General features: G+C 32.3%; 86 protein-coding genes and 1 tRNA gene (1 of these 87 only partly in view). 73 read left to right on the top strand and 14 right to left on the bottom strand.

Features of this window, described 5'->3' with window-relative positions; genetic code table 11:
* Positions 1–413 precede the first annotated feature (413 nt).
* Positions 414–653, bottom strand: a complete 240-nt coding sequence (locus D1818_RS14625; RefSeq protein ID WP_118459739.1) for a DUF2007 domain-containing protein — start codon at positions 651–653, stop codon at positions 414–416.
* Between the two features lie 471 nt (positions 654–1,124).
* On the opposite strand from D1818_RS14625, the gene rnr reads away from it, so the two are divergent.
* From rnr to D1818_RS14605, 3 genes are all read left to right on the top strand, one after another.
* Positions 1,125–3,323 carry a ribonuclease R gene (gene rnr, locus D1818_RS14615; protein WP_118459737.1) on the top strand — a complete coding sequence of 733 codons (2,199 nt, stop codon included), beginning with the start codon at positions 1,125–1,127 and terminating at the stop codon, positions 3,321–3,323.
* Between the two features lie 66 nt (positions 3,324–3,389).
* Positions 3,390–4,064 (top strand): head GIN domain-containing protein, encoded by a 675-nt coding sequence (locus tag D1818_RS14610; RefSeq protein WP_118459736.1) that lies wholly within the window; start codon positions 3,390–3,392, stop codon positions 4,062–4,064.
* Positions 4,065–4,104: 40 nt separating this feature from the next.
* Entirely contained in the window at positions 4,105–4,800 is a 696-nt protein-coding gene (locus D1818_RS14605; protein ID WP_118459735.1) for a LysE family translocator, read from the top strand.
* Between the two features lie 36 nt (positions 4,801–4,836).
* Here the strand turns inward: D1818_RS14605 and D1818_RS14600 are convergent.
* Together D1818_RS14600 and folB are read right to left on the bottom strand one after the other, a co-directional pair.
* Positions 4,837–4,907, bottom strand: a tRNA-Cys gene (locus D1818_RS14600).
* Positions 4,908–4,960: 53 nt separating this feature from the next.
* Positions 4,961–5,317, bottom strand: coding sequence for a dihydroneopterin aldolase (gene folB / locus D1818_RS14595; RefSeq protein ID WP_118459734.1), 357 nt, complete (start codon positions 5,315–5,317; stop codon positions 4,961–4,963).
* 152 nt (positions 5,318–5,469) lie between these two features.
* On the opposite strand from folB, the gene D1818_RS14590 reads away from it, so the two are divergent.
* Complete coding sequence (locus tag D1818_RS14590) at positions 5,470–7,515, top strand: glutamine--tRNA ligase/YqeY domain fusion protein (RefSeq protein ID WP_118459733.1); 2,046 nt, start codon at positions 5,470–5,472, stop codon at positions 7,513–7,515.
* A gap of 13 nt (positions 7,516–7,528) precedes the next feature.
* Complete coding sequence (locus tag D1818_RS14585; protein ID WP_118459732.1) at positions 7,529–9,034, top strand: phosphoethanolamine transferase; 1,506 nt, start codon at positions 7,529–7,531, stop codon at positions 9,032–9,034.
* Positions 9,035–9,043: 9 nt separating this feature from the next.
* On the opposite strand, the gene D1818_RS14580 is transcribed toward D1818_RS14585, so the two are convergent.
* The 4 genes from D1818_RS14580 to D1818_RS14565 all read right to left on the bottom strand — a co-directional run bounded on the left by D1818_RS14580 (position 9,044) and on the right by D1818_RS14565 (position 13,718).
* On the bottom strand, positions 9,044–9,553 hold the full coding sequence (locus D1818_RS14580) for a hypothetical protein (RefSeq protein ID WP_118459731.1): 510 nt from the start codon (positions 9,551–9,553) through the stop codon (positions 9,044–9,046).
* Between the two features lie 284 nt (positions 9,554–9,837).
* A complete protein-coding gene (locus D1818_RS14575; protein WP_118459730.1) occupies positions 9,838–10,782 on the bottom strand; it encodes an SPFH domain-containing protein in 945 nt (314 codons plus the stop codon).
* Between the two features lie 268 nt (positions 10,783–11,050).
* Complete coding sequence (gene gltX, locus D1818_RS14570) at positions 11,051–12,562, bottom strand: glutamate--tRNA ligase (protein WP_118459729.1); 1,512 nt, start codon at positions 12,560–12,562, stop codon at positions 11,051–11,053.
* A 118-nt stretch (positions 12,563–12,680) separates the two neighbouring features.
* A complete protein-coding gene (locus tag D1818_RS14565; protein WP_118459728.1) occupies positions 12,681–13,718 on the bottom strand; it encodes an alkane 1-monooxygenase in 1,038 nt (345 codons plus the stop codon).
* Positions 13,719–13,819: 101 nt separating this feature from the next.
* Between D1818_RS14565 and D1818_RS25375 the strand changes: the two genes are divergently transcribed.
* The 10 genes from D1818_RS25375 (at position 13,820) to D1818_RS14515 (ending at position 44,224) form a co-directional block, all read left to right on the top strand.
* Entirely contained in the window at positions 13,820–17,248 is a 3,429-nt protein-coding gene (locus tag D1818_RS25375; protein ID WP_158597036.1) for a DUF4175 family protein, read from the top strand.
* Positions 17,241–17,663, top strand: coding sequence for an rRNA maturation RNase YbeY (gene ybeY, locus D1818_RS14555; protein WP_118459727.1), 423 nt, complete (start codon positions 17,241–17,243; stop codon positions 17,661–17,663). Before D1818_RS25375 ends, ybeY begins: the two co-directional genes overlap by 8 nt.
* An 84-nt stretch (positions 17,664–17,747) precedes the next feature.
* Positions 17,748–19,619, top strand: coding sequence for a tRNA uridine-5-carboxymethylaminomethyl(34) synthesis enzyme MnmG (gene mnmG / locus D1818_RS14550; protein WP_118459726.1), 1,872 nt, complete (start codon positions 17,748–17,750; stop codon positions 19,617–19,619).
* Complete coding sequence (locus tag D1818_RS14545) at positions 19,619–20,098, top strand: hypothetical protein (RefSeq protein ID WP_118459725.1); 480 nt, start codon at positions 19,619–19,621, stop codon at positions 20,096–20,098. Before mnmG ends, D1818_RS14545 begins: the two co-directional genes overlap by 1 nt.
* 322 nt (positions 20,099–20,420) lie before the next feature.
* Positions 20,421–21,269: a bifunctional 2-polyprenyl-6-hydroxyphenol methylase/3-demethylubiquinol 3-O-methyltransferase UbiG gene (locus D1818_RS14540; protein ID WP_118459724.1), complete on the top strand. Its 849-nt coding sequence runs from the start codon at positions 20,421–20,423 to the stop codon at positions 21,267–21,269.
* A 231-nt stretch (positions 21,270–21,500) separates the two neighbouring features.
* On the top strand, positions 21,501–22,028 hold the full coding sequence (locus D1818_RS14535; protein WP_118459723.1) for an OmpH family outer membrane protein: 528 nt from the start codon (positions 21,501–21,503) through the stop codon (positions 22,026–22,028).
* A gap of 700 nt (positions 22,029–22,728) precedes the next feature.
* Positions 22,729–24,774, top strand: a complete 2,046-nt coding sequence (locus D1818_RS14530) for a gliding motility-associated C-terminal domain-containing protein (RefSeq protein WP_120752475.1) — start codon at positions 22,729–22,731, stop codon at positions 24,772–24,774.
* A 3-nt stretch (positions 24,775–24,777) separates the two neighbouring features.
* Positions 24,778–28,170, top strand: a complete 3,393-nt coding sequence (locus D1818_RS14525; protein WP_118459721.1) for a PorP/SprF family type IX secretion system membrane protein — start codon at positions 24,778–24,780, stop codon at positions 28,168–28,170.
* 53 nt (positions 28,171–28,223) lie between these two features.
* Entirely contained in the window at positions 28,224–43,241 is a 15,018-nt protein-coding gene (locus tag D1818_RS14520; RefSeq protein ID WP_158596965.1) for a T9SS type B sorting domain-containing protein, read from the top strand.
* 5 nt (positions 43,242–43,246) lie between these two features.
* Positions 43,247–44,224, top strand: coding sequence for a type IX secretion system membrane protein PorP/SprF (locus tag D1818_RS14515; RefSeq protein ID WP_118459719.1), 978 nt, complete (start codon positions 43,247–43,249; stop codon positions 44,222–44,224).
* 49 nt (positions 44,225–44,273) lie between these two features.
* Here the strand turns inward: D1818_RS14515 and D1818_RS14510 are convergent, their stop codons facing one another.
* Together D1818_RS14510 and D1818_RS14505 are read right to left on the bottom strand one after the other, a co-directional pair.
* On the bottom strand, positions 44,274–44,672 hold the full coding sequence (locus D1818_RS14510; RefSeq protein ID WP_118459718.1) for a DoxX family protein: 399 nt from the start codon (positions 44,670–44,672) through the stop codon (positions 44,274–44,276).
* 54 nt (positions 44,673–44,726) lie between these two features.
* Positions 44,727–45,878, bottom strand: a complete 1,152-nt coding sequence (locus D1818_RS14505; RefSeq protein WP_118463763.1) for a DNA polymerase III subunit delta' — start codon at positions 45,876–45,878, stop codon at positions 44,727–44,729.
* Positions 45,879–46,093: 215 nt separating this feature from the next.
* On the opposite strand from D1818_RS14505, the gene pgk reads away from it, so the two are divergent.
* The 5 genes from pgk (at position 46,094) to D1818_RS14480 (ending at position 53,176) form a co-directional block, all read left to right on the top strand.
* Positions 46,094–47,281 carry a phosphoglycerate kinase gene (gene pgk / locus D1818_RS14500; RefSeq protein WP_118463760.1) on the top strand — a complete coding sequence of 396 codons (1,188 nt, stop codon included), beginning with the start codon at positions 46,094–46,096 and terminating at the stop codon, positions 47,279–47,281.
* 291 nt (positions 47,282–47,572) lie between these two features.
* Positions 47,573–49,201: a LysM peptidoglycan-binding domain-containing protein gene (locus D1818_RS14495; protein ID WP_118459717.1), complete on the top strand. Its 1,629-nt coding sequence runs from the start codon at positions 47,573–47,575 to the stop codon at positions 49,199–49,201.
* A gap of 34 nt (positions 49,202–49,235) precedes the next feature.
* Positions 49,236–49,703, top strand: a complete 468-nt coding sequence (locus D1818_RS14490) for a gliding motility-associated C-terminal domain-containing protein (RefSeq protein ID WP_118459716.1) — start codon at positions 49,236–49,238, stop codon at positions 49,701–49,703.
* A gap of 118 nt (positions 49,704–49,821) precedes the next feature.
* On the top strand, positions 49,822–50,805 hold the full coding sequence (locus tag D1818_RS14485; RefSeq protein WP_118459715.1) for a DUF4837 family protein: 984 nt from the start codon (positions 49,822–49,824) through the stop codon (positions 50,803–50,805).
* A gap of 244 nt (positions 50,806–51,049) precedes the next feature.
* Entirely contained in the window at positions 51,050–53,176 is a 2,127-nt protein-coding gene (locus D1818_RS14480; protein WP_118459714.1) for a Tex family protein, read from the top strand.
* Between the two features lie 64 nt (positions 53,177–53,240).
* Here the strand turns inward: D1818_RS14480 and D1818_RS14475 are convergent, their stop codons facing one another.
* Positions 53,241–53,570, bottom strand: a complete 330-nt coding sequence (locus D1818_RS14475; protein WP_118459713.1) for a hypothetical protein — start codon at positions 53,568–53,570, stop codon at positions 53,241–53,243.
* Between the two features lie 390 nt (positions 53,571–53,960).
* Positions 53,961–54,152 (bottom strand): twin-arginine translocase TatA/TatE family subunit, encoded by a 192-nt coding sequence (gene tatA / locus D1818_RS14470; protein ID WP_027394483.1) that lies wholly within the window; start codon positions 54,150–54,152, stop codon positions 53,961–53,963.
* A 265-nt stretch (positions 54,153–54,417) separates the two neighbouring features.
* Here tatA and D1818_RS14465 point away from each other — a divergent pair, with 265 nt between their 5' ends.
* The 39 genes from D1818_RS14465 to purD all read left to right on the top strand — a co-directional run bounded on the left by D1818_RS14465 (position 54,418) and on the right by purD (position 98,440).
* Positions 54,418–55,287, top strand: coding sequence for a M23 family metallopeptidase (locus tag D1818_RS14465; protein ID WP_118459712.1), 870 nt, complete (start codon positions 54,418–54,420; stop codon positions 55,285–55,287).
* A gap of 9 nt (positions 55,288–55,296) precedes the next feature.
* Entirely contained in the window at positions 55,297–56,796 is a 1,500-nt protein-coding gene (locus D1818_RS14460) for a GH3 auxin-responsive promoter family protein (RefSeq protein ID WP_118459711.1), read from the top strand.
* A 25-nt stretch (positions 56,797–56,821) separates the two neighbouring features.
* A complete protein-coding gene (locus D1818_RS14455) occupies positions 56,822–58,513 on the top strand; it encodes a hypothetical protein (RefSeq protein ID WP_118459710.1) in 1,692 nt (563 codons plus the stop codon).
* Between the two features lie 5 nt (positions 58,514–58,518).
* Positions 58,519–59,508, top strand: a complete 990-nt coding sequence (locus D1818_RS14450; RefSeq protein WP_118459709.1) for a hypothetical protein — start codon at positions 58,519–58,521, stop codon at positions 59,506–59,508.
* Between the two features lie 18 nt (positions 59,509–59,526).
* Positions 59,527–60,540 carry a dTDP-glucose 4,6-dehydratase gene (gene rfbB, locus D1818_RS14445; RefSeq protein WP_118459708.1) on the top strand — a complete coding sequence of 338 codons (1,014 nt, stop codon included), beginning with the start codon at positions 59,527–59,529 and terminating at the stop codon, positions 60,538–60,540.
* Between the two features lie 22 nt (positions 60,541–60,562).
* On the top strand, positions 60,563–60,934 hold the full coding sequence (locus D1818_RS14440; protein WP_118459707.1) for a four helix bundle protein: 372 nt from the start codon (positions 60,563–60,565) through the stop codon (positions 60,932–60,934).
* Positions 60,935–61,006: 72 nt separating this feature from the next.
* Positions 61,007–61,864, top strand: a complete 858-nt coding sequence (gene rfbA / locus D1818_RS14435; protein ID WP_118459706.1) for a glucose-1-phosphate thymidylyltransferase RfbA — start codon at positions 61,007–61,009, stop codon at positions 61,862–61,864.
* 100 nt (positions 61,865–61,964) lie between these two features.
* A complete protein-coding gene (gene rfbC / locus D1818_RS14430; protein WP_118463757.1) occupies positions 61,965–62,510 on the top strand; it encodes a dTDP-4-dehydrorhamnose 3,5-epimerase in 546 nt (181 codons plus the stop codon).
* A 72-nt stretch (positions 62,511–62,582) separates the two neighbouring features.
* The gene (locus D1818_RS14425; RefSeq protein ID WP_118459705.1) at positions 62,583–63,638 is read left to right on the top strand and encodes a hypothetical protein; all 1,056 of its coding nucleotides are present in this window, start codon (positions 62,583–62,585) and stop codon (positions 63,636–63,638) included.
* 49 nt (positions 63,639–63,687) lie between these two features.
* Entirely contained in the window at positions 63,688–64,560 is an 873-nt protein-coding gene (gene rfbD / locus D1818_RS14420; protein WP_118459704.1) for a dTDP-4-dehydrorhamnose reductase, read from the top strand.
* Positions 64,561–65,685, top strand: coding sequence for a non-hydrolyzing UDP-N-acetylglucosamine 2-epimerase (gene wecB, locus D1818_RS14415; protein ID WP_118459703.1), 1,125 nt, complete (start codon positions 64,561–64,563; stop codon positions 65,683–65,685).
* A gap of 2 nt (positions 65,686–65,687) precedes the next feature.
* Entirely contained in the window at positions 65,688–66,905 is a 1,218-nt protein-coding gene (gene wecC, locus D1818_RS14410; protein WP_118459702.1) for a UDP-N-acetyl-D-mannosamine dehydrogenase, read from the top strand.
* A 2-nt stretch (positions 66,906–66,907) separates the two neighbouring features.
* Positions 66,908–67,393 (top strand): hypothetical protein, encoded by a 486-nt coding sequence (locus tag D1818_RS14405; protein ID WP_118459701.1) that lies wholly within the window; start codon positions 66,908–66,910, stop codon positions 67,391–67,393.
* 26 nt (positions 67,394–67,419) lie between these two features.
* Positions 67,420–68,751, top strand: coding sequence for a flippase (locus D1818_RS14400; protein WP_118459700.1), 1,332 nt, complete (start codon positions 67,420–67,422; stop codon positions 68,749–68,751).
* Position 68,752: 1 nt separating this feature from the next.
* The gene (locus D1818_RS14395; protein WP_118459699.1) at positions 68,753–69,892 is read left to right on the top strand and encodes an FAD-binding protein; all 1,140 of its coding nucleotides are present in this window, start codon (positions 68,753–68,755) and stop codon (positions 69,890–69,892) included.
* A 96-nt stretch (positions 69,893–69,988) separates the two neighbouring features.
* A complete protein-coding gene (locus D1818_RS25370) occupies positions 69,989–70,126 on the top strand; it encodes a hypothetical protein (protein WP_158596974.1) in 138 nt (45 codons plus the stop codon).
* 2 nt (positions 70,127–70,128) lie between these two features.
* On the top strand, positions 70,129–71,220 hold the full coding sequence (locus D1818_RS14390; RefSeq protein ID WP_118459698.1) for a polysaccharide pyruvyl transferase family protein: 1,092 nt from the start codon (positions 70,129–70,131) through the stop codon (positions 71,218–71,220).
* Positions 71,221–71,267: 47 nt separating this feature from the next.
* Entirely contained in the window at positions 71,268–72,413 is a 1,146-nt protein-coding gene (locus tag D1818_RS14385) for a hypothetical protein (RefSeq protein WP_147406162.1), read from the top strand.
* Entirely contained in the window at positions 72,410–73,459 is a 1,050-nt protein-coding gene (locus D1818_RS14380) for a glycosyltransferase family 4 protein (RefSeq protein ID WP_118459696.1), read from the top strand. Before D1818_RS14385 ends, D1818_RS14380 begins: the two co-directional genes overlap by 4 nt.
* A complete protein-coding gene (locus tag D1818_RS14375; protein ID WP_118459695.1) occupies positions 73,443–74,690 on the top strand; it encodes an O-antigen ligase in 1,248 nt (415 codons plus the stop codon). Before D1818_RS14380 ends, D1818_RS14375 begins: the two co-directional genes overlap by 17 nt.
* Before the next feature lie 15 nt (positions 74,691–74,705).
* Positions 74,706–75,452 (top strand): WecB/TagA/CpsF family glycosyltransferase, encoded by a 747-nt coding sequence (locus D1818_RS14370; protein WP_118459694.1) that lies wholly within the window; start codon positions 74,706–74,708, stop codon positions 75,450–75,452.
* Positions 75,453–75,492: 40 nt separating this feature from the next.
* On the top strand, positions 75,493–76,839 hold the full coding sequence (locus tag D1818_RS14365) for an exopolysaccharide biosynthesis polyprenyl glycosylphosphotransferase (RefSeq protein ID WP_118463754.1): 1,347 nt from the start codon (positions 75,493–75,495) through the stop codon (positions 76,837–76,839).
* A 460-nt stretch (positions 76,840–77,299) separates the two neighbouring features.
* A complete protein-coding gene (rffA, locus tag D1818_RS14360; RefSeq protein WP_118459693.1) occupies positions 77,300–78,433 on the top strand; it encodes a dTDP-4-amino-4,6-dideoxygalactose transaminase in 1,134 nt (377 codons plus the stop codon).
* Positions 78,417–79,586: a TDP-N-acetylfucosamine:lipid II N-acetylfucosaminyltransferase gene (locus tag D1818_RS14355; protein ID WP_118459692.1), complete on the top strand. Its 1,170-nt coding sequence runs from the start codon at positions 78,417–78,419 to the stop codon at positions 79,584–79,586. Before rffA ends, D1818_RS14355 begins: the two co-directional genes overlap by 17 nt.
* Positions 79,583–80,878, top strand: coding sequence for an MOP flippase family protein (locus tag D1818_RS14350; protein ID WP_118459691.1), 1,296 nt, complete (start codon positions 79,583–79,585; stop codon positions 80,876–80,878). Before D1818_RS14355 ends, D1818_RS14350 begins: the two co-directional genes overlap by 4 nt.
* A 204-nt stretch (positions 80,879–81,082) precedes the next feature.
* Positions 81,083–81,754: a class I SAM-dependent methyltransferase gene (locus D1818_RS14345; protein WP_118459690.1), complete on the top strand. Its 672-nt coding sequence runs from the start codon at positions 81,083–81,085 to the stop codon at positions 81,752–81,754.
* Between the two features lie 285 nt (positions 81,755–82,039).
* Complete coding sequence (locus D1818_RS14340) at positions 82,040–83,212, top strand: glycosyltransferase family 4 protein (RefSeq protein WP_118459689.1); 1,173 nt, start codon at positions 82,040–82,042, stop codon at positions 83,210–83,212.
* Positions 83,213–83,309: 97 nt separating this feature from the next.
* Positions 83,310–84,506, top strand: coding sequence for a hypothetical protein (locus D1818_RS14335; RefSeq protein WP_118459688.1), 1,197 nt, complete (start codon positions 83,310–83,312; stop codon positions 84,504–84,506).
* 415 nt (positions 84,507–84,921) lie between these two features.
* Positions 84,922–85,851 carry an O-antigen ligase gene (locus D1818_RS14330; RefSeq protein WP_162897283.1) on the top strand — a complete coding sequence of 310 codons (930 nt, stop codon included), beginning with the start codon at positions 84,922–84,924 and terminating at the stop codon, positions 85,849–85,851.
* Positions 85,848–86,906 (top strand): glycosyltransferase family 1 protein, encoded by a 1,059-nt coding sequence (locus D1818_RS14325; RefSeq protein ID WP_118459686.1) that lies wholly within the window; start codon positions 85,848–85,850, stop codon positions 86,904–86,906. Before D1818_RS14330 ends, D1818_RS14325 begins: the two co-directional genes overlap by 4 nt.
* 259 nt (positions 86,907–87,165) lie before the next feature.
* Complete coding sequence (gene gmd / locus D1818_RS14320) at positions 87,166–88,200, top strand: GDP-mannose 4,6-dehydratase (protein WP_118459685.1); 1,035 nt, start codon at positions 87,166–87,168, stop codon at positions 88,198–88,200.
* Positions 88,184–89,086 (top strand): GDP-mannose 4,6-dehydratase, encoded by a 903-nt coding sequence (locus D1818_RS14315; RefSeq protein ID WP_118459684.1) that lies wholly within the window; start codon positions 88,184–88,186, stop codon positions 89,084–89,086. Before gmd ends, D1818_RS14315 begins: the two co-directional genes overlap by 17 nt.
* A 335-nt stretch (positions 89,087–89,421) precedes the next feature.
* Positions 89,422–90,615, top strand: a complete 1,194-nt coding sequence (locus tag D1818_RS14310; protein ID WP_118463750.1) for a glycosyltransferase — start codon at positions 89,422–89,424, stop codon at positions 90,613–90,615.
* Positions 90,608–91,951 carry an undecaprenyl-phosphate glucose phosphotransferase gene (locus tag D1818_RS14305; RefSeq protein WP_118459683.1) on the top strand — a complete coding sequence of 448 codons (1,344 nt, stop codon included), beginning with the start codon at positions 90,608–90,610 and terminating at the stop codon, positions 91,949–91,951. Before D1818_RS14310 ends, D1818_RS14305 begins: the two co-directional genes overlap by 8 nt.
* Before the next feature lie 35 nt (positions 91,952–91,986).
* On the top strand, positions 91,987–93,300 hold the full coding sequence (locus tag D1818_RS14300; RefSeq protein ID WP_118459682.1) for a UDP-glucose/GDP-mannose dehydrogenase family protein: 1,314 nt from the start codon (positions 91,987–91,989) through the stop codon (positions 93,298–93,300).
* A gap of 1 nt (position 93,301) precedes the next feature.
* Positions 93,302–94,282, top strand: coding sequence for a UDP-glucuronic acid decarboxylase family protein (locus D1818_RS14295; protein ID WP_118459681.1), 981 nt, complete (start codon positions 93,302–93,304; stop codon positions 94,280–94,282).
* A gap of 6 nt (positions 94,283–94,288) precedes the next feature.
* Complete coding sequence (locus D1818_RS14290) at positions 94,289–95,641, top strand: exopolysaccharide biosynthesis polyprenyl glycosylphosphotransferase (RefSeq protein ID WP_118459680.1); 1,353 nt, start codon at positions 94,289–94,291, stop codon at positions 95,639–95,641.
* A 153-nt stretch (positions 95,642–95,794) separates the two neighbouring features.
* Positions 95,795–97,060: an O-antigen ligase gene (locus D1818_RS14285; protein ID WP_118459679.1), complete on the top strand. Its 1,266-nt coding sequence runs from the start codon at positions 95,795–95,797 to the stop codon at positions 97,058–97,060.
* 108 nt (positions 97,061–97,168) lie between these two features.
* Positions 97,169–98,440 carry a phosphoribosylamine--glycine ligase gene (purD, locus tag D1818_RS14280; protein ID WP_118459678.1) on the top strand — a complete coding sequence of 424 codons (1,272 nt, stop codon included), beginning with the start codon at positions 97,169–97,171 and terminating at the stop codon, positions 98,438–98,440.
* Positions 98,441–98,551: 111 nt separating this feature from the next.
* On the opposite strand, the gene D1818_RS14275 is transcribed toward purD, so the two are convergent.
* Positions 98,552–98,785 carry a uracil phosphoribosyltransferase gene (locus D1818_RS14275; protein ID WP_118459677.1) on the bottom strand — a complete coding sequence of 78 codons (234 nt, stop codon included), beginning with the start codon at positions 98,783–98,785 and terminating at the stop codon, positions 98,552–98,554.
* Positions 98,786–98,898: 113 nt separating this feature from the next.
* On the opposite strand from D1818_RS14275, the gene D1818_RS14270 reads away from it, so the two are divergent.
* From D1818_RS14270 to D1818_RS14250, 5 genes are read left to right on the top strand one after another with little or no spacing between them, the layout of a single operon-like run.
* Entirely contained in the window at positions 98,899–99,819 is a 921-nt protein-coding gene (locus tag D1818_RS14270) for a DUF6427 family protein (protein ID WP_147406151.1), read from the top strand.
* Positions 99,777–100,460 carry a hypothetical protein gene (locus D1818_RS14265; protein ID WP_240338264.1) on the top strand — a complete coding sequence of 228 codons (684 nt, stop codon included), beginning with the start codon at positions 99,777–99,779 and terminating at the stop codon, positions 100,458–100,460. The genes D1818_RS14270 and D1818_RS14265 overlap by 43 nt, the downstream gene beginning before the upstream one ends.
* 22 nt (positions 100,461–100,482) lie before the next feature.
* Positions 100,483–101,478: a DNA adenine methylase gene (locus tag D1818_RS14260; RefSeq protein ID WP_118459675.1), complete on the top strand. Its 996-nt coding sequence runs from the start codon at positions 100,483–100,485 to the stop codon at positions 101,476–101,478.
* 5 nt (positions 101,479–101,483) lie between these two features.
* On the top strand, positions 101,484–102,092 hold the full coding sequence (locus tag D1818_RS14255) for a DUF4254 domain-containing protein (RefSeq protein WP_118459674.1): 609 nt from the start codon (positions 101,484–101,486) through the stop codon (positions 102,090–102,092).
* Between the two features lie 10 nt (positions 102,093–102,102).
* Entirely contained in the window at positions 102,103–103,179 is a 1,077-nt protein-coding gene (locus tag D1818_RS14250) for a glycosyltransferase family 9 protein (RefSeq protein WP_370449417.1), read from the top strand.
* 85 nt (positions 103,180–103,264) lie between these two features.
* Here D1818_RS14250 and D1818_RS14245 read toward each other — a convergent pair whose 3' ends face one another.
* On the bottom strand, positions 103,265–104,317 hold the full coding sequence (locus tag D1818_RS14245; RefSeq protein ID WP_118463741.1) for a ferredoxin--NADP reductase: 1,053 nt from the start codon (positions 104,315–104,317) through the stop codon (positions 103,265–103,267).
* A gap of 240 nt (positions 104,318–104,557) precedes the next feature.
* Between D1818_RS14245 and D1818_RS14240 the strand changes: the two genes are divergently transcribed.
* Both D1818_RS14240 and D1818_RS14235 read left to right on the top strand, forming a co-directional pair.
* Positions 104,558–106,033 (top strand): DUF5687 family protein, encoded by a 1,476-nt coding sequence (locus tag D1818_RS14240; protein ID WP_118459673.1) that lies wholly within the window; start codon positions 104,558–104,560, stop codon positions 106,031–106,033.
* Between the two features lie 4 nt (positions 106,034–106,037).
* On the top strand, positions 106,038–106,733 hold the full coding sequence (locus tag D1818_RS14235) for an ABC transporter ATP-binding protein (RefSeq protein WP_118463738.1): 696 nt from the start codon (positions 106,038–106,040) through the stop codon (positions 106,731–106,733).
* 10 nt (positions 106,734–106,743) lie between these two features.
* Here the strand turns inward: D1818_RS14235 and D1818_RS14230 are convergent, their stop codons facing one another.
* A complete protein-coding gene (locus tag D1818_RS14230; protein ID WP_118459672.1) occupies positions 106,744–107,397 on the bottom strand; it encodes a DUF3592 domain-containing protein in 654 nt (217 codons plus the stop codon).
* Between the two features lie 311 nt (positions 107,398–107,708).
* Between D1818_RS14230 and D1818_RS14225 the strand changes: the two genes are divergently transcribed.
* From D1818_RS14225 to D1818_RS14195, 7 genes are all read left to right on the top strand, one after another.
* Entirely contained in the window at positions 107,709–110,333 is a 2,625-nt protein-coding gene (locus tag D1818_RS14225) for a hypothetical protein (protein ID WP_118459671.1), read from the top strand.
* A gap of 22 nt (positions 110,334–110,355) precedes the next feature.
* On the top strand, positions 110,356–110,790 hold the full coding sequence (locus tag D1818_RS14220; protein WP_118459670.1) for a polymer-forming cytoskeletal protein: 435 nt from the start codon (positions 110,356–110,358) through the stop codon (positions 110,788–110,790).
* A 1,019-nt stretch (positions 110,791–111,809) separates the two neighbouring features.
* Positions 111,810–112,346 carry a UpxY family transcription antiterminator gene (locus D1818_RS14215; protein WP_118459669.1) on the top strand — a complete coding sequence of 179 codons (537 nt, stop codon included), beginning with the start codon at positions 111,810–111,812 and terminating at the stop codon, positions 112,344–112,346.
* Positions 112,347–112,448: 102 nt separating this feature from the next.
* Positions 112,449–113,354 carry a chlorinating enzyme gene (locus D1818_RS14210; protein WP_118459668.1) on the top strand — a complete coding sequence of 302 codons (906 nt, stop codon included), beginning with the start codon at positions 112,449–112,451 and terminating at the stop codon, positions 113,352–113,354.
* A gap of 32 nt (positions 113,355–113,386) precedes the next feature.
* Positions 113,387–114,106, top strand: a complete 720-nt coding sequence (locus D1818_RS14205) for a thioesterase II family protein (RefSeq protein WP_118459667.1) — start codon at positions 113,387–113,389, stop codon at positions 114,104–114,106.
* 40 nt (positions 114,107–114,146) lie between these two features.
* A complete protein-coding gene (locus D1818_RS14200) occupies positions 114,147–114,989 on the top strand; it encodes a class I SAM-dependent methyltransferase (protein ID WP_118459666.1) in 843 nt (280 codons plus the stop codon).
* Positions 114,990–115,137: 148 nt separating this feature from the next.
* Positions 115,138–115,343: the start of an acyltransferase domain-containing protein gene (locus tag D1818_RS14195; RefSeq protein ID WP_118459665.1), read on the top strand. 1,543 nt of this gene lie beyond the right edge of the window; the window shows 206 of its 1,749 coding nt (coding positions 1–206); it begins with the start codon at positions 115,138–115,140; the stop codon falls past the right edge of the window.

The following is a 115,343-nucleotide window of genomic DNA, read 5'->3' as shown; positions in this document are numbered from 1 at the left end:
GTTCCTAAAATTGAGAAACTTTTTTTGGTGATTCTAAATATTATTTCAATACACGATTACTAATCACATATCAAAATTTATTACCACCTTTTTCTAGTTAAGTTTTTAAACAATAAATTGTCATTATTAACTATGGTTTTACCATAAAACTATTAATAAAAACTTGTGTTTATAAAATATGAACAGTTGTTAATTAAAATTCATTTTTATAACATTTTCAATTGATTACCCTATTCATATGTTGTTGATATATATTTGAAAAATCAAACTAACTCAATAACCAAATAAAATTTAATAAAGTTATACCGCTATCAACACTACATTATAATCATCATTTTTATTTTTTAATTTTAAAGAAAAGAAAAGTATATATATAATATATGTTGAAAACTATAAAAAGATAGTTTATTAGATTATATAATTCTAAGGTGTGAATTCGTGTTAAGATCATCTATGATTTCTTGCACTTTTATTTGATCCTTTCGATGAATTTTAAGATTTATACCGCCTAGAGCGTTTGAGTAAAAAGGAAAGACCCCGATCATTGTTTCGTTCTCAAAAAAATAAGAAATTCCTTCTCTTTCCAAAAGAAGTCGTAATATTGCATAATCGTTTGGATACGTAAAGGTTGCAATTGTAATAAAATCTTTCATAGAAATAATCCAGATAATAGATTATCTAAATATACAAATTATATAAAAAAGAGTTAATTAATTTGTGTAGCTTCCTTATCAGAGTGTATAGCACCATTTATTTCTGATTTCTCATTGGTATCTGTTTTCTGATCCATTGTATTTCCAATATAAAGCGTAGAATAATATATACCTAATAAAAATATTAGTGTAAATAGAAATATAATTTTATGAATTTTTTTGATTTTAGGTATCATATACTTAGTAGCAAACGAACAAATAACGATCTTGGTATTTTAAAATTAAGTAAATTTTAAGAAAAATAAGAAGATTTGTTGATAATAGTTATTTGTAATGTATTGATTTACAGATAATATATTTTTTTAACTATAAACAATAATAAAATTTAATATTTAATAAAAGTTTATACAGAAAACAACTTATGTTAAAAGATAAGCTGTAATTTTATATTAGATTATTTAAAAGACATTAATGAAAAGAAAAAGAAGAAGAGGAAAAAAGTCTCCGAAAATAGAAAATATCACCCAAGGAATACTCAAAATACTTAAATCAGAACCAAACCAATCTTTTAACTATAAACAAATTGCTGCTAAGTTTGGTGTAGACGACCCTAGTAGTCGGAATCAGATAATTAAGAAATTATCACAGCTTGCAGCAAAAAAAGAAATAGAAGAGATAGGTAGAGGAAAATTTAAAATTGTACCTAATATTAATACATATTCTGGAAGATTGGATATTACATCTAAAGGTTCTGGATACGTGATAGTTACCGATCTGGAAGATGACATTTTTATACCAAATAATAATCTTAATAAAGCGCTACATGGAGATGAAGTTGAAGTATATGTATACAAACGTAAGCGCAGAGGTAAGAGTGAGGGAGAGATCACAAGAATTATTTCTAGAAAGAAAGAGGAGTTTGTAGGAGTAATCGAAATACAGAAGAATTATGCATTTGTAAATATGCAGGACGGTAAGATGTATACAGATATTTTCGTTCCGAAAAATAAAATAAAAGATGCAGAAGATGGTGATAAGGTATTGGTCAAACTAGAAGATTGGCCTGAAAAAGCAGATTCCCCATTCGGAAAAGTGATAAAAGTTCTTGGTAAACCAGGAGAGCATAATACAGAAATTCATTCCATATTAGCACAATACGGTTTACCATACGAATTTCCGGTAGAAGTAGAAACGTATGCAAATGAAATAGATACTTCTATTCAGGAATCAGAGATTAAAAATCGTAGAGATATGCGCAAAACGCTAACCTTTACTATTGATCCAAAAGACGCTAAAGACTTTGATGATGCACTATCATTTGAGGTTTTAGAAAATGGTAATTATGAAATTGGAATTCATATTGCGGATGTATCACATTATGTAAAGCCAGGAACAATTCTGGATGAAGAAGCCTATGAAAGAGCAACTTCTGTGTATTTAGTAGATAGAGTAGTGCCTATGCTTCCAGAAGTTTTATCAAATAATGCTTGTTCTTTACGACCACACGAAGAAAAGTATACATTTTCTGCTGTTTTTGAACTAAATAACAAAGCTGAAATTAAAAACCAATGGTTTGGTAGGACAGTTACCTATTCTGATGCCCGTTTTGCTTATGAAGAAGCACAACATATCATAGAAACTAGGGAAAATACTATTCCTAATGAAATTTCTCTTACGGGAAAAGAGTATAAAGCAGATCAAAAAATAGCGGATGCAGTTCTGAAATTGGATGAACTAGCTAAGATTATGCGTGCGAAACGAATGGGTCAAGGTGCTATTTCTTTTGATAAAGTAGAAGTAAAATTTAATCTAAATGAAGAAAACAATCCGGTAGGAGTGTTTTTTAAGACTTCTAAGGATGCAAATAAGCTTATTGAAGAGTTTATGTTACTTGCTAATAAAAAGGTCGCAGAGTTCATTGGAAAGCAAAATCCAAAGAAAACATTTATATACAGAGTTCACGATGAACCTAATGACGAAAAGTTGGCAGCTTTACAAAACGTTATAGGACGATTTGGTTATAAACTGGATTTAAGAGATCGTAAGACTACGACTAATTCACTAAATGGATTATTAAGAGATGTTCAAGGAAAGAAAGAACAAAATCTTGTAGATACATTAGCCATTAGAAGTATGAGTAAAGCAGAATACACTACTCATAATATTGGACACTACGGACTAGCTTTTGATTATTATTCTCACTTTACTTCTCCTATACGAAGGTATCCGGATGTTATGGCACATCGTTTGCTACAACATTATTTGGATAGTGGAAAATCTGCCTCAGAAGAGGAATATGAAGAACGATGCAATCATAGTAGTTCTATGGAAAATCTGGCTGCAAGTGCAGAAAGAGATTCTATAAAATACATGCAGATTAAATTTATGAAGGATCATGAAGAGGAAGAATTCTTAGGAGTAATCTCTGGTGTAACAGAATGGGGTATTTACGTAGAGATTATTAGTAATAAATGCGAAGGAATGATCCGTCTTAAGGATATGAGTGATGATCATTATGTATTTGATCAGGACGAATATGCAGTGATTGGTCAAAATTCTAAAAAAGTATATCAGTTAGGGGATGAGGTATATGTAAAAGTAAAAAATGCAGATCTTATTAAAAGACATTTAGACTTTACTTTACTAGGTAGCAAACAAGAATTAGAATAAAGTACAGTAGCAATCGTTATTCAAAATATAAATCACACATTTATCAATTTTAAATTTATTTAGGAAATGAAAAAAGTAGTATTTCTTTCGTTAGTATTTGTTGTATCCATGCTGAATGCTCAAAAGGTTATAACAAAAAATGTAGGAGATTTTAATGAACTTAAAGTCTTTGATAAAATAGAAGTTAAACTTATCAATGGATCAGAAAATAAGGTAGAAATATCAGGTATTAGTAGAAAGGAAGTGGATGTAGTTATTAAAGATAATGTTCTAAAAATCAAAATGTCTTTAAGTAATACCTGGGATACCAATGATACCAATGTTACGGTGTATTATACAGATATTTCAAAATTAGATGTAAATGAAGGAGCTAAGATAATGGTGAAAGGTGTAGTAACGGCTTCAGAATTGGATCTAAGAGCACAAGAAGGTGGTGATATATATGCAGAAATAAAAACTGATAAATTATTAGCACGAGCTGTTAGCGGAGGAGGATTACATTTAGAAGGAAGCGCTGAAGAACAGGAAGTAACTGTTAAGGCTGGAGGACAATTTATTTCAGAAGACTTAAAAACAGTAAGAACACAAGTAAAGATTAGTGCCGGTGGTAGAGCAAATGTTAATGCTAGTGACTACGTAAAAGCTAATACAGCTGCAGGTGGTACTATAAGAATTTATGGAAACCCAAAAGAAGTTGATGGAAAAAAAGTATTTGGAGGTAAAATTATAGAGGTAAACTAAGTTCTATTTTCTAAATTTGTAAGAAACACGCTTAAATTCTATGTTTCAAGACGCTCAAGCAGCAATATTTTTAGGATTTATATTAGCCTTTTTGATTGGGCCAGTATTTTTTGTTTTGCTAGAAACTGCGGCTATAAAGGGATTTAGAGCAGCATTAGCCGTGGACTTGGGAGTTATATTTGCGGATATAGTGTTTATCTTAATTGCGTATTTCAGTACAAATCAAATTTTAGAAAAAATAAAAGATGATCCCGCCTTGTTTATTTTTGGTGGGATGTTATTAGCTACGTATGGTTCTATTTCTTTTATTAAAGAAAGAAAAAATTATAACAAACTAAGAGATACTTCTGTAGAGATTATAAATAAGCATAATTACTTTATGCTTTTTTTTAAAGGGTTTTTATTAAACTTTATAAATATTGGCGTTTTAGCTTTTTGGATTGGAATTATTGTAGTTGCAGGTCCTCAAATGGATATGGATACCAATAGAATTGTTCTATTTTTTGTGATGGTTCTTTGTACATATTTATTTATTGATATACTTAAAATGCTTTTAGCTAAACGTCTTAAAAGAAAATTAACTCCTAAACGCACATATATAATCAAAAGAGCGATTAGCATGATTATGGTAGTTTTTGGAGTTTTTCTGATTCTGAAAGGTGTTCTTCCTGATACTATGGAAAAGAAAATTCAGGATAAGATTGAAAAAATTAGACCAGATGCTAGTTTTAAATAAAAAAAGTCCTGTAATTTAATACAGGACTTTTTTTTGAGGTGTCGAGCGGATTCGAACCGCTGTAGATGGTGTTGCAGACCACTGCCTAGCCACTCGGCCACGACACCCTTTTTGTCTTCGAGGGCAAATGTAAAAAAATTTATGATTACTTCAGATTTATTTATCTTTTTTTACTTCTAGTAATTGTAACCATCTGTACATTTCCTCCAATTGGTGGGTTAATTTTAGAAACATCAACTGTTGCTTTATCTACCAAAGGTAACTCATCTAATATACGAGTTAAAATTCGTTCCGCAGCATGTTCAAGTAATTTAGAACGAATAGCCATTTCTTCTTTAACAATATGATTAAGATGCACATAATCAACAGTGTCAGCAAGATGATCAGAGTGAGCAGACGTATTAAGATTTGCTTTAATTTTTAAGTCAACCCTATAATCAGAACCAATTTTTTTTTCTTCTACCAGACACCCATGATAAGCATATATCTTGATGTTTTTAAGCGTAATTAATCCCACAAATTTTTTTTACAAAGGTAATAGAATCTTTAGTAAGAATTTACAGGAAAAGGACCCTTTTCTATATAAGTGATATAGTTATCAAACAGATATTATACAATTGTTGTGTATCATTAGAAATATTAGGTAGTTTTGTACTTTATTTTTTACCAATGACAGAAGAAAAAAAATCACTCAATTTTTTAGAGCATATTGTAGAAGAAGATTTGGCAAATGGAATGAATCCGGAGGATTTACGTTTTCGTTTTCCTCCAGAGCCTAATGGATATTTACATATTGGTCATACCAAGGCAATAGGTATTAGTTTTGGATTAGGTCTTACGTATAACGCACCGGTAAACCTGCGTTTTGATGATACAAATCCAGCAAAAGAAGAACAGGAGTATGTAGATGCCATTAAAGAAGATATTTCGTGGTTAGGATATCAATGGGATAAGGAGTGTTACTCTTCTGATTACTTTCAGCAATTATATGATTGGACAGTTGCGTTAATTAAAGAAGGAAAAGCATATGTAGATAGCCAATCTTCTGAAGAAATTGCCGAACAAAAAGGAACTACTACTGAACCCGGAGTGAATAGTCCTTACAGAGATAGATCTGTAGAAGAGAATCTTGATTTATTTCAGAGAATGAAAGCAGGTGAATTTGACGAAGGTGAACATGTAGTTAGAGCCAAGATTGATATGGAGGATCCTAACATGTTGATGCGTGATCCGTTGATGTATAGAATATTAAAAAAGTCCCATCATAGAACTGGTGATACGTGGTGTATATATCCTATGTACGATTGGACTCATGGGGAAAGTGACTATATAGAAAATATTTCTCATTCTTTATGTTCATTAGAATTTAAACCACATAGAAAGTTATATGATTGGTTTTTAGATCAAATTTATAGTGATAATATAAGACCAAAACAAAGAGAATTTGCACGTCTTAACCTAAGTTATACGATTATGAGTAAGCGTAAATTGCTTAGATTGGTTAACGACGGTATCGTGAAAGGTTGGGACGATCCTAGGATGCCAACTATTTCTGGTTTAAGAAGAAGAGGTTATACACCTGGATCAATAAGAAAATTCGTAGAAACCGTAGGTGTAGCGAAAAGAGAAAACGTTATTGATGTTTCATTATTAGAGTTTTGCGTTCGTGAAGATCTTAATAAAATAGCACCTAGAGTAATGTCAGTTTTAGATCCGGTAAAATTAGTAATTACTAATTATCCTGATGAAACAGAGGAGTGGTTAGAGGCAGAAAACAATCCAGAAGATGATACTGCTGGCTCTAGACAAGTTCCTTTTTCTAAAGAATTATACATTGAAAGAGAAGATTTTAAAGAAGATGCGGGACGTAAGTATTTTAGATTAACACTTGGTAAAGAAGTTCGTCTTAAAAATGCATATATTATCAAAGGAGAAAGTGTTGTAAAAGATAACGATGGTAATATTATAGAAATCCATTGTACATATGATTCTAAAAGTAGATCTGGTAGCGGTACTGAGGAATCCAAGCGTAATGTAAAAGGAACATTACATTGGGTATCTATAAAACACGCAATTCCTTCAGAAATAAGATTGTATGATCGTTTATTTAATGATGAGGCCCCAGATAGTCATAAAGAGAAAGATTTTATGGAATTCCTAAATCCTGATTCGCTAAAGGTGATTACAGGATATGTAGAACCTAGTCTTAAAGATGCAAAATTATTAGAACAATTTCAGTTTCAAAGATTAGGATATTTTAATGTGGATCCTGATAGTACATCTGATGCTTTGGTATTTAATAAAACAGTTGGTTTACGTGATACATGGGCTAAAGTTAAACCTGCTAAGAATACTCAATCTAATAATAGTAAACCACAGGAAAATAAGCAAAGAGAAGTACCAGCAATTGATGAAATTAAAAGAGCAGGGAAGAAGTATACTAATTTGCCAGAAGAGAAAAGAGAGGCTCTTAAAACAAAGATTTTAGAAGCTGCAAAGAAAGTAGAGATAGATGAACTAGTACCATTATACGGTACTGCTGCTAAAAAAATAGGAACACGAATTGTAATTACCTTAGCATTAGGAGTTGTTTTAGAAACAAAAGGTATACAACCAGATCAGTTAGCTAAGGATTTTATTGTAAAAGGAAAAGAAGATACTAATGAATTATTAAGTAAGGAAGCATCAGAGATAGCCTCTAAGTTTTCCATATAGTTGTTTTATAATAATGAAATTTAAAGAGCATAGAAAAGTGATTTATTTTCACTTGGTATTAAACGTAATTTTTGCTCTTTTTATTACATGTTCATCGTATTATCACATTCCTCTTAAGGGAGGAAAAGATGTTTTGGTTTATCTTATTCATTTGTGTATCATTCAATCCACATTTGCTGGGATATTATATATCATTTCATTGTTTAAAGTACTCTTTAAAGTAGTTTTTTCTTTATTATTTTTAGTACTAGGGTTTCTTTCGTTTTGGGTGTACAGTATAGATATTTCGGTTTCTTCTGCCTTAATACATGCATCATTAACAACGAAATCATACATTGCAAAAGATCTTATTAGTATACAATTAATTTGCTTCATACTTGTTTTGATCGGAGTTTTGTTTTTAGTTTTTAAGTATTACGATCAACTAGAAAAAAGACGGGGTTTCCTAGTTTTTCTTCCAATTAGTGTAGGACTGTTTTGTTTGTTTTTCTGGATGGATCAGGTAAGACTTAAAAGCTTTAGTACCAAACTTCCGTATTCATTTTTTTATAGCGTAGTGTCATATTGGGAAGAAGAAGAATTACCATTAAAAAGTATTAAAAAGACGGATGATATAAAAGAGGAAGATCTTAAAGTAGTTTTGGTTTTAGGAGAATCAGTAAGAGCGGATCATTTACAATTAAATGGATATTCGAGAGAAACAACACCAAAGCTATCTAATAGGGAGAATATTGTAAGTTTTGATAAGGTATATACTAATAAAACAAACACAGCACTAAGCTTACCACGAATATTAACAGATGAAGGTATTTATAGTGTTTCTCAGGACTCAATAATATCACTTTTTGATATGATAAACTCCAAAAATATTCCAACAAAATGGATTGGAAATCAACTTTTAGAAAGTTCATATAAATCTATTGTAGAGACGAATAATGAAGTGGTTATTGTTGATGAATTTAAATCATTTTGGAGTTTTAACAAGAAACAAGATCTTAGTTTAATTCCTCAATTTGAAGAGAAAATTTCTGAACATAATAACGGCTTGTTTACATTGCATATGATAGGAAGTCATTGGTGGTATGAGGATAAGTATACTGATGAATTCAGAAAATTCATACCAGTAGTAGACAGTAAATATATTCCTTCAATGACAAGTGATCAAATGATCAATTCATATGACAATACTATTTTGTATTTAGATAACTTTTTAGATACGATAATAAAGATTTTAGAGGGTCAAGATCAACCTATTCTAATGATATATATATCTGATCATGGTGAAGCACTTGGTGAGGATGGAAAATGGTTACATTCTCACTTTAAGAGTCTTACAAATCCAGGAATGATAGTATGGTATTCGGATTTATTCAAAAAGAAATATCTAAAAAAAGTAAATACACTAATAGAAAGAAAAGAAGAAAGCATCACTACAGATGTTATTTACCATTCAATTTTAGATATTTTCAATAGTAATAAATATGACGTGCAACAATCTATTTTTGATTGTAAAGAATAATATATAGTGTTAATTATCAGCTATTTGCTCATCTTGTGGAATTTCAATTTCTGTTTCGAAATTCTTAAAGATTTTCTGAGTTTCTGGATCATCTAATAGCTTATTAGATTCAATAAAATACCATTTTTCTTTTTTCTTGTCATAAAACCCGAACAATGAGCTTTTCAATGTAATGGCTCTGCCATTAAAATCCATTTTTATCGTGTTTTTTACAAGGCAACGGTATTCTTTTTTTTCTTTTTTGATTTCCGTTAATTTATTAATTTTTGAACTAACAATTTTTATTTTTTGAGCAGTCATGGTTTTAAAGACTTGATCAATATCATTTCTTAATTGCTCTTCTCCGTATTTTTTATAAATTTTAGGGTGTGTATATTCTAAAAGCGTATTAACATCTTTTTTCACAGAAGCTTCAGAAACGGATTTTGCATCTCTTATTGCTTGTTTTTTTAATTTATTAATATTTTGAGAAAAAATACTTCCTGAGACAAATAGAAATATAATTAGGTAATTTTTCATTTTAAGGGTTTTGTAGGGGGTTCTTTTTATTATAAAGAATACTTATTAATTAAATTTTGATATTGTTTTTACTTATTAAAAACAAGTTTATATTAAAGACTCTAAGAGAAAATAAAAGTTGCACAATATAATTGTATGACTTTATTATAAAAAAGCTCTTAAATCGATTTATTTTTCTTTTTTGGCAAAATTAGTAATTTGTAGATATAGATATTCGGAAAATTGGTAAAAAATAAAACCCGATCAGAAAATATGATCGGGTATTGTTTTTTTATAAATTAATTCTATGCATCTGGTTTCTTTCCACCAAGACCTTTTTTAGCATTTTGTTTTTTCATTTCTTCTCCTATTTGATTTGAAGCAGTAAATGAGGCGATCATATTATTTAACATATCACTACCAGCTTGCGGAGAGTTAGGTAATAGTATTAAATTACTATTGGTTTCTTCACCAATGGATTGTAAAGTGTCATAATGTTGGGTTACCACGATGAGGGCAGAAGCTTCTTGAGAATTGATCCCCACGTTATTTAGGACATCAACACTTTCTTCCAGACCTCTAGCGATTTCTCTTCTTTGATCTGCAATACCTTGACCCTGTAATCTTTTACTTTCAGCCTCTGCACGAGCTTTTGCTACAATTTTAATACGTTCTGCTTCTGCTTCGTATTCTGCAGCAACTTTTTCTCTTTCTGCTGCGTTAATTCTGTTCATAGCTTCTTTTACCTGAAGATCAGGATCAATATCAGTTACTAATGTTTTAATAATATCATAACCATAATTGACCATGGCTTCGTTAAGCTCTTGTTTTACAGCAATTGCGATATCATCTTTTCTTTCGAAAACATCATCCAGTTTCATTTTAGGAACCTCCGCACGTACTACATCAAATACGTATGATGTAATTTGATCATGTGGATTTTCTAATTTATAAAAGGCATCGTATACTTTTTCCTTAATTACTTGAAATTGTACGGAAATTTTTAAACGAACAAATACATCATCTTTAGTTTTTGTCTCCACAAGGACATCTAATTGTTGTATTTTAAGATTGATTCTACCTGCAATACGATCAAAGACAGGTATTTTAAAATGTAATCCAGAATTTCTTATACTTAAGAATTTGCCAAAACGTTCCACGATTGCAGAAGTCTGTTGTTTTACAGTAAATATTCCGGATACTAGAATTAAAAATCCTAGTATTATAATCGGTATGAAATATAGTCCCATTGTTTTTTATATTAAATGTTATTAGATGTAATGAATTTACTAATTAATTATAAATCATTGTGTTTTATTTTGGTATAGTTATCATTGGAGTTGACATTCCTAAACCGCTGGAAGTTCCGAAAGTTTCAGAAATGATTTCCCATAGTTAACAGTTTTTATAATACTTATTATATATGTATACATTTATATAAAAATGTTACAGGTATAAAAAATGTAACCCATTATCTTAGGTAGAATAATGGGTTATTTATTAGATATAAAAATAGTGTTATAGTTTTTTTATAATGGATTCAATCCTATTAATAGTTTGTTCTTTCCCAATAATTTCGATAATTTCAAAAATATCAGGACCCTGAAGTGATCCTACTAAAGCAATACGAAGAGGCATCATAATTTTTCCGAATCCAATTTCTTTTGATTTAATCCAATCCTTTACGATAGTAGAAACGTTTTCGGAAGTAAATTCTGTTATATCATCAATAATTTTGATTAACTCTTGCATAAGAGTAGGAGTGTCCTCTTTCCAGGCTTTCTTGGTTGCTTTCTGATCATATTCAGTAGGAGCTACAAAAAGAAACATACTAAGATCCCAAAGGTCTTTGGAAAAAACAGCTCTTTCTTTAACTAAATTAACAACTTCAGTAAGATCAAATGATGCAGAAATATTCTTATCAGACAGTATTTGTTTTAATTGTTCCACGTGTACGCTAACATTTGCTTGTTGAAAATGTTGTTGCTGGAACCACTTCGTTTTTTCTGGATCAAATTTGGCACCGGCTTTATTAACTCTTGCTAGATCAAACTCGTTAATTAATTCTGTTAACGAGAAGAGTTCCTGCTCGGTTCCGGGGTTCCAGCCTAGAAAAGCAAGCATATTAATAACCGCTTCAGGAAGGTATCCATCTTCACGATATCCTGATGCAATTTCATTAGTTTTTGGATCTTTCCATTGTAATGGAAAAACAGGAAATCCCATTTTGTCACCATCTCGTTTGCTTAATTTTCCTTTACCAACAGGTTTTAATATTAATGGTAAATGAGAGAAGCTAGGTGCTGTCCATCCTAATGATTTATAAAGTAAAACATGTAATGCTAATGAAGGTAACCATTCTTCTCCACGAATCACGTGAGTAATTTCCATTAAATGATCATCTACAATATTAGCCAAGTGATAGGTAGGCATGCCATCACTTTTAAATAGGATTTTATCATCTAATACATTGGTGTCTATTTTTATGTCTCCTCTTACTTCATCAATGAGATGCAACGTTTCATCTTGAGGACATTTAAAACGAATTACATATGGATCACCGGAATTAACTTTTTGTCGTACTTCATCATCGGAAATGGATAATGAGTTATTTAATTTTGTTCTATTATGCCAGTTATATATAAATGTCTTTCCTTGAGCTTCATGATCTTTTCTGTGAACATCAAGTTCTTCAGAGGTATCAAAAGCGTAATAAGCATGACCATTTTCTATTAGTTGATCAGCGTATTGTTTATATAAATGTTTTCTTTCACTCTGACGATAGGGTCCAAAACCTCCATCTTTCCCTGGTCCTTCATCGAATGGAATATTACACCAATTCAATGCTTCTATAATATAATCTTCGGCTCCGGGAACGTATCTGTTTTGATCAGTATCTTCAATTCTAAGAACAAAGGTTCCTTTATTTTTTTTTGTAAATAAGTAATTGAATAGGGCAGTTCTTACACCACCTATATGTAAAGGTCCTGTTGGACTTGGGGCAAATCTTACCCTTATATTTTTTGTCATGATCTTGTTTTTTTTAAACCCTACTAAAGGTTATAAAAGTCGCGACAAAGATACAATCTTAAATAAGTGATATAAAAAGATTTGTTTCAATAAATCTATAAATCATCATATAGCTAAATTACGGTTTCATTTCTTTTGGTACTCTTTTATTCATTAATAGAAACCAAAGAGGTGGAAACATAGATAAGACCATAGAGGTAGGATAACCAAATGGGAGCTGAGGGCTTTTTTGATGATGATCGAGAATCTGATATTTTTTAGAAGCCCTATAATGATGATCACTATGTCTGGTAAGTTCGAAAAGTAGAATACGTCCTAATAAATGGTTAGAATTCCAGGAATGGATTTCACGAACGCGTTCATATCTACCAGATTTGTTTTTCTTTCTCAATAATCCATAATGCTCGATGTAATTAATCGTTTCTAGTAATAAGAAACCAACAACTCCACAGGATACTGCAATTAGCATTCCTGTAATACTAAAAATGGAAAAGATAATACCTAGATAAACGGATGTAATAACAAGGTACCACAACATGTCATTTTTTACAGATATAAAGGATTGGTTGTTTTGTCTTAATAAGTTGGTCTGAATTTTCCAGGCACTTATGTACTGTCCAACAACGGAGCTAAACCAGAAAAAATAAAGAGGTTGATTATAACGGGCAGTTGCAGGGTCTTCATTGGTAGCAGCTTTTAGATGATGACCGAAATTATGTTCCACGTAAAAATGCATATACAAGGAGGGTAGAAGTAATGCCTTTGCAATAAATCGTTCTTTAGAAAAACGATGACCTAATTCATGACCCACATTAATTCCATTAGCCCCAAGAACGATACCAGTAGATATTATGATGCCTACGATTTCATGAGTTTCTAAGGTAAAGGACGATATGGTATATAGTGCATAAAATAGTATGCTATAAATAATAGGAAGGTTTATGTAAAGGAGCCAATCAAACAGCTTTCTTTTGGATTTAGACAAACGTGTGTCGTCGTCCAGATTTTCTTCGGAAGAAGGAGTAAATAACTCAATAATAGGAATAAAACCGAAAACATAAATAGGAGTTAAATATGTATATACACCTTGTAACCATATACTTAGTAAAGCAACTACGGGAATTGAATATGCTGAGATATATTTTAAATCTTTCATAAGGGCTTAAATACTAGGAATTTGAATTATAATAAATATAACAAATCTATAAGAAATAAAGTTGTAGTTTTATAGATTACTGAAAAAGAAATGCTTTAAAAATGGATAACTTCGAGTTCATAAAAGATAAATTAGAACAATTTATTAAAAAATATTACATAAATGAGTTGATAAAAGGTGTGATACTTTTTTTCGCTATCGGTGTTTTATATTTTTTAATCACGCTATTAGTAGAATACTTTTTATGGTTGAATAGTACTTGGAGAACTATATTGTTCTGGCTCTTTGTAGCGGTCGAACTATCTTTGTTTATAAAATTTATTGTGTTACCTGTTGCGAAATTGTTTAGACTTGCCAGCGGTATTGACTATTTAAGTGCATCTAAAATAATTGGTAGTCATTTTCCTGATGTAAGTGATAAATTGTTGAATCTTTTGCAACTTAGTGAAAATGAGAGATCATCTTCTTTGCTTTTGGCTAGTATAGAACAAAAGTCGCAGCAATTAAAGCCAATACCGTTTAAGTTGGCGATAGATTTTAAGAAAAATATTAAATATCTTAAATACGCACTGGTTCCAGTTGCTGTTTTTTTACTAGTAAGTTTGTTTAATAAAAACAGTTGGTTTTCAGAAAGTTATAAAAGAGTTGTAAACTACGAGACGGCATATGAACCGCCTGCACCTTTTCAGTTTTTTGTGGAGAATAACAGTCTTAATGCTTTAGAAAGTAGAGATTTTGTATTAGAAGTAAAAACCACAGGTGAAATCGTTCCCGAAAACGTAAGTATTAATTATAATGACGAAGTTTATTTTCTAAAAAGTACTGGCGTTGGAGAGTTTCAACATACGTTTATTCAACCAAAGGAATCTATTGATTTTATATTGTCATCTAATGAGGTTAGTTCAAAACAGTACACCTTGGGTGTAGTGCCCGTTCCTGTTTTATTAGATTTTAGAATGGAGTTGGATTATCCAAGTTATACACAAAAAAAGGATGAATCTTTAGAAAGTTCTGGTAACGCTATTGTACCAGAAGGAACTAATATAGCTTGGAAAGTAAACACTAGAAACACGGATAAAGTACATATGGTATCAAATGATTCTATTGAGTTATTTGATAGAAAGGATGCTAGTTTTTATTATGAAAATAGTTTGTACTCCGATTGGGATTATCAGATTACGACTTCTAATGGAAATATAAAAGATTATGATAATTTGTCTTTTAATATTAGGGTAGTAAAGGATCAATATCCGGAAATTAATTTAAGTTCAGAAAAGGATTCGGTAGATAATAGTACGATGTATTTTTATGGTAGAGTAAGCGATGATTACGGATTGAGTAAGTTGCGTTTGGTTTATTATGATAGTAATGAACAAGAGGATAAGAATGTTTATGATTTAAAAGTAAATTCTACTGAGTTTGATGAGTTTGTTTATGCATTTCCTGGAAACCTTGCGCTGAAGGATGGTGTTAATTATGAGTTTTATTTTGAGGTTTTTGACAACGATGTAATTCATAATTTCAAAAGCACAAAGAGTGCGGTTTTTGGTTTTAGAAAGTTAACGAATGAAGAAGAAGAGGATAAAAAACTAAAGGAACAGAACGAGGCTATATCTGGTTTAAATAAATCATTGAAGAAGTTTAAAGAGCAGGAGCAGGATTTAAAAAGTCTAAGTAAGTTACAAAAAGAGAAAAAGCAGTTAGATTATAATGACAAGAAAAAACTTGAGGATTATTTAAAGCGCCAGAAGGAACAAGAAAAAATGATGCAGAATTTTTCAAAGAAGCTTAAGGAAAATTTGGAGCAATTAGATAGCGAAAAAAAGGAAGAGCCGTTCAAGGATGCACTAAAGGAGATGTTAGAAAGAAATGAAGAAAAGTTGAAGAAGAACGAAAAACTTTTAGAGGAAATAAATAAGTTATCAGAGAAAATTCAAAAGGAAGAATTGACTGAGAAGCTAGAGGAGTTGGCTAAGGAAAATAAAAATCTAAAGAAGAATTTAGAACAATTATTGGAGTTAACAAAAAGGTATTATGTAATCGAAAAGCATGAGAAACTAGCGGAAAGGTTAGACGATTTATCAGAAAAACAGGAGAAGTTATCAGAAAGAAATGATGAGGAAAACACAAAAGAAGATCAAGATAAATTAAATAAAGAGTTTGAAAAATTCCAAAAGGAAATGGAAGAGCTTAGAGAGGACAATAAAGATCTAAAGAAACCAATGAATTTAGATCAGGATAAAAAGGACGAAGAAGATATTAAAAAAGAACAGGAAAATGCAAGTGATAATTTAGAGAAAAATAAAAAGTCTGATGCCAAAAAGAATCAAAAAAGTGCTGCTCAAAAAATGAAGGAAATGAGCAAAGGTATGCAGATGCAAATGGAGATGGGAGGAGGAGAACAACAACAGGAGGATATGGAAATGCTAAGACAGATTCTAGATAATCTGGTAGATTTTTCAATGGAGCAAGAGGAACTTATGAAAGGTTTTAAAGGGATTAATAATGATAATCCTACATATTCTACTAAACTGAAAAAACAGAGTATACTCAGGGAAAACTTCATACATATTGATGATAGCCTATATGCATTAGCGTTGCGAACACCGACAATTTCTGACGAGGTTACCGGTAAATTAACAGATATAGAATTTAATATAGATAAGTCGCTAGAACGTTTAGCAGAAAATCAGACGATTCAAGGAACAGCAAACCAACAATATGCTGTTACGGCTTCTAATGATTTAGCGTATTTTCTGAGTTTAGCTTTGGATCAGATGCAGAATAGTATGTCTGCTTCTGGTAAAGGTAAAAGCGGAAGTGAATCTAGAGGTTTTCAATTGCCTGATATTATTAAAAAGCAGGACGAGTTAAACGAGAAAATGGAAGAAGGAACGAAGAAAGGAAAGGGTAAGAAAAAAGGAGAAAAGGAAGGCGAATCTGGAGGAGAAGGTTCTGGAGAGAAAGGGGAAAATGGAAAGGAAGGAAAGAAAGGAAAAGGGAAGAACGGAAAAGGTGAAAATGGCGAGGGAGAAGATGGTGACGGAAAGGATGGTAATAAAAAGGGGAAGAACGGAAAGAATAAGGATGGGGAATCCGAGATGCAGAAGGAAGACATGAATGGAGAGTTATATGAGATTTATAAGCAACAACAACAACTTAGAAATGCATTACAGGATAAATTAAAAAAACAAGGTATTGGTAATCGAAAGGGTAGTGATCTTCTAAGAAGAATGGAGCAGGTTGAAGGTGAGTTATTAGAAAAAGGTTTTAATAATGAAACATTAAGTAAGATGTTGGAGTTAAAGCATGAATTATTAAAATTAGACGATGCAACTTTTGAGCAAGGAGAAGAAGAACGAAGAGAAAGCAAAAGTAATAATAAGCAATTTGATAATGATAATAGTCAGCAAATACTAAAGGCAAAACAATATTTTAATACTACTGAAATATTAAACAGACAAGTATTACCTTTGCGGCAAAATTATAAACGTAAGGTTCAGGAGTATTTTAAGAAAGATAATGATTAATTTTTTTTACGAATCGGTTAGTATAGATCTTGATGAGAAACGTATTTCTTCTTGGATACGTAATGTAATAAAATCTGAGGGAAAGAAGGAAGGGGAGATAAGTTTTATCTTCTGTAATGATGAGTATTTATTAAAAATCAATCAGGATTTTTTGAATCACGACACCTATACAGATATTATTAGTTTTGATAATTCACTAGGAAATGAATTACATGGAGATGTTTTTATTTCTCACGAAAGGGTGAATGAAAATTCGATTACATATGGAGTATCTCAGCAGGAAGAATTAAGGAGAGTTATAGTTCATGGAGTGTTGCATTTTTGTGGTTTTAAAGATAAATCAGAAGAGGAAAGTGCTGTTATGAGACAAAAGGAAAATGATAAATTAGAAATGTTCCACGTGGAACATTTCTAACAATAATAAGAAGAATTTGTTCCACGTGGAACAAATTTCGCGTATAATATTTACTGTTCCACGTGGAACAAATGATGATGTATTATGTTTGATAAGGAGTATGACGTTATAGTGGTTGGAGCTGGACATGCGGGAAGTGAAGCTGCGGCGTCAGCCGCAAATTTAGGCTGTAGCACGTTGCTAATCACAATGAACCTACAAAACATTGCTCAGATGAGTTGTAATCCAGCCATGGGTGGAATTGCAAAGGGACAAATTGTAAGAGAGATTGATGCGCTTGGAGGATACAGTGGTATCGTGAGTGATAGAACAGCTATCCAGTTTAAGATGCTGAACAAGTCTAAAGGACCGGCGATGTGGAGTCCTAGAGTGCAAAGTGATAGAATGCGTTTTGCTGAGGAATGGAGATTGTTATTAGAGCGAACACCTAATTTGGATTTTTATCAAGAAATGGTGAGCGGTCTTATTGTAGAGGATGGAAAGATAAAAGGAGTACGAACTTCTCTCGGGATAGCAGTGAGAGCAAAAACCGTTGTTCTAACGAATGGAACTTTTCTCAATGGTTTAATACATATTGGTGAAAAGCAATTTGGAGGTGGGAGAGCTGGAGAAAGAGCTGCTACTGGAATCACTGAACAATTAGTAGATTTAGGTTTTGATTCAGGACGAATGAAGACTGGAACACCACCTAGGGTAGATGGAAGATCTTTGGATTATTCTAAAATGGTAGAGCAACCTGGTGATAAATTTCCAGAAAAATTTAGTTATACTGATTTGTCTAAACCACTAACGAATCAGAGATCATGTTATATGACGTATACTTCATCTGAAGTTCATGATTTGTTAAGAGAAGGTTTTGATCGTTCTCCAATGTTTAATGGAAGGATTAAAAGTATAGGACCAAGATATTGTCCATCTATAGAAGATAAGATAAATAGATTTGCCGATAAAGATAGGCACCAGATGTTTATAGAACCGGAAGGATGGAATACAGTAGAAGTTTATGTAAATGGGTTTTCAACATCGTTACCAGAGGATGTTCAATTTAAGGCTTTACGATCGGTAGTTGGTTTTGAAGGAGTGAAGTTTTTTAGACCAGGGTATGCTATAGAGTATGATTATTTTCCGCCGACTCAACTAACACACACATTAGAAACAAAATTGGTTTCAGGATTGTTTTTTGCGGGTCAGATAAATGGAACAACGGGATATGAAGAAGCGGCATCTCAAGGATTAATGGCTGGAATAAATGCTGCGTTACAGGTTAAAGAAGAGGAAGCATTTACCCTTAAAAGAAGTGAAGCATATATAGGTGTTTTAATAGATGATTTGATTACAAAAGGAACGGAAGAGCCATATCGTATGTTTACTTCTAGAGCGGAATATAGAACGTTGTTAAGACAGGATAATGCTGATTTTAGATTAACACCGATGTCTCATAAAATAGGATTAGCGTCTGATGATAGAATGAAGAGGATGGAAGAGAAAGAAAAAAAAGCCAGTGCTTTTGTTCAATTTTTCAAAGAAACAAGTGTAACGCCTAAAGAAGCGAATCCTGTTTTAGAGGAAAAGAAATCTTCACTAATTAGTCAAAGTGGTAAAATGTTTAAGTTATTTTCTCGTCCTCAGATCACATTGGATGATATTAGGCATTTTGAAAAGGTCGCGGCATATATTGAGGAAAATGAGTTGGACAAGGAAGTGCTAGAACAAACAGAAATACAAGTGAAGTATTCTGGATATATTGAAAAGGAAAAGAATAATGCGGATAAATTAAACCGTTTAGAGAATATTAAAATTCCTAAAGATTTTGACTATACGAAGCTTAAATCTCTTTCTTATGAAGCCTGTGAGAAAATGACAAGAATTAAGCCTGCAACGATTTCTCAAGCATCTAGAATAAGTGGTGTCTCACCAAGTGATATTTCTGTGCTTTTGGTTTATATGGGTAGATAATGGATTACGTGATCTGTAAACAAGATAAAGCTATAAAAGGAAGAATTTTAACTACTATTGTTTTAGTTTTTTCATTTGTAATGTTGCTGTTAGTACCAGACCCGTTTTATTCGAGGTTTCTTTTTTTCGTGGGTTCTTTACTTGTTTTTGGTTTTTCGACATCTTATAGAATTAATAAAGACTTTGATAACCAAAAATTGTTTTCTGTTTTTGGTGTTGTTTTATTTAGATCAAAATTGGAGATGGAGTATCCGGATTATATTTCTGTTTTTTCTGGATCTTTTAGCTTGGATAACGAATGGGGTGCAGTTAGTGCAATCGGAACCAAAGAAAGACATGAAAAGTTAGTGGTCCGATTTTTTACAGATAATAGAAAAGTTACGTTATATAAGTCCGACAATTATCAAAAAGCGTTGGACAAAGCAAAAGAACTTAGTGAATTACTAGATCTCGAAATTCACGATGCAACTAAACAATAGTTCCACGTGGAACATTTTTTGAATTATAGCGAGAATAGAAGTTTAAGTAAATAAGGTTTTGTTAGCATTCCTTTTGAGTGTTGATTTTTTTATAATTGATATCTCCATAAACGGTAAAAGAATTTAATGCTTCCATAGAAGGAAAAATAATTAGTTTTGACGCAAAGTTTTTGAAGATTAGAAACGAGCCGATAAATGTTAAACTAATGACACTAGGTCGTTATCATCTAATAGAAAGAGATAGATGTTTAAGAAAATTATTTTTAGTGAATATAAACAACATCAAGGAACAAGAGTACGTTAATGTTTCTTTTAATAAACAATGAATAGAGAAAAGTCGAATATATATATAGAATGTCTCGATCATACCGTTTCTGGCGAAAAGTTTAAACTTTATAAGGATAGAGATCATGATATGCTAGTTACCATTCCCAGGCCAGATGAAAATAGTTTAGGAAAGTATTATGAAAGTGAAGATTATATTTCTCATACAGATGCTAAACGAACTGTTTTTGAAAAAACATATCATCTTGTAAAGAAATATTCACTTAATAAGAAAGTGAAACTTATATCGAAGTTGCATCAAGGAACTGGAACTCTTTTGGATATTGGAGCAGGAACAGGAGATTTTTTAATAGAGGCGAATAAAAAACACTGGCAAGTTATTGGGATCGAACCAAATGAACAGGCCAGGGCACTCGCCAAAGAAAAAGGAATTGTTTTAGAACCGGATGCGACTAAGTTATCGTCTAATAGCTTTGATATAATCACTATGTGGCATGTACTAGAACATGTTCCTGATTTGTCAGCTCAGATAAAAGAATTGAAACGTCTTTTAAAACCCGGAGGGCATTTGATTATAGCAGTTCCTAATTTTAAATCCTACGATGCTCTTTATTATAAATCCTTTTGGGCCGCTTATGACGTACCTAGACATCTTTGGCATTTTTCTAAAAATTCGATGAAAACACTTTTTGAGAAAGAAGGAATGATGTTAGAGAAAACGAAACCATTATTGTTTGATTCGTTTTATGTCTCTCTTTTGTCAGAGAAATACAAAAATGGAAAAATGAATTTTGCAAAAGCAATTTGGATTGGATTGCTATCAAATATTAAAGGAAAACGTTCAAAAGAATATTCTTCACACATATATATATTAAAAAGCTTATAAATTTTGTTTTTAAGAACTTTTAAGCGCTTTTCTAATAGTTTTGTGATATAATACTTAGGTTTTTTTAGAAAAACGCTTAAAAAAGCGCATTTTTAATCAATCTTCATTGTTTTTTACAATCGCTTAGGTAGGAGTGATTGTTTTTTCTTATACCTTCTTAATTTGATGAAGTTATGAGTATAACATCAGATGAACTTTGATATTTTTGCGCAGAACTAAATTTTTAAAATAATGAGAAATTTTATATGGATTGCCATTGCATTAATAGGAATGACGTCATGCAATCAACAAATTGAAAAAACTGGTTATGTAAATAACACTAAAGTAGTATCAGATTTTAGTGAAATGAAAATAGCTAAGGAAAAGTGGACAAAAAAGAATAATGAAGTTAGAGCAGAATTAGAAGAAAAAGCAAAACAGTTTCAGATAGAGGTTCAGGGATATCAGAATATAATGAAATCTATGACTAAAACTAATAGAGAAAAGAAGGAGCAAGAGTTGATGGCAAAGCAACAAGGTTTGCAAAGAGAACAACAAACCAGAATGCAAGAGATTCAACTAGGTAGCCAGACAGAAATTGATTCTATTATTGCGAAGGTTGATAATTTTATTAAAGACTACGGGAAAAACAATGGATATACATATATCTATGGAGAAACAGAGGTAAAGAATATCTTTTATGCCAAGAAAGAATTAGATTTAACAGATAAAATTATCGCCGAATTAAATGGGGAAAAACCCGCTACAGAAGAGAAGTAGAATAACATAATTATAAGATTAAAGAAGAACCCAAAAACTTTGAAGATTTTGGGTTTTTTTTATGATTTTTTAGGGAATTTTCCGCAAAACATATTATATATAGCATTGGTTTTAATTTTACGTATGAATTGAATGAATTATAGTATATTGTAAAAGTTTTTCCTACAAGTAATATTCCATTAAGATTATACAAAAATCTATCTGTTAAGAAATGATAATTATCGGTGAACAAATTCTATTTTTGCTTTAAAAAATAAACGAAATTTTAAGAATAATTAATACACTTAATCGGTAAAACTTGTCATTTTTACGTGTTTTTTAACCCCATAAAAAAAGTGACTTACGAGCTTTTTTCATTTTTATAACCCATAAATTAGCTTTTTTTCTATTTACAAATGAAAAAATAATATAAGATAATAGTCTGTGTTTTTTAATTTGAATTCGTTTTAAGTAGTTGATTATAAGATGATTGTGTGAGGAACAATTTATTTGGTTTGACGACGTTAGTAGATGTAATTATAGTGTTTAAAACAAGTAAGAATATTATTACAAAAAAAAACGAAAAATTGGTTTGATATAAATTTTTAATTCATAATTTTATGACTTTACAATAATTATATTAACAACATTATTAACAAGCGCCCCAAATCGGTTGATTAATAGTGCATATTTTCACATAATATTAACGGGTGTGATAACTATGAAGAAAAGACTTAACCTTACAATCGTTGTGATATTTTTGGCACTTGGAATCCATGTGGCCAAAGCGCAACGTATTATTGGCGCTCCTTCCTTAACTTCTGGAGCCCAAGCTTGTGGTACTTTAAGTAACAGTTTTGATTTTGTTGCAGAGTTATCTCCAGGGAATGCACTGCCTGCAAGTAATGTTTTTATCTTAGAGTTATCAGATCCTACCGGAAGCTTTGCAAATGGAGGAGAAGAATTATTAACGGCTTCAGGTCCCAATGAGGCTTCAGGTGGACCTTCTAATATTAATTTTATTGGTGTTGCAGTCCCCCAAGATGCGAATAGTGATAACTATAGATTAAGAGTAACAGCTACCGAAGGAAATGTTACAAGTATAATATCAGATCCTATACCGTTTCATTTTTTTGATGATGATAATTTAGAAGTAATTCTTAACGAAAGAGAGGATGTGATATTTTGTAATGTTGCATCTTTTGCAAAGGAAATAGCAGTAGAAGTTAGAGACACCAATGATAATGTATTCGATGCAAATGATTTTAATTGGGAATGGTTAAAAGATGATATAATAATTCCTGGAGAAAATAGTCCTACTTTATTGATAACGGAAGTAGGAGAATATCAGGCGCGAGTTCAGGTGGGGTTATGTAATAATGTTTTTAGGTTCAATAAGTCTAATACAGTGGATGCGCTTTTAATAAGTGTTGGAGATATATCTATTGTTACCAATGCTCCAGATTTTTCGTTCTGTCCAGATGAAGATAAAATATTATCAGCAAGTGCAAATGTAGTGGACAGAAGGTACGGCTATCAATGGTTTAAAGACGGTGAGGCGCTAGAAGGAGAGATTGCTTCAACGATAGTTTTACCGGATAACAATTTTGGAGGAGAATATATTTTACAAATAAATATTAGTGAAGAATGCTCAGATTTGGAAACACCACCGGTTGTTGTAACAAATGAAGGTTCTAGTATTACAGTTCCGCTGCCAGAAGGTTTGATATTGTTACCAACCCAAGTTTTAAACTTGACTATAGAAACTGATGCTCCTATTGGAAGTATTTTTAGGTTTATCGTGGATACTAATATTCAAAGTCAGGGTGTAACAACAAGTCAAACTTTATCATTTCCAGCTCCATTTGTTGGAGATTATAGAATAGAAATTGAAGCGGATGACCCTTGTAATTCGTTCCTGGTAACGGAAACCAAGGTAAGAACAGCTAATAGAATTGCTATTACCATAGCCCCAGAAGAAGTCGTCGATTGCGAGCAGGATCCAATTACCATAGCATTAACAGAAATGGTGGGAATAACTACAGACAACGAGTCAGTTCCACTCACCACAGATCAATTTGATTTATTTGATTTTGAATGGTTTAAAGATGGAGTCTCAACAGGTGAGACTTCTTTGTCGTTAGATGTAGGTGGTTCGGACAGTGGAGGAAGTTTTGAGTTAAGTGCTGTTTTTGGACCGGAACCAGGGGGTGCGCTAGATGCTATTTCCAATAATTTACCAATAGATTTCCTATTGGGTGAAATAGTTTTGGATATTACGCCTCCAGTATTACAAGCTGGAGAATCAGTAGTATTAACCGCACCATTAAATACTAATTTTACGTATGAGTGGTATGTGATTGAAAATGGAGAAGAAGTTTTGATAGAAGGAGAGACAACTAATGTTTTAACAGTAACAGAAGAAGGAGAATATTTCGCAATAATAAATACATCTTTATGTACAAAGCGCACACTAAATGCTTTGGTAGGAGGCCCACAGGCCTTATCAGAACTAATACCAAACGTTATTACTCCTGGTGGTAACGCAGCTAATAATGATTGGGTTTTACCTAACTCCTTTGGAGAAACTGATGTAGAGGTTACTATATACTCTTCTAATGGAAAAGTAGATTTCCAGAAAAATGGAGGTTACAATGCAGATTGGCCAGCCAACTCAGTATCACAAGCAAACGAACTTATTTATTATTATATAATATCTAGAAGTAATACAGTTGTAAAAAAGGGGACAATTACAGTAATGAGATAATTTATGATTAAAAAAATACTTTATATATCCGTATTCATTTTTTGCTCGCATATCGTGAGCGGACAGGATGGATCATCTAATACATCAGGTATATTACCGTCAGATATTCCGTTACATAATTCCCTTAAATATAATCGGTTTTTATTCAACCCTACTTTTTCTTTGGTTAGGGAAAACAAAAACTCATTAAATATATACAATAGGAATCCTAGAGCAAGTTTTAGTGATAATTCACAGACATATTTTCTTAGTTATTCGGCAAGATTCGAAGAAAAAACAGGAATTGGTGTCGGACTATTTCAGCAAAATGTTGGCATATTCAGATTCTTTGGAGCTACAGCGAACTACGCATATAATATAGAACTAAATAGAGACATGAATTTCACCTTTGGGGTGAATTTGAGTTATTCTCAGAGTTCTTTGAAAAGTAATTTGGATGAGGCGCAGGTAAATGATGACATCATTAATAATTATGAGAACAGTTCTGTTTTTCTACTTCGTCCTGGAGTAAATTTAAATTATGGAAATTTTGATGTTGGTGTTTCTGTAGGGAATTTAGTTACATATAATCTTACAGCGAGTGAATTGTTAACTGACAATTTTGAATATTCTGGTCATGTAATGTATACTACGGAACTTGATTGGAGGAGAATAGACAATGAACTACGTGGAATGGTATATGCATCCAAACCAGGAGAACAAGATTTACGATATGGAGGAAACGTCTTATTCGAAATTCCAAAATATGGGTGGGCACAATTAGGCTATAATAGTTTTTATGGTGGTTCAATTGGTATAGGAGCAAATATTACAAAAATGATTTCTATCGGGTATACGGTAGAGCCAGGAATTGGTGGAGACTCTAATGTTGCTGAATTTGGGGCAACCCATGAATTTGGTTTAGCTTTTAATTTCGCAAAAGAAGAAAAGAGAAGAAAAAGAAGAAATATTTCATCAAAAAGCTCGTTACAGAGAGATTCTGAAATAAGAAGATTAAAGAAAGAAATTTTAGACCAAAATAAGATAATAAGAGAATTACAACGCACGAATAGTGATTCTTTATCACAGGCACAGAGATCCATGAATAGATTAGAAAGATCTATTCAGGAAGCTAAAGAAGAAGAAGCGAGAAAGGCAAGAGAACTTGCATTACAAAGAGAAGAAGAAGTAAAGCTTCTTAATAAGCAGAAAGAAGAATTAGCTGCTCAGAAGAAATTAGAGCTAGAAATGTCTGAGCAAAAAGCGGAAGAAGAGCGATTAGCAGCTCGGAAAAGGCTGGAGCTAGAAATGGCCGAACAGAAGAATGCAGAAGAAGCTGCAGGAAGACAAGAAGAAGAGGCTAGAATCGCTGCTGAGGAAGCTGCGAGAGAAGCAGAAGCTGAACAACAAGAAGCAGCAGCAGAAGCAGAAGAGCAAGCTAAAAGAGAAGCAGCAGAAGCTGTTAGATTAGCTGAAGAGGCTGCTGAAACAGAAAGACAACGAATAGCTGCTTCTGAAGAAGCTGCAAGACAAGAAGAAGAAAAAGTCAAAAGGGAAGCTGAAGAGGCTGTTAGATTAGCAGAAGAAGCTGCTGAAACGGAGAGACAACAAATAGCTGCAGCGGAGTTAGCTAAGAAGGAAGCTGAGGCAGAAGCTATAAGACAGGAAGAAGAAAGACTAGCGGCTCAGAAGAAACTAGAATTAGAAATGGCTACTCAAAAAGCTGAAGAAGAAAGATTGGCAGCTCGTAAGAAGTTGGAGCTTGAGATGGCAGAGCAGAAAAGAAGAGAAGAATCTCAGAAAACACTAGAAAGAGAAGTAGCTATACAGAAGGATGCTGAAGCAGAAGCTGCAAGATTAGCAGAAGAAGAGAGATTACGTCAGGAAGCAGAAGCTGCAAGATTAGCAGAAGAAGAGAGATTACGTCAGGAAGCAAAAGCTGCAAGATTAGCAGAAGAAGAGAGATTACGTCAGGAAGCAGAAGCTGCAAGATTAGCAGAAGAAGAGAGATTACGTCAGGAAGCAGAAGCTGCAAGATTAGCTGAGGAAGAGAGACAACGTCAGGAAGCAGAAGCTGCAAGATTAGCAGAAGAAGAGAGATTACGTCAGGAAGCAGAAGCTGCAAGATTAGCTGAAGAAGAGAGATTACGTCAAGAAACTGAAGCTGCAAGATTGGCTGAGGAAGAGAGATTACGTCAAGAAGCTGAAGCTGCAAGATTAGCTGAAGAAGAGAGATTACGTCAAGAAGCTGAAGCTGCAAGATTGGCTGAGGAAGAGAGGTTACGTCAAGAAGCTGAAGCTGCAAGATTGGCTGAAGAAGAGAGATTACGTCAGGAGGCAGAAGCTGCAAGATTAGCAGAAGAAGAGAGACAACGTCAGGAAGCAGAAGCTGCAAGATTAGCAGAAGAAGAGAGATTACGTCAGGAAGCAGAAGCTGCAAGACTAGCTGAGGAAGAGAGATTACGTCAGGAAGCAGAAGCTGCAAGATTAGCAGAAGAAGAGAGACAACGTCAGGAAGCAGAAGCTGCAAATACAGAAGAAAAAGGTGAAGATTTAGATGCAATACAAAAAGAATTAGATAACAGTAGTAGAATTACTGATAAATTGATTGCATCAAGGGATTCATTATTAACCTCTACTACAAATCTTGATAAGAGAGGATTTAATAAACTATTAGAGTCTCTGGTAAATATGAATGACGAAGCCGAAGAGGTTAAGAATACAAATGATGCTACTAGCTCTAAGAGACTTACTGCTAAGAACAGGTTTATCAAGTTTGCAGATGCTACAAGACCTGAAGCTAAATATGCTACTAAATTTATTCCTGGTTATCCAGAAGGATATTATTTAATTGGTAATGTGTTTAGAGGTGGAACATATGCGGATAGCTTTACCAATAAATTAAATGATCTTGGTTTTAATGATGCTCAGATAATTCTAAATCCTGAAAATCAATATCAGTATGTATCTATTAAGTATTACGCTGATAAAACTGAAGCTGCAGAGAATTATTTAAATAATATTGGAAATAAATATTTCGGTGATATGTGGATATTACATATTGCTAAAAGTAGAGTAGAGTCTCTAAAAAGATTAGTGCAAGAAACGAGACTGATTAAGGATACAGTGAAGGATGATACTGTATTGACAGAGAGTCTATCATATATAGGCGGTCACAATATTGAGAATGGTTACTATTTGATCACGAATATTTTTAAGAGAGAAAATTATTTTGAAAGAGGAATGGATAGACTTAAATCTAATGGATTAGAACCTAAGTTTTTCAGAAACCCTAAGGATAATTACATATATGTCTATTTAGATAAATTTGATAGTCTGGATCAGGCTAAGGCGAGCTTGTTCTCTAATGTGAATAACACATATGATGGCGATCTTTATATATTAAAAATAGAATAGTGAGTACCCCAAAAAATACTAGAATGAACAACACAACTCAAATAAAGCAGCTTATGAAAACACTAGTACCCAAAAAAGCTGTACTGTTAATAATATTAATTGTTTTCGGTACCATAAGCAATATCAGTGCACAAGAATCAGTTCCTCTTACTCCTAGACCGGGAGCGCAATTCAGCAATATCAGAGGAAACATGGTGATGACAGGTAATGACATCGTTGGTGTAATTGAAGATGATGATGGAAACACTTTTACCAATCCAAATAGGAGCTATAATGGTAATGATAATAATGGTAATTATGTCACTGCTTTTATTGATGTTGATAATGACCCAACAACATTTAGTTCTAGTGAGGCGGGTTTAACAGTACCGAGAGAAGATTGTAGTCGACTAGTATACGCGGGGTTGTATTGGTCTGCTAATTATTATATGGCCAGAGAGGATAGTCCTATTGATGATACTGATGATGAGATTTCAAGTTTTTCGGTAACAGGTACGTCTTTAATTATTAACAATGGCCCTTTAGCACAAATGTATACTGCAAGGAATTCTGAGTTTAGTAATGATAACTCAGATATTGAATTTGATCCCGTAACATCATATTTGGTAGTGGCACAACCGGTAAATGGTTGCGGTATTACAAATGCGACAGACCTAAACGGTAATATTGCAGTTATTAGGGATGGAGGAAGTTGTTCTTTGCGAGAAAAAGTAGTAAACGCACAGAACGCAGGTGCAGTTGGAGTTGTGATAGTAAATGATGGAGGTCTTTTACCAAGGATGACAGGAAATGGCCCTGTAATCAACATTCCTGCTGTATCGATAGGAAATGATGATATAACTAATGCTAATTTTACTAATGGGGATTTAATACCACTACTCCAAGCAGAAACCAACGTTGTATTAGCAACTTTATCAACTAGTAGTGGTAATGATTGGCTGACTAGTCTTCCTCTTACAGATCCAAGAAAAGAAGGTCCTGCAGATTTTAGAAATGTAAAATTTAAGGTTCCAGGTGGTAGCTATGTAGATGTAACGGCTAGTAGTGTTGTTTTTGATGGATATAGAAATACGCCTACGAACCCTTTAGGAGATACAGCTAATGATGAAGTTCCATATGTTTGTTATGCGGATGTAACCAGCTTAATAGATCCTGACAATCCTTTTGGTACATACACTGTTGCCGATATGAATGCCACTCAAGGTTTTACTTCTGGTGGAGATGGAGCCTGTGGAGGTTGGTTTCTGGTAGCTGTTTACGAAGATCAACAAGAATCGGCTAAATTTATTAGTGTAAGTGATGGATTTGTTCAAATTTTTAGAGGTCAGGCTCCATTACAGTTTACATATAGTGGGTTTACAACGCCCACTGGAGTAAACGAACCTGTTAATGTAAGATACGGTACTGCTTCTTTAGAAGGGGATACTAGTTTAGGTGGTGATGAGCTAAGAATAATGAATACAGCTGGCGGGCTTACTGCATTAGGACAGGGTAATGCATCTGCAAATCCAACAACTAATTTTTTCAACGGATCTATATCTTTTGATGGTAATTATATTACAGATCGAACGCCAAATTCAGAAAACACACAGGGGTTCGATATGGATTATTTTGAACTTCCGAATGTTACAAAGGATTTAGTTGGTAATGGACAAACATCTGCTACCTTCGAGTTATTTACAGACCGTGATCGATATAGTGTATTTTTTAACGCCTTTTCCGTTACCATTATAGAACCTGAATTAAGGATCATTAAAAAAGTTTTTGATTTAGATGGTTCTACAGAAATAACTGGTGGCAACGTAGAGTTAGGCGATGAAGTTTTTTATGACTTGGAAATTGAGAACATCGGTAACGAAGATTTCGTTGATGGTACAGTAATTATTACAGATATTTTACCTCCTAACACTAATTTATTGGGAGTAGTTGATGCTACATTACCTCCAGGAGTTACCTATTCCGAAGTGTCACCGGGAGTATTAGAGTTTAATATTCCTTCAAGTATTGTTGAGACTCCAAATGACGAACCAGTTGGAGATGGAGATGCGCCTATCTTTATACGTTTTAGGGCACAGCTGGTAAGTAGCTGTGAGGAATTAAGAGATGCTTGTTCTGATGTAATAACAAATTCGGCTACGGCGACATATACAGGATTACAATCGGGTACTCTTGGAAGCACTACAAGTAGCTCACAATTAGGTGTTTGTGGAGATCAGTTAAATGAAGCTTCTAATATATTGGTTAATGTTCCGGCATGTCAATTAGATGTCACTTTTTGTAATGATGACTTATTGCTAGTAGCAGGTACTGGTTATAATCAATATACCTTAACAGGACCCGGTATAGCAACTCCAATTGTACAAACTGGTCCAGGAGCTAATGTTTTTGATGTTCCTAACCCTCAAACAGGAACGTACACTATTTTTAAAGAAGATACTGACGGGGTTGATCCTAGTTGTATGTCACTTACAGAAGAGTTTACGGTAGAAGATTTTAGAGATATTACAAATCCTGTTTTGGATTATGTTAATGGTACAACTATAGTAACAGAAGATTGTAGTGGAGTTCCAATTCCACAAATTCTGTTATGTGGTGATCAAACATTATTATTGGAAACTAATTTTGATCCATCTAGTTTGGATGATATTTCTTGGCAACGATTAGTTCCTTCGGGATCTTGTGTGTTGGATCCCAATGATCCATGTTCTTTATTAGATGGTAATTGTACCGATGCTAATTGGGTAGAAGTTACTGGTGGAAATACTCCAAGTTATACAGTTTCGGAAGCAGGTGATTATAGAATTCTTGCCGAGTTTGATGGTGGATGTGAGATACCGTTTTATTTTAGTGTATTTAAAAATGATTATCAGCCAGATCTTACCATGAATCCAATAGAATGTGGTAGTGATGGTAGTGTAAGTGTGGTAAATGTGCCAACAAATTTTGCATTTAGTTTAAATCCAGGAGGACCTTATACAAATACGACAGGTATTTTTGCCATTTCTACGGCGGGAGATGTAACGGTTTACGCAATTGACACCACTTTTCCTGGATGTGAATATTCTGAAACAATTAATGTACCTTCAATAGATCCATCTTTTAGTGTTACAGGTGTTGACCCTAGTTGTGTTAATGATGATAATGGAACAGGATTTGGTAGAATTAATATTAGTGTAACGGGAGGAATACCGGAATACCAATATACAATTTCTAGCCCTGCATTAGGAGCAGCAGATCCAATTATTGTTCCTAATAGTAGCGCTAATAATGGGAATTATACACAGAATAATTTACCTGCGGGAACATATACTGTAGAGGTAATTTCTAATAGACCTACACCAGAATGTGTTTTTGATGCAACGGTAACTATCAACCCTGCACCTGCTTTTGATGCAGAGGTGGTATTATTAGCACCTGAAACTTGTGATAGTGGAGCTTTAGTGCAAGTAAACGTTTTAAATGGTTCAGGAAACTACTTATATGATAATGGTGATGGTAATTTTGTAGCTTGTAATATTTTCGAGATTCCTAGTCCTGCAAACCCAGCTACTACATATACCTTCAGAATAAGTGATAATAGTGTTCCTAGTGGTTCACCAGCTTGTGTTATTTCTGCAAGTATTGATAATATAACGCCGTATGAGCCAATTGTAATTGACAATGTTACGGTTACTCAACCTCCTTGTCCTGGAGACACAGGACAAATACAGGTAGATGTTTCGCCAACAGTAGCAGGAAGATTATATACATATCAACTTTGGGATTGTGCTGCAGATCCAAATTGTGGTAACGGTATTAGTGACCCTGCTGATCCGAACGATGAAGACCCAAGTTTATGGACTTTGGTTAATGATATTAGTTCTACAGGAAGTCAAACGATTACTTTTACAGGTGTTCCTGACGGCAATTCATATGTAGTTCAAGTAACTCACGCTAATACTACACCTGCAATTACAAATCCTGACTGTTCTTTTCCGGTACCGGAGCCAATAATATGTCCAGTTACACAATATGGATTTTCCATTAGCTCTCCAACAGGAATTACCGCTGATGTTACTTTAGATAGACCTTTAAGTTGTATTATAGGTAGCGAAGATGCTATCATACAAGTAGATAATATAGCAGGAGGTTCTGGTTCTTATGAATGGAGTTTAGATAATGTTACGTTTACAAATGTAACAACTACTCCTTTTGATATTTTAGTAAGTACAGATGGTTCTTATACAGTATATATTAGAAACCAAGGAAGTGCAGATTGTGCTGCTCCTTTTACTATTAATGTTCCAGCACTTATACCAATTACTGATATCACATTTAGTCTTGGTGACGGAGATTGTAACAGTCAAAGTTCTGAAGTTAGTTTTGAAGCACAACCTCCATTATCTGCTGCAGACATAGCAGCTGGTGTTGTGTATGAATATGATGTATCACCTGATCCTGCAACAGGGACAGGTGCAACAGGTAACACAGGTTTTTTAACTACTAATAGCTATACTTTTGTTCAAGGCATTATTACTTATACTGTTACTGCGAGAAGAAGCGATGATCAATGTACATTTAGTGATGATTATAGAGTAGATGTTATTGATCCAATAGATATAACGAATGCAGTGGAGACTACCCCTGTAGTTTGTGTAGGAGAAAGCAATGGAGCGTTATCCTTTAATGTCATTAATAGCACGTCTTTTGATTATATTGTTACATTGACATCTAGTGGAGCCGTTGTTGATTCTGGAAATGGTATTACTACAAGCCCTGTAAATGTTACAGGATTGGCTGCAGGTAATTATACAATAACGGTTACCGATACAAATCCTGGTGGTTCAGGATCACCATTAAATTGTTCTGATACTGCAACAGTTGATATTACCGAACCAGCAACACCTTTAACTTTTACTACCTCAGCTACAGAAACTAATTGTGGTGCAGATACTGGAACCATTACGGTTACAGCTAATGGAGGAAGAGGAAACTATCAATACAGATTGTTAGACAGTGGAGGTGGAGTACTTGTAGACTATCCTAATACCAATAACGTATTTACCGGATTAGCAGCAGATACCTATACAATTTTTGTTAGAGATGGTAATTCTGCTACTGCTTGTGAAATCAATAACACAGAGACAATAGTTCAATCTGCTTCACCTACAATTGCTTTGGCAACAGGTGGAGATAATTGTTACGATGGAACAGATCAAGCAACTCAATGGGTAACAATTACTCCTGGAATACCTACACCTTTAGGTCCTTTTGAATATAGTCTTAATGGAGGAACTGGAGTTGCTATAACGTTTTTACCAGTTGCAACACCTGCTCCGGCAAATACATTCGAAATTCCTAATCTTACACCAGGAAATTATACGGTTGTTGTTACAAATACAGCAACAAATTGTTCTACCGCTGCGTTACCTTTTACAATAAACCCAGAACTTACTATTACTGCGGATTTGGCAAACGATATTAATTGTAATGAAGATGCTAATATAACTTTTACTGCCGCTGGAGGAAGTACAGTATATACACAATTTGATTTGTATGCTCAAGGTTCACCACCGACGTTAGTGCAAGCAAATATTACATCTCCACATACAATATCAGCTCCTGGAACTTATGTTATTCAGGTTACAGATGATCAAGGATGTACTGCGTTTTCTAATCCAGAAACGGTAACTGTATATGAAGCTATTGCTACAAGTACACCAGCAATTACAAATCCGGATTGCCCTAGTGAGGATGGTTCAATTACGATTACGGTTACGGCTGGAGAAGGTCCTTTTACCTACGTTTTAGATGGAACAACTACAATAGGACCTACTGGAGACACTACTATAACATTTGCGAATGTTCCTGTAGGTGCTCACGTAATAACTATAACCGATGGAACAGTTACTACACCTGCGTGTACACTAGATGTTAGTGCGACTATTACAGCACCAACTCCAATTACAGCAGATATTGATATTACACAAGAGTATAGATGTGATGCTGCAGGGTCAAGTACAACTCCACAACTTGGAGAAATTACTATATCTAATCCAGCAAATGGAACACCTCCATATGCTTATAGTATTGACGGGGTAGATTTTAGTAATACAACTGGAGTGTTTACAGGGTTGACAGATGGAACGTATACATTATACATTAGAGATGGCAGTACTGTTTCTTGCCCAGAAAATTTAGGGCAATTAACAATTGAGCCATTAGTTCAGGTAATTGATCTTTCTTTTGCTGCAACACAAGTGCAATGTCCAAGCTTGACTTCCGAAGTGACTGTGACAGCTACATTAGATGGTACTAGTACGGTAATGTATGAAATTACTGCTCCGGCCGCACAAGGGCCCAATAATACAGGTGTTTTTCCAAATCTTATATCAGGAACAACGTATACATTCTTAGCAAGAACAGATACTGACGGTTGTGTGTATACGGAAACCTTTACAGTCCCTACTGTTGATTTTATAGCGGTGAATGCTACTGTTGTAAATGAGCCATTATGTAATGGACAGAGCAATGGAGAATTGTCGTTTACCGTTTCTGGAATTGATTTAATTACTGAAACTTATGCATATGAGGTTTCTATTGGAGGTACAATTGTTGCACAGGCTACAGGCCAAAATACAGCAACAATTCCTACTGGCGATATATTAGCTGCAGGAACTTATGACATTTTAGTAAGAGATGAAAGAACAGATTGTACGGCTACTGATCAGGTAATTATTGGAGAACCTGATGTAATTACTTTTACAATAGATCCATTGATACAAGATTGTGTTGCTAACACGAGTACGGTTACCATTAGTAATGTGATGGGTGGAAGTGGCACTGGTTACACATGGGTTTTAAATAACTCTGGAGGAACAGCAGTAGGTCCTAGTAGACCCGTTACAGATCCTTATTTAAACGTTCCGAATGGAACAGGATATCAAATCATTGTATCAGACAGCAATTCTTGTGTATCAGTAACACAAACGTTAGATATTAATCAATTACCGCAGATAGCAGCTAGTATAGACACTGGTTCTGATTTCTGTTTAGATGATGGAACAGTAAGTTTCACGATAAACATTGACGGAACAAACTCTGGAACACCGGATTATGTTTATAATGTTGCTCTTGGTGGAACGATAGTGATACCAGATACCAATGTAGGTGCATCAACAACATTTACGACAACTCCTGGATTAACACAAGCAGGAACATATACAATTACAATAACTGATAGTAATGGGTGTCCAGTTACACTTACCGAGACTATAGAAGAAGCCGTTACACTTGATGTTACTCAGGTAGATATTGCTTGTAATGTAGCAGGTGTTCCTCAAGACGCCTCCTTTTCTTTTGTTGTGAATGGAGGGTATACACCTTATGATATAGCAGTTTCGTTTAATAGCGGAGCTTTTGTAGATCATCTCACCAATGTTACAGCACCTTTTACAGATTATATTGCTACTTCTGGAGCTGGTACATATGAATTTAGAGTTACTGATGATAGAGGATGTACGTTTACTACATCACCTTTTACAGTTACAGATCCAGTACCACCAACAATTACTGCACCAGATGTTAATGTTGATTGTTTTGGAGACACGGGAACTGTTGTTGTTACAGTGACAGGAACAGAAACTCCTTATGAAATAGATTTTAATGGTGCCGGATTTGTAACTATTACTGGAACACAGATTAGTTTTCCAAATTTAGCGGCTGGAACATATAACTATACTGTAAGAAGTAGTCGAGGGTGTTTATATCCTTTACCAACAGGAGTTGGTAGTGTAGATGTAATAGAACCAAGTGTTATATCGGGATCCGGTACAGGTAATCCTGTTACCTGTGATGATGGATCGACTGGAAATCCATCAGGAAATGTTTTAGGTTCTGTTGATCTTACAATCACAGGAGGTACTGGACCTTTTATTTATACATTAGTAGAGGCAAGTAACTTATTTGCGAGACCGTTAGTTCCTGTTGGAGGTGTTACTCCAAGTAATCCAATTCCAGCTACAGCTAGCACTAGTATTACTTTTGGTGATGTTGATTTCGGACAGTATTATGTTTTTGTAGAAGATGCTAACGGTTGTACGGATGCTAGTCCGTTTGGACCATTTGATGTATTTTCTCCTATAACGGATTTACAATCAGTTGTTACTGCGACTGCCACCTGTCCAGGAGGGGTTGTTTTTGATATTGAGGTACAGGGAGGTTCAGGTATAGACGGATCTAATCCACCACCAGGATTTGAAATTCGTATCGTGGGAGAACCTTCGCCTGGATTAGGAGATTTTGTGCCTTTAAATGATGTTCCTGCAGGAGCTACAACTATTGATGCAACTACGCCGATTAGAGATCATCGTTATGGTGGTATGACTGCGGGTGCGTTTGATGTTTTGGATTTTAACAGAACTTATATTTTAGAAGTTAGAGACCTTGCAACTGGATGTATTTATCAAGAATTGGTACCTCCATTAGCACCTCCTTCTTCACCTACAATTACTCAGAATTCACTTTCAGATGTTTCATGTAATGTGTCACCGGCTTTGGATGATGGAGAAATTACTTTTACGGTTTCTGGATACGACCCAGGAGTTACATCTATTGAGTGGGAGGTTTTTGACCAGATTACTAATGTTAGTTTGGATGTTAGTTTGGCACCAGGGGTATATTCAGGTTCAGCACCTGTAGTAAGCCCAGCTCCGTTACCTGTGACAATAACTGATTTCCCTCCAGGTCAATACTATGTGGTTGTGAGGGAAGGTACAGCACCATTTTGTCCTTCTAGATTAGATTTTATTATTGATATTCCAGATCCATTAACTTCTATAGCAACAAATCAAACTCCAGCTAATAGCTGTGGAACAAATGCTCAGGTAATTATGGATACCGATGGAGGTACACCTTTTGCAATACCACCAACTGCGGACGGATATACTTATGCGTTAGTACCATCACCTTCTGTAGATCCAGGGACGTATCCTTTAAACAGTAATGTCATTGATTTAGGAAACACAAATGCACAAGTACAAGACATCTGGGTTGCTGATGCTAATGGATGTAGTTTTGGACCAATTACGGTAACTACAGTGGTAAACCCATTACCAACTGTAGTAGCTAACTTTATCGATGATTGTGCGTATGATAACAGTAACATAATTGATATTGATGGAACAGGTTTAGGTACTTTATTATATCAATTAGACGGTGGAACTGCAGTTGCTGGAAGTATAGATAATAACAACCACCAATTTATAGTTTCTACTCCAGGAACATATACGATAACAATAACAGATGATTCCGGTTGTTCGGCTAGTACTCCAGTTACTGTATATGGTGAATTGACAATTAGTGCTGCATTTACGACGGCTCCTGATTGTGAAAATGCTACAGGTGTTATCGAAACAACAATTGCATCAGGGGTTGTACAAGGTACATTAACTTATGTGCTACAAGATGGAACGGGAACACCTACTGGAAATACTACAGGTGACGCTACTGGTATTTATACCGGTGTAGCTCCTGGAAGTTATATAGTTGTTGTTACAGATGACGGAAGAGGAACAACACCATTCTGCTCGTTTTCTGCTCCAGTAAGTATAGACGCACCGACACCACCAGTGTTAGTGCCAGAAACTACTTTTGTAACCTGTATAGGTGATACGGATGGGGTAATAACAGCCGCATTAACGGTTGCATCAACAGATGCAGATCCAGCCGTGACCTATCAATATGAAATTATTGCTGGGCCGGTTACGAGACCACTGCAAACGAGTCCTGTTTTCTCTGGTTTAGGAATTGGAACTTATACAGTACAAGTAACAGTTACAAAGCCAAATGGATCACTTAATGTAATTTGTTTGGATACTGAAGATTATATTATAGATCAGCCTTCAGATCCTTTAGCAACTGTTGTAATAGAAACACCATATGGCTGTACAGGAGCCGTAGTTAATTTTCCAGTAATAACGGTAGACAATTTTAGCGGTGGTAATGCACCATATGAAATATCGTATACTGATCCTTCAGGGAATGTTGTTGGACCAGTAGATCCTGCAACTTTAGACACTGATGCAGGTTTAGCGGGGATTCAAATTATAGCAAATGAAGCGGGTAATTATACATTTACAATATTCGATGTAAATGATTGTCCTAATGTTCTGGCACCATTACCGATACCGGTGTTCCCAGTGATGACTGACGCGGTTGTAAATCTAGTTACAGGCATTAACTGTACTACGAATACAGAAGAGGTTACAGTAACAGTAACAGGTGGAACAGGACCATTCGATTTTATAGAAACTAATGGGGCAGTACCATCTCAATTAGGAGTTCCTTCAGGAGGCGCTACAACTACAAGTGCATCCTTCTTTTTACCAGGAGTAGGTAATTATACGTTTAGAGTATTTGATCAAGGTACTCAATGTTCTATAGAGACATTACCTTATAATATTATTCCTTATGATACCATAGAGGCAGAAATAGCAGTAGTTACTCCAGACATTTTGTGTTTTGGTGACGCTACAGGTAATATTGAACTTACCGTAACCGGACATAGTGGTCTTTATAACTATACGGTAACGAATACAACGACAGGAACTGTTACGGGACCAATCGGAGCAGATACTACGGTACAAAACCCTATAACGATAACAGGTTTAGAAGCAGGAAGTATTGAGGTGTCAATAACGGATCCGGTTTCAACATGTGAGGACACATCCAATGTGGTTACCATTGCGCAACCAGCTGAGTTGATATTAACTTTTACAGGAAATGATGCTGGGTTCTGTACCTCTGATGGTAGAATACGTGTAGAGGCTAGTGGTGGTACACCACCATATACTTTTACTGCAGATGATGGAGTGAATCCTGTATTTACAAATAATACTGGAGATTTCTCTTTACCTGGATCTGTGGCTGGTACTCCTTATATTGTAACCGTTACAGATGCAAATAGTTGTTCTTCAAACCCAGGAGCAATACCTTTTAACGTATTTGTGACTGCTGATCCAACTTTAAATCCGCTTACGGTGGATGATGTATGTACCCACGATGGTAGTTATGTAATTACGGCAAGTGGAGTTAGTAATGTAGGAGTTCCTCCAGGAACAGGAGCTTTACAATTCCAGTTAAATGGAGGAGCAATAGAAGATGCTAATAATGGATTAACATCTACTAATATTACTGTCGGTACTCCAGGGACATATACAGTAACGGCATATGACGAGAATGGATGTCCTACAAATACAGAGTCTATAACGATTTTACCGGAGTTGATAGCTTCTGCAGATTTCACAGTAGATCCAACATGTAGAAACCTTGATGGTACAATTACAGTGACTGTAACCGGTGGTTCAGATTTCGGTACAAATCCTGGTAACTTTACATTTACATTAAGAGATGAGGGAACAAATGCTATTGTTGCTGGACCACAGGTAGGAAACAATATATTTACTTTAATAGCAGCTGGAGATTACATTGTAGAAATCAGTGATATTAATATTCCTGCCATTACAGCACCTTGTTCTATAGTTATCGATGTACCTGAACTTGCTGTGCCTGTTGATCCAATAGTAACTGCAACTGCAACTCCGATATCTTGTATCGGGGCAACAGACGGTACGGTAACAGCGACTCTTGATCCTACAACAGACGATGATGGTCCTTATACATATCAAATATTTGTAGATATAGGAGGAGGAGTTCCTGGTGTGCAAGTAGGTGTTGATCAAATAGACGACCCTGTGTTTACCGGACTTGCTACTGGAGACTATGTTGTAGTAGTAACTTCTGATAGAGATTGTTCAGGTCAGGACACTATTACTGTTCCTAACGCAACACAAGTTACAGCGGTTGCTGCTCAAAGTAATTATAGTTGTAATCCTGCAGATAACAGTGAAGTTTTCCCAGTGATTACTGTTACAATTGAAAACGGCATACCTCCTTATACAGTTACTTATGTTACTCCTTCCGGAAATACAGTGACAGTTATAGATGTTGTTGATGCCAATGGAAACCCTGCTGATGGAGTGCAATTAGAAATTCTAGCAGATGAAGAAGGTGATTATGCAATTACAGTCACTGATTTTAACGGTTGTAATACCGCTCCAGACGTTACTATAATTGAGACTGTTAATCCATTCCCAATTATGATTAATCCAGCGGTTACAGTAGTTACAGATATTACCTGTGCGGTAGATGAAGAGGTAACTGTATCTGTGCAAGGTGGATCTGGTGATTTCTTATTTGAGCTAATTGATAATGCAGGAGCGGTAATTAATCCACCAGCACCTGTTGATACTCCAGCTGGTACTTTTACTGCTAATTTTGTACTACCAAGACCTTTGGGAATTTATACTTTCAGAATAACGGATCAAATCACAATGTGTACGATTACTGTTACGCATGAAATTGATGAGTTTGATTTTGTTGAATTGATTGCTGCACAAGAAACTCCCGAATCTTGTTTAGGAGATGCAGATGGTACTATAAACATTTCAATTACAGGATATACAGGTCCTTATACCTTTACGATCCTTGATGAAAACGGAAACCCAACAGCGTTCTCTGGAACAGGAGACACAACAACAGATCCTGATCCATATATTTTACCAGTGTCTTTACCACAAGGTTTATATATTGTAGAAATAGTAGAAACTGCGGATCCATTATGTACTGAGCGATCTAATGCAGTAGCTGTAATGGGGCCAGGTTCTCCTATTGTAACTGCAATATCACCAATTAATATTGTAGAGTCTTGTTTACCTGGTGCTGATGGATCATTCCAGGCATCTGTTACAGGAGCTCAAGGAGCTGTAACATATACACTAACTCCTGGAGGGGTAACAAATACTACTGGATTGTTTGAAAACTTAACTGTCGGTTTATATACTGTTACTGCAGAAGATAGTCAGGGATGTACAGATGATGAGCAATTTACAATACAAGCGCCAAATGCTATAATTGTAGACCCTATTGCTGATAGTAGTGTAACTTGTTTTGAAGACACAGATGGTACTATTACTGTAGTGGCAAGTGGAGGTCAAGGACCAGGAACGTATTTGTATACTTTAACATTCCCTGATGGAACAACGACAAGCGGGCCTCAGTCTGTAAATGTATTCAATAATTTGGGTGCTGGAACGTACACAATTACGGTTTCTGATAACCTTAATTGTACAGCGACGACAACAGCAATAATTAACGAACCAAATGAGGTTACGGTAAATATAGATAGTGTAACACAGGTAACTTGTGATATTAACACTATCGACGTTACAATAAGTGGTACTAGTGATGTAGCAATTACAGAATACTATTATATAGATCAAGATGGAAATCAGGTCGCTAATGGTGGGTCTGGAGTTTTCACTGGTCTTGGAGCAGGAGAATATCAATTCTTCGTAGAAGATGTAAACGGATGTAGATCTCAGTTGTCATCACCAGTTCCTGTAATACCTATTAATCAAATAGCAATTACTTTAGATTTGAGTGCTGCAATGATCAATTGTTTCAATGAAGAGACAGCGATTATCGATGCCTCAGTGACAGGTGGTATTGGAGACTATATTTTTGAATTGACGAATAACACAACTGCCCAAACTTGGGGTCCACAGAGTGAGAGTGAATTCCGTGATCTACCACCGGGTAACTATACATATTTGGTAAGAAGTGATAGAAATTGTGTTTCTCAGGTTGATTTTGATATTATAAATCCTGCAGAGTTTGAAAATATCCCACCTGAGGTAACAAACGTAGTTTGTTTTGGAGAAGATAATGGATCCATTATTGTGTTTGCAGCTGGTGGTACTCCAGATTATTCTTTTGCAATTAGTACCGATCCAGGTCAATTCTTTAATGATGCTTCAGATAATGTTCCTAATCAGCATACGTTTACGAACCTTGTTCCCGGAGTGTATCAAGTATTTGCACAAGATTCTAATGGTTGTGGACAAGTATATGATGTAACGATAGGAGAACCAGATCAGTTAATGGCCAATATTGTAGGATCAGTAACGGCAGAGACATGTGCTGACGCTAATGATGGAGCAGTTACTATAGATATTACGGGTGGTACACCTCCTTATTTTACAAGTATTACGGGCAATGATAGTGATTTTGTAGAAGGGCTATTAACATATATGGATCTTCCAGGAGGTATTACTAATATTTTTATTAGAGATTCTAATGATTGTCCGATTACGTTACCTGTAGATATTCCAGAAGGAGCTATTCTTAATGGAGTAATGAGTCCACGAGCAGATTGTCCTATTTATAATGACGATGGTACAGTGAGTCAGCCACCAGTATATTATATAGATTTTGTGTTAGGTGACGATTCTGTTGATACAGATATCATTTATAACTTAGTGTCAACTGATGGAGGAATTAGCCCAGGTGATAGTCTATCTCCGTCCTTTGTTGTTCAGCCAGGAGAATATCAAGGAACAATGACATATACCCCAACAGGATGTGTGTTTGATGCAGGATTGATTCTAATTGAGCCGTATGTTCCTTTACTTCCACCTGTTGCGATTATGACTAATAACCCTCAGGATCCAAATGAATATGAAATTAGAATAGGAGGAACTGAACCATATAATAATAATTACACCTATTTTGTTGCGATTATTCCAAATGGATCAACACTGAACGATTTGGTAGACTCGGATTATAGGGAATTAGATACAAATATTTTCTCGATTGATGAGACTAGTTTTTATGCTCTTAGAGTAGTCGATAATAGTTTTAATAATTGTGTGATAACCTCATCACAAGAGTTAATATTTATCAATATTGTTATCCCTAATTACTTTACTCCTGATGGAGATGGCACTAATGATACTTGGTATCCAAGACAGGATCCTTTCAGAGATCCATTCTTCTTCGGTAATATGGAAGTTAAGGTATTCGACAGATATGGTCGATTATTAGCACAGTTTGTCGGAGATCAAGGCACAAATAATGGTTGGGACGGAATTTACCAAGGAAGTGAATTGCCATCGGGAGATTATTGGTTTACAATTATCCTGAATGATATTGATAATAGAGAGTTTACAGGTCACTTTACTTTATACAGATAATAAGTATGAGAACGTACACAAGACATATGATAATAGCTATAGTTTTATTAATGACTATAGTAGGCAATAGAAGTTATGCTCAGGAGTTTTTTGCACCAGTTCAGAACCAATATATCGCAGATAATCCATATTTAATTTCTAGTGCCTATGCAGGTGTGGGAGATTGCTGGCAGGTTCGTGCTTCCGGTTTTGAACAATGGGTAGATATCGCGGATGCCCCAGGGACTCAATCGATATCTATAGATGGTCGTATTTCTGATCGTTCAGGAGTAGGTGCAATCTTGTTTAATGATAAAAACGGAGCTACCTCACAGAAAGGTGTTCAGTTATCGTTTGCACATCATTTAACGTTGAACGAGTATACTAATCAGTATTTATCTTTTGGTATTAGTTATAAATTTACACAGTTTGGTATTGATACTTCCCAGTTTAATGATGGAGACCCGGACTTACCACCTAGTGAATCCTTGGAAAACGTATCAGTGAATAACTCTAATTTTGACATTGGAGTACTGTATAGATTAGGACGATTTTTCTTAAGTGCCAATGCAGTAAATTTATTGCAGAAAGAGATAGATGATTTTAATCCAACAGAACCATCATCGATACAGAATTACTATGTGTATTCTGGGTATACTTTTTATGATCGATTTAGTGATATAGAGATAGAACCATCAGTGTTATATCAGAATTTCGCAGGTGATGGAAGGAGTACAGCAGATTTAAATTTAAAGGTAAGAAAGTTACATAGAGGAGATTATTATTGGGCAGGAATAAGTCTTAGATCATTAGTGGATCAGGACTTTAAACCCCTATCAGTATCTCCAATGATTGGTATTAAAAAGGCCAACTTTTATGTTGCCTATGGGTATCAAGTTAATGTAAATGAGGTATTTGATGCAAGTAATGCTGCTGGATCCCATATGATTACTCTTGGAATAGATTTCGGGTGTAGGCAAAGTAAATGTGGATGTACATATTAAAAAAAAGCAAAAGAGCACTGTTTAAGTGCTCTTTTGCTTTTTAAACTTTTTAAGAGTTTACCACATATAGTCCAAAAATAGCTACGATAAAGTAACAAGTTATAGTTAAAGCTCCTTGATAATCCTTAGCAACACGTTGACCAAAAAGAAGCATTAGTAAGGTAAAACAACCAGAAAACATAGCCTCAGACGCATACCGTATTCCTCCATCGGCTATTAATTGATAAATTCCTAAGACACACAATACAGCAGTGATGATTTCTAAGATTAAAACAATACCAAGAAGTAAAGGAATCATCTTAGCCATAAAAGTAGCAGAGAAATGATCTTTTAACCAGCTTAGATTTCCTTTCCAATCTGTAATTTTGTCAATACCAGATTGTAAAAAAGTAATAAGTAAAAATAGTAAGATTGTAATAGAGACAATATGAGTCATAAAATTATACATACAAGTAATAGTTTTTAGTAAATTATCATAGTTTAAATAATAGCCAACTCTCCTTTAAGGGGTTTTATGAAGTAATCGTGTTAACTTAATGGATAAATCAGTTAGAATAATTTTAGCATTACCATTGCGCTCGATATGGTAGATAGCATCCTGAAGCTCATTGCTAATATCCATAATGTTTGCTCCGTGAATAAAAGGCGCAAAATTCTGAAGTTTAAAACCATTTGTTTGAGGTTCTAAAAACACAAGATCATCAGCTCCGTAATTTAATAAGAGCGCCTGTCTGAAAAAATCTAGACAGTAATTAAGAAATTTCTTTTGTGTTTCTCTTCCGGAACCAGCTATCGATTCACTCCAATTAATTAAATCATTAACAGCGGATTTATTACCCTTTGCTCTAAAAGCTGTTCGTACCCACTGTATAAACCAATCTTCAAACTGATCATCCCCACCATCGTGATGTAATAAATGTAATGCCTTACTATAATCCCCATTTGCTTGATGTGCAATCTTTAATGCTTCTGCATCAGAAAGGCCTTCAGATGCTTTTACAGCGTCTTTAATCACTTGCTCACCCAAAGGAGGGAAATGTAAAACCTGACATCGGGATCTTATGGTTTGTATCAATTGTTCTTCATCCTCAGCAATCAGAATAAAAACTGTTTTTTCTGGTGGCTCTTCGATTAACTTGAGTAGTTTGTTTGAAGCGGCGATATTCATTTTATTTGCCATCCATATCAACATCACTTTATAACCACCTTCATAACTTTTTAAAGATAGTTTTTTTACTACATCCAATGCTTCGTCTACACCAATTTGACCTTGTTTTTTTTCGATTCCCAATAATAGATACCAGTCAAAAATGCTTCCATATGGGTTTTCTTTTATAAAGGTTCGCCATTCTTCAGCAAAGTGATTTGCAGTAGGATGTTTTTTTACCTTATCATTGGTGGCAACAGGATACGCAAAATGTAAATCAGGATGTGCCAGATGATCAAATTTTAGATTACAAGATTGGATACCTCCCGTGTTTTCACCATCCTTATTTTGACATAAAATATACTGAGCATAGGCGATTGCCATAGGCAAAGTACCACTGCCATTAGGACCAACAAAAAGTTGCGCATGCGGAATACGACCTCGTTCTACACTCGTAGTGAGATAACTTTTAATATGTGTAAGTCCTAATATTTCCGAAAAAAGCATAGAGCAAATATAATTTAATAATGAAGAATATCTACAGACCGGTTTAGATATAATTAGAGAGAAATAAAATGTGATTTTTTCATTGAAAAGCATCTTTTTGCTAAAAATCGATAAAAGTGGAACTTTGTAGAAAAAATAGCACACTTTTTCCATTGGTTTTCAAAGTTTTTAAGGAAATAGAATTATTTTCGTTTGCGAAAAATCAATCCAATCCGATGAAGACAATCAATGATTTCAATTTTGAAAATAAAAAAGCATTAATTCGAGTAGATTTTAATGTTCCTCTAGATGAAAATTTTAAGGTAACTGATAGTACCAGAATTGAAGCTGCTAAACCAACAATTATCAAAGTACTAGAAGATGGTGGAAGTGCTGTTTTAATGTCTCATTTAGGTCGTCCGAAAGGAGTTCAGGATGAATTTTCATTAAATCACATAGTAGATGAGGTATCACAGGTAATCGGTGTACAAGTAAAATTTGTAACCAATTGTGTTGGTAAAGAAGCGGAAGATGCTGTGGCACAATTAAATCCTGGTGAAGTATTATTACTTGAAAACTTAAGATTTCATAAAGAAGAGACTGCAGGAGATACTGGTTTTGCTGAGCAATTATCTAAATTAGGCGATATTTATGTAAATGATGCTTTTGGTACAGCGCATAGAGCACATGCTTCCACAACAATCGTAGCACAGTTTTTTCCAGAAAGTAAGTGCTTCGGGGATCTATTATCCAAAGAAATTGAAAGTATTGACAAAGTACTAAAGAGCGGAGAAAAACCAATTACTGCAGTGTTAGGAGGATCTAAGGTTTCTTCTAAAATTACTATTATAGAAAACATTTTAGACAAAGTAGACCACCTAATAATAGGTGGTGGAATGACATATACATTTGTCAAAGCGCAAGGAGGAAAAATAGGAGACTCTATTTGTGAAGACGATAAGCAGGAGTTGGCTTTGGAAATTTTAAAGAAAGCAAAAGAAAAGGGAGTACAAATACACTTACCAGTTGATGTAATTGGGGCGGATGCTTTTGATAACAACGCGAATACGAGAGCAATGAGTGTTGATGCAATTCCTGATGGATGGCAAGGATTAGATGCTGGACCGGAAACATTAAAGAATTTTCATCAGGTGATATTAAATTCAAAAACAATACTTTGGAACGGACCATTGGGAGTATTTGAGATGGAAAACTTCGCAAACGGAACAATAACATTAGGTCATTCTATTGCCGAAGCAACGGAAAAAGGAGCGTTCTCTCTTGTAGGAGGTGGTGATTCAGTTGCAGCAGTAAAACAGTTTGGTTTTGGTGATAAAGTAAGTTATGTTTCTACCGGTGGCGGAGCGATGTTAGAAAGTTTAGAAGGAAAAACGCTTCCTGGTATTGCAGCAATCGGAAAGTAAATTGAATTTATCCTGTATAATAATAGGGTATAATTCTATAAATTAATTTCTTAGATTTATTTACTAATTAATAAAAGACACAAATTTTCGTAAGAAAAGTCTTAATAAAACTAAAAGTTATTAAAAATCAGTCATTTAGACTGATTTTTTTATGTTTTTAACTTGCTGATTTTTTGGATTTAAGAAAAAAAATGCGATTTTCGCAGCGGTGTTGTTGATAACTTGTTGAAAGATCGTACTAATCACCCCAAAATATCCGTTAGTTTGAGTAATTGTAAACAATATCCGAAAATGAATAAAAATTGTTGGTTATATCTTAGTTTTATTTTTTGCCTTAGCACACTGCAGGCTCAGGATACTATTCCTTCATCCACAAATACAAAAACTTCCAGAATACTATCACTTGATAAAGAGCTTACACTAAAAAAAGATACTGTTCAGGTAATTGATACGACCAAAGTGATTAGTACAATAGGCGAACTAAAAACCACAACATTCACAAAGACCAGTGCTAAGGATAGTGTGATGTATTCTGCACAAGATCATCCAAAAATGGCACAATTAGATGCTATTTGGAAACAAGAATTATACAATTCTAGTTTATTTGATACGATCTATAAGTCGGTTACAGAATTAGAATACGAGCCGGTAGAGTATGTAGATCTTCCTACGGATACGTTAAAAGCTAGATTAGCAGAATTGAATGCCCGTACTCCTTTTAACGTGGAGTATAATCCTTCATTAGAAAGTGTTATTAAGAATTATCTTAAGAATCGTCACGAGCATTTAGAAAGACTAATGGCCTTAAGTGAATTTTATTTTCCATTATTCGAACAAGAGCTGGATAATCAGAATATCCCTTTAGAAATAAAATATTTGGCAATTGTAGAATCTGCATTAAAACCGAGAGCGAAATCTAGAGTTGGTGCAACCGGGCTTTGGCAATTTATGTTTGGAACCGGTAAAATGTTTGGGTTAGAAGTTAGCTCATATGTAGACGAACGCATGGACCCTATTATGGCGACACAAGCTGCCTGTAAATATTTAGCAAGTCTTTATCGCGTATTTGGTGATTGGGATCTGGCACTGGCATCATACAATTCGGGACCAGGAAATGTTACTAAAGCAATAAGAAGAAGTGGCGGATATAAGAATTACTGGAACATTCGTCATAACCTCCCAAGGGAGACAGCAGGATATCTACCTGCATTTTTGGCAACAATGTATATTTTTGAATATGCAGAAGAACATGGATTTAAGCCTAGACGACCAGAATTTGCATATTTCGAAACGGATACTATTAAAGTAAAACAAATGATCACTTTAGATCAGGTTTCTGAAGTTATGGATATCAATATGGAAGAGTTACAGTTTCTAAATCCTTCATATAAATTAGATATCATTCCGCATATAAAAGATGAAAACTATGTGTTGCGTTTGCCACTAGATCAAGTAGGTAAGTTTGTTACAAACGAAAATCAATTATATGCACTTGCGCAGGAAGAGTTCAATAAACGAGAAAAACCACTTCCTAAGTTTATTGAAGCTAATGATAGAATCAGGTATCGAGTACGTAGTGGAGATTTCTTAGGAAAAATAGCTAGAAGATATGGAGTACGTGTAAGCCAAATAAAGAGATGGAATGGACTAAGAAGTAATAATCTTAGGATCGGACAGCGATTAACTATATATCCACGCAGACCTTCTGTGGATAGGCCAAAAAAGAAAACAAATACTAAAACAGCTGTTGCAAGTGCTAACTCAGGAAGCTCTGAAGTGTATACCGTAAAATCAGGGGATACTTTATGGAGCATTTCACAAAAGTTTAAAGGAGTCTCTATCGAAAACCTCAGAAGTTGGAACAATATCAGCGGTACAGGAATTAAACCAGGTATGAAGTTAAAATTGTCTAAATCCTAGTAAACCTTAGAACTTTAATTTACCAAAAAAATTCATGAATAAATATATACTAATAGCAGTGTCGTTTTTCATTGTGGTCAGTTGTAGTGATAATGATGATGGTAACAACAATTCTTCCTGTTGTGGACAAGATGCTTTTGTTGTTGAAATAAATAACCTATCTGGAGATATAGAAATAGAGCCTTTTAATGTGATTACTCCTAATAGCGACGGTATAAATGATATTTTCGTAATATCAGGTTTGGCAGCGTATCCTAACAATTCTTTACGAGTTTTTTCGAATAACACTTTAGTTTTTGAAAGCAGTAATTATCATTTGAATCAAATATTTGGTGCTGATTTGATAGATGATTCTTTTGCTCAAAAGGTGTTTACATATGAGTTATTGGTTGATAATGGAGATAGTTTTAAAGCTAAAGGAACAATATGTGCGATAAAATCTTCAAGTAATGACTCCGATAGTTGTAATGCGTTTGATCTCAGCGATCCACTTTTGAATTAATACTTTCTTTTCGATTTAAAAATACAATTGGAACGGTTTATGATGTCATAAAGAGTATTATATCCGTTATCTGGATATTATATTTTTGATATTAGCACATCCCAAGTATATTTGTATTATGAAAAAACTAGCTCTTGCCATTATCTCAGTATTATGTTTAATTAGTTGTACGGAGACTAAAAAGGATACTTCAGAAAAAATAAACGGTTCTCTTGCTCAATCTGTGGGTAAAATAAATGAACTTTCTGTGGTCATTGACAATGAGTCTTGGACAGGAAGTTTAGGGGATACTATACGTAAATATTTTGGGGCAGAGGTTCCTGGCTTACCTCAAGAAGAACCTTTGTTTTCTATGAGACAGCTACCTGCCGAAGCTTTTACCGGGATTGCCAGAAGAAGGAGAATGTTTCTTAAAATTGAAAAAGGAGAAGAATCCAAAGTATATATAGCAAAAAACAAGTATGCCACTCCTCAATTGGGTTATGTAATAACTGGTACCAATGAAGATGAGATTATCCGTTTGATTAAAGAAAGAGCTGATGGTATAATTACTAAATACAAAAATGTAGAAATCAAAGAAAAACAATATAGAATAAAAAAATCAGTAGAATATATTCCTCAATTGCAAGAAAAGATGGGAATTACTCTTAAAATACCTTCTGCATATCGAATTGCTAAAGAAGAAGACAAGTTTTTTTGGTTGCGTAAGGACATCAAGAACGGAGACATGAACCTTATGATTTATGAACTTCCATTAGGATCAATATCAAAAGATTCTAGTACCATTGCAAAGATCATAAAAGTGAGAGACTCTATTGGTCAATTAAAAATCCCTACCAACTCAGGAAAATTTATTACCGAAGAAGCGTATGCACCATATCTGTATGAAACTTCTTTAGACAACAAATTTACATTCGAAACCAAGGGTACTTGGGAAATTAAAGACAGATATATGGCGGGCCCTTTTGTAAATTATGTAATTAATGATGTAGCTAACAATAGGCAGTTTGTTATAGAGGGTTTTGTGCTGGCACCATCAGTACGAAAAAGAAATTATATCTTCGAGTTAGAAGCGATTATTAAAACTATTAAGTTCGATTAGAAAAACACTCAAGAAACATACATTTTAAATCTCCTCGTCGCAGCGAGGAGATTCTTTAAACTAGATTTCTTCAAATGAAAAGAGCTAAAACGCCTACTTTTTGAATGGATGTTTTTCTCAGAAACAGAATCTAAACATTTAAAAACCTTCGCCCCACTTTAAAAGTAAGATAAGACCAATTATCAATAAGTTTTGATATTAGACATGGTTTATAATATATTTAGCGGTTCAAAAAATGTAACCAATGAATATTGTTTCTTTTATAGCGAAACAGGTTCCTGTTTCGGAAAAGCAAATCACTAAAACCATCGAATTACTGAATGATGGAGCGACAATTCCATTTATTTCTAGATATCGTAAAGAAATGACCGGCAATCTCGATGAGGTAGAGATTGGCGAAATTGTAAAGTATAAAACCGCTTTTGAAGCCTTACAAAAAAGGAAGGAAAGCGTTCTTGCAAGTATAAAAGAGCAAGAAGCGCTAACACCAGAATTGCAGAAACGTATAGAAAGTGCACAAACCTTATCTGAAGTAGAAGATCTATATCTACCCTATAAGAAAAAGCGTAAGACTAGGGCTTCCGTTGCAAAAGAACAGGGGTTAGAACCTTTGGCCAAGATCATAATGCAGCAACGTGAAGAAGAAATTCTATTTGTAGCTTCTAAATACCTAAATAGTACAATTATTAATGAGGACTTAGCTTTACAAGGAGCAAGAGATATTATTGCAGAATGGATTAGTGAAGATGAAAAAGTAAGAAATAGATTGCGAAGATTATATCAACGCAGAGCCGCTATATCTTCTGCAGTAGTAAAAACAAAAAAAGACGAAGAAGAGGCACAAAAGTATCAACAATATTTTGAGTGGGAAGAACCACTACAAAAATGTCCTTCGCATAGATTATTAGCCATTCTTAGAGCTGAAAATGAAAAGATAGTAAGAGTAAAAATTTCGGTTCCTGAAAATGATGCACTAGATATCATAGATGATATTATGATCAAGTCCAATATCGAAGCGTGTACTGATCAAATGTTTCTAGCGATTGCTGATGCGTATAAAAGATTATTAACACCTGCAATTTCTACGGAAGTATTAAATCAGGCTAAAGAAAAAGCAGATGACAATGCAATCACAGTTTTTGCTCATAACCTAAAACAATTGTTACTAGCTTCTCCATTAGGGCAGAAACGTATTCTGGCATTAGATCCTGGTTTTAAATCGGGTTGTAAAGTGGTTTGTTTAGATGAACAAGGAGATTTATTACATAATGAAAATATATATCCGCATCCACCACAGCGTGAAACTACTAACGGGATAAAAAAGATTAAGTCTTTAGTAAATGCATATAAAATTGAAGCTATAGCCATAGGTAATGGAACTGCCGCTAGAGAGACAGAGGCGTTTATCAAAAAAATTCCATTCGAAGGTCCTATTCAAGTGTTTATGGTTAATGAAAGTGGGGCATCTGTATATTCTGCTTCTAAAATTGCAAGAGCAGAGTTTCCTAATTATGATGTAACAGTTCGTGGAGCAGTATCTATTGGCAGACGATTGGCAGATCCTCTAGCAGAACTAGTAAAAATAGATCCTAAAGCAATTGGAGTTGGCCAATATCAGCATGATGTCGATCAAACCAAACTAAAAAGTGAACTCGATACAGTGGTGATGAGTTGCGTAAATAGTGTAGGGATTAATGTAAATACCGCTAGTGCACCTTTATTAAGCTATGTATCCGGAATAGGAGATAAGCTGGCAGAAAACATAGTAAACTATCGATCAGAAAATGGAGCACTACAATCTAGAGAAGAATTAAAAAAAGTTCCACGACTTGGAGGTAAAGCCTATGAACAAGCAGCGGCTTTTTTGAGAATTACAGATCCTAACAATCCACTAGATAATTCCGCAGTGCATCCCGAACGATACAAATTAGTGTCTAAAATGGCAAAAGATGTAGGTGTCCAGCTAAAAGAATTAATAGGAAATAAAACAGCGATTACCAGTATCAAATTACAGAATTATATTTCTGAGAATGTAGGGCTACCAACTCTTACAGATATAGTGAAAGAGTTAGAAAAACCAGGTGTCGATCCAAGAAAGAAAGCAACTGTTTTTGAATTCGATCCCAATGTGAAAACAATTAATGATCTAAAAGCCGGAATGAAATTACCAGGAATAGTAAATAACATAACTAATTTTGGATGTTTTGTAGATATTGGTATTAAAGAAAGTGGATTGATACATATCTCAAAATTAGCGAATGAATATATCAGTGATGTAAATGCGGTAGTTCAATTAAACCAGCACCTGATGGTTACTGTAATGAGTATAGATTTACCCAGAAAGAGAATTCAGCTTTCTTTGGTAGATTAAAGTCAAAAAAAATACTCCTTTTTATCTAAAAGGAGTATTTACTATATTTTTATGCCCCAGCTAATTATGGAAGTAAACTTGCAGTAGCATTTTTTTGAGTGATTCTTTTATTTTCTTCTTTGTTTACAAGATTTGTTAATCTTGTTGTTTTTTTAGTATCAGTATTAAAACCGTTTTTTTCTAATAAAAGATTATAAAAATCCTTTTTAGTAGTATTAGTAACTTCTTTTTTGTTTTCCTTGATCGTAATATCAAAGTTATTTGCCTTTATAATAGCGTTATAAAAATCTGCTTTTGATGCCTTAACAGTGGTTGTATTCTCATTAGTAATCTCTTGTGCACTAATGGTAGAGAAAGAAAATAAAACTGCGATGGTAAAAAATATAGTTTTCATAGTTTGGGGCTTTATGAAGTTACTTACTTATTTGACTCAAAATTAACACGAAATAACGATGTAATAAAACATATGAATAACTTTTAGATGAAGTGGTTTTTTATTTCGATGAAATACACAGATTTTATGGTTTTACCGTAAAAATAAAACGTTTAATATGTCAATATTAAGGTTTCATGGTTATTTTTTGGGAACAATTTTTTATTTATTCGTTGTAAATGAGCAATGTATGATACATTCCTAAATAATAGTTTATGTTTTCACAAATCGTTAACAACTGTGGTTTTTTGATTACTTTAGTATAACTTATTTTTAGTTGTCAACGATTTATTCAATAAAAAATGCCCAACTTATATAAGCTGGGCATTTTTACTTCTATATAACTATAGGTTATTTTTTCTCTTCTATTTTATTAGGATCTTCTTCTTCTTTTGAGGCATCTTTAAATTCTTTGATCCCGCTTCCTAAACCTCTCATCAATTCCGGAATTTTTTTACCTCCGAACAAAAGTAAAACCACAGCAACAATCAAGGCGATTTGCCAAGGGCCTAACATTCCTAAAAATACACTTAATGACATCATGATCTTAAAATTAGATTACAAAGTTAACAAGATTTAGATAAAAAAGACATTTTTGAAGTGCTAAAAACTCCTTTTGTGATAATATTCACACCTTATAATAAGACTATTCATACCTAAATAACGTTTTATACTAGTTATTGTTTGAATTTTATTCCAGTAAATTCAAATGACAAATGGTAATATTGTAGAATTTAGCATTTTTATCCCTAAACAGAATATGTATATTTGCGTAACAAACACAATTGCCCTGATAGTAGATTAATCTATGGCTAAAAAGAAAAAAGAACAAAAAAGAATTACCAAAAAACTACTAAACAAGTATCGATTAGTAATTCTTAACGAAGATACCTTTGAGGAAAGAATATCATTTAAACTAACAAGGCTTAATGTTTTTGTATTGGTTATGATTACTTCGATCGTTTTAGTTTCTTGTACAACCATTCTAATAGCTTTTACTCCATTAAGAGAATACATTCCTGGATATTCTTCCACATCTCTGAATCAAAAAGCAACTAGATTAGTTTCTACTGCAGATTCTTTGGAAACTGTATTAACTGTTAATCAGGAATATTATAAATCCATCAAGAAAGTCTTGATAGGAGATGTTAAGACAGTAGAGTTTGATATTGATTCTGCACTACAATCACAAAAGTTAAATCCAGAAGAAGTAGACCTAAGTCCATCAGAACAAGATATGAAACTTAGAGAAGAGGTTTCTAGAGAGGACAAATACAGTTTGTTCGAAAGTGAAAAATCAAGTACTGATTTTTCACTATTTCCGCCTGTAAAAGGTAGTATTACATCCAAGTATAACGTTAATGAAAAACATTATGCAATCGATGTGGCAGTGCCAAAAGATACTCCAATCAAAGCTGCTGCTGCCGGAACTGTAATTTTTGCAGAATGGACGTCAGAAACAGGTCATGTGATCATATTAGAACATGGAAATAGTTTACTGACAGTTTACAAGCATAACGCTTCGCTGACAAAACAACAAGGAGAGTTAGTAAAGGCTGGAGAGGTAATAGCAACAGCAGGATCAACTGGAGAACTTTCGACAGGGCCGCATTTACATTTTGAATTGTGGAGAGATGGATATCCTACAGATCCATCAAAATTTATTGATTTTGAATAATAACAGATAATGTCTATTAAATCATTAGGGGCAAAGATTTTTGCAAAGCATATCCGTAAAAAGATAAACAAGTGGGCTAAAAACCCTATAAAAACTCAAGAAAAGGTTTTTAATGAGTTAATACTGAATGCTGGAAAAACAGCTTTTGGTAAAGATCATGGTTTCCATACTATAAAAACACACCAAGATTTTGTAAAAAAAGTTCCGATCCGTGATTACGAAGAACTGCGTTCATATGTAGATCGCGTTGTAAAAGGAGAAAGCGATGTATTATGGCCTGGAAAACCAATTTATTTTGCTAAAACATCCGGAACTACGAGCGGAGTAAAATATATTCCGTTAACTTCAGATTCCATGCCAACACATATCCAAGCTGCAAGAAATGCTATTCTGTGTTATATTGCGGAAAGTGGAAAAACTGCTTTTGTAGATGGTAAAATGATATTTCTTCAGGGAAGCCCGGAACTTGTAGAAAAGAACGGAATAAATTTAGGAAGGCTTTCAGGAATTGTAGCGCATTACGTGCCAAAATATTTACAGAAAAACAGACTACCAAGTTGGGAAACTAATTGTATTGATGATTGGGAAACAAAAGTAGATGCTATAGTGGAAGAAACTGTAGATGAAAACATGACTATCATCAGCGGAATACCACCGTGGGTGCAAATGTATTTTGAAAAACTTAAACAGAAAACAGGAAAACCTATTGGAGAGTTGTTCAAAAATTTCGAATTGTTTATTTACGGAGGTGTAAACTATGAACCTTACAAAGCTACTTTCGAAAAACTAATAGGGAGAAAAGTTGCCAGTATTGAATTATATCCCGCATCTGAAGGTTTTTTTGCTTTTCAGGATAAACAACATGAAAAAGGAATGTTGTTGCAATTGAACTCTGGAATGTTTTATGAATTTGTAAAAACAGACGAGTTTTTTGAAGAAACCCGAAAACGATTAACGATTAAAGATGTTGAGGTAGGAGTGAATTATGTTATGCTCATTTCTTCTAATGCTGGATTGTGGGCATATAACATTGGGGATACAGTGATGTTTACCAGTACTTCGCCATATAGATTGGTGGTTTCTGGCAGAATTAAGCATTTTATTTCTGCATTTGGGGAGCATGTAATTGGTAAAGAGGTAGAACAATCTATAAAAGAAGCAGCAGAAACAACCGGAACAATGATCAAAGAGTTTACTGTAGCACCGCAAATCAATCCAGATGACTCAGAGCTGCCGTATCACGAATGGTTTGTGGAGTTTCAGGAAACACCAGGAGATATAGAAGAATTCGCTTTGCAAATTGATAATTCTTTACGAAAACAGAACACATATTATGATGATTTGATAGTAGGAAATGTACTAACAACTCTCAAAGTCAGAACAGTTCCCAAAGATGGTTTTAATGATTATATGAAATCTATTGGAAAATTAGGAGGACAAAATAAATTACCAAGGCTTTCTAATGATAGAAAAATTGCCGATTCCTTAACAATCAGCATAGTTAAATAAGTTATATATTTGTTGCGAAAAATTTATGCCAAATTTGAAATTACAAGGAAGAACAAGATCCCAAGAAAGCTCAAGTGCAATAGAACGCATGTACATTACCATGAGACACCTATTCAATAGAGGTTTTTATAAGCCTATGGGAGTTTCTGGAGATACGTTAAGAGAAGGATTGCTAACACTTCGTCCAGAAATTTATGGCTCCGTCGCAGAAGAAAAAGTAGAACTAGATGGGTTGTTATACGTAATCGATCGTTTGCCAATTGGAATAGAAGAATGTCGCTATATAAACCTTACTAGTGAAGAAGGATATAAAAACTCCCATTTTAAAGTAATTGTCCCTCCAAAAAGAAGAAGAAACTGTTATAGGATTGATAAAGAACAGATGAATATCGAGATTACTCGTGGAAGATCAGAGATCTATGATATTCTTACACACCTTACTTTTTTATTTATCGAATCTCATAAGATTATGAATCGAGTGGTAATTAACGAAGAAGGAAACGTAACGCGAGATTGGGATAAATTAGAAAGCGCGGTATCCTCTAAAAAAGAACTTACAAAGGCAGAACGAGAAGTTGCGCTAACACATACAGCTAATATATTAGGAAGAACTTTTCAGGAAGTTACCTCTATCTACGATAGTTTTTCTTGTCCTGAGAATAAAGAGAGATTTCTTCATATAATTTACTGGTTAGGTAAGTTGGCAATGGATGAATCTGTTAACGGGAATAAGAGAATTGTTACGTTTAGTCCGGTTTTAAGAGAACGTCTAGGACATCATATCCACGGAGAGCGATGGGCAAATAGCATAAAAAATAAATTAGAACAACTCAATTTATTAGAAAGACCGATACATATCATAAGTGCAAACATGCATAGTGTTATGAATACATTGTATGCGCCAATTGCTTTAAAAACGGAACTAAAGAATAAGACTACTTTTGATATTTATGAATTGCTTAGTGAAAGCAAGAATGATAAACTGAGAGCTAAAGTAGAAAAACTAGCCCTACAGAAAGGAATGACCTATATTGAGGATCAAAGTGGCACAAATATTAATGTTCAGATATTTGATACTTCGAAACATACAGAAGGGACATATGCATCATTTATATCGGATGTTAAAAAGGAAAACAAACCAGTAATTATTGTAATGGATTATGCGTTTGGAGAACAAGCGTACGAAACCATGGATGAATTGCTGAAACCATATGTAAAACCCGAAGAAAGAAAATACCTTAATGTTAAATCAGTTTCTCTAATGGGAAAAGCAGGTATTCTAGAAGGAGGGAAAGGAGATATCATGATACCTTCTGCGCACGTTTTTGAAGGAACAGCAGATAACTACCCTTTTGATAATGGATTAAAAAAAGAAGATTTAGAAGGGCATGGAATTGATATTTACGATGGTTCCATGATAACTGTACTAGGAACTTCTTTACAGAATAGAGACATACTAAAGTTTTTTCACGATTCTACTTGGAATGTGATTGGATTGGAAATGGAAGGGGCTCATTATCAAAAAGCAATTCAATCAGCATCTAAACTACGAGGTAGTATAAGTTCGGATGTAAAAGTAAACTATGCATATTACGCTTCTGATAACCCATTAGAAACAGGTAGTACTTTAGCATCTGGAGGATTAGGGACAACAGGAGTAAAACCAACATATTTGATTACAGAGAAGATTTTGGAACAGATATTTAATGAAGCTTAGATAGTATGAGTGACAAAACCAATAATATAGAAATAGATTTAGGACAATTTTTTAAATCTGTAGTAAAAGGCGTCAAAGGTTTGCTAAAACTTTTAATTAAAGCATTGTTGTTTTATAAAAAGAAGTGGGTTTTGTTTTCGATTTTGTTTGTTGTTGGGGCTATTGGTGGTTATTTTTTGGAGAAAACGTTTGAACTAAATAAAAGACATAAGCAAGAAATCATTTTAGAACCTAAATATGATACTACATCTTATATATATGAATTTGTAGATAACTTGAATATTAAATTTAAAGATAAGTTATTTTTAAAAGAAATAGATCTAGATTCGACAGATTTAAAGGACCTAAAGAAGATTACCTTAGAACCTATTATCCAATCTAAAGATGTTTTGGATGAATTACAAAGGACTTATAAAGGTCAAAACTTTTTCAATCAGTTTATGGATGGGTATGAAGATGAAGCCTTAAATAGCGAGAAATATAAAAGCTTTTTCAAGTATCATAAACTGACATTAATATTTAATGGAGAAAATAAAAATAATGCTAAAGTTTCTAAACAATTGTTAGGTTATGTAGGCTCTAACAAATACTTTGGTAATGAAATTTCTTTGACACTAAAACAAACAAAATCTAATTTAGAGAAGAATAAGGAGACTTTAGTTTTTATCGAAGAATATTTAAATAAGTTAAGCAAAAACCCTGTTAATCAAGATAAGGAAGTGATAGTTATCGGAGGTGAGTCAGAAATACCCACAGTAGCTTCACTCTTAGATAAGAAGGAATCTTTAATGAGAACAATTAGTTTTCAGGAAAGAATTGTCGAATTGGATACCAAACTATTTGATATAGTAGAACACAGTCATGTTGTTCCATATCCAATAGGAATACATAAACGATTAATTGTATTATTACCAGTATTACTTTGTCTTTTTGTTTCTATTATATTTTTATTTAAAAATTCTACGGGAAAATTAGAGAATTTTATTAACAACTAGTTTAAATTATATAGTATCGTGTCTAAAAACATATTAGTAACAGGAGGAGCTGGATTTATAGGATCAAATTATTTGAATTATAAATCAAAACAAGAAGACATCAAAATAGTAAATCTTGATAAACTTACGTATGCTGCAAATGTGGATAATCTTCAAATAGCTAATGATTGTGATTATTCATTTATCAAAGGAGATATTTGTGATGTTTCATTGGTTCAAAAAATTTTCACAGAACACAAAATAAACGAGGTAGTACATTTTGCTGCAGAATCTCATGTAGATAATTCAATAAGTAACCCAGGAGCCTTTATAGACACCAATATTGTAGGTACTTTTAATTTACTTCAAGCTGCTTATCAGAGTTGGATGGATTCCCCTAATGTTTTCAAAAAAGGTCTGGAGAATTCTAAGTTTCTTCACGTGTCTACAGATGAGGTATATGGAACCCTTGGAGAGACAGGACTATTTACCGAGCAAACAGCGTATGCTCCTAATAGTCCTTATAGTGCATCTAAAGCATCTTCAGACATGCTGGTAAGAAGCTATTTTCATACTTATGGTTTACCCGTGGTTACTACTAATTGTTCTAATAACTATGGACCGCGACAACATAATGAAAAACTAATTCCAACTATAATAAGAAAAGCAGTAACTGAAGAAAATATCCCAATTTATGGAGACGGTAAAAATATTAGAGATTGGTTGTATGTGTTAGATCACTGTAAAGGAATTGATTTAGTTTTAGAAAAAGGAAGACTGGGAGAGACTTATAATATTGGAGGTAAAAACGAAAGAGAGAATATACACATAGCAATAACAATATGCAAAATTCTGGACAGAGTCCAACCACTAAAAAATCGAAAATCGTATTTGGATTTAATTACTTTTGTAACTGATAGACCAGGTCACGATTTTAGATATGCAATTGACGCATCCAAAATAGAAAATGAATTAGGTTGGACGGCCGAAGAAAATTTTGAATCGGGAATTGAGAAAACAATACACTGGTATTTAGAGAAGTATAATAGTTAACTAGTTATGGGTTATCAGTTGAATGATTGAAAAGGATAAAAAGGGAACCTCTATACAATCACATAAAGATTTGAGAGTTTGGAAGGAATCAATGCTCTTAGTGGAGAATATTTATAAAATAACAGATCGTTTTCCACGGTCTGAGCTTTATGGATTAGTCAGTCAGTTAAGGAGAGCTGCCATTTCTATTCCTTCAAATATATCAGAGGGTTGTGGAAGAAAAGGAAATAAAGAACTTTCTAGGTTTCTATATATTGCTTTAGGTTCTTTATCAGAATTGGAAACTCAGATAGAAATTTCAGTTCGATTATATTATATTGAAAAAGATATCGATTTAGAAAAACAAATTATTTATATAAGAAGGATGATACTAAATTTACTCAAAAAATTATGAATTGTTTTTTTTGAGAAATATAGTTTTGTGCTCGTTAACTATATAACTTGTAAACAGGATAACAATAGTAGAATGAAAGGAATCATATTAGCCGGAGGATCAGGCACGCGTTTACATCCACTAACGCTAGCAATAAGTAAACAATTAATGCCGGTGTATGATAAACCTATGATTTATTATCCGCTTTCTACACTAATGTCTGCTGGAATTAGAGAAATCCTAATTATTTCTACTCCATTGGATTTACCGTTATTTAAAAAATTATTAGGTGATGGCAAGAAGTATGGATGTGAGTTTGAATATGCAATTCAGAAGGAACCGAATGGACTGGCAGAAGCATTTATTATTGGTGAAAGTTTTATTGGAAGAGATAAGGTTGCATTAGTTTTAGGAGACAATATCTTTTACGGTTCTGGTTTGGAGGAACTTTTGGAAAGTAATAATGATCCGAGTGGAGGAATCATCTATGCGTATCATGTGCAAGATCCTGAAAGATACGGTGTAGTAGATTTTGATAGCAAAGGAAACGCAATATCAATAGAAGAAAAACCAAAATTCCCCAAGTCTAATTATGCTGTCCCAGGAATTTATTTTTATGATAATGAAGTGGTTAGAATTGCTAAAAATATCAAACCAAGTGAAAGAGGAGAATTAGAGATCACTGATATAAACAATGAATATCTTAAAGAAAGAAAACTAAGAGTAAGTATATTAGACAAGGGTACTGCTTGGTTAGACACCGGAACATTTAATTCTTTAATGCAGGCATCTCAATTTGTTCAGGTAATAGAAGAACGTCAAGGCTTAAAAATAGGAGCAATAGAAGAGGTAGCATATAAAAAAGGTTTTATAACCAAGAATCAACTTGAGGAATTAGCAAAACCTCTAATTAAAAGCGGTTATGGAAAATATTTATTACAATTGGATTAATATTCATTTTATGTCATTCCAGCCCTTCGATTGTCACTCAGGATAAACTTTGGCTGGAATCCATAAAAAGAATAAACATGATAAAATAAAAGATACACGTTTGGAAATAGAAAAAACAAATATCGAAGGCTGTTTTATATTGAAACCAAGAGTATTCAAAGACGAAAGAGGTTCTTTTTTCGAAAGCTTTAATCAAAAAACATTTGAGAAGTTAACCGGATTGAAAATTAACTTTGTTCAAGACAACCAGTCAACTTCTACAAAAGGTGTTTTAAGAGGATTACATTTCCAGAAGGGGGAATATGCTCAAGCAAAGCTAGTAAGAGTAACAAGGGGTAGCGTGTTAGATGTAGCTGTAGATCTAAGACAGGATTCACCTACTCTTGGAAAACATTTTGCAATAGAATTAAATGATCAAAATAATTACCAGTTATTTGTTCCTAGTGGTTTTGCCCATGGATTTATTGTATTAAGTGATGAAGCTGTTTTTAATTATAAATGCGATAATTACTATCATAAAGAAGCAGAATCTGGAATTAGATACGATGATTTCGATTTAGAAATCGATTGGAAACTAAAATCATCAGAAATTTTATTATCAGAGAAAGATAATATTTTGTCTAATTTTAGTGAATTAAATAAATAATATAAAGTTCTTTCTGTTTATGGAAAACACAGTACCTTTGCGGCACTTTTAAAAGATCAACAGTAACTGATTATGAGTAATAAAGAAAACACTTCTGAGGAAATAGATCTGGGTCAATTATTTAAACTAATAGGTGACGGATTAAACAAATTATTTCGATTTATTGGAAATATTTTTAAAGGAGTATTTCATTTAATCATACAGTTCCTCCAGTTCCTTAGAATTAATTTTTTGAAGTTCGTAATAGCGGGTTTAGTAGGTGTAGCAATAGGATGGTATTGGGATTCGGTTTCTAAACCGGTTTACAGGTCTTCTATGATTGTAGAACCTAATTTTAATAGTGCACAACAATTATATAATAACGTAGAGTTTTATAATGAATTAGCAAAGGAAGGAGCATATCAAACTTTGGCATCTTCTTTAAAAATATCGGACAAAGAAGCAGAAACAATAACCAAAATTGAAATTGAAGCTTTCTCTGATGATAACCAAAAATTAAAACAGTTCAGTGATTTTGTTTCAAAGTTAGATTCTATTTCCAGAATGAGTTTGAGTTACGAAGATTATTTAAAGAATTTTAATAACATAAATGCTAGATTTCATAAAATTCAATTAGAGGGGATTAATCCAGAAGTAGCTAAAAAATGCCAAAAAGCCATAGTTCGTTCTATTGAAAATAATGATTATTTTAAAACTCAGAAAAAAACGAATGAATTGAATTTAAGAATAAGTGATTCTGTTATTAGAAAACAACTAATTGACGTAGATTCCCTTACATCATTTTATCAAAGCTTAAAGTTGTTGGAACTCAAAAGACCAGAGAATTCTTCTGGAACAAGTATTAATCTAAGTTCAGAAAATCAAAATTTGGATCGTTCGGAAATTGCCCTTTTGAATGAGGCTAAAATCCTGAATACAGAAATTATTAAATTAAATCAGGAAAAAGCGGATTCCGAGAATATTATTAATGTGATTTCTGATTTCCCAAATAAGGGAGCTCTTGTGAATGACTTCTTATTAAAGAAGAAAGTATTAATTCCATTAATTTTTATTTTGTTAACCTTTCTGAGTCTTGTACTTCTATCATTAAACAAGTATTTAAAAAATTATAATATTGGTAACGATTAAAAGTTTATCCAATTATAATTGTCTAAATTAAGCAGAATGAGTTTTTAAGATGAATCTTAAAGAAAAAAATAACACAAAAGTTCTGATAACTGGCGGAGATGGTCAATTAGGAAAATGTATAAAAGTATTAGAGATTAATTATCCGACTTTAGATTTGTATTTCACAAATTTTAAGGAGTTAGACATTACAGATAAAGAAAATATAGCTCTTTTTTTTAAAAATTATTCTTTCGATTATGTAATTAACTGCGCTGCATATACTAATGTTGAATTATCAGAAAAAGAGAGTGAGAGGGCTTTTTTAGTGAATGCAGTAGGAGTAAAGAATTTGGCTGAAGTTTGCTTTTTAAATAAAACAGTTTTAATTCATATTTCAACCGATTATGTGTTTGATGGAGAAAAAGGAACTCCATATACTGAAGAAGATATTCCTAATCCAATGAATGAGTACGGGAAGTCTAAATTGGTAGGGGAGCAATATCTCCAGAAGACGCTTAAAAAGTATTTCATTGTAAGAACTTCTTGGTTATATTCTGAATTTGGTAATAATTTTTTTAAAACCATTCTAAAAAAGTCAAAAAATGAGAAGGAATTAACAATTGTAACATCAGAAACGGGTACTCCAACCAATGCGAATGATTTAGCTGAGTTCATTCTAAACATTATAAAAAGTACTTCTTCAAAATATGGGATTTATCATTTCAGTAATGAGGGAGAAGCTACATGGTATGATTTTGCATATGAGATTTTAAAAAGTTCCGGTAAACTGGACTCAATAAAGCTTGAAAAAGCAGATAATTACCCTACTTTTGCACAAAGACCAAAATATAGTGTTTTAAGTAAAATAAAAAGTGTTGAATCTTTTGGTTTAAGGATTTTAGACTGGAAAGATTCGTTGAAAAAACTATATTCAAAATACTAGATGAAAAAAAACCTAATTGTTTTTGGAACAAGACCAGAAGCTATTAAAATGGCACCTTTAGTAAAAGAATTTCAAAAACACAAAGATGTTTTTGAAACAAAGGTATGCATTACAGCGCAACATAGAGAAATGTTAGATCAGGTATTATCTTTTTTTGAGATTGTGCCGGATTTTGATTTAGATTTAATGAAACCAAATCAAAATTTACATGGCTTAACTGCGGATATTATAACAGGGTTAAAACCAATATTAGAAGAATTTAGCCCAGATTTTGTATATGTTCATGGAGACACAACTACTACTATGGCATCAAGTATAGCCTCATTTTATTCTGGAGCAAAAGTTTGTCACGTGGAAGCTGGTTTAAGAACCTTTGATATGAAGTCTCCTTTTCCTGAAGAAATGAATAGGTGTGTTACAGGGGTTATCTCGGATATTCACTTTTCTCCTACAGATACTTCGAAACAGAATTTAATAAACGAAAGTAAACGTGAGGATTCTATATTAATTACGGGAAATACTGTTATTGACGCACTTAAGTTTAGTGTAGACAAAGTTAATGTTGAAGGTTTTAATGATGAAGAAATAGAGAATCTCAAGAAGATTGTTGATCCTAATAAGAAATTAATTCTTGTCACTGGGCATAGACGAGAGAACCATGGTCAGGGCTTTATAAACATTTGCGAGGCATTAAAGCATATTGCAATTAATAATCCAGAGACCCAAATCATTTATCCTGTCCACTTGAATCCAAATGTACAAAAACCAGTATATGAACTTTTGAATGAAGTAGATGATATTCAGTTAATATCACCACTTTCATATCCTGCGTTTGTTTGGTTAATGAATCAATCATATTTAATTATAACTGATAGCGGCGGTGTCCAAGAAGAAGCACCAAGTTTAGGGAAACCTGTATTAGTAATGAGAGATACTACAGAAAGACCTGAAGCTGTGGACGCGGGTACGGTAATTTTAGTAGGAACGGATAAAGATAAAATAATTACCAAAACAGAAAAGCTTTTGATTGACACAGCATCATACGAAGGTATGAGTAGATTGCATAATCCTTATGGAGATGGTAAGGCTTGTCAAAGAATAGTAGAACATATTTCAAAATTTTAAGAATGAATAATAAGCCAAGTGTTGTAATGGTCGGTTTGGGGTACATTGGACTTCCCACTGCTGCTTTAATCGCGCAAAATAGAACATATGTTCACGGAGTTGATGTTAATGAAAAAGTTGTAGACACGATTAATGCGGGCAAAATTCATATTGTGGAGCCAGAATTAGATGAAGCTGTCTCCGAAGCTGTTAAGAATGGATATCTTAGGGCGAATACAAAACCAGTGCAAGGTGATACGTATTTGATTGTAGTGCCTACACCATTCAAAGATAAAAATGAACCGGATATTTCATTTGTGGAAGCAGCAACGAAGGCCATTATTCCGTTATTAAAGGAAGATGATTTATATATTATAGAGTCTACTTCTCCAGTAGGAACAACAGAAAAAATGATGGAGTTAATTTACTCTGTAAGACCTGAATTGGATGGAAATCTTAACATTGCTTATTGTCCTGAGAGAGTTTTACCGGGGAATGTTATGTATGAATTAGTTCATAACGATAGAGTTATAGGCGGTGTTGATAAAAAATCTACTAAAAAAGCTGTCTCTTTTTATCGTCAATTTATAAAAGGAGAATTACATAAAACAAATGCGCGTACTGCTGAAATGTGTAAGTTGGTTGAAAACTCCTCTCGGGATGTACAAATTGCTTTTGCTAATGAACTTTCTTTAATTTGTGATAAAGCAGATATTAATGTATGGGAATTGATAGACTTGGCAAATAAACACCCAAGAGTTAATATTCTGCAACCTGGATGTGGAGTAGGCGGCCATTGTATCGCTGTTGATCCGTATTTTATAGTTGCCGATTATCCAATGGAGTCTCAAATAATCGGAAAGGCAAGAGAAATAAATAATTATAAATCATTTTGGTGTGCAGAGAAAGTGCAAAATGCAAAACTCGAATTTCAATTAAAGCATGGTAGAAAACCCAGTATCGCTATAATGGGGCTTGCCTTTAAACCCAATATTGATGATTTGAGGGAATCTCCTGCCAAATATATTGCTCAGAAAGTATTACAAAACGCCAATAATGAAGAATATTACATTGTTGAGCCTAATATAGAAACACATAGTGTGTTTAAGCTCACTGATTACAAAGAAGCCTGTGACAAAGCAGATATTATTGTTTTTCTTGTAGCACACAAAGAATTCCTAAATCTTAAGATTAGCCTAGATAAAAGGATAATCGATTTTTGTGGAGTTTCTAAAAAATAAAAATGATGAATAAATTTTTAGTTTTTTTAACATTGATTGTATTCGTTTCTTGTAATACGAGAGAAAGAAATTATGAGAAGCATTTGGAGAAAGGACTTAAGACATTTCCATATACTCGAAATGTAAATCAAAATTTAATTACAGGAGTTTCTATAAGGTCATTAGCTTTTATTAAGAAGAGCGATGACCAAAGAATGTTAGTAATCAAATTAAATGATGAGGTAACTCCAGAAACTATAAATAAGTTTTCCTTGGCGATTCATACGTACCTTAATAAAGACAAATATGGCGACTTATTAAAAGACAAGGACTATATTTCAACACCTTTAAAACCCGTTCTTAAAGACATTAAAGGGCACAAATATATTATTACTGAATACGATATTGATGTTGAAAGAATCAAAGAATTACAATTTTTCTTATTTGATAGAGATAAATTCAGGAAGGTTTTAAGTAAAAGAGTAATAGTAAGAAATATAGGGATTTAACATAGGATTTCTCAAAAACACCTTTAGTGACTAAGAGTAAAATTGATAAGAGCAAGGTCTTTAACTTAATTTGGGGAGTTCTCGGAAAATTATTTTCAGGAGTTAAATTAGCTTTATTAGGTATTATTATTGCTAGGTATTTAGGTCCTGAGGATTTTGGTGTAATTAGTTATGTAGTAAGTTTTGTTTCTCTGCTTTCTGTCTTAGCAGAATTTAGACTTCAGAGTATATTAATAAGAGAGTTTTCTACAAAAGAAAGTAGTCCTAATGAATTATTAGGCACTTCATTTCGCATTTGTTTCTTTTTTGCTACTGTTGGGTATTTGATTTTATCCATTGTGGTTTTAAATATTAAAGATGACTTTAATGTAAAACTCTATATTCTTATCTATGGAATCAGTTACTTTTTTCAGGCAATTCGCTTCTTAAGAGCATATTTCATAGCTGGTTTTAGTAATAAAATGATCATTAAGGCAGAAGTAGCAACCACAGTAATAGTATTGATTACTGGTTTATTGTTAATTTATGGAGAAGCTACAATCATTTACTTCGTTGTTTTAAGAACCATTGATTTTTTTGTATTTTCCTTGTTATTAATCCTTCTTTACAAGAGTCAGCGTAAATCCGTAAGCAGCTGGAAATATAATAAAGAGTTAAGAATAAAACTTGTCAAAGATTCTTTGCCATTGGTGTTATCAGGTTTTGCAATTATTGTATTCCAAAGAGTTGATCAAATTATGTTGCGCCTTTTTATTGATGATTATGCAGTTGGACAATACTCCGCAGCCGTCTCCATAACCAGTATTATAAGTTTTGTTCCGATTATTTTATCTGAGTCAATTGTTCCAACATTGATTAAAAAGAAGGAAAATAATTTTGAGGCATATAAAAAGTTCAGGCAAAGATTTTCAGATTATATGACATGGGGGAGTTTGTTTTTATCTACATTTATTTTAGTACTATCTCCTATCATAATTAAAATTCTTTATGGAGATGATTATCTACCAGCTATTGAGGTAATGAAAATTTTTTCCTTTAAAGGAGCTTTAGTGGCTATGGGAGCAGTTGCTGGTCAAATTATGATAATAGAAAACATTCACCAAATTGCTTATATAAAAAGCATTGTAGGTGGTATAGCAAATATTGTTCTTAATTTTGTGCTGATTGTAGAATTAGGAATGATAGGGGCTGTTTGGGCATCAATAGCTGCTTTTTTTCTATCCTCCTATTTCGTTCATCTTTTTATGAAAAGATATCGATATTTGTTTTGGATTCAAACAAAAAGCTTAGTTTTTGGTTTATACTATATTTTTGTTGACAGTAGAGAAATTTTAAGAAAAGAATTATATCAGAAGTAGAATGAATTTACGAGAGAATTATTCGTTAAAGTCGTATAATACGTTTGGAGTAAACGTTGAATCTAAGAGCTTCTTTGAGTTTAAAGAAGTAAAAGAACTAGATTCTTTTTCAAAAGAGAAAATAAATGAATCTACCGATGTATTTATTTTAGGAGGAGGAAGTAATGTTCTTTTTAGAAAGAATTTTGAAGGCATAATTATTCATTCAATCAACGAAGATATACTTAAAATAAATGAAGATAAAGAAAACGTTTATTTAGAGGTCGGAGCTGGTCTAGAATGGGATAAGTTTGTGGCTTATTGCGTAGAAAACCAATATTATGGTATTGAAAACTTATCGTTGATTCCAGGTAATATCGGAGCAGCACCAGTACAAAATATAGGTGCCTATGGAACGGAAGTGAATGAAGTAATACACCAAGTAAAAGCATATGATATTATTAAGAAAGAAGAGGTCGTATTAACCAATCAACAATGCGAGTTTTCTTATAGAAACAGTATTTTTAAGAAGGATGCATTTAAAAAAACGGTTATTACATCCGTGGTATTTAAGTTATCCAAAATTGCTCCGTATAAGTTGAGAATAAGATCGTATAAAGGAATATATGTATTTAAATTATTCCAACATTTAATACAAATTTTTAAGGACTTCATAAAGGCTTTAAAAACATTGAAGATTAACTTCAAAAAGCGGGCTATTAGTATAGACTATAGAGTGTTGAGAAGTATTTTTGAAAATTTAGGTTTTATTTCTTTAAAAAATATTCGAAAAACAATCATTGCTAAAAGAAACTCAAAAATCCCTAGTCCGAGTGTTGTAGGAAATGTAGGTAGTTTTTTTAAGAACCCTATAGTGGATATAGAAAAAGCTAAATCCATTAAATCGGATTATCCTAACGCTGTAATTTACCCGTTAAATAAAAGTCAAGTAAAAATTTCTGCTGGATGGTTGATTAAGCAATGTGGTTGGCAAGGAAAAAATGACAAAAGTGTTGGTTTATATAAAGATCAGACATTAATAATTGTTAATTTCGGAGACGCCGAAGGCAACGAAATTTATGATTTTTCAGAAAAGATATATGCTTCAGTTTTTAAAAAGTTTAGCATCCAATTAGAAAGGGAAGTAGTAATAGTCAATTAAGTTTTTATCATTCTTTATAATGACTAAAAAAACAAATGGAAATCAGATAATTTATATCGAAAATTTAAGAACTATACTAAGATGAAAAATGATTTTATGGGTAAGTTGAATAGTTGGTCTAAATTAAAACCCGCACAAATAGATCATATTGAAATGAAGTTTTCTGGACCAGGCGTTCTAACGGAAACACTTATATTAGATTTGGATAAAGTAAATATATCACAAGCTCGATAATTATGAAAAACATACATACTATTACATTTCACCATGTGCTTAACTATGGAGCAGTGTTGCAAGCATATGCATTAGCAAAATTTTTAAAACAGGAAGGCTATGAAGTCGAAGTTTTGGATTACAGACCTTCTTACTTTATGTTTCAGACCTATCGGCCAGCAAAAGGACTTCTTAAAACGATAAATAAGGCTAAAAAGAACATTCGTTTTTATAAGTTTAGAAGAGATTTTTTACCACTATCAAAAAACACATTTTTTAGTGTGTTTAAGTTAAAAAAGAAATTTGCAAATAGTAATGATTATTTTATTTGCGGAAGTGATCAAGTTTGGAATGCTAATTTGACAAAAGATAAAATCGATAAAGGTTATTTTTTGGATTTCTTACCAAAGAAGGCCATAAAAATTTCTTACGCAGCTAGTATGGGAAATACTGGTTTCGATGCAAATCATACTGAAGCAAAAGAGGTTTTAAGCTCATTTCATAAAATCTTGGTAAGAGAGGACTTTGCTCAAAACGAAATTAACAAGATTTCTAATAATACGATTGATTCGAGTATTGTTGTAGATCCAACATTGCTATTAAATAATTATAATGAAATATTAGACTTCTCATTAGTTCCCAACGAACCCTACCTTGTTTCTTATCTTACGGAGAATAGTAAAGAAGTTAAAGAATATATTAGAAAAGTAGTAAAGATGACTGGATTACCCCTTATTAATCTTGGACATCATTATATAGAAGATGCTCAAAAGAACTATCTATATGAATCTCCATCAAAATGGCTTGGTGTATTCTCTAAAGCAACAATGGTGTGTACCAACTCTTTTCATGGAAATGCCTACTCACTTATCTTTAAAAGAAATTTTACTGTATTTAGCAGAAGCACGAAAAAAGAGCTTAATAGAAGGCAACTTACATTGTTAGAAAATTTAGGGCTAGAACATAGGTTTATTTATAAAATTGATGATCTTAAAGAGGAACATTTAAAGGACATTGATTATAATAAGGTAAACCCGAAATATGATACACTTGTAAATAAGTCTAAAAAATTATTGATAGATGCGATTGAAAATTTAGACAGTAAAGAAGTTTAATGCTGTTGTCGGATAAAACATATAGCTATATTGTTCAACTAATTTATTTGAGTTTTGCGTTTGATTCTTTACTTAAACTAGATATTGGTATAAGAATTCATTTAGGAATACTTTTGATTTTTATTTTGAATTTAGGTCATTTTGTTTTAAAAGGATGGCAAAGAAAAATTACATTGCTTCGTATTGATACTTGGTTAATTCTGTTTACTATTTATATCCTGGTAGCAGGACTAATAAAGGTAGGGACCAGTAGTTTGTTTATTTTCTTTTATTTTTTTTTAGCGCTTAATATCTATTTCTTTATCAGAAAACATTATGATTATTTTGAGTTAAAAATATTTATAAGATTTCAATGGATACTTATTATAACAGGTCTTTTGCAATTTCTGCTATATTTGATTTTTGGATATCAATTAAATTTTTTGGGAGTTGAGCATTATTCAGAATCAAGTTCGGTAGCATTAAGACTTAGAGGTTTCTTTGTAGAACCTAATTGGTACGCTATAGCCATAACGTTTAATACCTTTCTGCTTATAGGTAGAAATTTACCGAAGTTTGTAAAAAGTAGAACAATTTTATTTTGTTTTACATTACTAGTATTATTACTCAACGGAACCTTTGGAACATTAATCATTTTAGTAGGAACATATGGCTATAGATATCTTAAGAAAAATGTTTTAATTGCCACCTTTTTATTATTAATTGGATTAGTCGTTTTTAATGCAATGCTTAGTAAGAGAGCGGAAGTTAAAAAAGGCAGAAAAGGAATAGAACTTTTTAACTATTATTCAAGAACAGAACCATTAAAGAGGGTTTATAAATATATGAGTTCCAAACCGCTGGAAACAAAACTCTTTGGGGAAGGTTTAGGTTCATGGGGTACGAAGGCAATAGAAAATAGATTAAGTGTATTAGTTTATAATATAAACCCAAAATCAAGAGATGGAAGTGAACTGCCCGTGTTTATTTTTGAATTGGGTATTATAGGAACTCTTTTGTTTTTCTTAGATCTGTTAGTACTATATTTTAAAAATGGGAGAAAAGAATTTCATATACAAGGAGCATTGTTGTTATTTTTGGCATCATTCTTATTATACCCTATTTTTAAATTTTTTATGTATATGGTGTATTACTTTATTATTAGGCAAATGATATTGGAGAATAACAAGGAAAAGACTATTAATCTAGAATGAATAACAGGAAAAAGGAATTAGCGATTATTCATGTGGTTAATCATATGGATTACGGAGGATGTCAAAAGATTGTCTACAATATCATTAATGGTATTTATAACAACTTTAATGATATTTTTTTACTTTCAAGACCCGGCCATTATAGTGATATGATCAAAGTGATTGATAATGTTGAGTTCATTGATCGGTCAGAATTTAATTTCATTAAGATTATAAAGTTTCTTTTTCAACTCAAAAGAGAATATTCCAAAATCATTGTTCATACTCATAATAGAAACGACATACTTCTTAAGTTTTTTTTAAATAAAAAGCACGTTCATCTTCATACATTCCATAGTGCTTATCTTGACAAAAATTATATCTATAAATTCTTAAAACCACAGTATTCTTTTAGTATTTCTTCTACTGTCAAAAAGTACTTAGAAAAACATAATATTAAAAGTACTATAATTTATAATGGTATTGAGATTAAAGATGTCAAATATCGACGAGAGTTTAATTACACCAGTCCAAAACTATTATATGTTGGAAGGATTAGTAAAGAAAAAGGGCTACGGGAATTATTAGAAGCAGTATTATCAATGAATCTTAAACCATTCAAGAAATTTACTCTTGACATAATTGGTAATGGAGACTTAATCGATGATTATAAGGAATATGCAAAAAGAAATAGTAATAATAAAACCTCCTTAAATTTCTTGGGTTTCAAAAGCGATCCTTGGGAACGAATTAATGAGTATGATTTATTAGTGATCCCTTCTCATTTTGAAGGGTTTTGTTTGGTTGGAGCAGAGGCAGCTTCAATGGGAGTTCCAATAATTGCAAATGATATTTTAGCGTTGAGAGAGGTACTGGACTTTTTACCGAATGAATGCTTTTTTGATATAAAGAAAAATGACTCTGTCCAACAGACTATTGACTATGCATTAAATCACAGAGCACTAATTTGTGATCTTTCTAATAAAGGAATCGATAATGCTACAAGAAAGTTTAGCAATAAGAACATGATAAAACAATATTTAAAATTCTATGAATTCTTTAGATAAAACTTTAAATATACTTTTGCCATTAATACCGATTTCTCTATTGATATCACCTCCGGTTAATTCTATTTTGATTGGATTGGTCTTTGCTTTGAGTTTAGTTAAAGTTTATAAAGAAAGTGCTATAAGCTTGATTTCAGAAAATAAAATGTTGGCGTATATAGGCATATGCTATTGTGTTTTTCTGTTATTTCATATAATTGGATTGTTTTATACTGAGAATATGGGTGAGGCGTTGTCTCTAATTAAGAAAAGAGCGCCCTTGTTTATAATACCTATAATTTTTTATATAAACTATAAAAAAATAAACTATGAAAAGATTGGTACATATTTTACAAATGGAGTTACTATAGCTTGCCTTTTTACAAATTTTAATTCATTATATGATATTTATATAAACGAATATGGTATCGATGCCTTTTACACTATTTATATTAGATTTGTATATGAGGGATATATGTTTTACGGCATTCATCCTCCATATTTTGGTGTAATTATTAATATATCAATTGTTTTAATCTTTAAGGTTGTAATGATTGATCATAAGATTACAGTTCTAGAATTATTAAAGATATTCGTACTTGTCCTGAACTTATTTTTAGTTTCTAGTCAAATGTCGGTAGGTGTTTTTTTACTGATTACCATGATTTTCTTTATTTTGTCATTAAAGAAGTATCTAAAGATAATATACTTAAGGAGTTTCCTGGTTATTTCTATATTAGCTTTACTTCTAATTGTTATTAATGGTAAGTGGATTTCTGAAACAATTATAGAAAAACTAGAAATAACGAATAGGAGTAATATAGTGCATAGAGTAAATCATCTTTATAATAAAGGAGATTTGACAAGATACAGAAATTGGGAATCAGGAGCCCAAGTAATAAAAGAGAATCCATTTTTTGGAGTTGGTACTGGAGATGCAGTAGATGAGATGCAAATATTTAGAGATAAAAAAACTATGATCTACAAAAAAAGAATGAATTCTCATAATCAATATATAGAGGAAATGGTAAGATTTGGTTTTTTGGGAGGTGTTTTTTTTCTTATGCTTATTTTTTTGCTGTTATTTTATACATTTACAGACGTCGTAGGTTTCTCTATAATTTTGATATTTGTCTTTTCCCTGTTTACTGAATCAATTTTGAACAGACAGGTTGGTGTAGTGTTCTTTGCATTTTTTATAAGCTATTTAGTTTTTAGAAAACAATCAAACAGACTGGTTAATGAAATTTGATTTAAAGAAATATTTATGAACAAACTCTTTAGGTTTAATTTGCTAAATACTTTTGTAGATAATTTATCTATGAAGGATACTTTGCAAATTATAAAAACAACAATAAAAAACAAAAAACAATTACATCATACTGTTGTAAATGCCGGAAAAATTGTGGCGCTTCAAAAAGATTTAGAGCTTCGTAAAAGTGTAAATGAAGCAGATATTATCAATGCAGATGGACAGGCCGTAGTATGGGCAGCTAAGTTTTTAGGAAAACCAATTAAAGAGAGGGTTGCTGGAATCGATTTAATGGAAAACTTAGTTTTAGAAGCGTATAAGAATAACCATAAGGTTTTTTTCTTCGGAGCGAAAGAAGAAGTAGTTAAGAGAGTAGTGGAAATTTATACTCAAAAGTATTCATCAGATATTATCGCGGGATATAGGAATGGATATTTTGACAAAAACGAAGAAACTTCTATAGCTCAAGAAATAGCTGATAGTAAGGCTAATATATTATTTGTGGCTATTAGCTCACCCACAAAAGAGAATTTTTTGTATCACAATAAAGATGTTTTATCAAAGGTGAATTTTACAATGGGAGTTGGAGGAAGTTTTGATGTAGTAGCAGGATTAGTAAAAAGAGCACCTGTTTGGATGCAAAATATTGGATTAGAGTGGTTTTATAGGTTTGTTCAGGAACCAAAAAGAATGTGGAAAAGATATCTTGTTGGAAATTCAAAATTCATATTTTTGGTGTTTAAGGAAAAATTTACAAAGTAATCCAAATAATCAAAGATATTTCACACTTCTAATTAGACTAATGACATCAAAAAAAAGAGGCTATTCAATTTTTATTAAACCAATATTTTTATTGGTGGATTTAAGTATACTGAATATTCTTATTTTTTTGCTGAATATTAAATCCAATCCAACATTATTATTTCCTATTTACATTTCATTAAGTTGGATACTAGTGTCATTTGTTACTAGGTTTTATGATACAAAACGATTTGAGAAAGTAACTCAGACTTTAACATCTGTTATTCGACAGTTTCTGCTTTTTGCATTAGTGATATATGCTTTTATTGGTTTTTTTAAGCAGCCAGATATTAGTAGGTTAGGATTAGCGAAATACTTCTCTTTTTCTTTTCTTGTCATAACTTTTTTCAAATATTTGCTTCTATTTCTATTAAATAAATATAGAAAGAACTTCGGCGGTAATTTTAGAAGTGTAGTAGTCATAGGAGATAATAAAAAAACAAATCATTTAATTAAGATATTTGAGAATAGACAAGAGTTTGGATATAAGTTTCAAAAAAAGTTTTGTGTTCGAAATGATAATTTTGAAATTCAAAAATGTTTTGATTATATAGTAGAAAATGAAATAGATGAAATTTATTGTTCAATTGCAGAATTATCGAACAAACAACTTCGGGATGTTGTAAATTTTACTGATAATAATCTAAAAGTGCTCAAGTTTATTCCCGACAATAAGGATATTTTTACAAAAAAGTTAGTTTTTAATTATTATGGGTATGTTCCAGTGCTATCTTTTAGAGAGATACCATTGGATGATCCAATAAATAAATTTGTTAAGAGAAGTTTCGATATTGTATTAGCATTAGCAGTTATGGTTTTTATACTTTCATGGCTAACACCATTATTGTTCTTTTTAATGCAATTAGAATCTAAAGGTCCAGTGTTCTTTATGCAAAGAAGAAATGGTATAGATTATGGAGAGTTTTATTGCTATAAATATAGGTCAATGATTCCTAATACTACTGGCAATCAAACGATAAAAGGGGATGATAGAGTCACTAAGATTGGGAAATTTATAAGGAAAACTAGTATAGATGAATTACCACAATTTATAAATGTGCTAAAAGGCGATATGTCTGTTGTAGGCCCCAGGCCACATATGGTAAAGCATAACGAGGATTTTGCACGTAAGGTAGATAAATTCATGGTGCGTCATTTTGTAAAACCTGGGATATCTGGACTAGCTCAAGTTAGTGGCTTTAGAGGAGAAATTGAAACGGATAAAGACATAGTAAATCGAGTAAAATATGATATTTTTTACATAGAAAATTGGTCTCTTCTTTTAGATATTAAAATCATATTTTTAACAATACTGAATGCTATAAAAGGTGAAGAAAAGGCATATTAATTTCTTTTTTGATTCTCTTCAAAAGTAAATCTAATAATCATTTTTTCTCATAACTATAAAAATAACCAATCTATTAGCTCAATTCTTGAACATAAGCTACTTTAGTAAATATTCATTCAAAAGAGATCTTAAGATATTTTAAGTATTTTTGCTGTCTTTATTTAACAGCTATTTTCTATATTGTTTTAAGCATAGAGAATGACAAATAATTATTGACCTATTGGAATAAACAGGTTAAATATTATAAATATGGAGTATAAAAAACCAAAAGTAATTGCAGAGATAGGTTGCAATCATTCAAGATGTGGAAATCGAAAACCGAACTCCCGGAAAATTAATTTTTTATAAAAATAATAATCCTGTATTTGTTTGTGGTGTAGGACTAATACAAATAAATAAGGCTTATTATGACAATTCTAAGGAGGATGTTTTTCCATTAAAAATTTAGAGTGAGGTTCGTATGAAAATACCATTTAATAGACCTTTTCTTACAGGAAAAGAAACTAAATATATAGAGGATGCTATCAGTTTAGGTAAAATCTCTGGTAATGGGGTTTTTACAAAAAAATGTCAATTTTTTTTTGAAAATCGCTACGGATTTAAGAAAACATTACTAACTACCTCCTGTACAGATGCGTTAGAGATGGCGGCAATTCTGCTTAATATCGAGCAAGGAGACGAAGTAATTGTGCCATCCTATACATTTGTCTCCTCTGCGCTTGCTTTTGCGCGACAGGGAGCCAAAATAATATTTGCAGATAGTAGAAAAGATCATCCAGGCATTGATGAAAACACAATTGAAAGTCTTATTACTACAAGAACTAAAGCAATCGTTGTAGTTCATTATGCTGGAATAGCCTGTGATATGGATATTATATTAGATGTTGCAAAAAAGAACAATATTTATGTTGTTGAAGACGCAGCTCAAGCAATAGATTCTTTTTACAAAGGAAAACCTCTTGGCAGTATAGGTGATTTGGGCACTTTTTCTTTTCATGAAACCAAAAATGTTATTTCTGGAGAAGGTGGGATGTTGGCTATTAACAATGAAAAATTTATTGATCGAGCAGAGATTATTTGGGAAAAAGGAACGAATAGATCTGCGTTTTTTAAAGGAGAAGTTGATAAATATGGATGGGTAGATACAGGGTCTTCTTTTTTACCATCAGAAACTATTGCTGCTTTCCTGTTTGCTCAGTTAGAAAACTTAAATGCTATTCAAGAAAAAAGAATAGAAAACTGGAAACAGTATTATGAAGGTTTATCTATTTTAAAAGACAAAATAAGATTACCTATTATTCCTTTTTTTGCAACAAATAATGCGCACATGTTTTATGTAGTTGCGCGTTCCGAAGAGGAAAGAAATTCACTGATAAAATATTTAAAAAATAAAGGGATACATAGTGTTTTTCATTATTTAAGTCTTCATAAAAGTCCATATTATTTGAAAAATAATACAGAAAGTTATGAACTACCAAGGTCCGATCATTATACAGATTGTCTAGTACGATTACCAATGTTTTATGAATTAAAAAGTTCGGAGATAAAAACAATTATAAATGAGGTAGTTACGTTTTATGAAAACAGAATATAAAATCCTTCATATTGCACCAGATGAAAAATTTATAAAAAGTGCAAATTGGCAATTTGAAAAAGTATTTCCTGGTCAAAATAGTTTTATTATATTTTTGGGTGATAGAGCAAAGGAATCGAACTATGTAGAACCTTCCGAAAATGTTGAAATTGTTAAGTTGTGGCAACTTAATTTCTCAAACTTTATATTAAAAGTTAAAAAATATGATCTGGTAGTAATGCACGGTCTCAATTTTTTTCAAAGTAAAGTTATAGTAAACCTTGGAAATTCGATTAAATTTCTTTGGCTTTTTTGGGGAGGAGAGATCTATGATAATCCTAAGGCTTTTAAAGATTTAGTTATAGGTAAAGAATCACAAAAAAAATTCTTAAAAGTTTCTTTTAAGGATCGAATTAAAAATAATTTTAGGCCAATTTATTATTCCATTTTTAAGAATAGTATACTTCCAGAAAATTTAATTTTAAAAGCAGCTAAGAAAGTAGATAATATTGGGATTTTACATAAAGAAGATTTTGATTTTTTAAAAAAGAGTAATGTCATTCATAAAAATACAAATCATATAAAGATGACCTATTATCCTCTGGAATTTATTTTTAAAGAAAATAAAGATATTCTTGTAAAAGGAGAGCATATTTTGTTAGGCAACTCGGCGTCAATAACAAATAACCATATAGAATCATTTGAATACTTATCAAAATTAGATATTACTGATCATAAGATAATTGCTCCTCTTAATTATGGGAATAAGGAGTATGGAAAAAAAATTGCGAATTTAGGAAAAGCTCAATTCAAAGATAATTTTGAAGCATTACTAGATTTTATGCCTTTAGAAGATTACAATAAATTAGTTCGAAAATGTGGTTTTGTTATCATGAACCATTACCGACAACAAGCAGTAGGTAATATTCTAGCAATGCTATGGATGGGAGCAAAAGTTTTTTTGGATGAGCAAAATTCATTTTATAATTATCTTAAGCGCATCGGAATTCATGTTTTTTCTATTCCTAAGGATTTAATTCCAGAGAATAAAACAGTATTCAATAAATTGACACCAGATGAGGTATCTACTAATCGGATGATTTTATCGAATGAAATTGGAATTGAGACGCTACAAAAAGAATTAAAAGAGCAGATTAATACTATTCTTACATGAACTTAAAAGAACAAGCAGTTTCTGGTGTAAAGTGGACAACGTTAAATTCTCTAACACTTGCACTATGTTCATTACTTAAAATATCTATTCTTGCGCGTTTTTTGGAAAAAGAAGATTTTGGATTGATGGCTTTAATAATGTTCGTAATGGGATTTTTGAACTTGTTTATGGATATGGGATTGTCTTCTGCAATACTTTATAAACAAGACATAAAGAAAAAAGAATACTCAAGTCTGTATTGGATAAATATTGTTTTTAGTATGTTTCTTTTCATTACTATTTATTTAATAAGTCCTTTTATCGGAAGTTTTTATAACAACCCAGAATTAGTAGGTTTGGTAAGATTAATGGGGATTAGTCTTATATTATCTAGCCTTGGAAAACAATTTAAAACAATTCTTGAAAAAGAATTTCGGTTTAAAAGTATTGCATTGATTGAAATTGTTTCTGCAGTTTTATCCCTAATTATTGCTGTGATTTTGGCTTGGCATAATTATGGAATCTATGCGCTTATTTTATCTTCGTTATTTCAATATTTTTTAATTAATATGCTGTTTTTAATTATTGGATTAAGAAATTATGGATTATTATTACACTTTGTTTTTTTAGAAACCAAACCATTTTTAAAAATAGGTTTATTCGAAGTAGGAGGACAAATTATAAATTATTTTAACCGAGATTTAGATATTTTGATAATAGGGAAGTTTTTTGGTTCTGAATTACTTGGAGGATATAGTTTGGCAAAACAATTGGTTTATAGACCGGCACAAGTACTTAATCCTATTTTCACCAAAGTAGCTAGTCCAATTCTAGCAAAAATGCAAAACGATGTAAAAGTCCTAAAAACGAGTTATCTAAAACTTTTAAATATAGTATCAACTATTAATGTTCCTATTTATGCCTGTTTATTAATTTTTGCACCTATCGCAGTAGCTATTTTATATGGAGAAGATTACGAGAATATCATTTATTTGGTTCGGGTGCTTTCTGTTTATATGATTTTCCGTGCATTTGGTAATCCTGTTGGAAGCCTTCTGATAGCAACGGGAAGAACAGATATAGGTTTTTATTGGAATTTGGCAAACTTCTTAATTATGCCTTTGATAATCTTTATAGGTGTTCAGTTTTCATTAGAGACAGTAACAATATTAATTACATTGTCCATGATAGTCTTATTTATACCAAGCTGGTATTTTCTGGTATATAAACTCACAAATACTTCTTTGCAAGAATATGTAAAATCTTTGATCCCTAATTTCAGGATAAAAGAAATTAGAGGTTATTTTAAATGATATCTTATCAGTATTCTTAGAACCCAATAGGTCTTGATAAAGAACATTTTGAAAATACAATCTATAGAAGTATCAGCTTAATCTTGGTACAAATTTATACCTTGATTTACATCAATTAAATGTATTGTTTAATTATGTCCAAAGAAAATTAAAACAAGGAATATATTTAATAAATTTACGGACTTAAAAACTTAATTCATTTTAATGAAAAATATTTTCAAACCAATATTAAGATTAATCTATGAAAAGATGTTTCTGCCGATAGCATCAAAAGCAATGCGAAGAATGTCTAGAAATATTCCAAAAACGGATTTAGGTTCAAAACATCTTGCTAATGCTAAACTTCTTGAAAATCGTGAAGAACTTTTGAAAAGAATTCCGGAAAATGGTGTTGTAGCAGAACTTGGAGTTGATGAAGGAGGTTTTTCGAATCTAATATTAAACATAAGCAAACCAAAAAAATTACATCTCATAGATTTTTGGGGTAGCAAACGATATAATCAAACTAAGAGAAATAAAGTAGAACAAAGATTTGAAAAAGAAATTAATGAAGGTTTAGTTGAAATAAATTTAGGCTTATCTACTGAAGTTGCAGATAGTTTTAAAGAGAATTATTTTGACTGGATATATATAGATACCGCACATTCATATGATGTAACAAGGGATGAACTCGAGTTGTATAGAACAAAAGTAAAGGACAATGGAATAATTTCTGGGCATGATTATATTTTAGGGAATTGGAATGGAATGATTAGGTATGGTGTTATAGAAGCGGTTCATGAATTTTGTTTGAAATATAATTGGGAAATAATATATATTACTACCGAATTGACCAATATGCCTAGTTTTGCAATTCGAAAAATTGGAGCTAAGTAATTATAGTTCGTAAATCGAGGAATGCAGAGAGTATTTACTAATTTTTTAATAACTATTTTATAAATATCTCCTACCTGTGCTATATTATTACTGAGTTTTTTGGATGTTTATTATATCTGATCTATTGTACAAAAATTAATAATATTGGTTATAGTTGGTTTAAAAAGATGACCTTTTGGTCTTTTTTTTATTTTAAAATTTACAATAAAAAAATCTGATTTCATTTTGTACTTGACTTGATATTAAAAATGATCTTAAAAAAAGGATTTTCAAAATATATTTCTATTGAAGATACTAATCGTAAATACACTTTACTACCCGCATAAAATTGGAGGCGCGGAAATTTCCGTTCAATCAATAGCTGAGGGTTTACAAAAAAAGGGAATTGAAGTAGCTGTCTTGACACTTGGAGAGCGTAATGAGGATCTGGTAAGTAATAATGTTCCAATATATCGCCTTACATTAGAAAATACATTCTGGCCATTTGATCAGATAGAGCGTTCTAAAATCGATAAGTTAAAATGGCATATTAGTGACGTATATAATAGTAAGTACAATAAAAGGATACATGAAATCATTAATGTGTTTAACCCCACTATTATACATACAAATAATTTGACGGGATTTTCTGTTGCGATTTGGGACGTAGCAAAAGAGAGGGGTATTAAGGTCGTACATACTTTAAGAGATTATTATTTACAATGCCCTAAAACTAATAAATTTAAAAAAGGGAGTGCATGCTCTACGCAATGTTTGGAGTGTAAACTTTTATCAAAAAAGAAGAAAAATGTTTCTCAAAAAATTGATATAGTAACAGGAATTAGTAATTCAATTTTGCAGAGTCACATAGATCAAGGCTATTTTAAGAATGCTTTAAAAAAAGTAGTTTATAATGGATTTAACATTGAAAAAAAATCATTTAAAAGAACAAATTTTGATGAAAATAGTTTTTTGAATTTTGGATTTATAGGACAAATCAATCAATCAAAAGGTATTGAAGTTTTGATGAAAAGCCTTGTTGAATTTTCTAATTATAATAATTGGAAACTTTATGTGGCTGGAAGAATAGAACCATATTATCAGGAATATTTATTATCATTTTTTCCTAAAGATAGAGTAGAGTTTCTAGGATATATAGATCAAGATGTTTTTTTTAAAAAAATAAATGTATTAATTGTTCCTTCTATATGGGAAGAACCATTCGGAAGAGTTGTTGTTGAGGGACTATTACGTAAAGTAGTTGTATTAGGAAGTAAAAGAGGAGGAATAAAAGAGATATTAGAAGGTAATGAAGAATTCTTGTTTAATCCATTAAGTGAAGAACCAAGAAAACTATTAGAATTGATTATAATTAATCCAAAAAAATTAAACTTGTTTAATTTTGATATCAATTTGATTGAAAGGTTTTCTTTAGAAAATGTAATTAAACATTATCATAACTTCTATAAAATTAAATAACGGGTTATTCTTTTACTTTTTATATTAATGATTTAAAAAAACATATTTATTCTTAGCGTATATTGCGATCTATATTAAATAAAAAGATGATAGATTAGTGAAGGTTAGTTTTAATCTAGAAGGTTTTACTTTTTACTTGGTGCTCTTTATGGGTGTCTTTAATTCAGTTTTTAGATATTATCTTTTAGACACTCCATTTTTTCCTATAGTTTATGTACCTCAACTTTTGATGGTGCTTGTGATTAGTATTCATTTTATTTCTTTTTTGACTCAAGTTAAAATTAAAAGAACATTCTTTATTATTTTATGGATGCTCCTACTGGCATTAATTTGTGGTGTTATTTATACAAATACAATTCTTCAGGTATTTATGGGGATTTATATTTTGGTCCCCTTATTTTATGGTTTTGTTATGTATTCCTTTTTTGAGAGAATATTAAGTGATAAACACTTTTATACCGTTATATTGATTATTGGAATTATTGGTGTATTAGTAAATATAGTTTATGTTTTTCCCTGGGAAGGCTTTCATTATGAGGTTTATGGAAAAGAAATTGAAGGGAATCGACTTTGGACAACGTTGGGTAAAAGAAGGCTTTCAGGATTAGGACGATCTTCTTTCGAGACAGCTGGATATGTTCTTTTTCTAGCAATTATATATGTATTAAAAAAATCTAGAATTACTGTTGTTTGGATACTGGTAGGAGCAGCAATTTATTTTACAGATACCAAAGGAATTATACTTACATATTTGATCATTTCTTTATTGATAGTATTTTGGGAGCATATTTCACTTGGATCAAAAAAAATTGGATTGATTGTTATATTACTGATTAATTTTGTGCTGCCATTACTTTCTTGGACATTTTCTATAGATGATATAGCAAGTGTTAATTTTTTGAGATCTTTTGAAATGAGACTTCAAGATGTTTGGCCTGATGCTTATAAGTTGATTTTGGAATCTGGTAACCTTATTACTGGTAGAGGAATAGGTGGTATTGGAGTACCTCAAAATATTTTTGAATCAGAAAAATCTAATCCAGCAGATAACTTGTTTGTATATTTAGTTGCGATTTTTGGTCTTGGAGCTTTCATAATTTATGCTTTTTTAATGAGAGGTATTTACAAAAAGCAGATTACGAATATACCTGTAGACAAACTATTTTATATACTTTCGATATATGTGTTTGTTTATGGTATTACTACAAATATTATCGAATTACCAGTAATGAGTATCTGTTTAGGTTTAGTTTTTAGATATTGGATGGATAATAAAAATTATGAAGCTAAATAAGTACAAATATTTATTAGGATTAGATTCAGAATTCCATTTGAATAACGTATTCATAATATGTTCTTATCTATTATCTGTATTTCCTATATTAACTTTCGGTTTTAGAACGATAATGATTGTTGTTTGGACTTTTTTTGGAATTGTGACATTTTTTAAAAATCGTGGTTTTCAAGTTAAGTTCGATAAATACAATAAATTAATAATAGTTTTTTTAACAACATCATTTGTATTGTTGATTTTTAGTTTGTCTTATTCTGAGAATATTTCTACTGGTATCAATAGATTAACTGTAATGGTGCCTATGGTCTTATTGCCCAAAATATTTTATTTGAACAAACGGACATTCACAAAGAAACGAATTGATTGGATTATCAGTTTTTTTTGTTGCTCAGTGATAATTTTTGTTTTATATCAAATGCTACTTCTACTCTTTAATTTTGATATCATAACTAATGATCTTAGTATCTCTGAAATCAAAAGAAATAATTTACATCATTTAAGTTCAATAAGTCAGGATCAGATTCAACAAATAAAAATAAGAAGGTTGAGAAACTTTATTTTGAAACTGGTTGATTCACACCCCACATATCAAGGGTTGTGGATATCTTTTGTTGTTTTTTGGCTTATTTCTAAACTCAAATCTGATTGGAGACAATTAAAATATAAGATACCTGCGATCTTAGTGGTTGGGATGTTAATTTTTTGGATGTTTGTAATCTCTGCAAGAATGCCTATACTAGCATCTATTGTTGCAATTATTTTAACTTGGATATTGTTCAAGGGAGTTTCGATAAGAACTTTTTCATGCATAATATTATTTTCAATAATAACATTATTTTCTTTAAATACTTTTATAAAACCTATCAATACTAAAGTATCTGAGATCGTTGACAATGTATTTACCTTACCAACGAAAGGAAATGATATTTATAATTTTAATTCTACCAATGTTAGAAGTGGAATATATTATTGTGATGGAATATTAGTTAAAGAAAACTGGTTGTTTGGAACAGGTATTGGAGATATGCAAGCCGAGTTATCTGCTTGCTATGATGAAAAAATAGGAGCTAAGGTTTATAAATGGCAATCCTATAATTCACATAATCAATATTTATTTTTTTTAATTAGCTCAGGAGTTTTAGCATTGTTTTCTTTTTGTTGTTTTCTATTTTATTCCTTTAGAAAAATGATAATACTAGGAAATACCCTATTATTTTATGCTTTGGCGGTCATATGTATTGTTATGCTAACCGAAAACATAATTTCTCGTTCGGATGGAGTTCTATTCTTTGGGTTATTTGTTTCACTTATCTTGTTGTCTTCTAAAAATAAAGTAAAAATATGATTTATGTCAATGCTAGGTTTTTAACGCAAAAAGTGACAGGTGTTCAGAGGTACGCAATTGAAATATGTAAATTATTACCAAAAGAAATCTTAGAAAGAAAAATAACATTCATCGCTCCTAAAAAAGCTAAATTAAACCCTCTTTTTAAAGAGTTTGATAGTATTGCCGTAGGAAAATTAGAAGGTCAGTTATGGGAGCAGATTGATTTACCTATGTTTTTGAAAAAAAAAGGAAATCCTTTACTTATAAACTTTGTTGGAATAGGGCCGATATGGTATAAGAATAAGATAATGATGGTTTATGATCTAGCATTTAAACATCATCCAGAATGGTTTTCCAAAAGTTTTCAATTGATTTATAATTGGTTTATACCTATGAGTCTGAACAACTCAAAACACATAATTACAGACAGTAATTATGTGAAAAATGATTTAATTACTACATATAACCTTCCTTCGGAAAAAATTAATGTTGTTTATGCTGCACCTTCATCAGTATTTGTGAAAAAACAGATGAATAAAGAAGCTATGATTTTAATGGTTTCTTCTTTAGATCCAAGAAAAAATATGACACGTGTAATTGAAGCTTTTGATCAATTAAATATTCCACATAAGTTAGTAATAGTTGGAGCCCGAGGAACGGTTTTTTCAGATTTAGAGATTCCGGAACCAATTAAAAAAGAAAAAATAAAGTTTACGGGATATATTGAAGATGAAGAATTAGTTGAACTATATAATAAAGCAGAACTTTTTATGTATCCATCGTTATTTGAAGGCTTTGGTATTCCTCCTTTAGAAGCTCAAAAATGCGGTACTGCATGTTTGATTTCTAACGTAACATCCTTGCCTGAGGTTTATCAGGATTCTGTGGAGTATTGTGACCCCCGAAGTGTTTCGGATATAAAAAATAAAATATATGATGTTTTAACTAATCAAAAAAAGAGAAATGCGTTAATATCAAAAGGTTTTTTAAATGTGAAAAAATATAATTGGAATAGATCAGCAGAAGATTTTATTTTGATAATTAAAAATAATATCAATAAAAAAGTTAACTAAGACAATATGGATTTTACTTTTGTTAAATCTTCCAAAGATTAACACCAATAATATGATATAATTTTATAAAAAAAGACCTTAATAATAATTAAATCTATAATTTGTCTAAGTAAGGGCTAATCTTTACTTTTAGTCCATAGGAAAAGTTTAACTAAATTATAATTTCTTTCCAAACTAGAAAATTCTGTTTTCGGTTTACTCAAAAACATAAACTTTAGGATAGTTGTGGTTTATTATATACAAACTTGAAAAAATTAAAATGAAAAAAGCAATAATCACAGGTATTACGGGCCAAGATGCAGCATATTTGGCCGAGTTACTTTTGTCAAAAGATTATGAAGTCTATGGGACCTATCGAAGAACAAGCTCTACTAATTTTTGGAGAATAGAAGAATTAGGAATAGAAAATCACCCAAACCTTCATTTACTAGAATATGATTTGATCGATTTGTCTAGTGCATATAGAATAATTGCGAAAGTAGAGCCCGATGAGATTTACAATTTAGCTGCTCAAAGTTTTGTGGGTGTCTCTTTTACACAACCAATAGCAACTGCTAATATTACAGGGATTGGAGTAATGAATTTATTAGAAGCAATTCGAACAATAAATCCAAAAATTAAATTTTATCAGGCATCAACTTCAGAAATGTTTGGGAAAGTTACTAGAATTCCTCAAAACGAAGAAACTCCATTTCACCCTAGAAGCCCCTACGGTGTTGCAAAAGTTTTCGCCCATTGGGCTACATTGAACTATCAAGAATCGTATGATTTGTTTGCAACTAGTGGGATTTTATTTAATCACGAATCCCCACTAAGGGGTAAAGAATTTGTGACTAGAAAAATCACAGATGCAGTAGCAAAAATACATTTAAAAAAACAAGACGTACTAGAATTAGGAAATCTTAACGCAAAGAGAGACTGGGGTTACGCAAAAGAATATGTTGAAGGGATGTATATGATGTTACAAGCACCAGTTGCAGATACCTATGTGTTAGCAACAAATCAGACAAACACAGTTCGGGATTTTGTTACGTTATCATTTAAAACCGTAGGTATTGATATTGAATGGGTGGGAAAGAATGAACATGAAGTAGGAGTTGACTTAAAAACACAAAGTGAAATTGTAAAAGTAAATCCAAAGTTTTATAGGCCGGCGGAAGTGGATCTCTTGATTGGTGATGCTTCTAAAGCGAAGAAAAATTTAGGATGGGAGTCAAAAACAACTCTTGAAGAACTTGCCAAGATGATGGTGAAAAGTGATATTAAACGAAATACTAATGGAGGATCTTTCTGAAAAAATTGTTTTTATAACTGGTATTACAGGTTTTACAGGAGTACATTTAGAGAATTTTTTTCTGAGTGAAGGTTGGGAAGTATTTGGAACAACCTTTCAAAAATCTGAAAATAAAAATCATTTTTTATGTGATATCACGAATAAAGGAGAAATTAAAAAAATCATAAAGGGTTTACAGCCAAATTATATTATTCACGCAGCAGCTATATCGTTTGTTGAAGCCAGTAATAAAGTGAAGATGTATGAGGTAAATGTTTTTGGTACCTTAAACCTTTTGGATGCAATTATAGAATCTGACATAAAGCCAGAAAAAACAATCATTGTAAGTAGCGCTGCGGTCTATGGTAATATTGGGGAAACGCTTTCAGAAGATTTATGTCCTCACCCTATCAATCATTATGGAAACAGTAAGCTGGTTATGGAAAATATGATTAAGGCATATTTTTCTAAGTTCGATATTATTATCACAAGGCCCTTTAATTACACAGGTGTTGGACAATCAAGGGATTTTCTAATTCCTAAAATTATATCTCATTTCAAGGAAAGAAAGCCAATTATTGAACTAGGGAATTTAGATGTTTATAGAGAATTTAATGATATTAACTATATAGTAAAATGTTATTATAACTTATTGATATCTGGAATTGTTTCAGAAACAGTAAATATTTGTACAGGAAGGACTAATAAAATAAAAGAAATCCTTTCATTTCTTGAAAAATTATCAGGTCATATAATAGAAGTTCAAGTAAATTCGAAATATATTCGAAAAAATGAAATAGAAATTTTGAAAGGAGATTCTTCTAAGTTGCATAGTTTTATCGGTGACTTATCAAAGGATTATAGCTTAGAAAACACATTAACAAAAATGTTTAACTCGGAAAATTGAAGATAATTAAGGAAGTCTTTTCATTCTTAGTTAAAGAGTATATTAGAACTGATTTCTTTTTAGAACTAATATTTTTTTAAACACCTTTTTGATGTAACAAGTTTTTTGCTTCAATTTCTTTGATGCATAAGACGTATAACTATGAGTAAGTAAGCTATTTAATGCTTATAGTATCTCATTTCTTTTAAAAGATCATCTAATACTGATAAATTGCTTTAACTTTGTTTTTGGTTAATTTAGAGCTTTTCAAGAAGTTTTTGACTTAACAATCATAAACTTTTTTGCAACTCTTTATTAAAACTTTAAATTACATAATTATTTTACAAATGTTTGAAATGAAAAAAGCTTTAATACATGATTGGTATACGCAATATAGTGGTGGTGAGAGATGTGTTGAAAGCTTTACAAATATTTGGGATGACTTTGATCATTTTACTTTGGTAGATACGTTAACTGATGAGCAGAGAGAAAAAGTACTTAAAGGCAAAAAAACAAATACTTCTTTTATAGAAAAGTTGCCATTTGGTAAGAAAAAATACCGTTCTTATTTACCTCTATTCCCTTTGGCGATTGAACAATTTGATCTAAATGAATATGATTTGATTATTTCTTCATCATCTGCTATCTCAAAGGGGGCATTAACAAGACCAGATCAATTGCATATAAGTTATGTTTATTCACCAATTCGTTATGCGTGGGATTTATATTTTCAGTACTTAAAAGAAAGCGGACTTAATAAAGGAATAAAAGGTTTTATAGCAAAATATTTTCTGCACAAGCTCAGAATTTGGGATGTGAGTTCTGCTAACAGGCCTGATTATTACATTGCAATTTCTCATTATATCGCTGCAAGAATAAAAAAAATTTATAATAAAGAATCTATAGTAATTTATCCTCCTGTAGATACTAAATCTTTTACAATATCGGATAAGAAGGAAGATTACTATATTACTTGTTCTAGGATGGTACCTTATAAAAAAATAAATTTGATAGTAGAGGCGTTTTCTAAAACAAATAAGAAGCTTATTGTAATTGGAGACGGTCCGGATTTTAGAAAAATAAAGAAGCTTGCTACTTTAAATGTTGAGTTAATGGGGCATGTTGGAAAAGCGGAAATGATTGAAATACTAAGGAAGGCCAGAGCATTTGTTTTTGCTGCAGAGGAAGATTTTGGAATAGCACCAATAGAGGCTCAGGCTTGTGGAGTACCAGTTATTGCTTTTGCTAAAGGAGGAGTTTTAGAAACGATTAAGGGTTGTTTTATAACAGATAATTTAGTAGAAGGGAATACTGGAGTTTTTTTTAAAGATCAGACTATTGACTCATTGCTTGGAGCAATTGAATTTTTTGAAAGACATGAACAGTCTTTTGATAAGAAAACAATTCGCAAGCAAGCAGAGATTTTTAGTAAGGAACGATTCGAAAAAGAGTTTAAAAAAACAATAGAAAAGCTATATGATCGTTGGAAGAATAGCATGAATGAAAATAGTATAATTCAAGATAAACAAGAAAGAACTTTTTATGAATAAAGGTGGGTATTCAAAATATATAAGACCACTTTTATATGGTATTGACCTATTAATGGTTTTTTTCCTGACATATTTTTTTCTTACTAAAAGTGTGTTAGATATAGGTTTTATAATTTTGTTTTGGATAGTATTATCCTTTCTAATTTCTATATATGCCATATATCGTTTTACTAAAATTGTAAAAATTATATCTTTATTTTTTAGGCAAACGGTATTATTGGCTTTATTAGTTTTTACTTATTATTATATAAGCGAACGGTTTATACCAAAAGCGAATATTATTAATTTCTTTTTAGCGTTACTTGTCGTTATTACTACTTGGAGAGTCTTTTTATTTGTTTTTTTTCAGAAATATAGGATTATAACAGGCAGTAATAATGTTTATGTGGTTGTTGTAGGATTAAATCAGTCTACGAAAAAACTAGCTTCATTTTTTGATAATTCTCCGGAGTATGGTTATAAGTTTAAAGGTTTTTTTGATAATCGTGATGAATCGGAAGTTAAAGGAACTATAGAAGAGAGTTATAGTTTTATTTTAGACAATAAAATTGACGAAGTATATTGTTCAACGAAAGAACTTAGTAATGATGAAATAAAGGAATTGACTGAGTTTTGTCAACGAAATATGAAAGTGATAAAATTCGTTGCAGATGATAAAGAGTTGTTTTCAAAGAATTTGGAATTAGACTATTATAATTTAACACCAATTCTATCGCTATCTAAGATACCACTTGATGATCCAATAAAATACTTAATCAAAAGAACTTTTGATATCGTTTTTTCTATTTCCGTAATAACCTTTATATTATCTTGGCTAATACCAGTTATTGCTTTATTAATTAAAATAGAAAGCCGAGGTCCTGTTTTTTTTAGACAATACAGATATGGAGCTGATTTTAATTTGTTTTTGTGTTATAAATTTAGATCGATGACAGCTAATAAGGAGTCGGATAAAGTTCAAGCATCAAAAAATGATGCTAGAGTTACTCGAATTGGTAAGTTTATTAGAAGAACTAGTTTAGATGAGCTGCCTCAGTTTTTTAATGTGCTATATGGAGAAATGTCGGTAGTAGGTCCTAGACCTTTATTAATGAGTCATACGGATGATTATAAAGATAAAATAAACAAATTCATGGTACGCCACAATGTTAAACCCGGTATAACTGGATTAGCACAAATAAGTGGATATAGAGGTAATATCTCTAATGATTCTGACATGTTGAATAGAGTAAGATATGATATATTTTATGTAGAAAATTGGTCATTGATTTTAGATATTAATATAATTTTACAAACTGTTGTGAATATTTTCAAGGGAGAAGAAAAAGCATATTAATTCAAAAAAACAAGAAGAATAAACAAATTTAGTTAATGAAGATATCAGTAATAGGTACAGGTTATGTTGGTTTGGTTACGGGAACCTGTTTAGCAGAGACAGGTAATGAAGTTGTTTGTGTTGATATAGACGAACAAAAAGTTCAAAAAATGCGAGATGGTGAAGTGCCGATTTACGAGCCACATTTAGATGTACTATTTGAGAGAAATATTAAGGCAAACAGATTACAATTTACCACTTCATTAGAAGATGGTTTAAATCATGGAGAAATTATTTTTTTAGCCTTGCCAACACCCGAAGACGAGGATGGATCTGCTGATTTGTCTTATGTTTTAGGGGTTTCTGATGAAATAGGTAAAATTATTTCTGATTATAAGGTTATTGTTGATAAAAGCACTGTTCCTGTAGGTACAGCTGAAAAGGTGTATGCAGCCATTTCAAAGAATGCCAAGTGTAGTTTTGATGTAGTATCCAATCCGGAGTTTTTAAGAGAAGGATTTGCTGTAGATGATTTTCTAAAACCAGAGCGAATTGTAATAGGTTCTTCTTCAGAGAGAGCTACTGAACTTATGGAAAAGTTATACAAGCCATATGTTAGATCTGGGAATCCGATCATTATAATGGACGAAAAATCAGCTGAATTAACAAAATATGCGGCGAATTCGTTTTTAGCTACGAAGATTACCTTTATGAATGAAATCGCTAATTATTGCGAAAAGGTTGGAGCAGATGTGGATAAGGTAAGAAGAGGAATGGGTACAGATTCTAGGATAGGGAAACGTTTTTTGTTTCCTGGCATTGGTTATGGAGGCTCGTGTTTTCCTAAAGATGTGAAGGCCTTACATAAATCTGGGAAGGACGATCATTATGATTTTAAGATTTTAGAATCAGTAATAGAAGTAAACAAAAATCAAAAGGTAGTTTTAGTTCCTAAAATTGTCGATTACTTTGATAATAATCTTACAGGAAGGACTTTTGCGATATGGGGACTTGCTTTTAAACCAGAAACAGATGATATTAGAGAAGCGCCTGCGTTAGATATAATTGATAGTTTACTAAGCAGAGGAGCTAAGATAAAAGCTTTTGATCCGGAGGCAATGGAGAATGTTTCTAGGAAGTATGAAAGTAAAATTACTTTTTGTAATTCGATGTATGAAGTTTTGGATGGTTCAGACGCTTTAGTTATCTGTACCGAATGGAGTATTTTTAGGACACCAGATTTCAAAAAAATAAAGAATGATCTTACAAATCCAGTTATTTTTGATGGAAGAAATTTATATGATTTAAAAGATATGGAAAAGGAAAAGATCTCATATTTTTCGATTGGAAGAAAGAACATAAAATTATAAAATGAAGAAAGTTCTAATTACAGGAGCAGCGGGTTTTTTAGGGTCACATCTTTGTGATCGGTTTATTAAAGAAGGGTATCACGTTATCGGAATGGATAACCTAATCACTGGTGACTTAAAAAATATTGAACATCTATTTAAATTAAAAAACTTTGAGTTTTACAATCATGATGTTTCAAAATTTGTTCATGTCCCAGGTAATTTAGATTATATATTACATTTTGCCTCTCCAGCTAGTCCAATTGATTATCTTAAAATTCCAATTCAGACATTAAAGGTTGGATCTTTGGGAACGCATAATCTTTTAGGTTTAGCAAAAGAGAAGGGATCAAGAATACTAATCGCTTCTACTAGTGAAGTATATGGCGATCCATTAGTGCATCCTCAAACAGAGGATTATTACGGTAATGTAAATACTATTGGACCTCGTGGAGTTTATGATGAAGCAAAGCGATTTCAAGAATCTATAACGATGGCGTATCATACGTATCATAAAGTGGAGACTAGAATTGTTCGTATTTTTAATACATATGGTCCACGAATGAGGTTGAATGATGGAAGGGTAGTTCCTGCTTTTATAGGACAAGCATTACGAGGAGAGGATCTTACTGTTTTTGGAGAAGGTTTACAGACTCGTTCTTTTTGTTATGTAGATGATTTAATCGAAGGGATTTATAGATTATTGTTTAGTGATTATGTGTATCCTGTGAATGTTGGTAACCCTAACGAAATTACAATTAAAGACTTTGCTGAAGAGATTATAAAATTAACTGGAACTGATCAAAAAGTAATTTATAAGCCACTTCCTGTTAATGATCCTTTGCAAAGGCAGCCTGATATTACAAGGGCTAAAGAAATTTTGAAATGGGAACCAGAAATTGAAAGATCCGAAGGAATGAGACGTACTTTAGAATATTTTAAAGGTCTTTCTCAAGAAGAATTATATAGAAGTGAACATAAGGATTTTTCATCTTATTCTTGATGTAGGATGCACCATAAAAGAGGAGGATATTCATTTTTAATTAGACCAATACTTATAGTAATTGATCTCATAATACTATTAGCTTCCTCTTACTACTTTCTTAATAATATAGTTTCAAATCAGGTTTATTTATTTTTGTCAGTTGTTTGGTTGGTTTCTTCATATTTATTGAGTTTTTATGGAGTATATCGATTTACTAAAATAATTACGATTGTTTCCTTATTAATTCGGCAAGGATTACTAATCATTATTCTTCTATATGCTTATTTTGGGTTGCTTAAAATAAATTTCTTCTCAGTAAAGGATACGTTTTATTTTATTTTGGCTACTATTTCCTCGGTAGGAGTTGTTAAGGTAATTACATATTATGCACTTAGAAGATATCGTTCTTATTTAGGTGGAAATAATAGGAGAGTGATTATTATTGGGAACAATAAAAGTGCGCAGCAACTCAAAACCTTTTTTGCTAAAAGAAAAGACCTAGGGTATCAGGTATTAGAGGTTTTCTCAAATGAACTCACAAACAAAATACAAGATAGTTTAGATTTTTTGGAGAGAGAAGATGTTGATGAAATATATTGCTCGATTGATGAAATTTCGGATGAAGTAGTAAACGAATATGTAAAATATGCTGATCAAAATTACTGTGTTCTTAAGTTTATACCGAATTCACAGCGTATTTTTTCCAAGCGACTCAAAACCGATTATTATGAATACTTACCTGTATTATCAATTCCAGATGTATCATTAAATAGCGCTACAAATAGAGCAGTTAAGAGAGGTTTTGATATTGTTTTTTCCTTGTTAGTTATCATTTTAATCCTCTCTTGGTTAATACCCTTATTGTATGTTCTCATAAAAATAGAATCCAAAGGACCATTAATTTATAGTCACAGAAGAAATGGAATCAATTACAAAGAGTTTGTTTGTTATAAATTTAGGTCAATGAGAGATGAAAATTTCTCGGATCTTGTACAGGTAAAGAAAGAGGATAACAGAGTTACCAAAATAGGACGTTTTATAAGACGAACAAGTATAGATGAACTACCACAATTTTTTAATGTTCTTTTTGGGGATATGTCTGTAGTGGGGCCTAGGCCACATATGATTTCATATACGAAGGATTACGGAAAAAGAATTGATAAATATAATTTTGTTTTCCGCCATTCGGTTAAACCAGGGATAACAGGAATGGCTCAGGTAAAAGGGTATAGAGGAGAAGTGGAGAATAATGAAGATATTGTAAATCGTATTAAATATGATATTTTTTATATAGAAAATTGGTCTTTACTACTGGATTCAAAAATTATAGTTGATACTATAATTAATCTTATAAAAGGACAAGAAAAAGCATATTAATGAAATATAACTCTCTAAAACGAGGTAAATAGAAAGTTACAAGCAGGATTGCTTGATCTTTTGAGAACATATTTACTTTTAACATAACACTCATATCACATAATTAGACTCAAAGAAGTGAGAGTAAATAAAAAAATAAACGAGCTTTCCGAAATGTTTTATAAACACGACGATAACTTGGTACTTACTATTTTCTGGAATAGTCTCTATATCGCTTTTTTATTGTTGCCTTTAGGAATTAACCTTCCAACTCCATTTTTAGCAATTTCCATTATTCTTGGCTTGATAAATATTTTAAAATCAGGAAAAAAGTTCGATCTGGATAACAAAATAATATTACTATTTCCACTGTATTTTATAATAATGTCATTTAGTCTTTTCTATACAGATAATATTTCTGATGGATTAAACATTTTACAGCGATCCTTGTCGTTGTTCTTATTTCCGTTAATTTTTCTTTTTGTTAAAGAAGACGCATCTACGGTAAGAAAGTTATTTGATTTTTTACTTTTGGGATTGGTTATCTCATTTTTCATAAATTTTTCAATAAGTATATACAATTCAGCATCTATTATAAAAGGAGGGTTTTCATTTGAAATTTCAATGGATGATCTTACCGCATTTATAGATATACTTACACACGGATGGAACTATTTTGTTGGAGATGAGTTTTCTAAACTAATCAACCCTAGTTATCTTTCACTTTATATTTTATTAGTGTTAAGCTATTACCTGAAAAATAGTTTGGATACAAGACTAAGGACGTTTATCGTTGTTCTTCTATTTCTTTATTTGTTTTTATTAGCATCTATAGCTGCTTATGTGATATTAGTAATAATGTCAATATTACTAACATTTAACATTAAGGATAAGAGCAGAAAGCATACTATGTTTATTATGCTTCTTTTGGGATTAATTGTTTTTTTAAACAACCCTCGAGTTTTTGATTTTTATTCTAAAGTCAAAGATTTCGGGAATATTATTGAGTATGATAATTCTACATCAGAAAAAGCAAGGTTACTGTCATGGGACGCCAGTATAAAGTTAATTAAGGAAGCACCATTATTAGGATATGGAATCGGAGATGCAAATGATATTTTGATCAAAAAATATAAAGAATTAAGATATACTTATAACTATGAAAATAAGTATAATGCGCACAATCAGTTTCTTCAAACATTCCTTCAGACAGGAGTTATTGGATTTGGAGTCTTAGTTACCATTTTTATTTTATTGGCAATACATATGAAAAGAAGTAGAAATGAATTTTCAGTTTTCTTAATACTTTTTATATCACTAATCTTCGAATCTATGTTGGTTAGATTTAATGGGATTGTATTCTTCTCTATTGTTATTCCATTATTACTAAAAAAGAGAAGTATTTTAAGTAGTAGGATCATACGGAATGTTTCCGTGTAGTAAGTGATATTAAATTAAGCGAAATAGACTTGAAAATTATTAGTTAGAAAAGAGGTAAAGAACTATTTTTGAATGCTTAATATTTAGCCATTAAACAACCATTAAAAAATGAACATTTTAGTATTAGGATCTGGAGGGAGAGAACACACATTCGCATATAAGATTGCTCAAAGTAATTTATGTGAAAAGTTATTTGTTGCACCTGGAAATGCAGGAACTGCAAATATTGCTACTAATTTGGCAATATCTGTAACAGATTTTACGGCTATAAAAGAACTGGTATTAAACGAAAAGATCGACATGGTTGTCGTAGGTCCTGAGGATCCTTTAGTGCAAGGAATAACCGATTTCTTCGCTGAAGACAATGACCTAAAGAGTATATCGGTTATCGGGCCATCAAAAGAAGGAGCAAGATTAGAAGGTAGTAAAGAATACGCTAAGGAATTTTTAATTAGACATAATATTCCTACTGCGGCGTACCAAAGTTTTACAGCAAATACTGTTAATGAAGGAAAACAATTTCTAGAAACTTTAAGTGCCCCTTATGTATTAAAAGCAGATGGTCTCGCAGCAGGAAAAGGAGTGCTTATTCTTCAGGATATTGAAGAAGCCAAAACAGAGCTTGAAAATATGCTAACCAACAAAAAGTTTGGCGCTGCAAGTGAAAAGGTTGTTATTGAAGAATTTCTGGATGGAATCGAATTAAGCGTTTTTGTGCTGACTGATGGTAAAAACTATGTGACATTGCCAACAGCCAAAGATTATAAACGTATTGGAGAAGGAGATAAAGGTTTGAATACTGGGGGAATGGGAGCAATATCTCCAGTTCCTTTTGCAGATGAAACTTTTATGAATAAGATTGAAGAACAAATTATTAAACCTACAGTAGAAGGTCTTACAAAAGAAAAAATCGATTATAAAGGTTTTATTTTTATAGGATTGATTAAAGTAGGAAACGATCCTAAGGTGATAGAATACAATGTGCGAATGGGAGATCCAGAAACGGAAGCGGTATTACCAAGGGTGAAAACTGATTTAGTATCTTTATTTAAACACGTATCTGATCAAACTTTGGATCAAGTAGAGATCGAAATAGATCCTAGAAGTGCTACCACGGTAATGACGGTTTCAGGAGGATATCCTGAAGCATACGAGAAAGGCAAAGAAATTACAGGAATTGATGAAATCTCTGACTCGATAGTTTTTCATGCAGGAACTAAGCTTAACGAAAATAAAGTGGTCACTAATGGGGGGCGTGTGATTGCAGTAACCTCTTTTGATGATGATTTTAGAGAGGCGCTAAAAAAATCCTATCATAATATAGAGAAGTTGCATTTTGATAAAATGTACTACAGAAAGGATCTCGGTTTTGATCTGTAGTATTTTCTATTTAAATAGATAGTATAAAAAAGTCAAGTGATGAATTTTCATCACTTGACTTTTTTATGTAGAAACAAAAACTTCTTCAATATTTTATTTCGATAGAAAATACTAGGGCTTCAAAAATGAATGAGCTTTTGGATCTCTATCTTCTTCATTATTATCATTAAATTTTTTCAACTCCTTCATCCAATAGAAAAAAGCCACAAAACCGATACCCATAAATAACCAATTAACAATATTGGCAGCACCCCAACTTTCTAACTCTAAAGATCTTAGAGCGTCCATAGGAGCAAAAAGTACATCTACAAATAGAGCTGCAATAGCTTCAAAAAAATCTTTCATAATATGATCTTCATTTTCATTACAAAAAGTTAAACGAAAACTTTTTATAAATTAGTTATATTATAATTAAAAACAATGATATATTGTTTGGTGCAAAAATATAAAAAATAGTAGTGTTATCAAGCTTTTTTAGTAAATCAAAACCGATTAATTTTATAATCGTTGCTTTATATATGTTTGTGTTGTATGCAATCGCATATTATAAAAAAGGTTTTACCCTAAATTACAGTACGCTTCTTATGTTTTTTGGCGGATTTATGGCCTACGGTTTGACAATGCTTGCTGTAAACCTAATAACCCAGAAGAATGATCTAACCCAAAAAAGCACAAATACAATAATGCTATTTGTTTTTCTGACAACCATATTACCTAGTTCTCTAACCAATGCAGCTTTACTATTATCAAATCTATTTGTTGTTTTGGGAATGAGAAGTGTGTTGAATTTAAGAAATGGTAAGCATATTAAATCTAATATTCTAGACGCATCTTTATGTATTGGGGTAGCTTCTATAGCATATTTTTGGAGTATTGGTTTCATTGCTATTGTGTTTTTAGGGATTTTTTATTTCGAACCGAAAAATTATAGAAACTGGATTATTCCAATAATTGGATTATTGATTGTATACTTGATATCCAATTGTTTCACCTTACTATTTTATGATTCATTTTTTGTGATTACAGAATACATAGAACCAATATCATTCTCTGTTGAAGGATATGCTTATAAAGGAGGTGTTTTTTCTATTGGAGTTTTAACGATTTGTACATTGTTTTTCTTCACGATATACTTGATAAAATTTAACAGAAAACCGACAAAATCAAAACCTTTCCTAAAGCTGATTATTTCACAATTGTTGATTGCAATAGCTATTGTAATGATCGTTCCAAATAAAAATACCGCAGAAATGGTTTTTATAGCATGTCCTTTGGCAATTATAGGTACAACCTATTTAGAAATGGATCACGGCAAGTTTCTGCAAGAAATTAATTTTTGGGTGTTTCTCTTATTACCATTTATGTTTTTGCTATTTTGAACACATCTTATTTAGAAACGTTAGAATCAGAACTACAATATAGGTTGTCATATAAATATGTATGGTATAGGATTCAAAATGACGCTTGGGATAACTACAGTGGTTTTATTTACACAACGGTAAAATGGGAAGATCTAATGCCAAAAATTTCTGAAGTCGCTTCAAAGTTTAAAATAAATAAAAACGAATTCTTTTACTACACAATCAATCGATGGTATAACTACTGGAGCGCTTTGGCAGTAGAATTAATTTTCGCGGATCTAGACGGAGTCATTCCTATCCAAAATAGAAAGAACAAACTGGTAGATTTTTCTCTTTTTGGGGAGAAATTTGATCACAAGACGAGTGTTTTTCCAAAAGGCTTTAAAAAGTCGCTAGAATATGCTCAAAATCACCCTAATGAGCTTGTTAACTGGTTGTATACTAATCAAAGTCAACAACAGAGAAATCACCTAGAAAACAGAATGTTTGTTGTTGTATATGCAAATAATGGGGAGCATTGGAAGTTAAAAGCACAAATTTCTTGGCTTAAAGATATTATCTCAACATATGTTGCTACATTTGACGACTCAAAATTATTTAGATTGCAGTTACAACCTTATAAAATTACAAAGGCAGGGTTAATATGGGCGATAAAATAAAATGATATAGGTTGTATAAGAAATGAATTATATCGGTTCTAAATATAAACTCTCTGATTTTATCAAAACTTCTGTTCAGGAAACAGTTAGTGGCGCACTAAAAAACAAAGTGTTTTGTGATCTTTTTGCGGGAACGGGTATTGTAGGAAGAAGTTTTAAAACATCCGTAAAACAAGTGATATCTAATGATTTAGAGTACTATAGCTACGCCTTAAATCGAAATTATATTGGAAACTATCTTCCCTTAGAAGCTTCAGAATATATTACCGAATTAAATCTACTAGAAGGAAAAAAAGGGTTCGTTTATAAGAACTATTGTAATGGCGGAGCATCAGAACGTCTGTATTTTAGTAATGATAATGGTCGTAAGATAGATGCGGCGAGAATACAGATAGCACACTGGAAGGAAGTTGGAGAAATTAATGAAGACATGTATTATTTTTTATTAGCATCACTATTAGAAAGTGCCGATAAAGTTGCTAATACAGCTTCAGTATATGGTGCATATCTAAAAGAATTAAAGAAAACAGCACAAAAAGAAATAGAGATTATTTCAGCTAATTTCGAAATTACAGAAAATCAGCACCAAGTCTATAATCAGGATAGTAACGTTTTGATTAACAATATAGAAGGAGATGTTTTGTATCTCGACCCACCATATAACGCCAGGCAATACGGAGCCAATTATCATATGCTAAATACTATTGCAAAATATGATACCTTTGTACCTGCCGGAAAAACAGGTTTACGGCCTTATGAAAGATCGAATTATTGTAAAAAAGGTGAAGTAGCATTAACTTTTGAAGAATTAATCAGAAATTCAAAATTCAACTACATTTTTCTTAGTTATAATAATGAAGGCTTAATGACAGAAAAAGAAATAAGGCAAATTATGAAGCGTTATGGGAGATATGATTTGGTAACTACTTCATATCAGAGATTTAAAGCGGATAAAACCGAAAATAGAAATCATAAAGCGACAAAGACAACAGAATATTTACACATCTTAGAAAAATAAAAGCAATGTTTACAGATAAAGCAAACAAGATTTTTAAAGAAGTTATAGACATGTATCACGTGATTGACCGCGTAGATCAGGATTTTTCTAACCCATACGACAGCAAATCACAGCAGATAGAACATTTATTATATCGTAAGTGTTGGATTGACACGGTACAATGGCACTATGAAGACATTATTCGTGATCCGCAAATTGATCCAGTAGCAGCATTAACCTTAAAAAGACAGATTGATGCATCCAATCAAGATCGTACAGATATGGTGGAGTATATTGATAGCTATTTTTTAGAAACATACAAGGATGTTATTCCTAAAGAGAATGCAACAATAAATACAGAAAGCCCAGCTTGGGGAGTAGATCGATTATCAATCTTAGCGCTGAAAGTGTATCATATGCACGAAGAAACAGTTAGAGAAGGTGCATCAGACACCCACAAAGCTGCTTGCCAAAAGAAGTACAATGTATTACTAGAGCAACAAGTAGATCTTTCTACTGCAATAGATACCTTGTTAAAGGATATAGAGAAAGGAGATAAATACATGAAAGTCTATAAGCAGATGAAAATGTATAACGATGATGAGTTAAATCCAGTTTTACGAGGAGAGAAATAGGAACATATTTTTGAGTAAAAATAAAAACATAATAAAAAGTAACAAAGCCCTATCTAAGGGCTTTGATGCTCATATTTTGGTCATTCGATTGTCTGCAATGGGAGATGTGGCCATGACTGTTCCCATATTGCGAACTTTTAGAGTGCAATATCCTAATGTTAAGATTACTGTGCTTACCAGAAAATTCTTTGAACCAATATTTTCTGGGATTGATAACCTAGAAATATATCATGCAGATGTAGAAGGAAAGCACAAAGGTTTTTTTGGGTTGTCTAAACTCTCTAAAGAATTAAGAGGACTCGGCATAACTGCAGTAGCCGATTTACATAATGTATTGCGATCAAATATTCTTAAGAAGTTTTTCGCACTACGAGGGATTAAAGTAGTACAAATTGATAAAGGAAGAGCGGAGAAAAAAGCATTAACTAGACCCGTAAATAAGGAGTTTAAACAATTAAAAACAACACATCAGCGATACGCGGATGTTTTTGAAGCATTAGGATACCCAATAAGTTTGGAAAGACATACGTTTCCCGGGAAAACCACATTAACCCCAGAGATTCTTAAACTAACTGCGAATTCTACTAAAAAATGGCTCGGAATTGCACCTTTTGCCCAGTATGAAAGTAAAGTATATCCATTAGAATTAATGGTAGAGGTTATTGAACAACTAGATCAAGGTGATGTTTATGAAATATTGCTGTTTGGCGGTGGAAAAAAAGAAATAGACTTGCTCAATAATATGGAGAGTAAATATAAAAATGTAATCAATGTTGCTGGTAAACTCTCTTTTGAAGATGAACTAAAACTTATAGGAAATCTGGATGCAATGTTATCTATGGATAGCGGGAATGCCCATTTAGCAGCGATGTACGGAGTGCCTACAATAACGCTTTGGGGAGTTACACATCCTTTTGCTGGTTTTATGCCTTTTGAGCAACCTTTAGAAAGGGCAATTTTGCCTAATCTGGCAAAGTATGACCAAATCCCTACATCAATTTATGGAAACAAGGTTCCCGAAGGATACGAAAAGGTAATGTATACAATCAAACCCGAAACTGTTATCGAAGCCATAAATAAACTTTAATTTTTTCTAGAAATTACTTTGTCATTCCAGCGTAGGCTGGAATCCATTTTTTGAAAAGGAATATTATTTTTTCTATTTCACTAACCTAAACATCATCAAAATCCACCTTTATGGTCGATGAGGTAGGATGTGCTTGGCAAGCCAGTACTAAGCCTTCGGCAAGTTCTCCATCAGTAAGAATGCTATTTTTTTCCATAACAGCACTACCTTCTGTGATTTTGCAAATACAAGAACTACAAACACCTCCTTGACAAGAATACGGAGCATCAATATCTTCTTCTAAAGCTGCATCAAGAATAGTCTTTTTCTGATCCATTACAAAAGAAGTCTCTTCATCATCAACTAGTATCGTAATAGCTGTTTTTCCTTCTAAATTAGCGTCAATTTCAGTCGTTTCTGTACTACTAGTAAAAAGCTCAAAATGCACTTTTTCTTTAGAAATACCATTTTCCAGTAAAACATTTGTAACCGTATTGATCATTTCTTCAGGTCCACAAAGGTAAAAGGCTTCAAAATTAGTGTCCTTGAATTTATTCTTGGTGATATAATTGATTGTTGATTTTTCTATTCTTCCAAAACGTGCTCCTTCTTCGTCACTTCTACTATAGAAAAACTCAATAAATAATCTTTCTGGATGTTGTGCTTGTAATGCAAGAAGCTCTTTAAAAAATATAGTTTCAGTAGGAGTTCGATTTCCGTAAACCAAAACAAATTTACTATTAGGTTCTTCTTCAAGTACGGTTTTGATCATACTCATTACGGGAGTAATACCACTTCCTGCAGCAAATGCAGCATACGTATTATTTGCGGTTGGATTTGATTTTAATAAAAAATTTCCTTCTGGAGTATGAACGTCTAGAGTGTCACCTGCTTTTAGTTTATTATTGGCGATTGCCGAAAAGGTACCACCTTCAATTTCCTTTACTGCTACCCGAAGAGATTCACTGTTTGGTGAAGAACAAATGGAATATGCTCTTCTTATTTCTTTACCATTAACTTCTGTTTTAATGGTAATGTATTGCCCCGCAGTAAAGGAATAATCTTTCTTTAATTGTGAAGGAACTTCAAACTCTATAGAAACTGCTTTTGGAGTTTCTCTGGTAATATTTTTTATAGTAAGTGTATGAAAATCTGACATAGCAATGTGATAAACTTTAAGCTGAATACTTGATTTTAAGTTTTCAGAAGAAATCATTAAAATCCTATTGTTTTTCGTGGATCAATAATTTTTTGCAAAAATAACAAAGTTAACTGCTTTGAAGAAGATTAAATGACTATAATTAAAAGCTTAATGAAATTATTTTGTAACAAAATCTATTTTTTGCTTACTAAATAGTATAAGAAGTTTTTCCTAATTTCTTTTAAAACTATCACAACTATGTTTAAACACTTTATTTCATTACAGTGGAAATCCTTTTGGCGATCCGCATCTGCTTCATCAGGACTTTGGATGAAAATCTTTATGGGTTTTTGGGCAGTCTATTTTATATTGATGATGATGGGAGGGAGCTTTATTGCGTATAAATATATCAGCGAAGACCTATGTCTAGATCCGTTAACAGTGGTTAGTAAGTTTTTGGTTTATTGGTGGGCGTTTGATCTTATTTTTAGATATGCCTTACAAAAAATGCCGGTAATCAATATAACACCCTTATTGATTCTACCTTTTACCAAGAACAAAATTGTTTCTTTTGCGTTGGGTAAAACGATGTTGTCTTTTTTCAATATTATACATGCGTTCTTTTTCGTTCCATTTTCCGTGCTATTAATTGCAGAAGGAAACGCTCCAGTGCTAAACGTATTATTATGGAATGTTGGGTTAATTGCATTAACATATGCCAACAATTTCCTGAATATTTTATTAAACAATAAAGACGGTCTTATTTATGGTGTTGGAGGAGTTATGGCGGTTTTAGGAGGACTGCATTATTTTGGGTACTTCGATGTTACACTATATACCGCTCCATTTTTCCAAGGTTTATATGAATCTAAATTTTTGTTTGCATTGCCTATAGTAGCTGCAATAGTATTGTATATCATTGCCTTTACATCTTTTGTTAAAGATTTATACCTAGACGCTGGATTGGCAACGAAATCTGAAACCGTAAAAACCGAAAATTTAGAATGGTTGGATAGATTCGGTAAAACCGCAGTATTTCTAAAAAATGACATTAAACTGATTAAAAGAAATAAAAGAGCTAAAACTACTGTATTAGTGAGTATATTATTTCTTTTTTATGGTCTGTTATTCTTCACAGGAAAAGTAGAAGTTTATGACGGACCCGTTTGGAGAATATTTGCAGGTATTTTTGTTTCCGGAGGTTTCTTGATGAGTTTTGGGCAATTTGTGCCGAGCTGGGATAGTTCCTATTATCCCTTGATGATGAGTCAAAATATTAAATACAGAGAATATCTATCTTCTAAATGGTGGTTGATGGTAATGGCTACATTTATCTCTGCTATTCTGGCATCAGGTTATTTGTATTTTGGCTGGGAGGCATATTTGGCAGTTGTTGTAGGCGCAATATTTAATATGGGAGTAAATTCTCATGTGGTTTTGTGGGCAGGTGCTTATGTAAAAACACCTATAGACCTTACTAGTAATAAAAAGGCATTTGGTGATAAACAAGCATTCAACATAAAAACACTAATGCTGTCATTACCAAAATTAGCTTTACCAATGATATTATATGCAATCGGACACTATGCATACAGTCCATATGCGGGTTACTTATTAGTAGCCGTTGCGGGAATTGCAGGTTTTGCATTCAGAAATATGGTTTTTGATAAAATTGAAAGAATTTATAGAACAGAGAAGTACAAAACAATCTGGGCATACAAACAAAAAAAATAAGAAGATGATAGGAATACATAATATTACGAAGACATATGCGGGAAATACAGTGTTGAATATCGAACACTTAGAAATACCAAAAGGAGATAGTTTCGGGTTGGTAGGGAATAATGGAGCAGGAAAAACAACATTGTTTAGCGCTTTACTTGATTTAATTAGACCTACTACGGGTCATATTGAAAACAGTGGTATTAAGGTTAGTGAAAGTGAAGACTGGAAAGCTATCACCTCTGCATTTATTGATGAAACGTTCTTGATTGGATATCTTACTGCAGAAGAGTATTTTTATTTTATAGGAGAACTTCGTGGTCAAAATAAAGCGGATGTGGATGCTTTGCTTGCCGAGTTTGAAGATTTCTTTCATGGAGAAATTTTAGGGCAAAAGAAGTATTTAAGAGATCTCTCTAAGGGAAATCAAAAGAAAGCAGGAATAGTAGCAGCGCTAATTGGTAATCCAGAAGTTATTATTCTGGATGAACCGTTTGCTAATTTGGATCCTACCACTCAAATTCGTTTAAAGAAAATTATCAAAGATTTGGCTGCAGACCCTAATGTTACTGTTTTGGTTTCTAGTCATGATTTAATGCACGTAACCGAAGTCTGTGAGCGCATTGTGGTGCTGGATAAAGGAGAGGTGGTTAAAGATCTTGCGACTTCAACAGAAACATTAAAAGAGCTAGAGGAGCATTTTAATAAGTAACAAAAAAGATTTAGAATTTTTTCACAATAAATCCTGCTCCCGTAATCAAAACGCCAAATAAAAGAAGAGCTACCGCTAGCCCATATTTTTCTATGAAATCATCTAAATAGATTTCATTAACTGCTGGAAAATCTTTATGTATGTAAACAGAAACTTGTTCGTCAATGACAAAGTCCTTGGAAGATGAAGAAGTTTTTGTTTTGCGCTCATAAACCTTATTCCTAAAAGTAAATTGCATTACAGGTTTATACATAGTTTGCATAATTTTTCTGTTATCGCTATTCGTAACCGAAAGATGAGATTCATATCTGATTATAGTAGCATTTGTTTTTTCAGTTTGGGCTAAAGAATTTAATGTTTTACCAAGATTATATATTCCTCCGACCAATAAACAAAGTCCAACAAAAAGCAATAAATAGTACATGATTTCAGATGTTTTACTGCGTAATGAAGTATTGACTTCTCTTTGAAAATTTGGCCTTACTTCAATTTTAATAACCTTTAATTCTGAATTGGCGATTATTTTTTTAACAACCCTATTCGCATCGCGCATTGATAATTCATAAGTATCTATAATGTATTTTATTGCTTCCAGTTTTTTGTTAGAATTCAAAAAAATCTTTATGATTTCTATATCGTCAATAGGAATTTCTATGATTCTCATGATGTTAGGTTGGTTAAAAATGAATCGCGAAGATCTATAAATCTAAATAGTAGTAATACACTGTATTCGGTGATTTTTTTGTTTATTATCTTAAAAGGCAAAAAAATTGAAAGATGTTCTTCTTTCTGAAAGGCAAATTGTTAACAACTTTGGAAGATATAATAAAAGCAAGAACCCAATGAGAAAAAGTTGTTAATAACCTATTTTTTACAGAAAGAAATGTATTTTTACATCTCACACATTATTTTTGTGCTGTTCTGATGCACTAAAACGCAAGTTTTTAAGTTATCAGCGTATAAATTATTGAGATTTTGAACAGAAAATTATCACAAATCATCGTTGTACTTCTCCTAATAGCAGTTGGGTTTAGTTGTTCACGTAAAAAAGACAAATGGACTAATAGAACCTGGCATGATGTTACCACCAAAAACAATACCCTGTATAATGGTAGAGTAGCTTTCGAAAAAGGAAAACAAGATATTGTACAAACATACAGAGATAATTTTTGGGAACTTCTTCCGGTAGAGAGGCTGATTGTTAGTGAAGATGTTAGATTACCTAACGAAGTACTAAATCAGAATTTTGATAAAGCCGAGGAAAAAGCTGCAAAAGCAATTCAGAAGCATAGTATGCTTATTGATGATAGAGAGCGAAATCCTAAAATCGATGAATCTTTCTTACTTTTAGGAAAAGCCAGATATAACGAACAGCGTTTTATCCCTGCTTTAGAAGCCTTTAATTATATATTATATAAATACCCCACGAGTAATAATATTAATCACGCTAAGGTCTGGAGAGCAAAAACCAATCTTCGTTTGGATAATAATGAAAAGGCTGTTGAGGATCTGATGAAGATGGTAGAAGAAGAGTACATGGAAGCTCAGGACTATTCTGATGCTGTGGCCATGATCGCTCAGGCTTATATCAATTTGGAACAGAAAGATTCTGCTGTAACATATATTAGTAAAGCGGCTATCCATTCTAAGAATAATGAGGAAAAAGGAAGGTATTTATATATAAAAGGTCAACTACTTAATCAATTAGGATATAAAGACAGTGCTAATTATGCCTTTGATCAGGTTATTGAGCTTAATAGAAAAACACCTAGACGATATATGCTTAATGCTTATATGGCAAAGGCAAGAAATTTTAACTACGAAACGGGGAATAAGGTAGAATTTCTAGAACTTCTTACAGATTTAGAGGAAAATAGAGAGAACAGACCTTTCCTTGATAAAATTTATAATCAAAAGGCAGTATATTTTAATACATTGGATTCTATTGACTTAGCTGTAGAAAATTACAACAAATCGCTAAGAACCAAGCTTGAAGATAAGCATTTGGAATCACTGAATTATAAGGCTTTAGGTGATATTAATTTTGATGCTAAAGAATATGCTATCGCCGGCGCTTATTATGATAGTACGCTAGAACGTATGGTGGTAGATTCTAAAAAATATCGAGTGCTTAAAAAGAAAAGAGTAAATCTGGATGATGTCATTTTATATGAAGGAATTGCAAAGACTAACGATAGTATTTTATCTGTAGTGGCAATGTCCCCAGAAGAAAGAATAGCATACTACTCGGAATATACAGAAAAAATAAAGGCAGAAGCCATTGCTGCTCAGGAAGCAGCGGAAATAGCAAGAATAAAAGGAGAACTTCCTAATGAGCAACGATTTAGTCAACCAAAAACAGGATTAGGAAATAGTGGTGGTCCAAATCCAGAAGAAGGAGGGAAATTTTATTTCTATAATCCGACTACGGTAGCTTATGGAAAAACTGCTTTCAAAAGAACTTTTGGAAATCGAGAATTACAGGATAATTGGAGGATTTCCAGCATCACCAATCCTAGTGCTGTATCTAATGTGGATCAGACTGAAGTAGATGAATACTCTATAGATACTGATCCTACTTTTGATCCGCAAACATATATTACACAATTACCAACCGATCAGGTAGTTTTAGACAGTTTACAGACCGATAGAAATTTTGCGTATTATCAGTTAGGTGTTATATATAAAGAGAAATTTCAGGAGTATGGATTGTCGATAGATAAGTTTGAAAATCTTTTGAAAAGTAATCCCGAAGAACGCCTAATCGTGCCTTCTAAATATAATTTGTATAAAATATACCTTTTACAAGGAGATATAACAAAATCAAACGAACTTAAACAGGATATTATTAATACGCATGGAGATTCTCGTTATGCAAAAATTCTTCAAAATCCTGATGAAGCATTAAAGGACGATCAAAACAGTCCAGAATCTATGTACAATAGATTGTATAGAGATTTTAAAAATCAGAAATATGCTGGAGTGATTAAAGAAAGTGATGAGTTAATTACCAAATTTGGCGGAGAAGATTTTGTTCCGAAATTTGAGTTATTGAAAGCGCAGGCAATTGGTCGCTATAAAGGGTTTGAGGCATATAAAGAAGCGCTAAACTATGTTTCACTAAATTACCCTCAAAGCCCAGAAGGGAAAAAAGCACAATTAATATATCAAACTACGATTCCTCAAATTCAGAGCAGTGATTTTAAAGAGGGTATTGAGGGCGAAAAAAATCATAAGCTGGTATATGCATTTTCTAGATTTGGAGACAATCAGGCACAAGAGTTAAAGGAACGGCTGGAGGCGATTGTAAAAGATCTTAGGTATGATAAAATGAAAGTTTCTTTAGATATCTATACTAAGGATCAACAGTTTGTAGTAATCCATACCAAAAGAGATAAATTAGGAGCAGAAGGTATGGCTGAACTTTTAATTATTGGTAAAATAGAAGATACAAGAGGAGCAGATCTTACAAAATGGAATAGAAAAAAGAAATATTATGAAAAGGTGAACAAAGAATTTTTTGTAATAGCATCACCTAATTATAGAATTATCCAGATACATAAGAATCTAGATAAATATTTAGAGCCTAAATCAGAATAATAATTTTAATCCCCCCAGTAATATGTTTTCAGACAATAAGAAAGGAAAAGATCAAGCTTTAACTGATTTTTCTAGAAATCAGAACAAAATTTCAGAAGGAACTAAAATTGTAGGAGATGTTATTTCCGAAGGCGGTTTTAGAGTAGAAGGTACTATAGAAGGAACTTTTAAAACCACAGGGAAAGTAGTGGTTGGAAAATCAGGTTTTATTCAGGGGACGTTAGAATGCTCTGATGCTGATTTCGAAGGTAAATTTTCTGGTAACCTTATAATATCCGGAACCTTATCGCTAAAACCAACGGCGCATATCGAAGGAGAAGTTTCTGTTGGTAAACTAGCTGTAGAGCCAGGAGCAACATTCAATGCATCTTGTGTGATGAAAGGTGGCGTTAAATCTCTTGGAGGCAAACAAGATGGACAAAAACAAGGACAGCAAGGACAAGGGAAATCAGCTTAGAAGGTACATTTTAATTTTCTTTTAAAAGGCGTGTGCATTGATGAAAGATTATTACTTTGTTTAGGTATTTGTTTTAGCATGTAATATTTATATTAGGATAATAGTATAAGTCTGTTAAATGGTTCTATCAAAATATTTTCCTTTTTAGTTTTTATATGAATACCAATTAATAGTAACTTAGGTTATTACTTTTTTGTATAAATTATTTGAAAGATTTTGTGTTATATGCTTTTTATTCTTCACTACATAATACAATTTATATATGAAATTGCTTAAACTAATTCCAATTGTAATTTCTAAAACATTATAATTATTAAAAAACTAACAGGAGCAATGAACTTTAGTCCAAATAGGTTTATTATTTTTCATATTCTAATTGATGTGTTTTTAGTTTTCTAAGATTTATCTCTTATAATTGGTTTATATCAAATTATAAAAGATAAATCTAAATTTTACATAAAAAACTCTTTTTTGTATTGAATTTTAACTTCTAAAATATTCTGAAGGATGTTAATTTAGTAGTTAGTATTATTAAATATAGTTTAACACTTTACTCTGATCTTGTTAGATTTATGTTTTTTATGAACTTCTTATAGGTTTTTCCATTAAAATATATTGTAAGAAAAGGTGAAATTCCCCCACTGTTTAATTTGTTTTTATCTTAAATATTTATTAATATTTGGGTCTTTTGATAAAATATTTTTCAATTTATTGACTGATAATCAGTAATTTAAATTTAACACGTGTTAATTGTACTTTAAATTTCAGGGTTTTATGGTTTAGCCGTAAACGACTTTACTAAAAATCAAATATATTAGTAAAGAATAATCACAAAATACTCTTTTAACAGTATTTCAAAGTTTGAATCATAATCGAAAAATAGATATGTGACTCAAGGAAGCGAAGCTGTGTCAAAATCCAACTCTCATTCGAATTTATAGTAATTGATCAATTTTTCGTTGTCATTTATATGACTAGTGATACTTGTCAATTATCATTTATCATCAAATCATTTATTCATGAAAACAAGCTTAAAAATAGGCTGGTACGTTGTTTATGTGCGATCTCGTTACGAAAGAAAAGTACATGAATTTTTACAAGAAAACAGCATACTATCTTTTCTACCACTTACCCAAATAATTAAAAAATGGAGTGATCGTAAAAAGTTAGTTGAAGTTCCTTTATTTCCTTCTTACGTTTTTGTTAAAGTAAATTCTTCTAAAGACTTTTTTGACATATTATCTGTAAAAGGAGTTTGTGATTTTTTACGTTGTGGAAGAGATTATGCAGTTGTAAGTGAAAAGGAAATTATTAAGATAAAGTTGTTATTAAGTAGTAATTACGAAATAGAGATAGAAAGCTCTGATCAAATGCCAAAAATTGGAGAATTAAAGAAAATAAATGACGGACCTCTAAATGGCTTAGAATGTGAAGTTTTAAGAATAAACCATAAAGATAAAATCGTAGTACGACTCAATTCCATACGGCAAAATATTACTACTGTAATGCCTTCTGGATATCTATCCGAAATTAGCACAGATCCAATTTTGATGTAAAATATTCTAGTGATTGTAATATAAATATCTAATAAATAACTAGAAATAGCAGGTATTCGTACTTCTGTAAATAACCATAAATAATTAAAATTAAATAATATTATGAAAAACTCATTAACACAGGAACAAAAAGATTTGTTTAATAAGCAAGGATTCATTGGTCCTTTTAAATTGTATGAACCAGAAGAAGCAAAGGAAATATTTCGTCAAATAAGAATAAAGAGTGCGGAAAATAGTAACATATTACACGATAATCCTTTAAACTATGATCGTCACTTTGATATTGAAGAGTTAACTAATCATATTTGTCACGAAGGAGTAGTTAATAGACTTAAAGGAATTATGGGGGATGATGTAATCCTTTGGAGAATGGAGTATTTTCCAAAATATCCTGGCAGTAAAGGAACAGAATGGCATCAAGTACAGGATTATAGTTATGCTACCGGTAAACCGCAACTTATTCCTACTGATACGACCCCAGGAACTCCATTCGATCTTACGGTTTGGACATGCTTTACAGAATCTACAAGAGAAAATGGTTGTTTAAAACTAATGCCAGGTTCTCACAATGAAATGTTTTTTGATGAATCTAAAAATCCAGCTGAAGGAAGGGATGAGTTGTATACGGCAGTGAATTCAGATACAGGGTTTTACGGTTATAATTTTTCAGATTTCAAAGCAGATCCTAATTGGGAACCAGACGAATCAAAGGCTGCAGTTATGGAAATGAAACCGGGAGAGTGTATTATTTTTTCCGCGAGATGCATGCACGCTTCGTTACCTAATACCTCCGAAAGATCAACTCGGTTTGCGGTTGCTTGTAGATATGTACAAAGTCACGTTAGGGTATATCCAGATACTACTAATTTTAGAGCACATGGATCAGATTTTGATCTTTCTAATTGGGGATGTGTTCAAGTAAGTGGTGAAGACAAATTTGGTCACAATAAATTCAGAACTGAAAATAATCTTGGGCAGCCATTTCCAGTATTAACTCCTACAGAATAATAAAACCCTATCCTTTAAAATCCAAAAATCGTATGTCGGTTAAATTAGTTTGTTTGCACTATGGAGGAGGAAATCGTTTTAGTTTCCTTAAACTGAAAGAATATCTGGACCCATCTATTGAAATGGTTTCTTTAGAAATACCTGGGCATGGTAAAAGATTGAATGAGTCATTACTTACCGATTTGGAGGTAATGGCCGATGATGTTTTTGAACAACTTAAAAATGTTCTGGACAATAAAGAATATATCTTATACGGTCACAGTTTGGGAGGGATGATTCTATTTCTTGTTACTCGATTATTACAAAACAATGGCAACAAACTGCCAAATCATTTAATAGTTTCAGGATGTAAGGGACCAAAATACAATCATGTACGATCTAGCATCTGTCATTTACTAAATGATCTAGACTTTAAATTGGAGCTTAAAAAACTAGGAGGATTTCCAGAAGAGGCACTTCAGAACGAAGAGCTTCTAACCTTCTTCCTTCCGATACTTAGAGCAGATTTTAAAGCAATTGAAACCTATAAATACAAAAAAGAGAAACCTTTTAAGGTTCCAATTACAGCTATGTCAGGATTAAACGAAAATATTACTCGGGAACAATTAGAAGGTTGGAATGAAGAATCCGATTTAGATATTAATTTAATTCAGTTTCCGGGGAATCATTTTTTTATTCTAGATAAGTTTAAGGAAATAGGAGATGTTATCAATCAAATAGTAAATAATAAACTTTCTGAAGTAAAAATTTAGAAAAATCAATAGAATACATAATCAATTTTAGGAACAACTTATGATCAATTTATTAAAATTTAAAGACGCTAAAGAGTATTATGAGTCTTTAGGAGATGATTTAGTTAAAGGTAAAAATGAAGAGTTTAAGAATAGAGAAAAACCTTTATGGTTTAATGTAGGTTATTGGAAGGATACAGAAACCTTTGAGGACGCTTGCAAAAATTATGCTGATAATCTATTCAATTTCGGAAACCTAAAAGATAATTGTGATATTCTTGATGTAGGTTTTGGATTTGGTGTTCAAGATATACACTGGGCAAAAAAGCATAATATCAAGAGTATAAAAGGAATAAATATCTCTCCAACCCAAGTAAGAGTTGCACGAGAACTAGTAGAGGATGCAGGGTTGTCCAATGTAATTGACTTAAGAGAAGGAGATGCAATCTCTCTTGATTTTGACGATGAAAGTTTTGATGCAGTAATAGCTTTGGATTGTGCATATCATTTTACAACAAGAAAGGATTTTATAAAAGAAGCTTATAGAGTACTTAGGCCAGGTGGTAAATTAGTTTTTACAGATATGATGCCTATTAAAGAAAAGAACAGCAGATTTGGTAATTTTTTATTAAAACTCAATGCAATCCCTAAGGAGAACTTTTATCCTAAAGAGCATCTTTTTTCATTTGCAGAATCTGTAAACTTCGAAGATATGAGATACGAAGATATTAGTCAATGGGTTTTTCAAGGTGCTGCAAAATTTGGAGAACAACGAATGAAGGGTAAAAGAGTTGAAGATATAAAAGTAAAACTAAACCCAAAGGATGAAAAAAAATATAGAAGACCCTATAACCTATCTGGAATTAAAAGGTGCTATATGTTCAGTATGACCAAAAAACATTGATTTCTCTTTTTGTAGAAAGCAAATCTTCGTAAATATCAATGTATGATGAGTGGCGTAATGTGCATTATTTTGCAGCTTTTAATACAAAGCAAGGTATTTGTCTAATTCTAATAAGTTTTCTGTAGAATTTCTTTTAAAACCTATATCAATGAAAAATCATTTCCTAACCATACCTTATCTAAAACCTTCTCAGTTACCTGCTATTGGTAGATACTGTAGTACTTTTCTAGAAAACCATAAAAGTTTAACACTACGTCAGATTACTGCTACTTTTTTTACTGCTTTTCAGGATAATACTTTCAAAATAATTATTCCAATAAAGAAGAAATCAGAGATTATTGAAAACCTAAAAAA

Source organism: Aquimarina sp. BL5 (assembly GCF_003443675.1).
GTDB lineage: Bacteria > Bacteroidota > Bacteroidia > Flavobacteriales > Flavobacteriaceae > Aquimarina.
The sequence above is the reverse complement of the archived record's forward strand: the minus strand, read 5'-3'. Positions and strand labels throughout refer to the sequence as shown.

Coding starts and splice junctions, on each gene's coding strand:
- D1818_RS14625 (WP_118459739.1), bottom strand. CDS start 653: ATGAAAGATTTTATTACAATTGCAACCTTTACGTATCCAAACGATTAT.
- rnr (WP_118459737.1), top strand. CDS start 1,125: ATGAAAAGAAAAAGAAGAAGAGGAAAAAAGTCTCCGAAAATAGAAAAT.
- D1818_RS14610 (WP_118459736.1), top strand. CDS start 3,390: ATGAAAAAAGTAGTATTTCTTTCGTTAGTATTTGTTGTATCCATGCTG.
- D1818_RS14605 (WP_118459735.1), top strand. CDS start 4,105: ATGTTTCAAGACGCTCAAGCAGCAATATTTTTAGGATTTATATTAGCC.
- D1818_RS14590 (WP_118459733.1), top strand. CDS start 5,470: ATGACAGAAGAAAAAAAATCACTCAATTTTTTAGAGCATATTGTAGAA.
- D1818_RS14585 (WP_118459732.1), top strand. CDS start 7,529: ATGAAATTTAAAGAGCATAGAAAAGTGATTTATTTTCACTTGGTATTA.
- D1818_RS14580 (WP_118459731.1), bottom strand. CDS start 9,553: ATGAAAAATTACCTAATTATATTTCTATTTGTCTCAGGAAGTATTTTT.
- D1818_RS14575 (WP_118459730.1), bottom strand. CDS start 10,782: ATGGGACTATATTTCATACCGATTATAATACTAGGATTTTTAATTCTA.
- gltX (WP_118459729.1), bottom strand. CDS start 12,562: ATGACAAAAAATATAAGGGTAAGATTTGCCCCAAGTCCAACAGGACCT.
- D1818_RS14565 (WP_118459728.1), bottom strand. CDS start 13,718: ATGAAAGATTTAAAATATATCTCAGCATATTCAATTCCCGTAGTTGCT.
- D1818_RS25375 (WP_158597036.1), top strand. CDS start 13,820: ATGGATAACTTCGAGTTCATAAAAGATAAATTAGAACAATTTATTAAA.
- ybeY (WP_118459727.1), top strand. CDS start 17,241: ATGATTAATTTTTTTTACGAATCGGTTAGTATAGATCTTGATGAGAAA.
- mnmG (WP_118459726.1), top strand. CDS start 17,748: ATGTTTGATAAGGAGTATGACGTTATAGTGGTTGGAGCTGGACATGCG.
- D1818_RS14545 (WP_118459725.1), top strand. CDS start 19,619: ATGGATTACGTGATCTGTAAACAAGATAAAGCTATAAAAGGAAGAATT.
- D1818_RS14540 (WP_118459724.1), top strand. CDS start 20,421: ATGAATAGAGAAAAGTCGAATATATATATAGAATGTCTCGATCATACC.
- D1818_RS14535 (WP_118459723.1), top strand. CDS start 21,501: ATGAGAAATTTTATATGGATTGCCATTGCATTAATAGGAATGACGTCA.
- D1818_RS14530 (WP_120752475.1), top strand. CDS start 22,729: ATGAAGAAAAGACTTAACCTTACAATCGTTGTGATATTTTTGGCACTT.
- D1818_RS14525 (WP_118459721.1), top strand. CDS start 24,778: ATGATTAAAAAAATACTTTATATATCCGTATTCATTTTTTGCTCGCAT.
- D1818_RS14520 (WP_158596965.1), top strand. CDS start 28,224: ATGAAAACACTAGTACCCAAAAAAGCTGTACTGTTAATAATATTAATT.
- D1818_RS14515 (WP_118459719.1), top strand. CDS start 43,247: ATGAGAACGTACACAAGACATATGATAATAGCTATAGTTTTATTAATG.
- D1818_RS14510 (WP_118459718.1), bottom strand. CDS start 44,672: ATGTATAATTTTATGACTCATATTGTCTCTATTACAATCTTACTATTT.
- D1818_RS14505 (WP_118463763.1), bottom strand. CDS start 45,878: ATGCTTTTTTCGGAAATATTAGGACTTACACATATTAAAAGTTATCTC.
- pgk (WP_118463760.1), top strand. CDS start 46,094: ATGAAGACAATCAATGATTTCAATTTTGAAAATAAAAAAGCATTAATT.
- D1818_RS14495 (WP_118459717.1), top strand. CDS start 47,573: ATGAATAAAAATTGTTGGTTATATCTTAGTTTTATTTTTTGCCTTAGC.
- D1818_RS14490 (WP_118459716.1), top strand. CDS start 49,236: ATGAATAAATATATACTAATAGCAGTGTCGTTTTTCATTGTGGTCAGT.
- D1818_RS14485 (WP_118459715.1), top strand. CDS start 49,822: ATGAAAAAACTAGCTCTTGCCATTATCTCAGTATTATGTTTAATTAGT.
- D1818_RS14480 (WP_118459714.1), top strand. CDS start 51,050: ATGAATATTGTTTCTTTTATAGCGAAACAGGTTCCTGTTTCGGAAAAG.
- D1818_RS14475 (WP_118459713.1), bottom strand. CDS start 53,570: ATGAAAACTATATTTTTTACCATCGCAGTTTTATTTTCTTTCTCTACC.
- tatA (WP_027394483.1), bottom strand. CDS start 54,152: ATGATGTCATTAAGTGTATTTTTAGGAATGTTAGGCCCTTGGCAAATC.
- D1818_RS14465 (WP_118459712.1), top strand. CDS start 54,418: ATGGCTAAAAAGAAAAAAGAACAAAAAAGAATTACCAAAAAACTACTA.
- D1818_RS14460 (WP_118459711.1), top strand. CDS start 55,297: ATGTCTATTAAATCATTAGGGGCAAAGATTTTTGCAAAGCATATCCGT.
- D1818_RS14455 (WP_118459710.1), top strand. CDS start 56,822: ATGCCAAATTTGAAATTACAAGGAAGAACAAGATCCCAAGAAAGCTCA.
- D1818_RS14450 (WP_118459709.1), top strand. CDS start 58,519: ATGAGTGACAAAACCAATAATATAGAAATAGATTTAGGACAATTTTTT.
- D1818_RS14440 (WP_118459707.1), top strand. CDS start 60,563: ATGATTGAAAAGGATAAAAAGGGAACCTCTATACAATCACATAAAGAT.
- rfbA (WP_118459706.1), top strand. CDS start 61,007: ATGAAAGGAATCATATTAGCCGGAGGATCAGGCACGCGTTTACATCCA.
- D1818_RS14425 (WP_118459705.1), top strand. CDS start 62,583: ATGAGTAATAAAGAAAACACTTCTGAGGAAATAGATCTGGGTCAATTA.
- rfbD (WP_118459704.1), top strand. CDS start 63,688: ATGAATCTTAAAGAAAAAAATAACACAAAAGTTCTGATAACTGGCGGA.
- wecB (WP_118459703.1), top strand. CDS start 64,561: ATGAAAAAAAACCTAATTGTTTTTGGAACAAGACCAGAAGCTATTAAA.
- wecC (WP_118459702.1), top strand. CDS start 65,688: ATGAATAATAAGCCAAGTGTTGTAATGGTCGGTTTGGGGTACATTGGA.
- D1818_RS14405 (WP_118459701.1), top strand. CDS start 66,908: ATGATGAATAAATTTTTAGTTTTTTTAACATTGATTGTATTCGTTTCT.
- D1818_RS14395 (WP_118459699.1), top strand. CDS start 68,753: ATGAATTTACGAGAGAATTATTCGTTAAAGTCGTATAATACGTTTGGA.
- D1818_RS25370 (WP_158596974.1), top strand. CDS start 69,989: ATGGGTAAGTTGAATAGTTGGTCTAAATTAAAACCCGCACAAATAGAT.
- D1818_RS14390 (WP_118459698.1), top strand. CDS start 70,129: ATGAAAAACATACATACTATTACATTTCACCATGTGCTTAACTATGGA.
- D1818_RS14380 (WP_118459696.1), top strand. CDS start 72,410: ATGAATAACAGGAAAAAGGAATTAGCGATTATTCATGTGGTTAATCAT.
- D1818_RS14375 (WP_118459695.1), top strand. CDS start 73,443: ATGAATTCTTTAGATAAAACTTTAAATATACTTTTGCCATTAATACCG.
- D1818_RS14370 (WP_118459694.1), top strand. CDS start 74,706: ATGAACAAACTCTTTAGGTTTAATTTGCTAAATACTTTTGTAGATAAT.
- D1818_RS14365 (WP_118463754.1), top strand. CDS start 75,493: ATGACATCAAAAAAAAGAGGCTATTCAATTTTTATTAAACCAATATTT.
- rffA (WP_118459693.1), top strand. CDS start 77,300: ATGAAAATACCATTTAATAGACCTTTTCTTACAGGAAAAGAAACTAAA.
- D1818_RS14355 (WP_118459692.1), top strand. CDS start 78,417: ATGAAAACAGAATATAAAATCCTTCATATTGCACCAGATGAAAAATTT.
- D1818_RS14350 (WP_118459691.1), top strand. CDS start 79,583: ATGAACTTAAAAGAACAAGCAGTTTCTGGTGTAAAGTGGACAACGTTA.
- D1818_RS14345 (WP_118459690.1), top strand. CDS start 81,083: ATGAAAAATATTTTCAAACCAATATTAAGATTAATCTATGAAAAGATG.
- D1818_RS14330 (WP_162897283.1), top strand. CDS start 84,922: ATGCTACTTCTACTCTTTAATTTTGATATCATAACTAATGATCTTAGT.
- D1818_RS14325 (WP_118459686.1), top strand. CDS start 85,848: ATGATTTATGTCAATGCTAGGTTTTTAACGCAAAAAGTGACAGGTGTT.
- gmd (WP_118459685.1), top strand. CDS start 87,166: ATGAAAAAAGCAATAATCACAGGTATTACGGGCCAAGATGCAGCATAT.
- D1818_RS14315 (WP_118459684.1), top strand. CDS start 88,184: ATGGAGGATCTTTCTGAAAAAATTGTTTTTATAACTGGTATTACAGGT.
- D1818_RS14310 (WP_118463750.1), top strand. CDS start 89,422: ATGAAAAAAGCTTTAATACATGATTGGTATACGCAATATAGTGGTGGT.
- D1818_RS14305 (WP_118459683.1), top strand. CDS start 90,608: ATGAATAAAGGTGGGTATTCAAAATATATAAGACCACTTTTATATGGT.
- D1818_RS14300 (WP_118459682.1), top strand. CDS start 91,987: ATGAAGATATCAGTAATAGGTACAGGTTATGTTGGTTTGGTTACGGGA.
- D1818_RS14295 (WP_118459681.1), top strand. CDS start 93,302: ATGAAGAAAGTTCTAATTACAGGAGCAGCGGGTTTTTTAGGGTCACAT.
- D1818_RS14290 (WP_118459680.1), top strand. CDS start 94,289: ATGCACCATAAAAGAGGAGGATATTCATTTTTAATTAGACCAATACTT.
- D1818_RS14285 (WP_118459679.1), top strand. CDS start 95,795: ATGTTTTATAAACACGACGATAACTTGGTACTTACTATTTTCTGGAAT.
- purD (WP_118459678.1), top strand. CDS start 97,169: ATGAACATTTTAGTATTAGGATCTGGAGGGAGAGAACACACATTCGCA.
- D1818_RS14275 (WP_118459677.1), bottom strand. CDS start 98,785: ATGAAAGATTTTTTTGAAGCTATTGCAGCTCTATTTGTAGATGTACTT.
- D1818_RS14260 (WP_118459675.1), top strand. CDS start 100,483: ATGAATTATATCGGTTCTAAATATAAACTCTCTGATTTTATCAAAACT.
- D1818_RS14255 (WP_118459674.1), top strand. CDS start 101,484: ATGTTTACAGATAAAGCAAACAAGATTTTTAAAGAAGTTATAGACATG.
- D1818_RS14245 (WP_118463741.1), bottom strand. CDS start 104,317: ATGTCAGATTTTCATACACTTACTATAAAAAATATTACCAGAGAAACT.
- D1818_RS14240 (WP_118459673.1), top strand. CDS start 104,558: ATGTTTAAACACTTTATTTCATTACAGTGGAAATCCTTTTGGCGATCC.
- D1818_RS14235 (WP_118463738.1), top strand. CDS start 106,038: ATGATAGGAATACATAATATTACGAAGACATATGCGGGAAATACAGTG.
- D1818_RS14230 (WP_118459672.1), bottom strand. CDS start 107,397: ATGAGAATCATAGAAATTCCTATTGACGATATAGAAATCATAAAGATT.
- D1818_RS14220 (WP_118459670.1), top strand. CDS start 110,356: ATGTTTTCAGACAATAAGAAAGGAAAAGATCAAGCTTTAACTGATTTT.
- D1818_RS14215 (WP_118459669.1), top strand. CDS start 111,810: ATGAAAACAAGCTTAAAAATAGGCTGGTACGTTGTTTATGTGCGATCT.
- D1818_RS14210 (WP_118459668.1), top strand. CDS start 112,449: ATGAAAAACTCATTAACACAGGAACAAAAAGATTTGTTTAATAAGCAA.
- D1818_RS14205 (WP_118459667.1), top strand. CDS start 113,387: ATGTCGGTTAAATTAGTTTGTTTGCACTATGGAGGAGGAAATCGTTTT.
- D1818_RS14200 (WP_118459666.1), top strand. CDS start 114,147: ATGATCAATTTATTAAAATTTAAAGACGCTAAAGAGTATTATGAGTCT.